Consider the following 115,343-nt stretch of genomic DNA (forward strand, 5'->3'; position numbering starts at 1 on the left):
AGTTTTCCGGCGGTAAGTTCGTCTAAAATTTTGAGTTTAAAAGATTCTGAATACCGTCTAATTACTTTGTCATTTTTGTACATAATTGTTTAAGATTATGTAGCCTTTATTCAGGACGGGTCACAATTGGCTACAACGGTCTCGGCTATGAGTAGTTGCGTGGGTTAGCACTTAACTTTGCAAGAACACACCAAACTGAAAATCCGCGAGGATTTTCAGAAGTAGGCGAGAACCAGCAATTACTTATAGCCATTGTTGTACGTAGTATTTTAATCAATAAATTTTGATGTGAAATTTGGTGTATATCTTCGTATTAAATTTTCCGTAAATTTTTCTTTCTCCTGTTTATTTTCAAAATATTCATCGTCATCTTCTTCGTCTTTCATTAATTCAAGGAATTCACTTTTGTACTCTTCTGTATTTTTATAAAGTTCAAATTGTTCATCCATAAATACCTCATACTTTTCATTATCATACGTTCGTCTTTCTTGCTCAGTTCCATTTTGAAATTCAATTAATAGTCGATTTCTATCTTTAAAAGAAACCTCTAAATTCAGATGAACAATCAAGATTCCATTATATAAATCCATTAAAACTTTATTTTGACCTGGAAAGACTTTATCAAAAACTGATGTCATTTCCGCTTTCCATTTTTTTTCAGAATCTTTTTTTTCGGCATTAATTTTAATATCTGTTAAATATAATTTTTTGTCTATTAATGTAAATGTTGCAATATATCCTCTGTGAAGTGCACTCGACATAATATTCGTCTTTGGTTTTCTGTCTGGATATTTTTCAAAAAAAGGCTCCAAAGGATTGTTTCTGATTGAATATTCCTTTCCGTCGATAATAATTTTATCTGGATATTGTCCAGTTGCATTTGCATTTGTAAACACAAATGACAATAATAAAAAGAGTATTGTTTTAAGTTCGTTTCTCATATTACGTACAATGTTGCCATGGATATGCGCCGTTTTTAATGGCCTATATCCGACGTTACCTGCCTGCCAGCAGGCAGGAACGAAGTTCGTGATTTTTTTTGACAATGTCAATATTTAGCTACAAAAAATTTTTCTCTGCATAGAAATTTCAATTGAACCCGTCATCCCCACAGAGGCGGGAATCCAATCCAAGAAATGAAAGTCTGGATCGGTGAAAAACCAAGTGTAGCTGGGAAATCGTGTCCGATTATTGGTCAAATACCAAGCGCAATGTGCCATCCAGTTCTATTTGTCGAGGGATACGGTTTTGTTTTACCGACTCTAGCTTTTTAAGGGTTAGGTCTTGCTTGCCCAAAGAGAGCGCTAAGTGCACAACGCTTACGTCGAACATCGTGCCATGATACTGTCGCATCTGTACCTCTTCATCATTTTGTATCGGCTTCTTTTGATTCCATTAATTCAACGCGCGTACCATCGAGATCATGCACATTGCACAGCCAACGCTTACTGCGACCAATCATCGGCTCGTAACGTTTAAGATCGGGCAAGCCATTAATTAGCATATCGCGGTGTGCCTTTCGAGTATCATCAGTCATAATGCACATATGATGCATTGTTCCCATTTGCTTTTTACTCAGTTTCATATCGTTTATGAGGATAAGTTCAACATAGTCACCCCTATCTCCTGGCATCTGCATATTCACCCAACCATACGGACCGCCATCCTTAGCCGGTTCCCGCCTAATCTCCTGAAAGGCTAAAGCATCTCGATATAAATCGTCGGCCGCCTCTTCGTCCGTAATTGTGATGCCCACATGGAGCAAACGATCGGAAACCCGTCTCGACCCCAAATGCTTGCCTCGTGATAGCGCCTGCTTGGAACCGGAGGTGTATTCAACAAAAATCAAGTGATGTCCGCTGGGGTCTACGAGACTGCTCGCTAAGGTACCATCCGGCTTTTTTTCCACGGGTGTCGGATCGAGCCCTCTTTCTCGGAGCATCCCGACAGTAGTTTCGATGTCCGAAACCTGAAAAGCAATTTCCACCAACCGATTGTCATCCGTCCCCCCAGGCTTTGAGACCAACTTCACGAACTGGTCGTCGTTGATTTTTAAATACCAAGTCTCCTGATCCTCATACGCCGCAAAGGCGAATTCGAATCCATAGATATCCGAATAGAAGGCACACGATTGTTCCAAGCTTGATACTTGAAACGCCACGTGGGCTATTCCCAAGATGGGCAGTGTTTTTTTAGTTTTCATTCCCATCGACAGCCAAGATACTATTAGGGTTAAAACGAGTAATTTCTTCATACGTTTTTGTGTTTAGATTGAGGTTGAAAAGCGCTAGGAGCGAGTTTAAGATACTAAAATATTACTAGGTATTTAGTAAAGATTGCCTTATTTCCGTTCGCTTCCCTCTTGTTATTTCAAGAATTTGGTGACTGCAAATTAGTTTGCAATGTGCTTACTTTCAAAATGTTGAGCAAATAGATCCTAATTATGTAAATGTAGATGAAGGTTTAAGGACTGTTGGGAATCATATTGAGGGTGTGAAGTAGAAAATAGACAAGAAAGCACAAAAGAGAGGATTAAAACTCATGTCAATATTATGGTACTGAATTTTTGTACAAATTATAGCTAACGGTCTCCTTTACTTTGAATTATTAAATTGCTAGAAGAAAAGAGGCGAACTAAAACGGTCTTCAAGCTAGTGGCTTACTAGAGGTGCCAGTCATCTTTTTCTCTTATGGTTGTAAAGAACCCACCAAAGGAAATAGCCACTGCGACAATTTTTAAACTTAACTAGGGCTTTGCAAAGATAGATTCATAATGTTCCGAGCGGTCAAAAATACCGCCACTTTTCCCATAGAAATCCTCGTTTAACTCGTAAACACCTTTTTTCGCGTTTACCCAACTGGCATTTGGATGCGGATGGTAAGTCAACATGGTGTTCCAGTTTTTATAGTTTTGATGGCCGTTACTTTCAACAAGACCGAGATGTCCCATCCCCGGGAAAGGCTTTAGTCGTGCCGCCACATTTTTGTTCCATTCGACCAATATCGGGTTGACCGTAAGGTCGGCACAAAAACAGGGAATATCACGTTCATAGGCCGCTTGGGCGATTTTCATTGTCATGCTTAAGGTTTTCGCTATCGCCTTTAAAGCTATGGCCTTATAGCCCATTTCCATACGTTTAATGGCGTCTTCATCGGTGTGGGCGCTTTCATCGGCCGCTAGCCGAACGGGAATATCGGAAACATCGAATTCAAGTTCCTCGGCAAAAGGTTCTTCGATGATGGCTATTTGTTCAAAAGCACCTATTTTTTTGGCATGATCCAAAAGCTGTAGCAAAGTCTCTTTCTTCTCATATCTTCCATTGGCATCAAAGTAATAGGGCAATTTTCCATTTTTCGAATAGGGCGTACGTACATCGCCAATGGCTTTGTGAATGGCCGATAATCTGGCTTTGTCCTTTTCAAGCATTTCTTGTTGTGAGCCCGGCTGCCCGATTTTTATCTTCATAAAAAAATACCCGTCATCCACCGCTGTTTTAATCTCATCAATGGGAATCGTGTACGCCATCAATGGAATAGCCGCCACTTTTTCATGATTATGTGAAAGCGATGGTTTGTACGCCTTCGGAATCATGTCATCGAAAGTGGTGAATCCGTTTTCTTGTGCGTACAAAAGCCATAGGGCATTATCCACACCGACCAATGCATTCAAGGCAAAGGTCTTTCTCAAATCTGGATTAGAAGTTACTTTCTTGGCATATTCGTACACTTCGGGAAGCATTTGGTCAAGCAAATCAACGGGACTCGTAAAACTTTGCCCTTTGATCATTTGTTGTGCCCGTTCCGTTATGGCATACATAAGCGCATTGCCGGCACTTTCTGAATTATTGGCAAAAACCTTCGCATCGGACCAGAGCACATTTTGTGTACAAAGACCGATTTGATGCTGTCCGGAAGTACTTTCCAGAAAACTGATGGTTTGCCAGATTTCGGACATATACCCGCCTTTAAATCCAAAGGGACGGATGAGCGGTTCTCTCTCGAAATTAGAGTTTACGGTTTTTATTGTAATGTTTTTCATTGCTTGTTCTTTTGAATTGGCAAAAAGATTTACAGGATGGGTAACGGCCATTGCCCCAGAGGCTAACAATCCGTTTTTTATAAATGTTCTTCGTGAATTGTTTTCCATGTGGCTAGTTTAGCTGATGTTTTACAAGTTTCTCGCGGATGAAATCCACATCTTTTTTAAGTTTTGAAACCAAAATTTTCTGTTGTTGCAATGGCGATAATCTTTCTTCTTCAGTACTTAGCAATTCATATTCCGCGTGAAGCGTTATGGGCGCAACAATGCCCAAAGTTTTTAGGGTTTTAAAATATAAATCGAAATCGACGATGCCCTCTCCAAGCGGAAGTTTTTTCACTTTCGATTGGCCTCTACCAACATCCCATGTGAAATCCTTTATAGCAAGGGAGCCTATTTTTTCTGCCAATAGGTGCATAGATGTTATCCAAGATTTGTTGCCTTCGCAAACCGCATGTCGAATATCGAACTGATTGCTCATCCACTCTTTGGGAATATCGTGCAGCACTTCCGCCAAATCCCACATAGAAGCTCCAAACCAAGTCCCTGCATGATTTTGATAGCCTCCTTGGATTCCTATACGTCTATTCATTTCGGCTAGTGCTTCCATTTCGCTTTTTATCTTTTCAATGGAAGAGCGTACCCCAAGCTTCAGATCATATTTATAGTACCCTAAACGATAATGTGTAATCCCATGTTTGGCAGCGGTAGATAAAACCTTTTCAGCCATTGGGTCGTCAGCCTTTGAGATGTTACTTACTATCATTTCAACGGTCAATCCTTTTTGTTTTGCCATTTCGATGATTTTGGGTAAATCAACTTCCACCGCTTCCGGCAATACACAACCTTTTGGCCTAACGGTCGGATCTAGTCCATCAAAACCTGCCATTTTTACGGTATCCATCAAAAAATCAGGGCCATATTTATCGAGCGGCTTGGTAAACAAACTGATAGGATACGGTTTTGATTTCTGCCCACTTTTGGTTGCAGCCATAACATTTGAAAAGGGAATGGCAGCTGCCGCAAGGACTGTTTGCTTTATAAACTTTCTTCGATGATTCTTCATGGTCTTACTAATTTAGAGTCTCCAAGGGGCGCGATATTCGTAGTGCAGGTATTCGTTTGCCTTTTCACTATTGGTTATACGTTCGTTCACCGCATCCCATTCAATGCGTTGCCCTAGTTCCAATGAAATATTGGCCAAATGGGCAAAACTTGTGGAGCGGTGGCCCTCTTCCAACGAGCAAAGTGGCTCGCCGCCATCTTTTATACAATCCAAGAAATTACGGATAAGGTTGCCCGTGGAATTCTCTTTGCTTCCCATATCTCCGAATTCGGCACCACCCTCCAATTTCTTTTCAACTGGCTCAACTAAGGTGTTCCAGGTCTGAAACTGTCCGGGTTGCGCGGATGATATCGAATAGCCATTTTGGTCGGCGATTAAATTACCCTTTGCCCCGTGCAATTCAACTTCCCCTCCGGAAATTGCACCACCTCCACTGGCTTCATGGATACTGAATTTTATTATCGATTTTGAAGGCATTTCAAAGAGAACTTCCATGGTATCGGGAATATTACGATCATCTTGAACCGCAAATTTTCCGCCGGTAGCGGTTATGGCAACTGGAGCCTGCTCATTCAACATCCAACGGATGACATCCATAAAATGCACCCCCCAGTTGCCCATTTGGGATGAGTATTCTTTCCACCAACGGAAAAAATATGGGGCGATATTATATTGATACGGCCGGAAAGCCCGAGGCCCCAACCACATATCCCAATCAAAATCCTTTGGCGGTTCCTCCGGTTGAAGCATACCAATGCCATTAGGGTACATATTGCTGGTGCGTTGTGCGCGGGCAGTAGTGACCTTACCGATAATGCCACTCTGGACTTCTTTGGCCAAATGTTGGTAAATCGATGAGCCCCTGCGGTTCAATCCGACGGCACAGACCTTACCGGATTTCTTGTGTGCATTCACCATGGCCCGACCCTCTTGAATGGTAATAGTCAATGGTTTTTCAACATAAACGTGTTTTCCTGCCTCCAAAGCGGCAATCGTCTGTATCGCATGCCAGTGATCCGGGGTTGCGATACATACCGCATCTATATCTTTTTGCTCAAGTAGTTTTCGAAAATCGGTATAACGTTTTACCTTCGATCCGAATGCTTCTCCCATTTTTGGGACTTTGCCGATTTCAAGATAACGCTCGGCCACCTTTGAGCGATCGCGCAGGGTGTAGGGTTCGTAAACATCACATAAGGCGGCCACTTCAACATCAGGGTTTTCCATAAACCAGTTCAACAACAAAGTTCCGCGGTTACCAAGGCCGATAAAGCCCATCCGGATTTTTTCGTTCGCCCCCATGACCGATGTCATAGACATGGCCGATGACAGTAAACCAGATGTCAATCCGATTGTCGCCATGGACGAGTTTTTAATAAATTTTCTTCGATTTTGCATTGTAGTGTTAGTTGGTTGCTTTCCTAATCAAGGTGTATTCAATATTTGTTTTACATATGCTTACATCAAAAGGTTTTATCAATGGATGTTACATAACCTTGAATAAATCTTCAGTGTTTTGCATTTATAGCCGTGGGCTTCAGGTTCTTTTAGTCTTTTAAAATCGGTTATAGATTCTGGGGCCTTATTGATGTGTTAATAGTACATACAATGCAACCGAATATTCCATGACGAGCAAGCTCAAAACGAGCGTTTTGGATGCTTTAGCTGAAAGCTTGATTCCCTAAAACTAGGGAACTGCGAAACAATCGCTTCGTACTCCTCATCCTGATACCCTATGCTCGCCATACGAAATGCAGGAGCGAGAATCTCTGGCAGAAAGGGAACCACCTGCTTGTAGTGCCAGACCCTGGGAGGCCAACCTTCTGGCACTTCTTCGACATAAGGCCTAAGGAATTCTAGCGCTCGCCGGATACTACGGCCATCTGCCGTCTCGTAGGTCCACAAATCTACCCCGACCCACTCGCCAAGAGTTGCAAGCTCAGTAAGCCCCGTCAAATTCATTTCGGAGTAGTTAAACGACTTAGTGCGACGCAGCTCCATGGGCTGTGCTCCATCCGGTTCTATTTGACGAGCAATACGGTTTTCTTTTACCGACTCTAGCCTTTCACGAGCTAGGTCGTACTTGCCCAAAGCCAGAGCCATGCGTACGACTCTTACGTCGAACATAGTCCCATGATTCTGTCGCATCTGAATCTCTTCGCGGCCATAATCGCTATTCATAAACCAATCCAGAAATTCCGATATCCAAATCTCCAGTGCCGCCCGATCGTCTTCGCTCCAATGCCTCGATCCATCCAATAGCCCTGCAGCGTCCACCGCCTTCACTACACCGCCCGCTTCAATCATTCCAATATACCGCCCTTGGTTTCGACCGGGTACCGCTTGTGCATACTTCAGGTGGGGATTCATTCGCGTAGCGGGGTTGATAAACCAAACTCGCAGGCACCGGGCTGCATGTGCGGCGTAAGACTCCTCGCCACTAAGGTAATAAGCAAGGGCGAGCGATTCCACCAAGTGGCCGATTTCATGGCCGCGTGAATAATCGGCGAAATCAGGGTTTCTGGATTCCGGATTTATTATGCCGTCTTTTGGGAGGTAGGGCAGACCGTCTGATTTCGAAGGGTCAGGCCAAAGGTAGGGAGCCTGAGTATAGTAGTCATTTAGATTCCCCGTGACGGGATGTCGTTTTTTGTTTGTTACCGTTGGGGGTTTTATCTCTAAAGCTTCGTCCGCCACCCTCAGCAGGGCTTGGTAGGCTGGCACTAGCGAGGTTTCACCTCGGGCAATTCCTTGTTTAACGTCTGGCAAGGCGCCGCGTCTTGCACCGAAGAAACGAGGACTTTCTTTTTCAGCCACAGTCGTAGCTAGTTCGTCCTGTGCAAAACTTGTTTGTGGAAGAATAAATGGACTCAATATTAAAAATAGGATTGCCAACAGGGAGAAACGTGAAGGTATTATTATATTCATCATTTTGTCACCGCCGGTTTTGATTCCATTAATTCACAACGCGTACCATCGAGATCGTGCACATTACAAACCCAGCGGTTGTTACGGGCAATCAATGGCTCATAGCGTTCAAGATCGGGCAAGGCATTAAATAACAGATCGCGATGCGCCTTTTGAATATCATCAGTCAAAAGGCACATATGGTGCATTGTTCCCATTTGCCTTCGATTTAGTTTCATATCGTTAATGAGAATATACTCAATGTAGTCGCCTCTATCTCCCGGTAACTGCATATTCACCCAAGCATCTGGACCACCATCCTTACGCGATCCACGCCAAATCTCCTGAAAGCCCAAAGCGTCTCGATACAATTTGTTGGCCGCCTCTTCGTCTGCAATGGTGATGCCCACATGAAGCAAACGGTCAGAAACCCGCCTGGACCCTAGATGCTTGCCTCGTGCTAGTGTTTGTTTAGAATCGGAAGTGTATTCCACAAAAATCAGGTTATGTCCGTTCGGATCCACAAGAACACTCGACAAGGTGCCATCGGATTTTTTTTCCACGGGTGCTGGATCGAGTCCTCTTTCTCGGAGCAATGCGACAGTAGTTTTTATGTCTGATACCTGAAATGCCACTTCCACTAACCGATTGTTATCCGTCCCCTCAGGCTTTGAGACTAACTTCACAAACTGGTTGTCGTTGATTTTTAAGTACCAGGCCTCTCGATCTTCATACGCCGCAAAGGCGAATTCAAATCCATAGAAAGCCGTATAGAAGGCACGCGATTGCTCTAAGCTTGAGACCTGAAACCCCACATGGGCTATTCCAAGAATGGGAAGTACTTTTTCAGTTTTCTTTCCCATGGATAGGCAAGATAACAGTAGAGTTAAAAGGAGTACTTTCTTCATATGCTTTTTCGTTTACATTGAAATTGAAAATTTACATGATTACGTTAAGATACTAAATATTATTAGATATGCAGTAAAGATTCAATGATTTGCATCCGCTTCCCTCTTTTTAGGGAATCTTCATAAAAGAGAAGATGAAAGCGGCTATTGTAGATCGTGCTTATGACAGGGCAATTGTTGCCAACACCTGTGTAATCGTAGCTTTGTGCCATACAGCTTCTGTCGTATCCTTTAACCCTGCAATGCAGAATTTTTCAACAAAATGCAAAATGGGACTCGTAACGACTTTAGGTTAACTTCAAAATAAGCTTACTAAAACTCCGCATTTTGAGGCGTCCTCGGATAAGGAATCACGTCCCTAATATTGCCCATTCCGGTAACAAACATTACTAAACGCTCAAAACCAAGCCCAAAACCGGAGTGTACTGCCGTACCGTATTTGCGCAAATCCAAATACCACCACAGCTCTTCTTCGGGGATATCCAATGCGGCCATTTTTTCTTTTAGCACTTCCAAGCGTTCTTCCCGTTGGGAGCCGCCGACGATTTCGCCAATTCCAGGGAATAGTATATCCATTGCGCGAACGGTTTTGCCATCATCATTTAAGCGCATATAAAAGGCTTTGATATTGGCAGGATAATCAAAAAGGATAACAGGGCATTTGAAGTGTTTTTCTACCAAAAAACGCTCGTGTTCACTTTGCAGATCGATACCCCATTCCTCAATCGGGAACTTGAATTTTTTCTTTTTATTAGGTTTGCAGTTGCGCAAAATATCAATGGCTTCGGTATAGCTAACTCGCTTAAAATTATTGTCAATGACAAACCTTAATTTTTCAATTAGTGCCATATCGCTACGTTCCGCCTGGGGTTTTGTTTTTTCCTCATTTAAAAGGCGTTGCTCCAGAAAATCCAAATCGTCACGATTGTGTTCCAAAACATAGTTCAGCACATATTTCATAAAATCCTCGGCCAAATCCATGTTGCCCGGTAAATCCATAAAAGCCACTTCGGGCTCAATCATCCAAAATTCAGATAAATGGCGGGAGGTATTGGAGTTTTCAGCTCGAAATGTGGGGCCAAAGGTATACACTTTTCCCAAAGACATGGCATAAGTTTCGGCCTCCAATTGTCCCGAAACGGTCAAATTGGTTTCCTTTCCGAAGAAATCCTTGGAGTAGTCCACCTTGCCATTGCCGTTTATCGGTGGGTTTTTAGCATCTAGTTTCGTCACTTTAAACATTTCGCCTGCTCCTTCGGCATCACTGCCTGTGATAATCGGGGTGTGCATGTAGTAAAACCCATGGTCGTTAAAATATTTATGAATGGCGTAGGACAGCGCAGAACGCAATCGCATCACGGCACTGAACGTATTGGTGCGCGTCCTTAAATGGGCATGTTCGCGCAAAAATTCGAAGGAATGTTTTTTGGGTTGAATAGGATAGGCTTCTGGGTCGGAATCGCCCAAAACTTCCAACTCGCTCACTATAATTTCTACGGCCTGTCCTTTGCCTTGGCTTTCTACCAATTCACCCTTAATGTGCAGTGCGGCCCCAGTGGTAATGCGTTTTAAAACAGCCTCTTCCATGTTTTCAAAATCAACTACGCATTGGATATTATTCAAAGTAGAGCCATCGTTTAAAGCTATAAATCGATTCGCCCTAAAGGTTCTAACCCAGCCTTTTACTTCTACTTCTGGTAGCTTATTTTCTTGTTTTAATAACTGAGAGACAGAATATAACTGCATACTTAAGGGTTTTGAACAGTAAATATAATGGTTTCAAACTTGAAAAATCAAATTCTAAAATCTAAAAATCAGATAAAATTTGGGTTAATTATTTAAAATCAGGTTTTAAAGTGTAATTAGGCTTCATTTACAGCAGCTTCCTCCTCCTTGTCATCTTCCTCAGGAATAATATTGATAGGCGGTTTTCTTAACACTTCCTTGTTGGCTATGCTTCGTTCTAAGGATAATAATAGCGAAGGCAATAGCAATAAATTGGACAGCATGGCGAACAATAGTGTTGCTGAAACCAAAGCTCCCAAAGCTACGGTACCCCCAAAACTGGAAATGGTAAATACCGAAAACCCAAAAAACAGGACGATAGAAGTATAAAACATACTGACCCCGGTTTCACGGAGTGCACCGTAAACGGACGGTTTAATTTTCCATTTGTTGGCTTGGAGTTCCTGACGGTATTTGGCCAAAAAGTGAATGGTATCGTCCACCGAAATACCGAAGGCAATACTAAACACCAAAATGGTAGACGGTTTTATAGGGACGCCAATGTAGCCCATTAAGCCTGCGGTAACCAAAAGAGGCAACAGGTTAGGGATTAACGATACAATAATCATTCTCCCCGAGCGGAACATATAGGCCATGAACAATGAAATCAACAAAATGGCCAAAGACAAGGATATGGCTAGATTTTTAATCAAATATTTTGTCCCTTTTTGGAATACGAGGGCCTTTCCGGTTAGGGATACATCATATTGTTCCGTTGGAAAAACCTTGTCGATTTTTTCTTGGAGGTTTTCTTGGATACGCTCCATTTTATCGGTACCGATATCCTTCATAAAGGTGGTAATGCGGGCATATTGTCCCGTGCTATCCACAAAATTTTTCAGTAAGTCTACATCCGAAGATGAGTTTTTGGCATAAGATAGAATAAAACTGTTTTCCTGTGAGGTGGGAAGCTGGTAATATTTAGGGTTGCCATTGTAATAGGCCTGTTTTGAATATTTTACCAGCCCAACTACCGAAATGGGTTTTGAAAGTTCGGGGGTTTCCTCAATATAAGTTTCAATCTGATCCATTCGCTTTAAGGTGGACAGTTTCATCACACCTTTTTTACGCTTGGTGTCTACCATAATTTCAACCGGCAAAATACCGTCAAATTCCTCTTCAAAAAACCGGATATCATTTACAAATTGCGATTCTTGAGGCATATCTTCAATCAAACTCCCCGAAATCTTAATTTGATACATGCCAATCATACTCACAATCACCAGCAAAAAAGATATGGCATAAATGGCAATGCGGCGTTGCCTTACCATCCGTTCCATCCAGTCTACAAATCCGCCTATCCAACGCTTGTTTAAATGTTCCAAATGGCGGTCCTTCGGGAATGGAAGAAAGGTATAAATGATTGGAATAATTAGAAGGCAAAGAATAAATATGGCCAGAATACTCAAGGAGGCAACAATACCGAATTCTTTTAAAAGGGTACTTTCCGTCAGAATAAAAGTTGCAAAACCCGATGCAGTAGTAACATTGGTCATCAAGGTGGCATTACCGATTTTGGTAATAACCCGTTGCAAGGATTTAACTTTATTCCCATGCAATTTCACCTCATGTTGATATTTGTTAATAAGGAAAATACAGTTTGGTATGCCAATAACGATGATCAAAGGTGGAATAAGTGCCGTTAATACGGTGATTTCATATTTGAGCAAACCGATAATGCCCAAGGTCCACATAACCCCAATGCATACCACGATAAGTGAGATAAAAGTGGCCCGAAACGACCTGAAAAAGAAAAAGAAGATCAATGAGGTGACTAACATGGCGGCCAAGACAAATTTGCCGATTTCGCCAATAATGTTTTCTGCATTTTTGGTGCGGATATATGGCATACCTGAAACGCGAACGTCCAGTCCGTAATCCTTTTCAAAAGCCTCTATTTTTGGTTCTAAAATATTGAGCACGAACTCCTTTCTAGTGGAAGTGTTTACTAGTGATTTCTCAAAATATAGAGCGGTACGAATCGTTTTGGTTTCGCTATTAAACAGAAAATTATCGTAAAAAGGGTACTTGTTGAATAGCTCGTTTTGCAAGGTCTCAATTTGCGCAACACTTGTTATCGAGTCCTTGATAAATGGCTCTAAAACGAAGCGTTCTTCTTCAGAATTTTTTACTAGCTTTTGAAGATCTTTTATTGAAATAACGGCTTCAATGGCATCATAGCTTTTAAATTCCCCACAAAACCTGTTCCAGGCATTGAGGAGTTTTACATCAAATACGGCCGTATCTTTCACGCCGATGACGATCAAATTGCCTTCTTCTCCGAAGGTGTCCAAAAAGTTGCTGTAGCTGATGTTGGCTTCGTGGTGGTCGGGAAGCAGGTTCGCCTCGGTATTGCTAAAACGCATATTGTCCCATTGGGTGCTGAACAGATAGGTTGCAATGATAATCCCAACAAGAATCACTATTTTATTCCGAAGAATAATCCTAGCGGTCAGGTCCCAAAAGTCTTTTGTCAATAATTTAAACATGCGTTTTTATAACGATGGGCAAAGGTAGAAAAAACAATGTAGTAAGTGTGGTTAAAACCCCTATAATGTTAAGTTAAAAGTGAATTTAAAGGCCACATTATCAGCAATAGACGGGAGGTGATAAGCCCCGTAACGATAAGTAAAGCTCAAACCAAAACCAAAGAGCAATTTGTTCAGTTCAAACCCTGATTCCGTATAGCCTTTTTTTAGTGAACCGAAGGTGACATTTTGATGACGTTCCGGATTTTTCATGTCTCCAATAGCGTAGCGAGTGATCAATACCAGTTGGGGCTTGTAACGTTGCGAAATATTGAAGGGTTTTAAATAATGTTTAAGCTGCGCGGTGGTGAATTTGTCCGAAAAAAACTCGTTAAAGTACATGGTTTCAAAACTGGTCAGTCCTGCTACCGAAAAACGTTGCATCACTGTTTCCTTGTTGATATTGTTAGGATAAGCGTGATATAGATGAGTAAGAGGTGTATTTCCCCTTGCAATGCCCGACACGAAAGTGAATTCCGAAATATTTTCATTTTTATGTTCAATGCGATGAATGGTTTTGAGGTCTAATTTGACAAAATTGAAATCGCCATCAAATACGCCCTTATAACTTTTTGTCAACTGCATTGTGAATTTTGGAAAGCCTTCTTTCATTTCGGGCAGCATATCTTCAGTGTCCTTAAATTTATTGAAAGGACTCCAGGCCAATGATACGGTGGCGGTACTAAGATTAAATTTACTCCATGTATCCCCATCTAAGGCGTACTGATAGCTGTAAGTCGGTTCTACATTACTAATAGCAAACTGTAGCCCAGAAGATAATTTGGGGTGCAATTGGTGTTCCAAAGAAATCGCATGTGTGATATGTTTATGGAACAAATCGATATTCAACAAACGGGGTTCAAAAAACTGGAAAAACCTTGTGTCAGTTAAAAACTTTGAACTACCCGTTTCCTGAAGATCGTCGGTATAGGAATAGTTCAGCCATGTGTTGGTTTGGGGTGCAAGTCGTACCCCGCCACCTACACTATATTTAAAACGTTGGTCGGCAAACCCATAAACCAGATAGGAATTGATTCGGAATTTATTTGAGAAATTTTCATTGGTAATGCCTCCTAATCCAGTTCGCAAACCCTCATACTGATTGTATTTTACGAGGTATCGAAGGTCAAAATCAAAATATTTTGTGTGGAGATACCCGTTGCCCAATTGTTTTAACAAGAAATCCTTGTTAGTAGAATCTTTTTGGGTTTCAAATGGATGTTCAGTCGAATTTTGTGCTTGTACCAGATAACTAAGGCAAAGACATAGAAGGAAAGCACAAAATTTTAGCATTAGTTAGTAAACGAAAACTGGGTTTTAAGAAAAAAAGCGACTTTTCCGTCGCTTCCTTTATACCGTCATTATTTCTTTTTCTTTATTTTCAAAGATATCATCTATTTTCTTAACGTAGGTATCGGTCATTTCTTGTATGTCAATTTCGGCATTCTTTTGAAGATCTTCCGAAACATCATCCAGCTTTTTGATATCGTTATTGGCATCTTTTCTAGCATTTCTAACGCCAATCTTAGCATCCTCTGCTTCGGCCTTGGCTTGTTTTGCAAGGGTTTTTCTGCGTTCCTCGGTTAACGGTGGCACATTGATGATTATGCTTTCACCATTGTTCATTGGGTTAAAACCTAGATTAGCAATCATGATGCCACGCTCAATTTCTTGTAGCATACTTTTTTCCCAAGGTTGCACGGTGATTGTCCTTCCGTCCGGGGTATTCACATTGGCTACTTGATTCAAAGGCGTTTGAGAGCCATAATAGTCCACCATTACACTTCCCAGCATGGCTGGGCTTGCTTTGCCCGCCCTGATGTTGACCAACTGCTTTTCCAGGTGCTTCATAGCGGAATCCATGGCCTCCTTGGCGGAATCTATTATAAATTGTATGTCTTCGTTCATCTTTTAAAAATTTAATTATCAATACTTCGACTGCGCTCAGTAACAAAAGATTCAAAAATTAAGCCAAAATAAAACATTTTTATTTTAGATTCCTGTCCCGATAGCTATCGGGATCACGTGAATGACAGATTTAAAGGAATTCGCCACTAAGCGACAAGACACTTTTCAATTAGATATTGACCACAGTCCCGATGCTTTCCCCGGAAACCACTTTAAGTAGGTTTCCTTTTTTGTTCATGTCAAACACGATTATAGGTAATTCATTCTCTTGGCTCAGTGTAAATGCTGTGGTATCCATAACTTTTAACCCTCGCTTTAATACATCTTCAAATGATATCGTATTGAACTTTGTGGCTGAACTGTCCTTTTCAGGGTCGGTATTATAAATACCATCTACCCGCGTACCTTTTAAAATCACATCTGCCTCTATCTCAATGGCCCGTAATACAGCAGCGGAATCTGTTGTAAAATAAGGATTTCCCGTGCCACCACCAAAAATTACCACACGTCCTTTTTCCAGATGGCGCATTGCTTTTCTACGTATAAAAGGCTCAGCCACCTCATTAATTTTAATTGCTGTTTGTAACCGCGTAGGGACCCCAGCATTCTCAAGCGCACTTTGCAACGCTAAACCATTAATGACGGTAGCTAGCATGCCCATATGGTCGCCTTGAACTCGGTCCATGCCATTGCTAGCTCCGGCCACACCACGGAAAATATTACCACCTCCAATAACAATGGCGACTTCAACACCTTTGTCAGTTATCGTTTTGATGTCATTGGCGTATTCCGCCAAGCGGTCAGGATCGATGCCGTATTGGCGTTTTCCCATTAAGGCTTCGCCTGATAGTTTAAGGAGTATTCTTTTGTATTTCATTAGTTGTTTCTACTGAAGTTTAGCAAAACTACATTATTTTTTTATTTCTTACACTGAATTTACTTTGGATTTAAGACATAAAAAAACCACCATTTAAAAAAAACAGTGGTTTAATTTATAATGAAACCCGTTAAGAATTACCCTAGGGTTACACGTTTAAAACTAGTGATTTCGACCTCACCATAAGAAGAAACATAAGCTTCAACAGTTTTCTTCTCGTCTTTAATGAAGTTTTGGTTTAATAAACACTGCTCTTGATCCAAGGTAGTGTTATCAGAGATGAAACGTTGCATTTTACCTGGTAAAATTCTGTCCCAGATTTGCTCAGGCTTACCTTCAGCTTTCAATTCAGCTTTTGCATCTTCTTCAGCTTGAGCAATAACTTCAGGAGTTAATTGTAACTGAGAAATGTATTTTGGTAAATTTTTCAATGTTTTACCTAAACGTGCCAATTCTTCGTTGTCTTTTTCGATAGCAGCAATTCTAGCTTCAGTTTCAGATGCTACATAAGCTGGGTCAAAATCTTTGTAAGATAATGTAGTTGCTCCCATAGAAGCGATTTGCATTGCTACATCTTTAGCTAGAGTTTCAACGTTATCTACAACGCTAGAAAACCCAACGATAGCTGCAATTTTATTGATATGTACGTAAGAGCCAACATAAGCGGCTTCAACTTTTTCAAAAGCCTTAATGTCCAGTTTTTCCCCAATAACACCAGTTTGCTCAACTAATTTGTCAGCAACGGTCATACCGTCAAAATCGGCAGCTAAAAACTCTTCTTTAGAAGAAGTGCCTAATGCAATCTCACCAAGTTGGCTAGCCAATGCTAAGAAGTTTTCGTTTTTACCAACAAAGTCAGTTTCACAACCTAAAACAATGGCAACACCAACAGTATTGTCAGCGTTAACTTTTGCAACGGCTGCACCTTCAGTAGATTCTCTGTCTGCTCTCTTAGCGGCTACTTTTTGTCCTTTTTTACGAAGGATTTCAATCGCTTTATCAAAATCACCTTCAGCTTCAACTAAGGCTTTTTTGCAGTCCATCATACCTGCGCCTGTAGCTTGTCTTAATTTATTAACCTCTTGGGCTGTAATTTTTACTGTAGTACTCATGATATTTTTAATTTAAAAAAGCCGTTTAATTTATTTCGAAGAGAAAATAACTAAACGACTTCAATGTTGTATTTGTGTTATTTATTCTTCTTCCTCGGCTACAACTGCTTCAGCTTTTTTGGCTTCAGCTTTAGGTGCGTCTTTTTCAGCTGCTCCAGCTTCTTTTTCAGCTTTACGTTCTGCCAAACCACCAGCTACAGCATCAGTAACGTGGGTTAAAATCTTATTGATTGATTTAGAAGCATCATCGTTTGCGGGGATTACATAATCCACTTGACGTGGGTCTGAATTGGTATCCACCATTGCAAAGATTGGAATGTTTAATTTCTGTGCTTCCTTAATTGCAATGTGCTCACGCTTGATATCCACAACAAATAAAGCACCTGGTAAACGCGTCATGTCGCTAATAGAACCTAAGTTCTTTTCAAGCTTAGCTCTTAAACGGTCAACTTGTAAACGTTCTTTTTTAGATAACGTGTTAAATGTGCCGTCTTTCTTCATCCTATCGATAGAGGCCATTTTCTTGACCGCTTTTCTGATAGTTACAAAGTTGGTCAACATACCACCTGGCCATCTTTCAGTGATGTAAGGCATGTTGATGGCGCTAGCTTTTTCAGCAACGATGTCCTTCGCTTGCTTTTTAGTAGCTACGAACAAGATTTTGCGTCCTGAAGCTGCAATTTTTGCCAATGCCGCTCCAGCTTCATCAATTTTAGCTGCTGTTTTGTAAAGGTTGATAATATGGATGCCGTTACGCTCCATATAAACGTAAGGTGCCATGTTTGGGTCCCACTTACGTGTAAGGTGTCCAAAGTGTACACCTGCTTCTAGTAGTTCTTTTACTTCTACTGCCATTTTTTGTAATAGTTTACGTTCTGTTGAATTAGCAATGATTAAGTGGTCATCTTTCAAATCGCCTTAACCATTTAGATGCTAAACTAAATCTTTCCGCTTTCGCGAAATAGACAACAATAACTGGTTTCAATGTCCTGAACTCGTTTCAGGATCTTTTCAATAAAAAAAAGTAATTCAGAATCTGACCTTTCAGATTCTGAATTAAGAGTTTTGGAATATTAACGTTTAGAGAACTGGAATTTCTTACGCGCTTTCTTCTGACCGAATTTCTTACGCTCTACCATTCTTGGGTCTCTTGTTAACAAACCTTCTGGCTTTAGGATACCTCTGTTTTCAGCATCTATTTCGCACATTGCGCGAGAGATAGCTAAACGTACAGCTTCTGCTTGACCAGTGATACCACCGCCATATACATTTACTGTAATATCAAAGTTGCCATCATTGTTAGTCAAAGCCAATGGTTGCTTTACCTTGTACTGCAACGTGGCAGTGGTAAAGTAACTCGCTAAGTCTTTTTTGTTCACCGTGATGTTACCTTTTCCTTCGGCAACATACACACGAGCAACAGCCGTCTTTCTACGGCCGATTTTGTGAATTACATCCATTAATTAAATTCGTTTAAATTGATTGCTTTTGGTTTTTGAGCCTCGTGTTTGTGCTCAGTACCAACTACAACCGTTAGGTTACGGAATAAAGCTGACCCTAATTTGTTTTTAGGTAGCATTCCTTTTACTGATTTTTCTACTAAACGTGCAGGGTTTTTTCCGAACATTTCAGTAGCAGTTAAACTTCTTTGCCCTCCTGGGTAACCTGTGTGACGGATATACGTTTTATCGTTCCACTTGTTTCCAGATAAGTTGATTTTTTCAGCATTGATAACAATTACGTTATCTCCGCAATCAACGTGTGGCGTGAAGTTTGGCTTGTGCTTACCTCTTAAAAGTTTTGCAACTTTAGAAGCTAAACGACCAAGCGCTTGATTTTCAGCATCAACAACTACCCACTGCTTATCAACAGTAGCTTTGTTGGCCGAAATCGTTTTGTAGCTTAATGTGTCCACACTTACTTATTTTTCTGATTAAACATTCCTCTTTCTGAAAAAGAGTTTGCAAATCTACGATTAAATATTTGATTACCAAACAGTGGGTTGGCTTTTTTGACAAGTATTTTTTAGTCGAATTGAGGTGCGAAACAGGTTGCAATCTGCTTTAGAAATAATCGATGGAATTGAGAGAATTTGGACAAATAAATCCGGCTTAGTCAATCCCAAAATTTTCCATCATCAATAAAAGTCCCTTTTTAAGATGATCCAGCGCTTGGCTATTATCAAGCATAGATACGTCCTTTGCCACGATGATGGGTTCAATACCCATAAATAATGTAAACAAATGGCTCATTTCGTTTTTTTTGGCAGTTGTAAAACCGGTGTTTTTCAAAGCAAGTTGTAGGGCTTTTTCGCGTCTGGCCCCTCGGGTAGATTTGGAAGATGCCGAAGCTAAATTAAAGCTTAGGTATTTTCGGAAGGCATTTTCATTTTCTATGGCAAGCTGGTTAAAGTAATCTTGAATGCCGAGAATAGTGTCTTTCAGGCTTTTGCCTTGCAATGTTTCTAATAGTTCCGCCGGGCTTAGGGTGTTGATGTCTAAACTTGCTTCGGAAGCCAGAACGTCAACATTAGAATAGTATCTATATATGGTAGCCCGAGAAACACCTGCTTTTGTAGCAACGTCTTCGAGGCTAAAATCCAACCCGCCTTTTAAAAAATTGTGGGTGCTTTTAAGAATCTTGTCTCTGGTACTCTGTTTCTGATTGCTTCTTCCCGTATTAATGTAATCTTCTCTCATGAGACAAATATCTTATAAGTTTTTGATATTTCAAAAATTATTAATATGTTTGTGAGACAAATGTCTTATAAAATGAAATCAACCAATTCAAAATGGGTCTTAGGCCATAAAGTAACCGTATTTGATACTACCGGAGATTATGATTTAATGCTGGCAGAAACGCCAGCACAAGTATCTGGACCGCCACCGCACATGCACAAGTCCTTCAAGGAATCCTTTTTAATCGTTGAAGGAGAAATGGAATTTTTTATCGACGGAGAAGTGAAGGTAGTCAAAGCCGGAGAGTCAGTTGACGTGCCACCAAATACGTTGCATACCTTTGGGAATAAAAGTGATGCGCCCTGCAAATGGGTGAATATTCATAGCCCAAAGGGTTTTAGAAGTTTTTTTGAACAAATGGGGGTGCCGGCAGATTCCGATAGGGCACAGGAAAAATCGGTTGCTCCTGAAATCATTCAGAATGTGATGGCCACTGCGGCCGATTTTGATATGATTATCAGGGCGTAGACTTTTGCTCTTTTTCATTTTGGTTTGAGCTATTTTTCTACACCAGTGTATTTTTTATAGATAGCTCTATACCCTAATAACCTAGCCAAAGGCCCAACAGTGTTCATTAAAACATTTTGAATGCCCAAAGGGATAGTTGCCAGTCTGGAAGGGCTTTCTAGGTATTTTCCCGTTACCATAGCCTGCAAAAAGGACAGTTTGCCTTCTTTTACCTTTCCGTCATTAATCATCCCGAACAAATTTTCAATAAATAGATCCACATCTATCCCGGGGGTAATGGTTTGAATGTACTCTACTGGAGCATCATCGGTATTATAATGGTTGTGCGCCTTGTTTTTTGGCAAAGTAACTTCCTCACCGGCATTGAGATAGTGTTGTTGCCCATCAAGAAAATAAGTCATTCTACCTGATAGGATTTTAAAGGATTCTTCTTGTAGAATATGGATGTGGTCATCAACGGTTTGACCTTTGCTTATTAAGGAAACCTTCATTGTAACGCGTTCGCCATTGGTGTCGGCCGAGGTTTCTAAAAATTCGATGGTATCCCCGCTAAACTGATCGACTACTTTTTGTCCTTTGGTTGGCATATTGGTTGGATTTATGGATTAATATTGAAATATAACAAAAACTAAGGAATTGCATTAGGCACATCTTCAAGAGTTATACTGGCGCTGGCCATTTGTTTTTTTTATAAAACTTTTAAATTGGAATAGTTTGGTACGACCTTTGGTTTACGTATTGCTTTTTTTATCTTTGATTAACACCAAACAACCATGTTAAAGCAGCAATTACAGTTTAAGCTATCACAGAAACTTTCGCCTCAGCAGATTCAGTTAATGAAGCTCATCCAGTTGCCTACCCAGGCCTTTGAGCAACGTTTGAAACAGGAACTAGAGGAAAATCCTGCCTTGGAAAAGGGCAAGGAAAGTGCAGATAACGATCTGGATGCTGATTTAAATAACGATGCAGACGACTATGGAGACAGCGACTCCATAAATGCCGAGGATATTAACGTTGACGAATATTTGAGCGACGACGAAATTCCGGATTACCGCACCCAGGCCAATAATTACAGCGGGGATGATGACGAGAAAACCATTCCCTACGCAGCCGGCACCTCATTTACGCAACATTTAATCAATCAGTTGAACACATATCGATTAACGGATGATGAGCGAGATATTGCGGAGTTTTTAGTGGGTAGCGTGGACGAGAGCGGTTATATTCGGCGTTCGCTTTCCGATATTATGGATGATTTGGCGTTTACGCAGAATGTTTACACTACCGAAGATAGTATTGAAAAAGTACTGAAAATTGTGCATCAATTGGATCCTGCCGGGGTGGGAGCTCGAAATTTGCAGGAATGCTTGAGTATTCAACTGCATAGAAAAGAGAAAAATGCGGATACGGATTTGGCTATTCAAATTATCGATGGAGCTTTTGATGCCTTTACCAAAAAGCATTATAAAAAACTGTTGAGCAAATTTGATATAACGGAGGCACAGCTCAAAGATGCTATTTCTGAAATTGAACATTTAAACCCAAAACCGGGTGGCTCCTATTCAGGAAACAATCGTATTGTGGAGCATGTGGTACCGGATTTCGCCATAAAAATTGTAGATGGCGAATTGGAGTTAACTCTTAACGGCAGAAATGCACCGGAATTGCACGTGTCCCGTGAGTACAACAATATGCTAAAGGGCTACAAGGATGCGAAGGACAAGAGTAAATCTCAAAAGGACGCCGTACTGTTTATCAAACAAAAATTGGATGCCGCCAAATGGTTTATTGAAGCGATAAAGCAACGACAACAGACTTTATTTGTAACGATGAGCGCTATTATGCACTATCAAAAGGATTATTTCTTAACTGGCGATGAACGTCAATTGAAACCGATGATTCTAAAGGATATCGCGGATGAAATTGACATGGATGTTTCTACGGTATCAAGAGTAGCGAACAGTAAATATGTGGACACGCCTTATGGCACGAAGTTAATTAAGGAATTCTTCTCGGAATCCATGAAGAACGACCAGGGCGAGGATGTTTCCACCCGAGAAATCAAAAAAATCCTTGAAACCGTTATAGAGGAAGAAAACAAAAGGAAACCGCTTACCGATGAAGCCCTGGCGAAAATACTAAAAGAAAAAGGCTACCCCATTGCGCGACGTACCGTTGCAAAATATAGGGAACAACTGGATATTCCAGTGGCCCGTTTAAGGAAAAAGATATGACGGGCAATCATATTCTTAGGAGTATATCGGCAATCTTTCATCCGTTAATCATGCCGATTGCTGGTATTATTTTTTATTTCGCCAAATCGCCCAGATTTATTCCAGAAGAAATCATCAAAGCTCATTTGGTATCCCTTACTATTCTGACGATTTTTCTCCCCATTCTATTGTATTTTCTATTAAAAACAATCGGCAAGGTAAAATCTATTCATCTTGCCACCACGCAGGAACGTATCATTCCGCTTATTTTGAATGCTATTGTTATTGTTTTGGTGATTAAACGCATTATAAAACCCAGCCAAACTGTGGAGCTGTACTACTTTTTCGTTGGGATTTTAATATCCAATATTTCTTGTTTGGCCTTGGCATTTTTTAAGGTAAAGGCCAGTTTGCATATGGTAGCCGTATCGGGCCTCTTTATGTTTTTTATTGCCTTAGGCATCCATTTTAGCATTAATATTAATGGCACTTTAGCTTTAATGAGTATTATAACAGGGGCATTAGCTACATCGCGGTTGCATATGAATGCCCATACCTATGGCGAATTGACTATGGGCGTTTTTATTGGGGTGTTCCCCCAATTGATTTTGGTGAATTATTGGCTTTAAAATTTGGCTGATTTGAAGGGTTTCGACTGCGCTCAACCTGACGATAAACACGTTAATTAAAAATATGAAAGAGCCTTTGAAAAACTTCGGCCGAACTTAATTTCAAAATTTAGGCTTTAAAGGATGTAGAACATCAAGCCAAGTTTGACGGCATTCATATCCAAGGTTTCGCCATTAATTGTGGCGCTATCTGCAAAAATAGGATTGAGGCCGTAATAGGCATAAAGGTTCCAGGTATTGTAGCCTACGCTTAGTGTAAGCCCGTATTGAAAATTATTGAAATCGCCGTTGTTGCTGTATTTCAATTTCCCCAAACTGCCTTCAAACTTGCTTCGGTTTGTAAATGCATACCCAAATTTTACGCCAGCATAAATGCGCCAAAATTTGTAATCGGAAATCGTGGAGGTACGCCAGCGGTATTCAATAGGTAATTCCAAGACATGTTCGGAAAACTTATTTTTCGTGAAACTTATTGTGCTTCCATCAATAATGCTGTAATTAAAATTTCCTGAATTATCCTTTTGGATGAGGATATTTTGAATGTAAGAGTTTGTTGAATATCCTAAACCGATGCCAATAGCTTTATTGCGTCTTTTATTTATGGGCATATCCTTGATGTAGCCCAAATGGAACCCGAGGGAAAAGCTTCGCTGTTTTAGTCCACTGGGTTGATTGCCCAAAACATTATAGGTGATGCCAAGATAAAATTGGTCTTCTTTGTATAATGAATCCTTAACCTTGCTGGTGATGTCTTGGGAAAAAAGGTTTACCGAAAAAAGAGTTAAAACTAAAAGTATTAAAAGGTGCTTCATTTGAAATTTCTCTCCAAAACAAATATAGCTAACATTTTATACGGATTGTAGTTTGAAGGAAGCAATATCACAAATATAAAAGTGAAGCTAAATGCTGGAGGCTATTTAGCAACTAAAGAAGCTTCCCTTTTTCAATAATTTTATTCCCATTGCGCTTGTAAAACACCTTCTTTCCATTAGCGCAGAAAGAGTAATTACCGTATGATTTTTTTTCCTTAGCTGTTAATAGTAAAACGTCATTTTCATCGCACTCATAATCTTTAGCTACTTTCTTTTTAATATGCTCAATCGTGGCGCGTCCTTTTTTAAGCTGTCTCTGAATTTTTGAATTTAACTGAGGTTCTTCAAAATCTTCCGCTACACCACAGGTATTTGGTTTTAGGGGCTTGATGTCTTTCATTTCAGTGCTATCTACAAGCGTCATCGGTTGCATATCGATATATTCCCACGTGTAGTCGGCTTTTAGCAAAACACGCCGGCCATCTTCGGTTTTTACGATATAATTATTTTGGGAAATAGCCGTAAAAGACAACAAAAACAAAAGAATATAAAGGCAATGTTTCATAGCGGGAAAATCTTTTAAGATGAATTCAAAAATACGATTTTATTCCTCAATATCTCCATCAGGTTCAGCATTCACATATTCCAAAATATCGGCGGGTTGGCAATCCAAGGCTTTACAGATGGCTTCCAGAGTTGAAAACCTCACGGCTTTCGCCTTTCCAGATTTTAAAATGGAAAGATTTGCCTCGGTGATACCAATAATTTCAGCCAGCTCCTTGCTTTTCATGTTACGTTTGGAAAGTACTATGTCAAGATTTACGATTATTGGCATGAGCTATATGGTTAAATCGTTTTCTTCCTTCAGATATATGGCACATTTTTGAGTTTCTTCAATAACCAAAATCCCCAAACCAATTATTAAAGTCATAAAATGGTAAAAAAATGGCAACAACATACTTTCCATTATATTTTCTGAAAAAGAATAGTGATAAAAAATCGACATAAAAAATCCCATTATGGCTACGAGGACGAAACACTTTCCTGCTAAATTTAAGCGCTTAACAGAATAAGCTGTAAAATAATTCTTTTTCTCAAACAAATTGCCGATTCTCAGTAATAGAATTAAAGCCAAAACAAGAATAACATCTTTAATGACATCGAGGATAAGGTAGATGTAGAAATTCAAAAGTTTGGATGACGAAAAAAAAGAATTCCTGAGTAAATGCTTGGGTGCAGTATGCCCACCCGTTAGTGTTATCAAAAGATATAAAATCATTGCTATAACATACAATGCAATGAAAGTAGTTAGTGCTATTTTGAAAATTTTAAGCATGGATTTTGTCAATTAAATAGTTAAATCGTTTTCTTCCTGAATGTGTTTTCCTTTTTTCAGAACATCCAAATACAGATAGACCAAAAAGGCTACTACCAAGTGGGCAAATATGATAAAAAACTCCTCATAAACACGAACAGGTTTGCCAAGGATAAAAAAGCAGAAGCATAAAACTATGATATAAAAAAAAGGAAGTATATTTAATTTTAAGAAAAACCTTAATCGCTTTAATGACCTTGCCTTAAACGTCCTTTTTTCTACAAACACTCTAAGAAATTCTTTAAATGCGTAAAAATAGATTAGGTAATACGTCATAGCAATCCACATGAAAATAATGGCATAATTGAATGGAATATTGATGCCCAAACCGAAAATGGGGACATTTACTTTACCTCGGTTCCCCAAAATTTCAACAAACGGAACATCGATTTCGAATTTATATTCGAAAAAAGCGAGTATGGAAAATAGAAATATAAAAAGTAGTATGGAGGCGATAATATAAAATAGTACTGAGGATGTTATGTATGCTAGTTTTTTCATGTTTTTATATAGTTAAATCGTTTTCTTCTTTTAGTTTTCCTCCACTTTTAATAAAATCCGCAAGCACATAAAGCCCTAACCCCACAAGAATAACGAAGAAGGATTGCACGAAATTCGTTATTAGCACAGTTGCTTGAAACTCACCTTTTAAAATGATATTAAATGCAATTGAAGTAACCCCAACAAGGATTAAAAAGAAGCCTCCTCTTTTAAATTTGGATTCGCTAATGGTGTTATAAAAACCATGTTTTATAATAGATATTAAACCTTGCTGTATTTTAAATAACCCGAATAATAATAGAGTTCCTCGTAAGAAAACAACAAAATGTTTAAAGATTCCAAATGTTTCATTGGGATAGGTTTTTTGATATAAAAAGTCAGGAATTACCAAAAGGATCAAAATAACCACAAGCACTGATGCTAATAGAATATTTACAATGACCAAAAATCCATATAGCAGATTAATTCTTTTCATAAATCTTTTTTTTAGTAACTAAAATTTTAATTGAGTAAACAAAAGCAATACAGAATAGAACATTAAACACCATTGGTGGCGTTACTGGAAATGTCCAAAGTTGCTTTCCAACCATGTAAGCACTAGACCAACCGTTTACTGTTATATGACAAAAAATAGTAGGCCATATTGAATTTGTTCTATAAGAGATAATACCCAACCATAATCCCATAAAAAATGTAAAGACAATTTCCTGAGGTGTAATATGAGCCAATCCAAATAGTACTGAAGAAATAAAAATAGCTAAGAAAGGACTATGTTTCTTAATTAAACCGCGCTGTAAAAAGCCTCTGTATGCAATTTCTTCTACAAAGCCAGGTGCAATTGCAATTGTTAAAATCATTAAAATTCCCCACCCGGTTGTTAAATTCTCAAATACAGGAAGTTCTTTAGTCTCTGCCAAATGTCCAAAAAAAGAAAATAGCTTTAATGCAAGTTGTCTTGCCATCCAACCGAAAAACAAAGAGCCCAATGCTAATGCTGAAATGTCTAAAACAGATAATTTAGGTTTTCTAAGTCCAAGTCTTTTTATAATTGACTCTTTCGTTTTGAACAGTTCTCTGTGTGCAAAGAGTAAAATAACCAATCCAGCAACCAAATGTCCAGAAACTTTCATCAAAACGACTTTTGATGGCTTGAAATTACGGTCGATACTTTGAAATAATTCACTTAAGCCTAACTGAACAGCAGTCATTAACATAAACATTAGAACAATACCCGTTATGAGATATACAATTGAAGGTTTGTTCTTAACAACAGTTATTTGGCTTTGCATGTAAAATTATTGTTTTTCGATAATAAACTTAAATAAAATTATTGAAAAACAATAATTATTTTGAAAAATTTAAATTTCTCCATAAAACCAAAAGCATTATCTATATTTGTTTTTAGATGAAAAGCTTCCCTAAAAAACTGGAACAAAAATTAGCCGACCGCACAGCCAATAACGCCCTGCGACAACTGAGGGAGCAAAGCGAATTGGTAGATTTTTCGTCCAACGATTATCTCGGTTTTTCTAAAAATGAAATCATTTTTAATGAAGCACATCAATTCTTAATCGAGCAGAACGTCAAACAAAATGGGGCAACAGGCTCGCGCTTACTTTCTGGAAATCATAAACTCTTCAAAATTGTTGAAGAACAGCTATGCGCATTTCATAACTGCGAAGCCTCTTTAATTTTTAATTCGGGCTACGATGCCAATATTGGGTTCTTTTCATGTGTGCCTCAACGTGGCGATGTGATTTTATTTGATGAATTTATACATGCCTCGATACGGGACGGTATCGCGATGAGCCATGCTAAATCGTATAAGTTTAAGCATAATGATTTGATTGATTTAGAAAAACGTTGTCAGGCTGAGCGCAGTCGAAGCCCACAAGACGCAATTATTTACATCGCTACAGAATCCGTATTCTCAATGGACGGCGATTCCCCCGATTTATTTGCAATGGTTGACCTCTGCAAATCTCACAATGCCTTTTTGGTAGTTGACGAAGCCCATGCCGGTGGCGTCTTTGGTACTTCGGGTGTCGGAATGGTTCAACACTTAAATCTGGAAACTGCCATTTTTGCTCGCATCGTAACTTTCGGAAAGGCTATGGGATGCCATGGCGCCGCAATTTTAGGAAGTGAAACATTAAGGCAATACCTTTTGAATTTTTCCAGAAGTTTTATTTACACCACGGCATTGCCCCCACATAGTTTGGCAACAATTCACTCGGCATATAATAATTTGTTCGAAACCAAAAACATTCAAGCGCTTCATAAAAATATTGCTTATTTTAAATCGGAGCTAGTTCAAAACAACCTTCAGGATATCTTTATTGAATCCAATTCAGCAATTCATTGTTGCGTCATTTCTGGAAACGACAAGGTAAAATCTATTGCAAAACGATTGCAGGAACAAGGTTTTGATGTTAAAGCAATTTTATCTCCAACCGTCCCAAAAGGCCAAGAACGCCTGCGTTTTTGTTTACATTCCTATAATTCCCCCGAAGAAATTTCCAAAGTGTTGCATCTACTTGCTACTTTTGCAATATGACAACATATTTCATTACGGGCATATCCACCGATGTAGGCAAAACCGTTACCTCAGCTATCGTTACAGAAGCTTTGGAGGCCGATTATTGGAAACCTGTACAAGCAGGAGAACTTGATAACTGCGACACCAAAAAAGTAAAACGCTTGGTTTCAAATTCAAAATCTAAATTTCATCCCAATGCCTATGCCCTTAAGACACCGATGAGTCCGCATGGGGCGGCAGATATTGACGGCGTCACCATCGAATTGGATAAAATTCGAGTTCCAGAAACTAAAAACAATTTGGTCATCGAAGGCGCTGGCGGTTTATTGGTGCCGTTGAATGATATTGATACGGTTTTTGATTTAATAAGGCCTAACTATAAAGTCATCGTGGTGTCCAGGCACTATTTGGGAAGTATTAACCATACACTTTTGACGGTGAACACATTAAAAGATAAAGGTCTGCCTGTGTCCATTATTTTTAGTGGTGATGAACATGCTTCAACAGAAGATATCATCAAAAAAATGACGCAAGTTCCAGTTATCGGAAGAATTAATGAAGAACCGTATTTTGATAAAAATGTGGTTAAGGAATATGCTGAACTGTTTAGAGATAAGCTATGACCTTAAAAGAGCGCGATAAAAAACACCTGTGGCATCCACTTAAACAGCACCAGTTACAACCTGAAAGTATGGCTATTGTAAAAGCAAAAGGGTGCACATTGACCGACGAAGATGGTAATGAATATATTGATGCTATTGCCTCCTGGTACACCTGTATGTACGGCCATTGCAATGACTACATTACCGAAAAAGTAGCTCGCCAAATGCAACAGTTGGACCATGTGATGTTCAGCGATTTTACACATGAACCAGCGGTTAAACTTTCTGAGGAACTGACTAAAATATTACCTGAGAATCAAAATAAAATTTACTTTAACGATAATGGCTCTACTGCCGTTGAAGCGGCCATGAAAATGGCACTACAGTACTATTTTAACAAAGGTGAAAAGCGTTCGACTTTTATTGCTTTTGAAAATGGATTTCATGGTGATACCTTTGGAGCCATGAGCGTTTCAGGCCTTTCAGTATATAATGGACCTTTTGAAGATTTTTTAATCGAAGTGAAACGGATTCCAACCCCCAATGGTACAAATCATGGGCAAATTCTAGATCAATTAAAGAATTTCAATCTAAGCTATAAAATCGCTGGATTCATTTATGAGCCATTGGTTCAAGGTGCGGCCGGTATGAAAATCCATGACGCTGGTGGTTTGAGTTCCATTTTAGATTATTGCAAATCCCAAAATATCTTAACTATTGCCGATGAGGTGATGACGGGGTTTGGCAAAACAGGACGGTATTTCGCCTCAGATTACATGGATACCAAACCAGATATTATATGCCTAAGCAAAGCATTAACTGCAGGGCTGTTGTCTATGGCCATTACCTCTTGCACACAAGATATTTACGACGGTTTTCTGAGTGATGATATGGCTAAAGGCTTTTTCCATTGCCATACCTATTCCGCTAATCCGATAGCTTGTGCGGCCGCCATTGCGGGAATAGAATTGCTGACTTCCGAAAGGATACAATCCAATATTAGGCGTATAACCAGAGCCCATCAAAATTTTGAACTACGTATTAAAAACCATCCAAAAGTTAAGGACTCACGAAGTCTGGGCGTTATTTTTGCCCTTGACCTCAATGTCAAAATGCAACGCTACGGCAGTTTACGAGATATATTGTTAAAATTTTTTATGGACCGAGGCGTGTTTCTTCGTCCGTTAGGAAATACCATCTATATTCAAGTACCATATATCATCACGACGAAAGAATTGGAAAAAGTGTACCAGGTTATTGAAGATGCTTTAGAAATAGTATAAATTTGTCTATTAAACTTTAACTAACAAAAAACTTCTTTAAAGATGCTGAATTAATCCCGTCCCGATAACTATTGGGAGTTTTCGGGACAGCATCACAAAACATGCACAAACCCATATCAATAACGGCTATTTCATCCATCTCTCCTCTTGGAAAATCCTCCATAGAGGCTTGGGAAAATTACAAAATCAATTCACATTGTATCACCGAAAGGGACTTTCAAGGTAAAAATGTGTTCGTTTCAAAAATCCCGGTTGAAGCGAAAAAGGAGATTGAAGCATTAAGACAGTCGGATTCGAAATACCATACATTGGACGACACTGTATTGTTTGCCATTTATGCGTCAAGGCAAGCCGCGAAAAATGCAGGTTGGAAACATTCCGATAATTTTGGGATTAATATTGGTTCTTCCCGGGGAGCCACAGCTCTTTTTGAAAAATATCACGAGTCATTTTTAAGGACCAATACGTCAGATACCCTAAGTTCACCAACAACGACTTTGGGCAATATTTCCTCTTGGGTGGCCCATGATTTACAAACTGGGGGTCCCGAAATCAGCCACTCCATTACCTGCTCAACGGCTTTACACAGCATGCTAAACGGTATTGCTTGGATAAACTCGGGTATGTGCGACAAATTTTTGGTAGGAGGCAGTGAAGCACCATTAACACCATTCACCATTGCCCAAATGCAAGCCTTAAAAATTTACTCCAAAGAAAAAGGTGACTTTCCATGCAAGGCCTTAGCCCTTGAAAAATCGAAAAACACTATGGTTTTAGGAGAAGGCGCTTCCATGATTTGTTTAGAGGCCGGAGAAAAACAAAATGCACTAGCCACGGTTAAAGGTTATGGGTATGCCACCGAGATTCTGAAACATTATGTTTCAATCTCAAGTGATGCTAAATGCTTTCAAAAGTCAATGGCAATGGCCTTAGGAGATATGTCAGCGAGCGACATTGATGTCGTGGTAATGCATGCCCCAGGAACAGTAAAAGGCGACATTTCAGAATATAAAGCCATTAAAGCCATTTTTAAAGATAACGTACCAGCGGTAACTTCAAACAAATGGAAAATCGGGCATACGTTTGGGGCATCGGGGGCACTAAATATTGAATTGGCTGTTTTGATGTTACAGCACCAGAAATTTATTGGTATTCCATATTTAGAAAATCAAAAAACACCTCAAAAGATTGAAAACATTTTGGTTAATGCTGTTGGTTTTGGAGGGAATGCTGTGTCCATTTTGCTTTCAAAATAATATATTGAGCGATTAAAAACTTAAACTAGGTTTTTACATTAAATCTTTCAATACTTTTTTAACGTGCTTATTTTTAAGTAAACCGCCGTGTGCAACATCGGCAATATCCATAGCGGGAGTTGCATTGGCCTCAATGATTACAGGTCCTGACGGCGTAATTGCGATGTCAAAACCAATCAATTTATTAGGTATTAAACGAACTGTTTCTTTAACTAAAGAAAGCACCTCATCATAAAACGGCACCTTGAAACCATCAAATTCGTAATGGCTGTCCGGGTGTTCGGTTATTTTTTCTCCTCCAAACTTGGCTAGGTAATAGCCGTACTTATTCAATATTCCCTTTGCAATATCCATCCCAACAAAAAAACCACCAGAAGATGCGTTATCAACAATATTGTCTCCAATGCCAAAACGCATAGCGGCCACAATAATCTCAATGCTCCCATCATCAACAATCAAGGTAACAATTCTCAAAGTATTTATGGAATTACTATGGATTTCATTTATCGCCTCGTGCTGGTGCACAACCTCGTTGTGTACAAAATTACCTTTTACCAACTTCTCATAGTTTTCTCCTAGGACCTGCCTACTGTTGGCTTTTGTAACCCTAAAACATCCTTTTCCTCCCCAATCAGATATCGGTCTAAAAAAAACTCCAGCTATATTTTCTTTTGCCAAAATATTCTGAAAAAAATCATCCGCACTATCTAAATCATTGATTTTTAAAACTTTATTTTCAAAAAAAAAGGAACTCCTGAAATTGTAGCTCAGCAACTTAGGTGTTCTCATATTCGCCCTTTCGGAAAACAATGCAAAATACAGTTTATCATCAATCAAATTTTCATAATCAATGTTATGCATGGATTTGTGAAATCTAAAAGTCATACGTTCCTTGAGTCCCATGTAATCCAAATAGTTAGGCACATCCCTTCGGTAGAGATATTTAAAATAGTAATAGGGTATTTCGCGCTTCACTACCATCAATATTAATACTTCCTTGATGATTTTGAGCGGATGTTTTTTGAGCGGACTCTTTAAAAAAACCTTTAATCTATTTTGGGCCACTTTTCTAATTTTTCCACTTTAAAGATATAGGTTTAAACTTTATCCCTTAATTTTAAATTAGTATTTTTGGCTTAACTAACTGACGATTTATGAGTGAGACAAAGCATAATTGGACCAAAGAGGAAATTCTAGATATATACAATAAACCCCTAATGGAGCTGCTTTACGAGGCAGCCACTACACACCGTAAAAATCACGATCCGAATACAGTACAAGTATCCACTTTGCTTTCCATAAAAACAGGAGGGTGCCCTGAAGATTGTGGGTATTGCCCGCAGGCTGCACGCTATCATACAGATATTGAAGGTAATGATTTAATGAGCGTACAACACGTAAAAGCCCAAGCCTTACGTGCTAAGGCGGGGGGCAGTTCTCGCGTTTGTATGGGAGCGGCCTGGCGAAATGTCAAGGATGGCGATGAATTTGATCAGGTTTTGGAAATGGTGCGTACCATAAATAAGTTGGATATGGAAGTGTGTTGTACTTTGGGGATGCTTACAGAAAATCAGGCACAACGTTTGGCGGAAGCAGGGCTGTATGCCTACAATCATAATTTAGATTCTTCGGAAGAATATTATAAAGAAGTGATTTCTACCCGCGGTTTTGAAGATCGATTGGAAACTATTGATAATGTTAGGAAAACAAACGTAACTGTTTGTAGCGGTGGTATCATCGGTATGGGGGAAAGTATTGAAGACAGGGCAGGGATGCTCGTGGCCTTATCCACTTTAAATCCACAACCGGAATCCACACCTATCAACGCACTGGTCGCTGTGGAAGGCACACCTTTGGAAGACCAAAAACCCGTTTCCATTTGGGATATGGTGCGCATGGTGGCAACCACACGTATTGTACTCCCTGAAACCCAAGTGCGATTAAGTGCGGGACGTACCCAGATGACAAGGGAAGGCCAGGCCATGTGCTTTTTTGCTGGAGCCAATTCCATTTTTGCTGGGGATAAATTATTAACGACACCAAACCCGGATGTGAATGAGGATATGGAAATGTTTAAGCAATTAGGGCTAAATCCACAAAAACCATTCACCAAAAAAGTACAACCCCAAACCGTGGAAGCCGAAGATTCGCAATTTGAAACTTTAGGCGAAAAACCAAAATGGTCTCGTCCGGATCATACTATTGAACGTAACGAAGCGGCCAAGGAAAAAGCCAAAGCTTTAAAATAATTTTCTAAGTATTCTTTTAGAGACCTGCGCTTCGCGTTAGGGATTGAACGGCCTGTTTGAGCTCCTCAAAGAGAGCGAGTAGTGAAAGCCCGACCCTCCCGATAGCTATCGGGAGTGGGTAACGCCCAAGTTGTTGTTTCCCATCTCCTAACGTTTTCTTAACTTTGGAGCCAAATCAAACTAAACCTTATTCGTTGAACTTACAGGAGGTACCGCGCGTAAAAACGATTACAAAGGCGGATTTTTTAAAGCAGTATTTTAAGCCACAGCAACCTGTTGTGATTGAACGTTTTATTGACGATTGGCCGGCTTACGAGAAATGGAGCTTGGACTATATGAAGGCCATTGGCGGGGATTTAACCGTGCCACTGTATGACGATAGACCCGTGGATTACAAAGAGGGGTTTAATGAGGCGCACGCTACAATGAAGTTAGCCGATTATGTGGACTTGTTGAAAAGCGAGCCTACCAAATACCGTATTTTTCTGTGGAATGCCCTTAAGGAAATTCCCGAGTTGCAGCACGATTTTACTTTTCCGGACTTTGGGTTGCGCTTGATGAAAGGTTTGCCCATGCTGTTTTTCGGTGGACAGGACTCCCACACCTTTATGCATTACGATATTGATCTGGCCAACATTTTTCATTTTCATTTTGATGGTAAAAAGGAATGCATTCTATTTCATCCGGACCAAACCGATTACCTCTATAAAATCCCGCATTCCTTAATCACTCGTGAGGATATCGATTTCCACAGTCCCGATTATGGAAAATGGCCCATGCTGAAAAAGGTAAAGGGCTACAAAACCGAATTGAACCACGGCGAAGTCCTTTACATGCCAGAAGGGTATTGGCATTACATGCGCTATATAGCTCCAGGGTTTTCTATGAGTTTGCGGGCTATTGCCAGAAACCCAAAAAACTTTAGCAGGGCTCTGTACAACATTGTTTTTATGCGCCATTATGATAATTTAATGCGAAGACTAAAAGGTCAAGAATGGATCGATTGGAAAAACCAGCAGGCCATTGTCCGCACCCATAAACATTTGTAAACAAAACCTTTGAAGTTATAAAACTTGTAATATCTTTGCGCACTAAATTAAACACTCAAATCATGAAAAATTTAGTTTTAGGCTTGACTTTACTTAGCGTTATTATGGTAAACGGACAAGCATATACAGGAAAGAACGACAACAAATTTCAAGTGGGAGCCAATGTTCAGGACAATGGCTCGGGTATTAACCTAAGTTATGATTTTGGTATTGGGGAAAACATCTCCATTGGTCTAACTTCAACCTATCTTTTAGGAGTGAATAGTGCTTTAAAGGATAATGCTAATGACGATTTTAATGCTGATTTCGACAATCGTTTCGATGTAAGAGCACGTTTCAATGCCAATTTGGGCAGTGTTATTAATGTTGACGACAGCTTTGATGTATACCCCGGTTTGAGTTTAGGACTTAAGAATTTTGGTGGACATTTAGGTGCACGATACTTTTTTACGGATGGGTTTGGGGTTTATACCGAATTGAATGTCCCATTGGCAAAATACAAATCCGGAGCATTAACTGCTCCTGAAATGTTGCACAATCAATTTACAGTAAACTTCGGCGCAAGTTTTAATCTATAAAGAACAGTAAACATTTATAAAAAGCGGACGAGGCATGTTATTCGTCCGCTTTTTTATGGCTTTACCCGAAAACAGCTTTGGCTTTTTCGTACACCAAGTGCGTTTCCCAGCCCCTGTATAGCAGATAATCGATTAATTTGCGCCTTTTTTTATGTTTGCTGATTCCTGTAATGGAATTCGCCTTTTTTTCGGCTAAACCATTGAAAACCTCGATATACTCCGTTTCATCTATTTCAGCAAGTGCCTGATTTATATTAACTTTGCTGATGTCTTTTTGTCTTAATTCATAAGTCAAGCGACGCCGGCCCCAAGCCTTTATTCTAAACTTACCCCGAACAAATGTTTTGGCAAAACGTTCTTCGTTAAGAAAGTTATGCTCTAAAAGATGGACGATGATCACATCGATGGCCTCAGGTATCATGTGCATGGATTTCAGCTTTTGCCGCACCTCTTGATGACAACGTTCCTGATACGCACAATAATGCTCTAGTTTTCTAGTGGCTTCTTGTACGGTATATGTTGTTTTGGTCTGCATGTGCATTTCAAAAATAACGATTGAAAATATAAAAAGGATTTTATAGATACCAAATCTAAATTAAAAACTTAACGATTATGAAAAAGATTACTTATTTATTGATGTTGCTTTTGGCTAATGGTTTTTGTTACGGACAGACCAAATTAGCAGAATTAACATTTGAAACTCCCGAAGGGTATTCTACAAATGTACCTGAATTTACGGATCAAGGAGTAAGTACAGGACGAGATTATTTCATAAGGACTGATGGCAGTACTATAAATGGTGAAGTTTTTCTTAACCGGCAGGGATCGTATTACTTTGCCGCTCAGGATATAGATGGTGAAGGAGCTACTCTTCCCGTACGATTATTGGTAAACAATATAAATGTAAGTGGTTATGCTAGTCTTGAATTTCGTGTTCATTTAGCGGAAGATGACGATGGAGCTAATGAAGACTGGGATAATACCGGTGGAAATCCAGACTATGTGCGTATCAATTATGATATAGACAACACGGGAACATTTAGTAATCTGTTGTGGATTGGCCCAAATGGCGCAGGGACCAACAATGAGCCAGCAATCGACTCAGATTTTGATGGTACAGGTGATGGTGCTGCCATTACTGATTCTTTTACCCAGTTTACTCAAAGCATTGCGGGAACCGGCACATTACTTGACATTGAAATATTGTTCAATCTCAATGCTGGGGATGAAGATATAGCTATAGACAATATAGAAATTTGGGGTACCTTAGTTCCATGTAACCCAGCAGTTACATGGGATGGTTCCGCTTGGAGCAATGGTACTGGCCCTGATATCAACACTTCTGCAATTCTTACTGGTGATTATAACACAAGCACTGATGGAGGTAGTTTTAGTGCTTGCAATTTGACTGTTAGCAACTCTGCAACACTATTAATTGCGGATAACTATTATGTTGAAACACAAAATGACGTCACTGTTGATGCTCTATGTGCTATCGATGTTCAACCTTTAGGTGCTTTTATTCAAAACAGTGATCTTGGCGCAGTTGTAAATAATGGCACAATGAGTGTAGATAAGGTCACTGCTCCCATGGATCATTCAGATGAATACACTTATTGGAGTTCACCAGTTTCTGGCGAAACCTTTATTGGAGCAGTTGCGGATTTGAATCTTAATAAATGTTATACTTTCAATGGTCAAAATTTCTTAGATGCCTCTGCTGAAACAGGGAACAATAATGCTACCGTTCCTGGTCAAGATGATATTGATGATGATTTTAATGATTGGGTACAAATAGGAAGCTCTGCGATGATGCAACCAGGTATTGGCTACGCAACTACGATATCCGATTTTGCCTATTCCATAGCACCTGGAGTGTCCAACAAAACGTTCAGAGCAACTTTTGAAGGAGACTTCAATAATGGCGTTTACAGTATCCCTATCTACAGGAACGATTCAGAATTAAATGACTATAATTGGAATTTTGTAGGCAACCCCTACCCCTCAGCCATAGATGCGGATTTGTTTTTAGCGGTAAACAGCAATGTTTCAACAGATGTTAGCGGAACTTCCAGCGGAGGTTCAGGATATATTGATGGCGCTATCTTTTTATGGTCTCAAAATACTCCTGCGGCCGGAAATGCCAACGGAAATGAAATCTTAAACTTTTCAAATACAGACTATGCCATCATTAATGCTGTTGGAGAAAATGCCGGTGGAGACGGTGTTACGCCATCAAGAAACATCCCCTCTGGCCAGGGCTTTTTTGTTAGTATGGCCAATGCGCCTACACCTGCATCTTTAGTTTCGGGAGACGTTTATACCACAAATATAATTTTTAGCAATTCTATGAGAGTTGCTAATACTACCGCCAATAGTCAATTTTTTAAAAGTTCTAGCACAAAGAATTCAATAACAAATGATGCCAATAAGTTTTGGGTGAATTTGGTATCTGACAATGGTGTTTTTAATCAAATCCTTGTAGGCTATGTAAATGGCGCTACGGATGGTGATGATGGCATGGCTTATGATGCCGCTAAATTCCCTAAAGAAGGTGCCTCAATTTATACAACTATTTTGGACAGCAATAAGAAATACGCCATTCAAGGCAAAGATCCAAATAGCATTGACAATGATGAAGTTATTCAACTTGGTTTCAGCACATCTATTAATAATGCTACACTTTATACACTATCAATAGCACAATTTCAGGGAGATTTCTTAACTGAAAATTCTATTTACCTAAAAGATGATTTGTTAAACAAACTCCATAACCTATCCGATTCAGATTATACGTTCACGTCTGAAGTTGGGGAATTTAATGAGCGCTTTGAGATTGTTTTTGATGCGAGTGCTCTTTCGATTGAGGACAATTCTTCAGAGTCTACTGAACTAAGCATAGTTGAATTGGAAGGTGACAAGGTTCAGTTTTCAACGAGCGTATCCACCATTAAATCTGTTACAATTTTTGATCTTTTGGGGAGACAATTATATGATTTAAAAGGCACTAGCGCTTCCGAAACCTATACATTATCCAACTTGAGAAGTTCCATTTTTATTGCTAAAATAGAATTGTCAAATGGTACAGTGATAACCAAAAAGGCTATTAAGCAATAATTTAGAAGCTATATTTTAAGGCGATAATGAGGTTCCTGCCAGGGGCAGCAATCCCTGAAGAATATGGTCTATAGCGCTGGTCGGTGATATTCTCCAGAGAGACTGTCAAAGTCGTGCTTTTATTTACCTTATATTGTGTTCTTAGGTTTATTGTATACCAAGATGGTGCATATGGATTGCCGTTTGCATCCTTTGTGTACAAATAGTCCTTTTGTTTTTCAGATGGTGCCAATTGATTGAACGACAATTCCCCATTATATTCCGTAAAAGCATCAATGGTCAGTTTTTTTCCTGCCCAAATCACATGGATATTTCCAAAACTAGGAGCCACGTGCCTAATAGGGACTTCTATATTATCATTTTCTTCCGTACCGCCAATAACGCTATATTGCGAAGTCAATCGAAGATATTTAGAGACCAAAAGTTTTAACCCTGCTTCAAACCCATAAATCCATGCTTTTGAGGCATTCTGTATGGCCTGTACATTGCTCATTTCCCCGTCGTACATTATTTGGGATTGACCATTCAAAGTATAATCCCTCCTTACAAGAGCATTGTCCAAATAGGTATAATAGGTGTTTAAATCCAGGACTAGCTTTTGATCAAAATTCAATTTCAAACCCAATTCTCCACCATAAGCATATTCTGGCCTTAAATTTTCATTTGGCACGACTACCGAGCCAGGTTCCGAATCGAATACCTTTCCAATATCATCAATATTTGGCGCCCGAAAAGCCGAAGCCGCATTTAACTTCCATTGCATTGTTGTATTGGGCGACCAAGTTAAGCCTGCCGTTCCGGAAAACGCTCCGGCACTATTTTTTGCACTTTGAAAGGGCAAGTTTAAAAAGGCATTATTCTCTGTAAAATCTGCCTTTGAACCCACGTGGTTAAAGCGAACACCAGTTTGAAATACAAATCTTGTATTTGGCTTGTACTTTAAACTTGAGTATATGGCGGCAGACTTCCAAGTAGCTCCATTAGGGTATCTAGAAATGGTGTTGGACAGTATTCCAGAACTAATATCCTCAAGCCTTCCTTCAGACATCACTTTGTTATGCACATATTCTCCACCATAAAAAAATCGCGTTTTATCACTCAAACGTTTTTCAAAATCCAAATTAAAGGAATAGGCATTCAAGGATTCCTCACGAATATTTCTATCATTCGACAGAAAATCTCTGTCTATCCTACTTTCTTTAAAATTCTGAAAAGCCAATGTAGCCTTAACTTTATCGTATAAATTGGAGTTACTGGTTAGTTTGGTCACTTGCAAGTTGGACATAAACCATTTCTGAGGACCATAATGCCACTCTGCGGAGCGCAGTGCATCGCCTTCATAACGTATCAACCTATCATATCTTGGAATATCCGAAGATCTTGAATAATATAAACCCAAGTCAAAACTTAAATCTTTGTAGGGTTTGTACCTGACCTTTTGCATGGCATTGAACTGATGATAGCCCGAAAACTTCTGCACCTTGGGATTGCTGTTTTCCAAAATCACATCGTTCCCGTTGCTGGAACTTACAAACTCCGAACGCAAATAGTCCTCAGGGCCATGGCTACCCATTCTTAAATCGTTAAAATCCGTAAAGGTAGCATTCGTAACAAAAGCCCATTTCTTATACCCCAAATTAATATCAAAATGAGCGGTCTTTTCGTTGCTGGCCGTGGCATATCTCGTTAAAATATTGGATGATACTTTTATGGAATCGGATTCCGATAGCCTAGGGGTCTGTGTGTAGAACCCCATTACCCCGCCAATAGCATCACTCCCATAAATTACCGAACCTGGACCCAGTATAATCTCAGTGTTTTCTATAGATAGGGGGTCTATTGAAATCACATTGTGTAAATTGCCACCTCTAAAAATGGCGTTGTTCATCCTTACCCCATCCACTGTAATCAATAACCTATTCGTCGAAAACCCCCGAATCATGGGGCTACCTCCTCCCAACTGACTTTTTTGCACGAAAACCATGCCGGAGTTTTGAAGCAAATCAGCACTAGTTTGTGGATTCATCAACTCAATTTTTTCGGAATTGAAACTGATAATCTTTTGTGGGATGTCCTTTTTATTCTGCTCAAACTTGGACGCTGATATGACGATTTCGTTCAAGCCTTGTGTGTTCGCATCAAGGTAAACAATGTTGGATTTGGGAATATGAGACTTAATTAAAATCTTGGTTTCGTGCGATAAATGCTGAAAATAAAGGGTATCATTTGGGCTAAACTGATCTAATTGAGCAACGCCTTTAAAGTTGGTAATAGCACTTTTGGCCTGCCTTTTATCAAATATGGCCACGCCTGAGATTGGCTCCTGGGTAATTGCATTGGCCACTTTTACCTCTTGGGCCTTTAAGCTGCAGGTACACAGCAAAAGCAATAAAAGCAAAGAGGTAAACTTCATGTCCTAATTAAATACTTGATTAAAAACCTGTAGTGATTTGGGAGTTTTAAAACCGCCCAAATGTAGTTCAAAATAAAGCAACATCATACTTAAAAATGATTGCCTTCGCGATGCGCTTATTTTTATACTATCCAAGGCATCAAATGTTGTGCCTAACAAACGTTTTAAAAGTATTAAATTTTCTCCTGAAACGGTGTATTTATCGTGGCTTTCACTTGTAAATGTGCCGTCCATCAAATTAAAAAAACCAAGGTCCATTTCTCTTTCCTCCGGATAAAAACCGAGATATTTGCTGAACTTGAGCAAAAAGAGCAAATGAAAGTTTGAATATTCGGTGTGTATATCAAACCATTGCAAGGCCGTTTCCAAATAAGAATACAATTCTTCATTGTTTTCTTCTTCTCTTAAGCTAGTTGTCAATACTTCAGATAAAAATAGGACTACGGCACTTTTGAGAACATGGGAATGCAGAGTACCGTAGAGATAATGAGGCCTCACTTCTTTTATGGAGTGCAATGAGCGCGAGGGATTATAATTAAAAGTGATTTGGAGTTGGGATAGCAACTGAAAATATGCTGTTTTTGTTCCGGACTTTTTGGATTTCAGTGCGCCTCTTATTAAAAAGCCAACTACCCCGAGTTGTTTTGTATAACACTTTACAATTAAATCGTTATCCCTATATTTTAATTTGGATAGAACAATGGCTCGGGTAGTGCACAGCATTATCTCACTACCATTAATTTTATCACCTTAGTTTCAAAGCTGTCCATGTCGGCAAGCATGATAAGATAAACTCCGGATGCCACAACATTATTGGCTAAGTTTTTCCCATTCCAATAGGCCGTACCGCCGTCAATTTCCAAATTATAGCCGTTATATCTTAAATTGGTTCGGGATTGTGCTTCGGCGACCAAATTCCCTTCAATATCAGTAATCTTTATATTGACATTTTCTGGAATGTCCTTTATTTTTACTTTGTCGTCGACAATATTGAAATTGGGTCGAACAGGATTGGGATAGGCGTGCGACGATGAAAAATCCTCTGTTGTACCAGAGCCACCGGACGCGAAAGATACTAATCCTTTATCTGTGGCAATATATAAGGTGCCATTGGTATCGTCCAAGGAAATATCGGTAATTGTGTTTGAAGGTAATGGGGAATTTTCCTTTGTAAAATGAAAAATAGTGTTTTGACCATCTGATGAAAGGTAAAACAATCCAGATCCAACAGTACCAATCCATTTATTATTTGATCCATCAACAACTATTCTTGAGACTAGTTGTTGAAACAATAACTCCCTTGCAATTCCGTCTTGCTCAATAATAATTTCACTAGCCCTTGCGTCATCATCCTCAAAAAACCCAGAAGCGTTAAAAACTACTCTTAGTCCTCTAAAAGTCCCGACCCAAACTTGCCCTCGTCTATCAACGGCCACGGCTGTTGCAAAATCCGAAGGCATATTATCCTCTTCTTTGTATAACGCCTTAACTTTTGGATTTCCTCCGTTTTCATTAAAACCAATAATTCCCCTATTGTATGACACCACCCATTTTGTGCCGTCCGGTCCTATAGCCATATCTCTATATCCAAGATTGCCCGCAATATCGTCGTCCGGCAGAACGCCAGTGAATGCATATGAATTCCAGTTACCACTACTGGGGTCATAAGATTTCAGAGGTTTTGTAATTCGACTTGTTATGGTCCAAAGCAATCCATCTGTATCAAACTTGGACATACCTACCCTTATATCAACATAGTCAGGGTTTGAAGCTGATATTAAGGATTCTAGTCCGCTATTAGTCTGGTCAAACAAAAAGCTCGGGAATCCATCATTTACCTCCAAAAGGCCGTTAAAAAAAGAGCTTATAAAAACTTGATTATTATTAAAAGGATTAATGGATATGCTATTTAAACACCTTGCTCCCAAAACGTCGGAATAAGGCGTATTGGTCCAAGCGTCTCCATTAAACAAACTAAACCCGCGACTATTCAATGGATATGGATTTAAAAAAATCGAGTATTCGCCAAAAGTCACCCAAACATTGTTGGACTGCGCTTTTACCGAAAAAGGACTGTTTAATAATGGGCCATCCGGATGTATTTCTTCAAAAGTAATAGGATTTGATATAGGGGTCTTTAAAACCCCATACTCCTGTGTTCCGATAAACAAATCCTCTGAAACCAATGTTGCGGAAAGGTATCTGGTATCAAACTCCGGGCTTATATCGACCTGGCTTAATAAATCAAGACTTTCGTCATAAACAAAAACATTCGTATTTGTAGTTACAACATAGTTGTTTCCCGCTGATGTAAGCTCGACGGGGGTATTACCATACAAAACTCTCTCAACTAAGGCATCATTAACTAATTCATAGATTCTTCTATTGCTTCGGATAGTATAAATGTTATTCTCCGTTGCTTCAATTGCTAAAAAATCTCCATTTATAATGGTCGTCCAATTTTGGAAATCAATTAAGTTTGGATTGGAAATCGATCCTTTTCTTATGCCTTGCCCTTCTGAGCAAGCCGCGTATATGTACTCTCCAAAAACTGTGGTTTGATTTACACCAATTTGACTACCGCCGTCACCTATAAAATAAGTATCTCCAAATTCCAGTCGTTCCATATCGTAAACAGAAATACCAAAATCTGTTGCTATATAGGCCAAATTTCCCAACGCATTAATATGATTTATTTTTTTTCGTGAAGGTGGAATGGTGGTTTTGTCAAGTATATCAACCACAGATAATACATCATTGTCATTATCAAGTACCACTTCTATCAGTCCATTTTCATACCCTATCAACAGCAACTCATAAGTATCGCTATAAAAAATAGTGGATATTTCATCTCCCGACAGCCCATTTACCGTGGTTATCTCCTCTATTTCCCTGGTTTGCGTGTCGTAACGAAACACTGCATTTTCTGATGCCCCATAGACTTGATTTTCACCACCATTTATTACTTTGGTAATTTTAAAATAGGAAAAATGCCCTTTCCAGAGTGCGGAAAAATCTTGTGCGTCCAAAAACAATGGCACAAGGCATACCAATAATAGAAGTACTCTTTTAATCATAGACTCTTTTCTGCGCTCAAATATATTTATTAGTAACGAGTTTTGGCTTAAAATAATATACTTAAAGCAAAAAAGCTTCCCAAAAGGAAGCTTTCAAAATATAATGAACCAAATATTAAACAACACCCTGTGCCAACATAGCGTCAGCTACTTTTACAAACCCAGCTATATTCGCACCTTTTACATAATCAATATATCCATCGTCTTCCTGCCCGTATTCCGTGCAGGAATTGTGGATATCTTGCATGATTTCCCGAAGTTTTTTGTCCACTTCTTCCCGAGTCCATTTATAACGAAGCGAATTCTGGGTCATTTCTAGACCTGAGGTAGCTACACCTCCAGCATTTGATGCCTTTCCAGGGGCAAATAAAATTCTTGCCTTGTGGAATTCTTTTATAGCTTCGTTTGTGGAAGGCATATTGGCACCTTCGCTTACACACATACAGCCATTGGCCAGCAAGGCCTTTGCATCCTCTATATCCAGTTCGTTTTGTGTGGCACACGGTAGAGCAATATCGCATTTCTCACTCCAGGGCGTTTTGCCTTTTACAAATTTGGCTTCCGGATATTCTTTTACGTATTCCTTGATTCTGCCTCTTTTTACATTCTTTAGATGCATCACAAATTTCAATTTATCTGCATCGATTCCATCTTTATCATAAATATACCCCGAAGAATCGGAAAGGGTAACCACTTTTGCACCTATGACAATACACTTTTCGGCCGCATACTGCGCGACGTTTCCAGAGCCTGAAATTACAACCGTTTTGCCTTCAAAATTGTCATTTTTCGTCCTCAACATATTTTCGGCAAAGTAAACCGTTCCATATCCGGTAGCTTCTGGCCGAATTAAAGAGCCTCCCCAGGTTAACCCTTTTCCCGTTAATACTCCGGTGAACTCATTTCGCAACTTTCTGTACTTCCCGAAAAGGAAACCTATCTCACGTTGGCCCACACCAATATCACCTGCGGGTATGTCCGTATTTGGGCCGATATGCCTGAATAATTCGCTCATAAATGCGTGACAAAAGCGCATTATTTCGTTATCGCTTTTCCCTTTTGGGTCAAAATCACTGCCGCCTTTTCCTCCTCCCATGGGCAAAGTAGTCAAGCTATTTTTGAAAACCTGTTCAAACGCCAAAAATTTCAAAATACTTGCATTTACAGTGGGATGAAATCGCAATCCGCCTTTGTAAGGTCCTATAGCCGAGTTCATCTGAATTCTGTATCCACGATTGACCTGAATTTCTCCGTCATCGTCCACCCAGCATACCCTAAATGAGACCAGTCGCTCAGGTTCTACCATTCTGAGTAGTACGTTTTTCCCATAATAAATGTCGTGCTGGACGATATAGGGTATTACGGTTTCAGCGACTTCTTCCACCGCTTGTAAAAATTCTGGTTCATGGCCGTTACGCTCTTTTACCATATCTAAAAACTCGGCAATAATTTCTTTCATGGATTAACAAATGTTTAAATTTTAATAAAAAAACAATTTTAAGGTGCAAATATACGTTATCTGTAAAAATATAGCAGTTTTTTTTAATTTTTCGCAATAGAAGGAGAAAGCAAAGTGCGCTTTATCAGAAATATTTGGTAGTTCATCGGCATTTTATATATTTGTTGCGTTAACGCCCTCGAAAACAAAAATCTAATTATGCTTAACTTTAAACGTTTAGCTTTAGTCTTTGGCTTATTTGCCATTTGCCAAACTGGGTACTCTCAATTGGGCTTCTCTCACGAAATAGGCGTTATCACAGGACCTGTTCAATTCAGGTCAGATTATGGTGTTCGAGAAAACGAAGAAACGAATTTTGGAAATTCGGGCATTGGTATTGGCATTGTGCACTACATCAACTTCTCTTACAGAGCTGATTGTAATTGCTATTCTACAGATACTTATTTTAATGACCACTTTAAATTGCGAAATGAGATTTCGTGGAATAGAACCAAGTTGGAGCACTTCGGAAAATGGGTTGATCCTAGTAGAACAACCGAAGAGGCTAACCAGTTAAGAGCGCACAAGGGTGTGGCTAAAAACTTGGATATAGGTACGCAGCTTGAGTTCTTTCCCCTGAGTATTCGTTCGTTTCAGGCTTATGGCTATCGATTGGCTCCTTTTGTAAGTTTGGGTGTTCACTACACGCGATATACTCCCGAAGTTTCTACAACTTATGATAATCCCAACCCACTTTTGATTGGAGATGTTACAAATTCTAGCAACTTCTATTCGGGATGGGCACCAGGCTCTGTAGACGCTTCCCCAGGCGGAACGTGGTCTACTGTTACAAGTGTTGGCTTTCGCTATAAAGTAGCGCCCTTAGCTGATATTATGCTGGATTTAAGATGGCAATATTATTTCAGTGACTGGATAGACGGGCTTAACCATAACCTATCATACAATAGGCACAACGATTGGTTGGTATGGTTAAACTTTGGTTATATCTACTATCTGGATTAACTATTCTGTAAATTAATTTTGCTGTGAGGAAGAAGATATTTTTAGGTGTTTCATTTGTCTTTTTCTTTATCTCCTGCAAAGATGAACCCAAAACCATTGCTTTTTCTGAAGTTGAAAAAACAACGAAAAACAATGCCATCGTCCAAATCCATATTCCAGAAGCTTCTCAAGAAAATATCATAGGAAAAAATATTAACGCTGAGATCGAGCGATTCGTAGCAGGCGTGCTTTCAATTGGCGAACCTGAAATCGATAGCAAAAACTTGTCTCTGGAAGAAGAAATTGAAGCTTTTAATACAGCTTATAAGGATTTTATAAAAGATTTTCCTGAAAGCAACCAAATATGGGAAGCACAGATAGATGGGGAGGTAACCTTTTCGTCACCTGGAATTATTACAATTGCAATTACTTCCTATCTAAATACTGGAGGGGCACACGGCAACACCAATATTTCATTTTTGAATTTTGATGCCACAACAGGAAAGCCCATTCAGAACGAAAATCTTTTTAAAAACATTGATGGTTTTAAAGCCCTTGCAAAATCCTATTTTAACAAAGCAGTTGAGGATAGATCTGTCCTTTTTGAACCTGACTCATTCAGCCTACCAGCCAATATGGGTTATACCGAAGAAGGCATCATTCTACTTTACAATCCTTACGAAATTGCACCGTATGCAAAAGGCATTATCGACTTTACCATTCCTTTTGAAAACGCTGAGGGTTATCTAGCCTTTCAAGGCCTTTAAAAGTGCCAAAACATAGCCGTAATGCAGGCCCTCGTGGATAGCAATAAACTGTAGGGCCTCATCAATATTATTCAAAGTATTGCCCGTTGTTGAAACTGTATAAGCGTTATAATCCTGAAAAACATCGTTGTAGTAATCCTCCTGTGTTTTTTCAAGGTTTGAGTGCAAAAGTCCTTTTATCTCATCTACTTCAACTTGGCTTACATCACCATTAGGCTTACTATCCTTTCGGTATTTGTTTATCATTTCATCTGATAATGACGATTCCAACCCCGACAATTTATAGGCTAGCAGTTGCTCAGAAACTACCGCATGGGCGATGTTCCAAATGATATTGTTGTTGAAGCCTTTAGGGACTTTATTTAAATCTTCTAACGAATTATTTTCTATGATTTTTTTGAATATGCCTCGTGTGTTATTCAAAACCTGAAATGTAAATTCCATCTAATTTAAATTTTTGATAAATATAGCTAAATCAACATAAAATGACGTAGAAGATTTTAAAGAAAAAAAATAAAGTTCGAGGCAAAAATTTGAGGCATAGTCTCGGTTACGACGATAATTTTTAACGAGGAAATTTGGTTTTTTAATCAAAATATTCATGTTATTTTATGTTGATTTAGCTATATGGTTTTAATTTGTGTTCTGAAACCGTCAAAACCATGAAAAAAGTTTACTACCTAAAAACCTGCAGTACCTGCATTAGAATTTTAAGGGAATTGGATTTATCCGATGAATTTGTATTACAGGATATAAAAACAGAACCCATAACCGTTAAGCAAATTGAAGCAATGGCAGTACTTTCCGGAAGCTACGAATCTCTTTTCAGCAAGCGTGCTCAGCTATACAAGAAGATGGATTTAAAAAATCAGAATCTTACAGAAAAAGATTTTAAACACTATATTCTGGAGCATTACACCTTTTTAAGCCGACCTGTTATTATTATTGATGACCAGATATTTATTGGGAATTCGAAAAAGACGGTGGAGGCCGTAAAAGAAGTTTTGAATTAAAAAAGTGACTCCACCAGGACTCGAACCTGGATCTAAAGTTTAGGAAACTTTTGTTCTATCCCTTGAACTATGGAGCCAAAAATCAAAAAGCCCTAACTTGAGATGTTAAGGCTTTTTTGCTCCTCAGGCTGGGCTCGAACCAGCGACCCTCTGATTAACAGTCAGATGCTCTAACCAACTGAGCTACTGAGGAAGGTTAGTTTCGCGTTTTGCGAGCGCAAATATATACTAATTTTTAATTAAAGCAAAACTACTTTTAAGAATTTTTAATGTAGTTTTTGTCCTGATTCAAAATTAAATAAAGCGCTTTACAATATTCCAAATATCGTTACCGAACACTAAAAGCATTATTCCCATAATAATAACGAAACCAATGATTTGTCCCTTTTCTAAAACCTTTTGGCTTGGTGGTCTTCCTGATATGATTTCATAGGTTAAAAACATGGCGTGTCCGCCGTCCAAAGCTGGAATTGGCAATATATTTACGAATGCCAACCATATCGAGAACATGGCCGTAAATCTCCAAAAGAACGTCCAATCCCAAGTGGGGGGCATCATTTCTACGATACCAATTGGGCCCTTCACTTGCTTATAGGCTTCGGTTTTGGGCTTAAAAATCACTTTAAGTTGCTTTACCTGTTTTACCAAAACATCGTAAGTTTTTGCTAGTCCAGCCGGGATGGCCGCGAAAAACCCATAGTCGTCAGTTTTGATAAACTTGTCGGGGTCAACGGATAGTACTACACCTAATCTTTTATCCGTTAGGGCTACTTTTTTGTCAACAATGCTTCCGCCCCGATTTACGGCAACAGTAACGGTATCGTTATCCACATTATCCAAATATGCTTTCAATTCGTCCGTAAACTGCAAAGATTTCCCATCAATAGCTACAATCTTATCGCCTTTTTGCAATCCTCCTTTGTGAGCGCCGCTGTTAGATGGAACGGAATCGATTAATGCTTCAAACCTTGGAAAGAAAAATACGTTCTTTAATCCCGAGAATACAGATTTCAAGGCTTCATCTGTTATCGGAATGGTTTTATTCGCTCCGTTTCTTTCCACAACTACTTCTTCACCTAAAATCACATTCAGCATTAAATCATCAAATCTTGTGGCCGTATCACCATCGATTGAAACTATCTTATCGCCAGTTTTAAATCCGAGTGCCTCGCCATTTTCATTCACATAAATCCCGTGTTCCAAATTTTCCATTGGAATATACGTGTCACCATCTTTAATTAACAATGCCGAGTAGATAAACCATGCCAAAAGCACATTGACTATAATACCTCCTAGCATAATGATCAATCTTTGCCAAGCTGGTTTCGAACGGAATTCCCATGGCTGTGGCTCTTTTTCCATTTGCTCGGTATCCATACTTTCATCAATCATTCCGGCTATTTTTACGTAGCCCCCCATGGGCAACCAACCGATTCCGTATTCGGTTTCACCGATTTTCTTTTTGAATAGCGAAAACCATGGGTTAAAGAATAGGTAAAATTTTTCAACTTTGGTCTTAAACCATTTGGCAGTCAAGTAATGCCCGAGTTCGTGGAGCACCACCAAAATAGATATGATGAGTATAAATTGTACAATTTGGGTCAATATCGTCATGAATTCCTTTTTTTAACCGCACAAAAGTAAGCTTTTAAACCAAGTTTAAAAAGCCGTTTGCCGGATAGCCTTTGTTTTAACAGTATTTTAAGTTGAGGCCCTCCTCGTACTCGGAAAAATTCATCGTATTTTTGCACAAATTTGTTCATTTAGCCCGTTTATGCTCTCATTTTTTAAGGATTATAAGGTATTTGCAATTGTTTTTGGAATCATATCTATCATTATAGTTTCCATTATTTACAGCACCCTGAATGTGTATCAGCCATTGCCTATTTATCAGCCAGTGATGGTAAGCAGGGAATTGGTAGACAGCACCATCCAACATCAAAAAAAGTACCATAAAATTGCTGATTTTAGTTTGATAAATCAAAACGGAAAAACCGTTACCCAAGACGATTACAAGGACAAAATTTATGTAGCGGATTTCTTTTTTACAACCTGCCAGACTATCTGTCCGATTATGACAGATCACATGGTGCAAATCCAAAAGGAAATTATGGATGATAATGACGTGTTATTGCTGTCGCATTCCGTTACTCCTGAAATTGATTTGGTGGCGCAGTTAAAACGCTATGCCATTAAAAAGGGGGTTAATGATTCAAAATGGAACTTGGTGACGGGCGACAAAAAGGAAATTTATGCCCTTGCACGAAAGAGTTATTTGGCTGTTAAGGACAATGGTGACGGTGGCCCCTTTGATATGATTCACACTGAAAATTTTATGCTGATTGATAAAAAACGACAAATACGTGGGTTTTATGATGGCACCAATCCGGTAGAAATTAAAAGACTACTTAGCGATATTTCAGTTTTAAAAGAAGAGTAGGGGCAGTAACTTGAGGGTAAAAAAAAAAGCTCCTATGAATATTAATAGGAGCTTTTATCTTCTAAGGTTTTACTTATTTATAACGCCTTCTTGAGTTCCAAACTATTGAACTTGCATTACTAAAGGTTTTGGTTAACGTACCAACTTTAGTTTCTACTACTAATTTTCTCTTACTTCTTTCCATAATTTTTTCAATTAAATTATAGGGACAAAACTAAGTTGCTCATAATAAGTGAAAAACAAGCATCTTGATAAGTATGTGTGCTATATTATCCCGAAAACGATTGCGTAAGAATAAAATCACCCAATATAGCATCTTTAATTTGTTAAAAATTCCAAAATATCACTATTTACAGGTTCTTTTAACTCTTTGCAAATAAACCTTTATAGTTCTAAACTTTTGGCTTATTTTTGCTTCTTTAAAATCAATCTAAATAAGCTTGAAGCAAACTTTGGCACATTTAAAACGCGGTGAACATGCAGTAATTACTGATGTTTCGTCAATTCACATTCCTTTAAAATTGTTGGAAATGGGCTGTTTGCCGGGCAATTCGGTGGAGTTGGTACAACTGGCACCATTTCAGGACCCGATGTATTTGAATGTAAACGGCACGCACTTGGCCATCAGAAAAGAGACAGCTTCCCATATTTTAATTGAAAAAGTGACGCATGAGTAAACAGATAAACGTTGCTTTAATCGGGAACCCAAATACGGGGAAAACCTCTGTTTTTAATGCGCTTACGGGCTTGAACCAAAAGGTGGGCAACTACCCCGGGATTACTGTTGAAAAAAAGGAAGGGGTTTGCAAATTGCCCCGTGGGGTGAAGGCGCACATTATCGATTTACCTGGAACGTATAGCCTCAACGCTTCTTCGTTGGATGAGAATGTGGTTATCGAACTGTTGTTGAACCGAAATGACAAGGATTTCCCTGATATTGCCGTGGTGGTTACCGATGTAGAAAATCTGAAGCGTAACTTGTTGCTTTTCACTCAAATAAAGGATTTGGAAATCCCTACATTGTTGGTCATCAACATGGCCGATCGTATGAAATATAAAGGGATTTCGCTGGATATTGGCTACTTGGAAGAAAAACTCCATACCAAAATCGCCTTAATCAGCACGCGAAAAAATGAGGGGATTGATGCTCTTAAGGATTTGATTACTAATCACAAAGAGATTTCGGTAAAACCCTGTTTGGACACTACTACAATTGATCCGTCTTATTTCGGAAATCTAAAAAAGGCATTTCCAAACCAGTTGCTATATAAGCTGTGGTTGGTGATTACACAGGATGTAAACTTCGGCAAAACCAACCGAAAAGAGTTTGATGCCGTTGCTGATTTTAAGACGAAAAGCAAAGCAGGTTTAAAACGTCTACAGCAAAAAGAAACGATCAAACGCTATCAATTTATTAATGAAGCTTTGGCCAAAGGGCAGACCATCGATTTGAGCCAAGCCAAGGATTTACGAATTAAATTAGATAGGATTTTAACCCACAAGGTTTGGGGCTATGTGATTTTTGGGGTGATTTTATTGGCCATTTTTCAGGCCATTTATGATTGGGCAGAAGTACCTATGGATTTTATTGACAGTGCATTTGCCAGTATGAGCGAGTGGATAAAAGACACATTGCCTAAAGGTGCATTTACTAATTTGATTGCCGAGGGCATTATTCCCGGATTGGGCGGGATTGTTATTTTTATTCCTCAGATTGCCTTTTTGTTCTTGTTTATTGCTGTACTGGAGGAAAGCGGCTATATGAGTCGAGTGGTATTTTTGATGGACCGGATTATGCGCCGTTTTGGACTGAGTGGCAAAAGTGTGGTGCCTTTAATTTCTGGCACGGCCTGTGCCATTCCGGCCATTATGGCCACACGGAATATCGAAAGTTGGAAGGAGCGTTTGATTACCATTTTGGTTACACCGTTTACTACTTGTTCTGCACGATTACCGGTATATTTGATTATTATCGCCTTGGTTATTCCTGAAGGTCGCTTTTTTGGACTGAGCTATCAAGCATTAACCTTAATGCTGTTGTACCTTATAGGGTTTGGTACGGCTATTTTGTCCGCACAAATCTTAAACAAGGTTTTAAAAATCCGTAGCAAGTCCTTTTTTGTGATTGAAATGCCCAATTACAAGTTGCCCATGTTTAAGAATGTGGCTTTAACGGTCATCGAAAAAACCAAATCATTTGTACTCGGGGCAGGGAAAATTATTTTGGCCATTTCCATTATTCTTTGGTTTCTGGCATCTTATGGTCCGGGGGAACAATTTAATAATGCAGAATCTATTGTAAAGACTGAATACGCATCTCAAAATTTGAATGAAGCCGAATTACAGCAAAAAGTTGCCTCGTATAAACTGGAGCATTCCTTTATCGGAATTACCGGGAGAGCGATTGAGCCAGTCATCAGGCCATTGGGCTACGATTGGAAAATAGGGATTGCCATTGTAAGTTCGTTTGCCGCGCGAGAGGTGTTTGTGGGTACTTTGGCTACCATATACAGTGTGGGTAGCGACGACGAAGCCACTATAAAAACCCGAATGGCTGCCGAGGTTAACCCGATTTTGGGAGGGCCATTATTTAATTTTGCCTCAGGGATTTCATTATTGTTGTTCTACGCATTTGCCATGCAATGTATGAGTACCCTCGCAATAGTAAAAAAGGAAACGAACAGTTGGAAATGGCCCGTTTTGCAACTGGTGATTATGAGCAGTTTTGCGTATCTTGTAGCTTTGATAGCGTTCCAATTTTTGAAATAATATCCCCTTGAGGGGATTTAGGTGGGTATTTCTGAATACTAAACTAGATATCCAAAACACCCCCCTAACCCTCCTCAAGGAGGGAATAAAAACAATATCATGAATGATCTAATTCAAAATATTTTAGTATTTACAGCTGTATTATTAGCAGTGTCGTTTTTGGTTAAAAAGTTCTTTTTTAAAAAACCTAAAGCCGAAAAGGCCTGTGGGAATGATGATTGTGTGTGTAAATAAAACTATTTATCTTTAATAAATAATTAACCACTTTCCCTCCAATGAAAAAAACTGCACTCTTTGTTCTCTGCTTAATAAGCACAGCCTTTACGTTTTCACAGGAAAACCAAAAAAGTATAAACTTACTAGATGCCAACCTAACTAATTTCAATAAATTTATCGGTGTACCACATAGTACCGTAGTAGGTTTACCCGAAGATACTTATCAATCAGATGATGTTACAAAGGGTGAGCCTTTAGGATTGAATAATGATATAAAAAATGTATTTACCACCACCAATATTAATGGCGAAACGATATTGAATATCAGTGGTGAAATCTACGGAAGTATTACAACAAAAGACAGCTATGGCAATTACCATTTTAGCACCCAATTTAAATGGGGCAATAAAAAATGGGAGCCTAGACTTCTTAGAAAAAAGGACAGTGGTATTTTGTTCCATAGTTACGGTGATTATGGTAGGTTTTGGAATACTTGGAAAACCTGTTTGGAGTTTCAAGTACAAGAAACAGACCTTGGAGACTTCATCTCTTTATCCGGTAATAGGGCCAACCCAAAGGTTGACGCCCCAAAAGTTGAAATTAGAGGAGACGGCAACGCCAAAACTAAACAGTACAACCCCAATTTAGATACTTATTTTGAAGGCAAGGGGTATATACACGCTTTTTTAGAACCTCAGAACCCTCATGGCAGTTGGAACCACTTAGAGCTTTACGTTGTTGGTAACGATGCCGTGTATGTGGTAAACGGCGATATTGTTATGGTTGTTGAAAATGCCGTAAACCCTGAAACGAACAAACCTTTAACTGAGGGGCAAATTCAAATTCAATCTGAAGCAGCAGAATGCTATTACAAACAAATGACCATCACCCCAATTGCTGAGTTTCCGGAATTTATTAGAAAGCAAGTCCGCTTTAAGTAAGATGGGCCTTATTGTAATTCTAGTGGGGTATTACCTTGATTATAAATGCAATCCCAATTCTTTTATCTCAGATTTAAAACAAGGACTCACTATATTTTCAATATTAGTTTGTTCTGGTTTGGTTCTTAAATTGATATTTGAAATCAATTTTCTTTATGTCATTTTTTCTATAGGAATAGAAATCATACTCCTCTTTTCAATAAAAGGGTTTTTAAGAAAGTAATTTTAATGTTTCATTAGCTTTAGTGTTTTTGTATTGCCTTCCATTTCAATTTTTGCAAAATAATGTCCTGACCTATAGTTGCTTACATCAATTTTTAAAGAATTACTATGGTTTTCCGAAATAACTTTTAGCTTCTGCCCTAAAAGGTTGAAAATTGAAACTTTGGTGATGATTTTGTTGGCTTGAATTGTCCATTTTGAATCAGTGGGGTTTGGAAATGCTTTCACCTCATTCTTAGTAAAATTATCAGTACTCAAAGCTCCGTTATAAATAAAAACATCAAATAATCTGTTTGTTGGAAAAGAAAAGCCCGATATAAAATTTTCCAATTCAACGTGTACCTGCCATTTTCCAGCTGCGGTGTTATAATAAACGGAAAGTAACCTGAATACAAAATCCGTAGCGGGTTCACGCCTGTGCTGCACAAAAATTATAGCATTTGGATTGTTGTTGAGCGAAGGGTGATCTAAACAGGTCCAATATGAAAAATCATCAATAGCAACTACCTCAGAACCTATATTGCCAAAAGTGCTTTCATGCTGATACACTGTAAAACCATCGGGTGTTGCTAAATTAAAAATAGCACCTATAGGCATGGTTTGAGTAGAGGGAACAGCTATATACCAATTACCAGGGCTTAACCAATTATAATAAAGCTCAATGGGCTGGTCAAGCACAACAGGGCTGGTCATTCCGCCGTCGTCCTCCGGTCGTGTTCTGCCATAAAGCAATCTTCTATCTGGGTCGTCTTGCCCTATGAGAACCCTGGTCAAATGTTCAGCTAAGGCATTATCCTTGTCAACGATATGTTTTAAATTATCTTCGTTCTCATCGAATACGGCAATATTATAACAGCTGTTTTCGGGCATATTGTATGCGGGATTTTCATTGTAAACATAATACCTTCCTGTTATGGAATTATATCTTACACCAACAAAATGCGGATTGTTTACTGTATTGTCGACAACGTCAGTTCTCCCGTTTTCTACCAAAACTACCAAATCTGGGTTTCCGTTGATCCTTACATCATTTATCACGGATATTTCACCGTCAATATTAGCTGAAGTGGCGTAGTGTCTAAATGCGGCTACCTGCGAATGGCTAAAGGCAGTACATATCAAAAAAGATAATAAAATTGCAATTTTTGCTTTCATAGCTATTTATTTAAAAGTTAATAATTATTGCTATTAATCACTTCTTTTAAATAAACATCGGTAAGAAAGATTTGGTCAGTAAAGGGTGGATTAAAATTACGAAAATAATCTTTAAAAAGCCAAGTAACTATCTTAACATTAGAGCCATAACCAAATATCTGTTGTTTAAGGACTTTACTCTGTTCAATTCACAAAGCTATTTCAAACGGCTAAGATACCTTTACAAACAAATTATTAGCAATCACATTGGAAATTATCAATTCTTTGTTGTCAATACTGATAGTGACAGAATTATCAAAAGGCTCCCGATCCATTACTTCAAGTGAAGTCCCTAATGCTATTTTATTTTTATCGAGGTATTTTAAAAAATCCGGTGAAGAATCCACAACACCAACACAAATACATTTGTCGCCAACTTTCGTTTCTGATAGCAGAATTTTATCAATCTTTTTGAACTTACCGGTTTTGTCCGGAATAGGATCCCCATGAGGGTCGTGCGTGGGGTACTCTAAAAAAGCGTCTAATTGGGCAATTAGTTTTTTAGATTTTATGTGCTCCAATTGTTCGGCAATCTCATGTACCTCGTCCCAGGAAAAATTCAGTTTATCCACTAAAAACACCTCCCAAAGCCTATGTTTTCTGACGATGTTTAGGGCAATATCTTTGCCTGTTTCGGTCAAATCTACCCCTTTATATTTGGTATAGTTGGCGTATCCTTTTTCCGAAAGTTTTTTCACCATATCGGTAACCGAGGAAGCCTTGGTCTCCATTTCTTGAGCAATGGCGTTGGTGCTTACAGTGCGAGCTCCTTGTTCTCCCAAATGGTAAATAGCCTTAATATAGTTCTCTTCAGTAAGGGTGATCATAGCTTCATTTCTGAATATACAAATATATAATAATTATAGCTTTAAATTTATTTTTAGACTAATCTAAAATATGTTTTATATTTGCAAAAAATATATTAATGAGGAACATTCTGGCTTTCTGTTGTATTGTTTTAGGTTATTCCGTTAATGCCCAGAGCATCTCAGGGGTAGTTACTTCAGATGGAGAATCGTTACCCTACGTTAATATTTATTTAAAAGGTACTGATATGGGGGCTGTTTCGGGGGATTACGGCACCTTCAAAATCACGAATGTTAAGAGGGGCACTTATACCATTATAGCGTCTTTTACAGGATATCAAACACAACGCAAAAGAATAACCATTGCCTCTGAAGATATAACGATAAACTTCGATTTACCACAATCTGAGTTGTTGGACGAAGTCATCGTTACGGGAACCTTAAAAGCTGTATCGCGATTGGAAAGTCCTGTACCCGTTGAAGTGTACACCCCAACATTCTTCAAAAAAAATCCAACTCCTAATATTTTTGAAGCCTTGCAGAATGTTAACGGCGTGCGCCCACAACTTAATTGCAATGTCTGTAATACTGGTGATATTCACATAAACGGATTGGAAGGCCCTTATACTTTGGTGATGATTGACGGGATGCCAATTGTGAGTGGGCTTTCTACGGTTTATGGTTTATCCGGCATTCCCAATTCATTGATTGAACAAGTGGAAGTGGTCAAAGGCCCCGCATCATCTCTTTACGGCAGTGAAGCCGTAGGCGGGCTGATTAATATCATTACCAAACTTCCTGAACATGCCCCTCTATTTTTCATGGACAACTTTGTGAGCAGTTGGGGTGAGGCCAATTTCGATTTAGGCTTTAAGTCAAGAGTTGGGTCAAAAGCCGATGTATTGGTGGGGGCCAATTATTACAAGTATTCCAACGCCATAGACGACAATAATGACAATTTCACGGACGTAACCCTGCAGGATCGAATTTCTGTGTTTCAAAAATGGAGTTTCAAACGAAATAACAACCGTCTATTTTCATTGGCAGGACGATACTTTTATGAAGACCGTTGGGGGGGCGAAATGCAATGGGACAAACAATTTAGGGGAGGTACAGACGTGTATGGCGAAAGTATTTACACCTCCCGTTTTGAAATCATCGGGAACTATCAATTGCCTCTTTCCGAAAAGGTGAATTTTCAGTTTTCATACTCTGACCATGATCAGGATTCATTTTATGGCGATACTGAATACAAAGCACAACAACGCATAGGTTTTGGACAATTCATTTGGGACAAATCTCTGGAAAACCACGATCTACTTTTTGGATTGGCCACCCGGTACAGCTTTTACAATGATAGTACCCCTGCTACCTTAAATGCAGACGAAGTCACCATCCCCTCCGTATTTGCACAGGATGAAATACAGCTATCCGAAAAACACCATCTTTTGCTTGGAGCAAGATATGATTATGATAGTCGTCATGGCTCCATATTCACCCCCAGAATAGCCTACAGGTTCAAACCCACGGAACATGACATCATCCGACTAAATGCCGGGACGGGTTTTAGGGTAGTTAATTTATTTACCGAGGAACATGCCGCTTTAACAGGTGCAAGAGACGTTATTATTAAGGGCTCTTTGGACCCCGAACAGTCCTATAATGTCAATCTTAACTATCTCAAAAAGTTTTATACTACAAACGGCTTTTTGATTACGCTGGATGCTTCTGCCTGGTACACCTATTTTACCAATGCCATTATCCCGGATTATGATACCGATCCCAACCTCATCATATATGATAATTTGGACGGCAACTCTACCTCCAAAGGAGTAAGCTTAAATATTGATACCGTTTTGGGTAGTGGCATTAACGCCTCCATTGGCGCAACATTTCAGGATGTATCTCAAAAAGAAAATGGCGTAAGGACGCGTCAAATTTTAACAGAACGTTTTACTGGGGTTTGGTCCTTATCCTACAAACATTACCCTACCAATTTGACCATCGATTACACCGGAAATATTTACGGCCCCATGCGATTACCGCTTTTGGGCGAATTGGACCCAAGAAGCGAATATTCGCCTACTTGGAGCATTCAAAACATTCAGTTAACCTATGAAAGCAATGCGAAAATGCAGTTCTATGCAGGTGTGAAAAATATTTTGGATTGGACCCCAAATGACGGCAACCCATTTATAATAGCTCGTTCCGATGATCCGTTTGATGAAAATGTGCAATTTAACAATGAAGGCAACGTTGTTCCAACACCTGACAACCCGTATGCCTTAACCTTCGATCCGTCATACGTATATGCGCCAAATCAAGGCAGGCGATTGTTTTTTGGATTACGCTATACTTTAAATTAAATTTAGCCTCTCAGAGGTCTTTTATAATGAAGAAAATAGTAATAAGCTTAATTCTCGTTCTTATCTGTTTCAGTTGCAAAAGCGAAAAGAAGAACAATGGCAAAATCAACGTGGTGACCACCACTACGATGATAACCGATTTGGTGAAAAATATTGGCGATACCCTAGTTAATGTACAAGGATTGATGGGTAGTGGGGTAGATCCACATCTATATAAAGCTAGTGAAGGTGATGTTACTAAATTAGCTAACGCTGATATTATCTTTTACAACGGCTTGCATTTAGAAGGTAAGTTGGTGGAAGTTTTCGAAAAAATGAAAAACAAGAAAACCATTGCAATATCAAGTACTTTGGATAAAAGCACGTTGATTGGTTCGGATTATTTCGCTTCAAATTATGACCCACATATTTGGTTCGATATAGATTATTGGAAAGAAGCAGCTGATTTCGTAGAATATTACCTATCAGAAGCTGTTCCTGAAAAAAAAGATGTTTTCGCATCAAACAGAAAAGTTTATGTCGAGAAATTAAATAAGCTAAAAAAAGAACTTTACGATACAATCGATGCATTACCCAAAGAACAGCGTATCTTAGTAACGGCACACGATGCTTTTAACTATTTTGGGAAGGCATTCGATTTTGAAGTAGTAGGTTTACAAGGTTTGTCTACCGCTACGGAAGCTGGAGTTCAGGACGTTCAAAAGCTGTCCGCCTATATTATTGAAAATAAGGTAAAAGCTATTTTTGTGGAGAGTTCTGTACCCAAACGCACGATTGAAGCCCTTCAAGCCTCGGTAAAATCCAAAGGACATGAAGTAGTGATTGGTGGCACTTTATACTCCGATGCTCTTGGTGATGCAGGGACCATTGAGGGAACTTATATTGGTATGTTTAGGTATAATGTAAATACCATAGTCAATGCCCTAAAATAATAAATAGAACAGGTTCCTTCCCTTTTCAAGGGAAGGTGTCCGCTGGACGGAAGGGTTAAAATATTGGCCTTTTAAAAAAAGTTAAACCAAAAACTATGAGCGAATTAAAATTACATGCATTGGGTTCAAACGATCATTTGGAAACTCTAAAGGAGAGATACGATTCCCTGAAAGAAAAAATTAAGGAAAGCTCAAAATTGACGGAATCTGAAAAAAAGGCAGAAATGGATGCATTAAACACATCTTTCAAAAAAGAGAAAAAAAATATTAAAAGTAATAATTATTGATCCTTTTAATTCAGTGCTTTAACCGTGTACAAAATAAATTAGAAGCCACAAAAACATGACCACAAAACAACGCGACGGTATAAATGAGACACCTGCCTCCGTAGGTGTGGTGGCCGTAAAAGTGGATGACCTTACCGTAGCATACAACTACAAACCGGTGCTTTGGGATATCGATCTGGAAATCCCCGAAGGCGTCCTTATGGCTATTGTTGGCCCAAATGGCGCAGGAAAGTCAACACTTATCAAAGCGATTTTGGGTATTTTAAAACCCATCGCAGGAAGTGTTAGTATTTATGATAAACCCTACGAAGAACAGAGGCAATTAGTCGCATATGTTCCCCAAAAAGGAAGTGTGGACTGGGACTTTCCCACAACAGCTTTGGACGTAGTAATGATGGGCACATACGGCAGTTTGGGTTGGATAAAACGCCCAGGGCAACAACAAAAAAAGGCGGCTCTGGAGGCACTTGAAAAAGTTGGGATGCTCCCTTTTAAAAACCGGCAGATCAGTCAGCTTTCCGGGGGACAGCAACAACGTATTTTTTTGGCAAGGGCACTAGTACAAAATGCCTCGATTTATTTTATGGACGAGCCGTTTCAAGGCGTGGATGCCTCTACGGAAATCGCCATCATTAATATTTTAAAAGCATTGCGCAAAGCGGGAAAAACAGTAATTGTTGTGCATCACGATTTACAAACTGTCCCTGAATATTTCGATTGGGTTACTTTTCTAAATGTAAAAAAGATTGCCACTGGCCCCGTGAAGGATATCTTTAATGATGATAACCTCACCAAAACCTATGGTATTAATTATAAGGTGAGTGTACAGGAGTAAAAGCGAAGCCCCCTAACCCCAAAAGGGGAACTCAAAACCATCCTGCAAGGTTTTTAAAAACCTTGTATCTAAAAACAAAAAAGAAGATCCTGAAACAAGTTCAGGATGACAGAAATTTGACAAGGCGAAAAAGGAAGATATTCTTGCTTTCGCAGGAATTATGGACATAACAGAATACATAAAACTCGTCTTCACCGACTATACCCTAAGGACTATTACCTTAGGCACCGCAATATTGGGAGCGGTTACAGGCATGTTGGGCAGTTTTGCGGTATTGCGAAAACAAAGTCTGTTAGGCGATGCCATTTCTCATGCCGCTTTACCAGGTATTGCCATTGCTTTTATATGGACGGGCACTAAGGACAGTAATGTTCTGTTATTAGGTGCACTTATCAGCGGACTAATTGGTACATTTTGGATTCGCGGAATCATCAAAAAAACACATCTTAAATCGGACACCGCTTTGGGTTTGATATTATCCTTGTTTTTTGGATTTGGTATGTTGTTATTGACATTTATTCAAAAACAGCCCAATGCCAATCAAGCAGGATTGGATAAATATCTTTTTGGCCAAGCGGCAACCCTTGTTGAATATGACGTATGGGTAATGGCTATCATTACAGGCATTTGCCTCTTTGTGCTTTTGCTATTTTGGAAGGAATTTAAAATCCTGCTGTTCGATGCGGATTACACTAAAACGCTTGGTTTCAATACCAAAGTGATTGATGTTCTTATCACATCTTTTATCGTTTTGGCTATTGTTCTGGGCTTGCAAACCGTTGGTGTTGTGCTCATGAGCGCCATGCTTTTGGCGCCGGCTGCGGCCGCTCGGCAGTGGACTAACAGTTTAAGCGTAATGGTATTTTTGGCCGCTTTGTTTGGAGCCTTTTCCGGGGTGTTTGGCACCGCTATTAGTGCCAGTCAAAACAATTTATCCACCGGACCAGTCATCGTTATTGTTGCCAGTGTATTTGTTTTGGTGTCTTTTATTTTTTCCCCAAGCCGTGGCTTACTATTTAAGCAAATACGGTTTTTAAAAAACCGACGTGATTTGCAATTGCACAAAACCTTGGCATTTATGTATCATATTGCAGAAACGCATGAGAACATTTCCCATCCGCACGCCATTAAAATCTTGAACAACTTTCAAGGCTACACAAAAAGCACCCTTCAGAAATTAGTGCGGAAAAATTATGTGAAATTAGACGCCGATATGTGGAGTTTGACCGAGGAAGGCTTTAAGGCCGCATCCAATTTGTACAATCAGCAAAACGATAACAATGAGTAGTGCCCAACTGGAAATACAATTGATTGCGAGTTTGGTGGCCATTGCCTGTGCTATTCCAGGGACATTTTTAGTGTTACGGAAAATGGCGATGATCAGTGATGCCATTAGTCACTCCATTTTGCCGGGAATAGTAATTGGCTTTTTCATCACCCATGATTTGAATTCACCATTGCTGATATTGCTCGCGGCTCTGACCGGAATATTGACCGTGGTTTTGGTGGAATACATACAAAAAACAGGTTTGGTAAAGGAAGATACCGCAATCGGTCTTGTGTTCCCTGCATTGTTTAGTATAGGCGTGATTATGATTGCCAAAAATGCCAATGACGTCCATTTGGATGTGGATGCCGTTTTGTTAGGCGAATTGGCCTTTGCCCCTTTTGACAGACTTATCATTGCGGGTACAGATGTTGGGCCAAAATCCCTCTGGATTATTGGTTGCATTTTAATCCTCACTATTGGATTGCTTTTTGCCTTTTTTAAAGAATTAAAAGTAAGCACATTTGATGCAGGTTTGGCTGCATCATTGGGGTTTTCACCCGTGGCCATTCACTATGGCTTAATGACGGTATCGTCCGTAACCACTGTTGGGGCTTTTGATGCCGTTGGTGCCATTTTGGTCGTGGCTTTAATGATTGCGCCGGCCGCCACCGCATATTTGTTGACCAATGAATTGAAACGTATGCTGATTTACGCCATATGTTTCGGTGTGCTAAGTGCTATTTCTGGCTATTGGGTGGCGCACTGGCTGGACGCTTCCATTGCGGGTTCGATTACAACTATGTTAGGCTTACTCTTTTTAGTTGTGTATTTGTTTGCGCCAAATAGGGGGGTTATTGCCGTTATGTATCGCGAGAAGCAACAACGTACGGAAGTATCCTTGCTCACATTTTTGTTGCATTTGAAGAATCATACCGAAGAACGCGAACGCCACGTGAACCACCTCAACGAACATATCAATTGGCAAAAGGTACGCTCTAAAACCGTTTTGGATTTGGCCCTAAAAAACAACATGATCAAGCTAGATAAAAACATTGTTTCTCTAACTGAAAAAGGGGAAGAATTCACCGCTCTGGCCATTGATTATATCATCTCCAATCAGGATAATAAGATTGAACATATGAAAGATGATTTCTTTTTGTTTAGGGGGTAATTTCGTTACAAAATACACGCGATTCGCCCTGTTATAATTTCCCTTTTTAGGTTGCTAAATGTAGTTCAACAAAAAAATAATACGTTTGGTATAAATCTGGATGCTATCCATTAATAATTTCGTAATTTTCTGACGTTAAACACTCCAAATGAAATACCTTTTAGCCCTAGCAACATTGCTTCTTTTTTCTGTTAAAGCAATCGCACAAGACAAGATCCCTTTTATTGATTTAGACGACATTTACGAACAACTTTCCAGCGGTGATCAAGACGAGGATTACAAGAAAAATGTAGAACTACTCAACACAATTAGCAAGAACGATTCTTCGTATTGTGATGTTTTGGTGTCTAAATCCTATTATCTTCTAAATTCAAATCAATACGATAAGGCCATTGCAACTATTGATGAAGGCCTGGGCTTGGATTGCGACGGCGTCAACCTGTCCTTTTACATCAATAAAGGGTTAACCTTGACCTTAATGGAAGAGTATACCAAGGCGGTTGAAGTTTATAACACGGCCCTAAAAAGGTACCCTAAAAATGCAGAATTATGGTTCAACAAAGGCCTCGCGTACGAAAAAGCCGGACAGTTGGAAAGGGCCATTGAAGATTACAAAGCGTCTATCCGATTAAAGCCCACTTATGGCCGTCCGCATTTGCAACTGGGGAATATTTGCTACAAACAGGAGCGCATGACCCAAGCTTTGATGTGCTTTAATGTGTATTTACTTCTGATTATTGATGAGGACAATGCCTTTAGTATTTTACAATCGCTCAACAATGTGGTGGGGGATAGAAATGAGAATGAGGTCAATCCCGATTTTGAGATTTCTCCAGATGACGAGGCTTTCGACGAACTGGATTTAATTTTGAACAACAGAATAGCGCTCAACCAAAAATATAAAACGGGTCACAAAATTGAGATTGCGCTGACCAAACAAAATCATGCTCTTTTGCAACAAATTAATGAGGTTGTGGGCAATGGTGGTTTTTGGGACCAAAAATATATCCCACTATATAAATGGATTGCAGATAATGGCCTTTTTGAAAATTTCATTTATACCCTTTGTTATCCTATAGAAAATGAGAAGTACGCCAAAGCGGTCAAAAGCAATGAAAAAGGCATTGTGGATTTTATTGGCAAATTCTATGATAAATGGCGGGACATCATGAAGACCGACACTCAGGAATTTGAAGGTGAAACCCAAGAGGTCATCAATTACTATTATAATAATTACACCCAGGCCGTTGGGAAAATGAATGGCGAAACCTCAGTGGGCAAATGGTATATCTATAATGAAGATGGACAGTTGTCTTCCGAAGGAAATTATGACGAAAATGGCGAACGCGATGGAAAATGGACTTGGTACCACCCCAACGGAGGCACGATGGAAACTGCTGTGTACCAAAATGGTAAATTGAATGGTGAGAACCTTCATTTTTTTGAAAATGGCAAACCTTATATCGTAACAGCTTTCAAAGATGACGAACTGGAAGGCGAGTATCTTCTTTATAATGAAAAGGGTGCCCTAATTGAAAAGAAATTTTTTAAGGCTGGTGAATTGGATGGCCTTTACAAATCCTATTTTAAGGTTGGAGAATCTCTTTTAGAATGGCATATCCCTTATAAAAAAGGCGATGTGGAATCAATGGCCACCGAGTATTATGCCAACGGCGATGTGTATGCCGAAATCCCTTTTGAAAATGGTAAAAGGCATGGCGTGGAAAAGAAATTCCATTACAATAAAAAACCATCTTCAGAAATCAGCTATGCCAATGGCGAATTAAATGGCCCCTATAAATTATACCATTCCAACGGTAATTTATGGAAGGAAGGCGTAAGCGCGGATAATTTTTACAATGGCCCTTTCAAAATCTATTATAGGGACGGTACTTTGGAACGCGATCAGACTTATAATAACGGCAACTTAGAAGGTGAGTCTAAATATTATGACAGGGATGGAAAATTGCACTATGAATATCTGTATCGCAAAAGTGAAGTCATCGCATATAAATACTTCGATAAGGAAGGCCATGTCATCAAAGAAGCACGCAAAAAAGGAGGTGAATTTGAGTTTAAAGGTTTTACGCCACAGGGCACTAAACTTTCAGAGGGACTCTATGATATCAAAGGTGGGAAAAAAGGCCTCTGGAAGTTTTATTCAAACAATGGAGTATTAACTAATAAAGGGGAATACGACGACAATAAAGCCATTGGCAAGCACATCAATTATCACAATAATGGTGAAATTAAATCCATAGAACAATATGTCAATGACTCTCTTTCAGGATATTATGTTGGCTATCATCCCAATGGCCAAATGGAACAACAAGGTTGGTATAAAAAGAACGAGGCTCAAGGAGAATGGCGGATCTATTATATGGATGGGACTTTGAAGGAAATCAACTTTTACCATAATGGGGAATTGCATGGTAAACAAGAGATTTTTGCAGTGGATGGCAAGCTTGAACGCACCTATGTTTACAAAACGGGAAAGTTGTTTTCCGAAGTATATTTTGACGACCAGGGTAATGCTTTGGGTGAAATTAATTATCGCCAAAAGGAAAATGATTTTACACTAACCTATGTCTTCGCAAACGGAAAAACCGACATCACCGTAAATTACATCAACGGTATAAAACATGGCAAGTATGCTAGCTATGATTACTACGGCAACATTTTATTGCAGGGCCAGTATAACAATGGTGAAATGGACGGTGAATGGACTTGGTACTACGCAAATGGCAATAAAAGTTTGGTAAAGCAATTTAGAGATGGTACACTGCATGGAGAGTATCTAGACTACCACGATAATGGAAAACTGGATGAAAAACATATGTATGTTTGGGGTAAAAGAGAAGGCAAGTCGGTAGCTTATTTTGAAACGGGCGTACAATCCCATGAAACCAATTACGAATATGGCGAGCTCCATGGTAAAAAATACTTTTACGATAGCTCGGGCAAATTACAACTCATCCGTATTTATGAATATGGTAGACTAATTGGATACAGCTATTTGGGCACTAATGGCAAAGAAGTGCCAATGATTCCTCTTGAAATCGAAACCGGGAAAATAAAAGCGTATTTTGACAATGGCAAGGTGTCACGCGAAATGGAATATAAGAATGGAGACTTGGTTGGTGCTTATAAAGAATACTACTATTCTGGGCAACTTGAAAGCGAAATGACCTATCAAGCTGACGAATTTGATGGTGTTTTAACCACCTATTATGAAAATGGCACCAAAAAGGGCACCTATAACTATCAATATGGCGTGCTTCAAGGGCTGGTCACAAAATATCATGAAAATGGAAATCTTCAAGAAGAAGTCAATTATGTAAACGATTCCAGAAATGGAGCCAGAAAATATTATGACAACAATGGAAAGTTAACCAAAGAGGAATATTACTTTAATGGAGATGTGTATAAATCCAAAACCTTTTAAGATGCGCTTTTTAGTATGGATATCGTTATTTATCAGTTTTGGTGCCCTGGCCCAGGAGTCCGATGAATTCAAGCGTTATAAAAATTTATATCCTAACGCCACTGCGGTCACCCTAAATAAGGAAACCAAAGTAACGATTACCTTGGAGGCTGAGGACATCAATATTACCCAAGAATTTATTGAGGAAGATTTGTATTTGGATGAAGGCGCCAGCCGTAACTCCAAACGCTCTTTGCACTTTTCATCCTTTTTTGAATTGGAGGATGTTGAGGCATCGTCTTTTGTGTTTTCCGATGGGAAATATAGGGAAATGGAAGTAAAGGAGTTTAAGGAAAAAGATGAAATGGACCAATCGTTTTACGACGATTCAAAATCGTTGAATTTTATTTTTCCAAATCTTCAAAAAGGTTCAAAATCACGATTAAAATATTCAGAAAATGTCAAAAACCCTCGTTTTTTAAGTCCGTTTTACTTTGGGGACTTTTCACCTATTGTCAATAATAAAATTACTATTGTTGCCGATAAAAATATCAGTTTAAAATTCAAGGAATTTCAAACCCAAGATTTGGATATTAAATTCAATAAACAGGAAAAAAGAAACGCCATTATTTACACTTGGGAACTAAAAAATATGGACAAGTTTAAATACGAATCCAACTCGCCCACCTATAAAAAAATATTTCCGCACATTGTTCCGATTATCACCTCCTATAAAACTAAAAACAAAAATGTGGATTTGGCCAATAAGGTATCCGACCTTTATAACTGGTACTATTCCATGGTAAAAGGCATCAATAAAGATGAACCCGATGCCGATTTGGTAAAGGTTGTGGAAGAACTAACAGCTAATAAATCCAGTGATTTTGAAAAGGTAAAAGCCATCTATTATTGGGCGCAAAAAAACATCAAATATATTGCCTTTGAATATGCCTTGGGAGGGTTCATACCCAGACAGGCCAATGATGTGTTTCAAAAGAAATATGGCGACTGTAAGGATAACTCCAGCATATTGTTCAAGATGTTGGAAATTGCTGGTATTGAAGGCAACCTCACATGGATTGGTACCCGAAAATTACCTTATAAATATGATGAAGTTCCTACCCCAATCGTGGATAACCATATGATTTTATCCTATACAGAAGGTGATGACACTTACTTTTTGGATGCCACGGGCAGGTTTATCCCCATTGATTATCCAACACCTTTTATCCAAGGTAAAGAGGCCCTTATTTCACAAGGTAAAGATGGATTCGTAATTAAAAAAGTACCCATAGTCCCGGCTGAAAAAAATGCTGTGATTGATGAAACTACAGCTCATTTGGAAGGCGAAAACCTTGTAGGTTCTTCAAAGGTTGAGATTTCAGGTTACAGAAAATTGGATTGCTTCGATGCGCTGGAATACATGAATACTGATGAAAAATTAACGACTTTTTACATAAAACAACTTCAAAAAGGAAATAACAAGTTTATTATTGATACTTTTTCGGAAACCAACAAATACGATTACGATAAAAACTTAATTGTAGACTATGCCTTCAATATTAATGGCTATGCTAAAAAATTGGGAGATGAAATCTACATCAACCTCAACCTTAATAAGGAATTGAGTCCTTACAGAATGGATGAAGACCGAACCAATGACATCGAATACGAATACAAAAATTTCTTCAGCTACACTACAACTTTCAATATTCCTGAGGGCTATACGGTAGATTACATTCCGGAAAATATTTCGGTTGAAACCGACCTACTTACCAGTCATATCACCTATAAAAATGAAGGCGATAGTATTTTTTATAAGCACGACGTCACCTTTAATTTTATCACCTTAACATTGGAGCAACAACAGGACATAAATCGCCATGTAAAAACCATTGAAAAGGCCTATAAAGAGGTTGTCGTTCTGAAAAAAATATAAACTACAGCACCATGAAAATAGCAAACCTACTATTCACTTTTATCCTTGCAAGTCAAATTACTTTGGCGCAAAACGAACTCTTTTTCAAAGATTATTCGTGGGAAGCCGAACCAAATTACGCCGTTGAAGCAAACATTGAAGATGGTATCATCGCCCTAAAGGATAAAATTGCCACAGAGTTTTATTTTGAGGATGACGGGCTAGTGGAATATTTTTTAGAACACCGAGTGCTTTGGTTAAATTCCGATGAAAAAATTGAAGCCTATAACAAAGTGTATTTGCCGTACAACGCCACCTCAGAATTGGTAGTCAATAAAGCACGCGTAATTACCAAAGAAGGCAAAATTATTGAGTTGGACGACAGTAAAATATTGACGTCCAAAGACGAAGAAACGGGTAGAAATTATAAATTTTTTGCCTTTGAGGGCATCACCAAAGGAAGTATTATTGAATATTATTACGTGACTAAACGTTACCCTCGCTACAGTGGTAACCGATTAACATTCCAAACCAGCTATAAAAAGAAAAACGTAGAGTTTGACCTCTTTGCCCCGAAAAACCTAATTTTTGAGTTTAAATCCTATAACGGTATCCCTGAGGTAAAATTGGACACAGTTCTGAAGGAAAAAAAGCATTGGAGCTTAAAAATCCCGCAACTCAAAGGCCTTAAAAATGAAGAAGTTTCGGCATATGATGCCAGCAAGGGCATGGTGGTGTATAAGTTGGATCGCAATATTTACAGCAATGTAAAGGATATCTCATCCTACAGTAAAGTGGCCCAAAACATCTATAATTTTTACTACGAAGAGATTAGCGACAAAACCAAAAAACAGCTTAAAAAGTTTATTACAGAAGCCACGGATAAACAAGCGCTAGAGGGTGAAGCATTGATTCGAAAGCTCGAGTTTTTCATAAAAAGTAACATTTTTGTTACCGAAGGCGGTGCCGAAAATTTGAAGGATTTAGAGCAGGTTATCAAAAATAAGATTGCCAATGAGGCGGGGGTTTTAAAACTCTATACAGCTTTGTTTAACCACCTGGGCATCAAACATGAAATTGTGATTACCAGCGACCGACAGGACATTAAATTTGATAAAAGTTTTGAAGCCAATAATTTTTTGACCGACTTTTTGATTTATTTCAGCAAGTATAAAACCTATTTGTCGCCTTCATCTATGGAGTCGCGCTACGGATTTCCACCGGCAAATTTAACCGATAATTACGGCCTTTTCATTAAAGAAGTAAAGGTGGGCGATTTTACATCCGGATTAGGGAAAATAAAATACATAAAACCTATCCCCGCAGAAAAAACAGTGGATAAAATGATACTGGATATTTCTTTTGAAGAAGACAATATCGAAAACTGCAAGGTGAAATTAAATCGGGCTATGGAGGGCTATTACGGTATGTATTTCCATCCAGTGATGCATTTGATTAAAGACGAAAACAAAGAAGAGCTTATTGAAGGTTTTGCTAAGCAAATCCATGAGGACGTCAACATTACCAGTAAAGAAGTACGGAACGCAGACCCCGAACTTTTTGGTATCAAACCTATTGAGTTTGTGCTCGATTTTGAATCGGAAGCCTTTACCGAAAAAGCCGGAAGAAAATATTTGTTCAAGATAGGCGAACTTATTGGAAGGCAAATGGAAATGTACCAAGAAAAAGAGCGTGTACTGCCCGTTGAAAATGAGTTTACGCGAAGCTATTTCCGAACCCTTAATGTAACCATTCCCGAGGGTTATAAAATTGCGAATTTGGACGACATCAATATCAAAAATTCCTTTTCTGAAGACGGCAAAGAAATTCTGGTGTTTGATTCCTATTACGAATTAGATGGCAACCAACTCCAAATAACTGCAGATGAGCACTATCGCAAAAACATTATTGCAGTGGCCAATTATGAGGACTACCGAACAGTCATCAACAGTGCAGCCGACTTTAATAAAATCGTTTTGATTTTTGAACCGATTTAATTGCAATGGCACAACACACCCAACTTGGTAAAAAAGGCGAACAACTGGCCGTAGACTTTTTAGTAAAAAACGGCTACGACATTGTTGAGCGGAACTATCGCTTCGAAAAAGCCGAAGTAGATATTATTGCTCAAAAGGGAGATATTTTGGCCATCGTTGAAGTAAAAACACGATCCACAACAGACTTTGGTGATCCCCAAGATTTTGTGAAGCCAAAGCAAATCAAAAACCTGGTCAAGGCCGTTGATGAATACGTTACCGTTAACGATTTAGATGTGGAAGTACGCTTTGATATTATTGCTATCGTAAAGGGTGATAAAAGCTTCAACATCGAGCATTTGGAAGATGCTTTTTATTATTTTTGATTCCGCTCTTTAAAGATTTGGCAAATTATGGTAGTTCTTAGAAAGACACTATTTTTCCCTTTTTGATCACATTTCTAAATAGTTAACTTTTTTTGATGACATTTTATAAAATTTCAGATGTTTTAGTACATTGACTAAAAATCCTTCACTTATGAAACAATTGCTACTATTAATTTTCGTTTTGCCCTTCTTGAATCTTGCCCAAACAGGAATTGCCGTTCCTGAAATGACACATTGTGATACACAAATTCAAAATTTCCTAAGCACTTTTAATATTCCTTCGGCAACTTTTGCCATGTCAAAAAATGGAAAGTTGGTATTTTCCAGAGCCTACGGAAACGCAAGTATTTCTGGAAATGAGCCCACGCAGCCTTATCATATGTTTCGTGTTGCGAGCGTTTCTAAGCCAATAACGGCCATCGGAATTATGAAAATGGTTGATAATAGTCAAATTTCGTTATCGGATAAGGTATTTGGCACTGGAGGAATTTTAGAAAATCATTGGGTGTTTTCAAATGCCAATATCATTGATAATCGCGTATATGACATTACAGTTCAGATGTTGCTTGAGCACACGGCGGGTTGGGATAGAAACGTTAATTGCTTTCCCAGTCCTACATCGCCTTACCCATGGAACTTTAGTGGATGTGATCCCATTATTGCTCCATTGCATGTTGCCCAAACCTATGGGCAGCCCAATCCTGTTAAAGAAGAGCACCTAATACAATATGTTTTAGAAAAAAACCTTAACCATACACCGGGAACCGTCTATGCCTATTCCAACATGGGGTTTTTAGTGCTGAGCGAAATAATTGAAGAAATTTCAGGGATGGACTATGAGACATGGATGAGACAGGAGGTATTAAATCCAATTGGAATATATGACATGTACATTGCAGAAAACCTATTAGCCGACAAGAGAGAACGAGAGGGTGAGTATCAAGGTAATGGATATACTACTTTGGATCTTTACGGTTCGGGTCAGTATGTGCCATGGGAGTATGGGGGATTGGCTGTAGATGCAATGGACGGTCATGGAGGCTGGATTGCAACTGCCAGAGATTTAACTCGACTCCTGGTTGCAGTAGATGGATTTACCAGTAAACCTGATATTTTGAGCTCATCGGCAATTACAACCATGTCGACACCTTCTTCTGTGGGCAGTTATTATTCAAAGGGATGGCAAGTCAATCAATTTGACAATTGGTGGCATACTGGTGCCATTGACGGCACCGCCACTATTTTCGTCAGAACTAGTAGCGAATACACCTGGGCAATTCTATTAAATAAACGTGTAATTGATGGGAATTCTAGTGCCTTTTGGGCTGGTTTAGATAATCTAGGATGGAACTGCCTGTCAGGAACAACAAGCTTTCCCACTCATGATTTATTTGAATCGCCCACTATTAACGCGAGCAACCTTCAGGCCAATAACATTACTGACAACTCAATGGACTTGTCATGGTCAAATGGTAACGGCACTTCTAGAGTTGTTGTAGCAAAGGAGTTAGTGAGCATGACAACCAATAGTAATTTTGAGGCATATCCTCTGGATGGAACTGACTACAGTGCCGATGCTCAATATGGTTCTGGTGATAATCTAGGGGATGGTAGTTTTGTAATTTATAATGGAACAGGAAATACAATCACTTTAGAAGGGCTTACCGAAGACTCAAATTATGCCATAAGAGTTTACGAATATACCAAAAATACCACTAATGGAGATAATTCCCTATACCTTTTGGGCAACACTGAAGAAATTGTAGTTACCGCAAAAAGTTTAAGCACAAATAAATTTGAGTTGGATGCACTAATTCAGATTTTCCCTAATCCTACAAACGATATTTTCGTTATAAGGAATGAGAGCGGACAACAGTTAACTTCTGCAAGCATTACCAATGTTAATGGCAGGTTAATTCATGAAATTGATCTTTCTGGGGTTAAAAAGGAAAAACAAATAAATATTAAAAAATTTCAAGATGGTCTGTATTTTATAAAGATTTTATCTCAAAATGGTTCTGCTATAAAGAAGGTTATAAAACATTAGAATTGCGTTTTCATCCTTAGCAAGAGCTACCACGAAACCCTTGGTAGCTTTTTATTACAGAAAACTCATTTTGACTAAGAACAGAACTCTCTAATCGCTTGGTTGCGACATGTAACTTTATCCCTTTCAATCTTTATCTACAAAAAGCGCTTTAAGCCCTTCAAAATCCTCAGGCTTCCCAACAATCTTTTTATCAGAACTTAAAATAAAATAAGTAGGTGTAGCCGTCACGCCGTAACTATCGCCAATTTCGTTATCCCATTTGCCATCACCGTAAACGTGTAGAAAGTTGGGATACTCATAGGTTAGATTTTTCCAAGCATAAGGTTCATCTTCTAAACCGATGGCAATGACCTTCAATTTTTCAGTCGCAAGGGATTTTGAAAATTCATGCAACTGCGGGATTTCTTCTAAACAGTGCGAACATGTACTGCTCCAAAAGACCAAAACGTAATGGTCCGACCCATTTAGCTCACTCAATGTTTGGGAAGCTGTTTTTTCTTTTTTATTTACCTCAAATGAAAAATCAGGCGCGTTGCTTCCAATCGACGTATCCTTGTACAATATTAAAGCCCGCAACAATTCCTGATCGTTTAAATTTACGGCCAAATCCATCAAATAATTTTCCGCAATAAAATTAGCCACCGATTCCAGTTTTAAATCTACTATTTGCTCCCATAAATCGGTAAACAGGGATTTTTTGATTGCCAGAGGGGCGTCTTTCATCGCTTTGTCAAAGGCTATAATATTTTCTATGTAGGCGTCAGATTCCTCCTTACTTTGGTCAGCCATTCCAAATACGTAATTCAACATACGTTCGGTTAAAAATTTTGAACGTTGCAATACCTCATTATTAAAATCCACATGGTCAAAATAATGGGTTTTTAAAAGCTGGACGTAGGTTTTCGCGTCCACAACTTTTTCAGGAATATAAAGGGCGTTGGCTTTAATGAAGTGGGAAGACATGGTGCCTTTGGAGGCTTCCTCAAAGCTTTTCTGGTTTTCACGTTGGGTTTTAAAAATCGAAAGTAACGCCAAGGAATCTTTTTCGATGTTCTCGTCACGATAGTAGCTACCTATACTGTTGGTGATCATAAACATACTATTGGTGTAGGATTCCAATAGTTTATTCTCACGGGATGCACTGAACTCTACACCAGTTTCAGAATTGAAAGCCAACTGAATATCCTCTTTGCCGTTATAAATAATATCAAAATTGTACTCTTCCTGTGGCAAAGCATACACCAAGCGATACATTCCTTTGGTAATCGTTGAATCCAATTTAAACTCAAAATGACCATCAGCTTCAATCTTGGTATTGGTCACGTAACTAGACACTGTTGGCTCTACCTTATAGAGTAGTGCAATTTCAAATTCCCCTGCAGGGGAAAAGGTGCCTTTGATACTGTGTTGCGCCAACAGTATTATTGGAGCGAAAGAAAGTATTAATAGAAAGTACTTTATTTTCATTTTTTTAGATTCTCAAACAAGACTTCGACTGCGCTCAGTCTGACAGTTTAGCATAATATTTCGAGTTTTAATTTCATTGAGCATAAATCAACAATTACGCCACAATAGGTTGCAAAGCTTCCAAAGCATGTTTTACTGTGGAAATCTGGTCAAACGTCAATAACAACCTCAACCCAGCACGGGTTTGTTTTTCTTTCATTTTACAAACATTAGGGTGCGTTTGAACATATTGCAACACTTTGGTAAAATTAGGGCTTTGATAAAAACTACTTTGCTGGTCGCTGATAAAATAACCAATCAATTTTTCTTTTTTCATTACCACCTTTTCAAACCCAATTTTAACGGCCAACCACTTAATTTGGACACTGTTTAATAAATCCGTCACTTGTGCTGGCAGTTCCCCAAAACGGTCAATCAATTCTGCTTTAAATTTGTCCAGTTCTTCATCAGTTTTTATGTTATTCAACTGGGTGTACAAATTTAACCGTTCTGTGATATTATTCACATAATTATCTGGAAATAGGAGCTCAAAATCGGTGTCGATTGTGACGTCTTTTACATAAACCTTATCCTCACCATCGTCTTTATACAAATCCTTAAACTCGTTTTCCTTCAATTCTCCGATAGCTTCATTTAGAATTTTTTGATAGGTATCAAATCCTATTTCGTTAATAAAGCCACTTTGCTCACCGCCCAGTAAATCGCCTGCACCACGGATTTCCAAATCCTTCATGGCGATATTGAAGCCACTTCCCAGCTCTGTAAATTGCTCCAATGCGGTGATACGTTTTCGGGCATCTTCTGTCATCGCAGAATATTCTGGTGTTATAAAATAACAGAAAGCCTTTTTATTGCTTCTTCCTACTCTACCACGCATTTGGTGTAAATCACTCAAACCAAAATTATTGGCGTTATTGATAAAAATGGTATTTGCATTGGGGACGTCCAAACCACTTTCCACAATGGTAGTGCTGACCAAAACATCAAAGCCTCCGTCCATAAATTGCAACATCAGTTGCTCCAATTTACGTCCTTCCATCTGCCCGTGGCCAATGCCAATTTTTGCGTCCGGTACTAAACGTTGTAGCAATCCGGTAACTTCTTTGATGTTTTCAATACGATTATGAATAAAGAAAACCTGCCCCCCACGCTGGATTTCATAGCTGATGGCATCACGAATGGTTTCTTCATTAAATCGAATGACGTGGCTTTCAATAGGGTATCGGTTCGGGGGCGGTGTAGTAATCACAGATAAATCTCGCGCGGCCATTAAGCTAAACTGTAAGGTTCTAGGAATGGGGGTGGCTGTTAGGGTCAATACATCCACATTTTCCTTAAGGGTTTTTAACTTTTCCTTCACGGCAACACCAAACTTTTGTTCTTCGTCTACAATTAATAAACCTAGGTCCTTGAACTTTACATTTTTGCTTACCAATTGGTGCGTCCCAATAATGATATCCACTTTCCCTTGCTCCAGTGCTTCCAAAGTTTCCCGTTTTTGCTTTGCGGTTCTAAAACGGTTTAGATAATCCACAACAACAGGAAAATCCTTGAGGCGTTGTTTGAATGTCCTGGAATGTTGATAGGCCAAAATGGTGGTCGGTACCAAAACGGCCACCTGCTTACCGTTATCTACAGCCTTGAACGCAGCACGAATGGCCACTTCGGTTTTCCCAAAGCCAACATCACCACACACCAGCCTGTCCATTGGGCGCTCACTTTCCATATCAGCTTTAATATCCGCCGTTGCGGTACTCTGGTCTGGTGTGTCCTCATAAATAAATGAAGCTTCCAACTCGTGTTGCATATAGCTATCGGGGTTGTATTGAAACCCTTTTTGGGTCTTTCGTTTTGCATATAACTTTATGAGGTTGAACGCAATATGCTTAACGCGTGCCTTAGTTTTCTGCTTGAGTTTTTTCCATGCACTGCTCCCCAGTTTATAAATTTTGGGTGGTTTGCCATCCTTGCCGTTAAACTTGGTAATTTTATGAAGCGAATGGATGCTTAAATAAAGAACGTCCCGTTCACCATAAATCAGTTTGATAGCCTCCTGCTTTTTACCCTCAACATCTATTTTTTGTAGCCCTCCAAAGCGCCCGATACCATGATCTATATGGGTAACATAATCGCCAATGTCCAGATTGGTAAGTTCCCTTAAAGTTATGGCCTGTTTTTTGGCGTAGCCGTTCTTTAGATGAAACTTCTGGTAACGTTCAAAAATCTGATGGTCGGTATAGCAGACCATTTTATTATCATGATCTACAAACCCTTGGTACAGTGATAGAATTATAGTTTGATAGTCCTTTACATCTAATTGGGCATCATCAAAAATATCATGAAAACGTTTGGCTTGTTGTTCGCTTACACAAGTGATATAGTTAGTATAGCCTTTATCGTGATTTGCATTTAAGTCTTCAATTAGCAGGTTGAATTGTTTGTTGAATGCGGGTTGGGGGGTGGTGTTGAAGGCAACACTATTGCCAGATGAATTATTAAAGAATGAGGCAGTACCAAACTCTATAATCGAAAAATCAATCAGTTGATTTTTCAATAATTCAGAATTACAAAACAATTCATGAGGTTCAGCATGTTTAATGTCTTCTGATAAGGCTTTGAATGCTTCTTCGGCTTTGGAATAAAAATCATCAATTCGCGAAAAGAGTAAATCTGTATTTTTTAATCCGATTACTGTTTTTTGCGCGATGTACTTCAAAAAGCTTTGTCGCTTTTCTTCTATCAATTTATTGGCCACATTGGGTATAATATTGATTTTTTTAACCTGCTCTACCGACAATTGGCTTTCAACATCGAAAGTCCTTATAGAATCCACTTCATCACCAAAAAATTCAATACGATACGGCTCGTCATGCGAAAAGGAAAAGACATCCACAATCCCCCCACGTACTGAAAACTCCCCGGGTTCGGTAACAAAATCCACCCTTTTGAACTTATAATCAAATAGGACTTCATTAACAAAATCGATTGACAGTTTATCGTTTATGCCTATCTTAAGTGTGTTGCGCTCCAGTTCCTTTCGCGTGACTACCTGCTCAAACAGGGCGTCAGGATAAGTAACGATAATTGCTGGTTTCTTTTGCGAGTTGATGCGGTTAAGCACTTCGGCGCGCAACAGGACATTGGCATTATCTGTCTCTTCGATATCGTATGGCCTTCGATAGCTCCCCGGATAGAACAGTACATCCTTATCACTTAAAAGTTGCTCTAAATCATTAAGGTAATGTGCCGCTTCTTCTTTATCGTTAAATACTAAAAGAAATGGCTTTTGTACTTCTTTAAAAATACTTGAAATAACAAATGAAAAAGAAGAGCCGACTAACCCTTTGAGATGTGTTTTGGCTTGGACTTGGGCAATATTATTCCGCAGATTCTGCGTTTGCAAAGCCTGTGCATAGGTTTGAGAGATATGGGATTTACTCACCTATTGTGTTTTGTGGTGCAAAAGTACATGAATTTTTTCATTTGAAAACTGATAGATAACAAATGAAAAAATAATATGTACGAATGAAGCGGATGTCTGGCGATGAAGACATGGTTCTGATGTGAATCTAAATCTACAAATGTTTAAGAGGAGGAGAAATATACTATCTTTTCAGTGTAATATGGCCAGTTATTTTTCTTCCTTCAACCACAATTACGTACCAGTAATCTCCCGTAGGAAGCTGTTGGTTTTTAAATGTGCCATCCCATTCAAAAGGGGTGTTTGCAACATTCTTTAACAACTTTCCGTACCGATCAAAAACAGAAACTTGAAAACTGCCGAACTCTTCTATGCCCTGCAGGTTGAAAGTATCGTGATATCCATCATTGTTTGGAGTGAAGAATTTTGGTACGAAAAAATGCAACCATTCAGTGGTAACGGTTCCATCGCAAAATTCATTTTTGACATGAATGGTATAAAGCCCTCCTTCAACGTTATAAAATACATTATCGGTTTGAAAATTTCTACCATCAAGTGAATACAAATGGTTACTATTTTCTCCAGCTGAGACTACAATGTCATTGCCATCAGAATATACCTTTTCAATTTCTGGCTCTTCCAAAAATGTGACATCAAAGAATGTGGTTTCAAAAACACAATCTTTACTGTTAGACACCTCGACGAAAAAACTGCCTGATTTGTCAATTGGTATCGCGTCAGTTTGGGCTCCAGTACTCCACAAGTAAGTAGGATTTGGAATTGCTGTATTGGCAAATAGAACTGGGGTGTCAGTGGCGCATAAAATAATATCTTCTTCAAAAAAAACTTCGGTCTTGGTTCCTGAAACGGCCCAACTACACGTTGCATCATCAAAAATAGTTGTTTGCCAACATTCCAAAGTAGGAGGTAAGGGTTTTGTTCCAGCTATCTCCCATGCACACGAAAAATTATTAAAGGTTATAACTTCCCAGCACTCCTGTGCCACTGGCTTATCGGGTTGATGTCCGGATACTTGCCAAGCGCATAAATCAGAATCAAAAGTCGCCGTTTCCCAACATTCTAAAGCCGGTGCGTCGGGTTTTGTTCCTAAAACATCCCATTCGCAAGTATTATTATTAAATTCAGTGGTTTCCCAACATTCCAAAATGGGTGGTTCTGGTTTATCACCAGAAACATCCCATGAGCAGTTGGTATGATTGAAGGTCGCCGTTTCCCAACATTCCATGTCAGGTAAATCAGGCTGTTCACCTTGGACATCCCAAACACAGGTTGTTTCATTAAAAGTAGTGGCCTGCCAGCAATTGAGAATGGGCTGATGTGGCTTAGTGCCGGAAACATCCCACGAACAAGTAGTATCATTAAAAACCGCAGATTCCCAGCATTCCAGTGACGGCTGCACAGGTTGTGTTCCCGATACTTCCCAAATACAAGTAGTATCATTAAACGCAATGGTTTCCCAACAGTTAATGACAGGTTGGTCAGGGCGAGTTCCCACGACATCCCATGAGCACGTGGAATTATTAAAAATAGCTGACTCCCAACATTCCATTGCTGGTTGTACGGGCTGTTCTCCAGTCACCTCCCATATACAAGTTGCGTTATTAAAAGAGGCTATTTCCCAACAATCAATAACAGGCTGGTCAGGTTGGCTTCCCGTGACCTCCCAAGAACAGGAAGTAGTATTAAAATTTGCGGATTCCCAGCACTCCAAATCTGGCTGAGGGGGTTGGCTTCCCGTGACTTCCCAAACACAAGTAGTAGTATTGAAAGTTGCGCTTTCCCAACAATCTATTACTGGTTGGGTCGGACGAGTACCCGTTACGTCCCAAGAGCAAGTTGAGGAGTTAAAACTAGCGGACTCATAACATTGCAGTGATGGCTTTGGTGGTTGGGATCCGGTTACCTCCCATAAACATGTGGCACTATTAAAAGTGGCAGTCTGCCAACAATCTATAGCGGGTTTCTCAGGCTTACTTCCCGTTATCTCCCACGAACAGGTTGTGTCATTAAAACTAGCTGACTCCCAACATTCCAAAACGGGTTTTGGCGGGGCATCAATGATCTCAACCTCAAAAACATCCGAAATTGTGTAACATTTGTCGTTGGACAAATTGCTTTCTACCTCGGCAACTTTGGTTCTGTAAAATGTGCTTGAGTTAATACCAGAAACAGTAACTGCTTGATTGTTAGCTCCAGGAATATCGATCCAGTTTAAACCATCATTACTTTTCTGCCATTGATAAAAATGAGAGCTATAAACTGAACCATCAGAATTTGCACTTATAGTAGTGGCATAGGGTGTTTGAGTACTGCAAACGGAAATTCTGTTATTTACCCCGTCTGAAATACTGGTAATATCCCCACAGGCTTTGAACTCAATATCATCAAGAGCCAAATCATTACCAAAACCTTTTTCTCCATTATTAATGATCTTTAAAACGATTGAAGTTTGCCCTGGAAACGTTTGAAAAATAAGGCCATACTCTCTCCAAACAGGAGAAATGGTTGAATGTATATCACCTGTATTTCCTGAAGCTAAAAGATTCGTCTCCGTATCATCCCAGACCTGAAACGTAACGTTAACAGGTATAGGAACCAAATTGGTATTTGCATTTAAAGGCACCAGGTTAAGCATCCATGACGAAAACTCGTAAGTGGTTTTTTCGCATAACCCGGATACTGGGACTCTAATAAACTCCCCCAATTCATTATCAGCATTTACTAGCATAGAGCGGCCATTAACATCATTTGGTGTATGGTCCTCGACGTCAAACCATGTAAAATACCTAGTAAAACTTGATAACGTATAAAATCCATCCAAAGGCCTACCGTTAGCATAAGCATATGTAGTAGTGCCTGATGACAAAATCGCATTATCAAATCCAGTACCAAAATCCTCCTTATAGATTGGGTCGCCAGAACTTCCTGAGCAAAACCCCAATTGAGCATTTAAATGGGTTGGTAATTGAAATATTAGAATGAGGGATAATATATTGGTATATCGCCTAAGCACGTAATTTTTCCTATATTCAGTTTTAGTTTTAAATTTAATGGGATAGCTATATTAACAAAAAGTTAAGGTTTTGAAAGATGAAATCGGAGGAACTGCTAAAACATTCGATACACCGACAATTTGCCCCTTTAAATTCATAATTGAAAATACTATCAGGACTGAACAAGGTACTTTTGCAATATTGGAGAGTAGAGTCAATATAGCGATGTGTCAATTGAATATGGACAATCTTAAAATTGTCCTAAATTACATCTAAGCAACCCTATCAGGAGTATATATTTTAAATGAAGCCAGTAATTGCCCGCTTAAAAAAACATAAAATCAAATCTGCCATTTTGGCTCTGCTCTTAATTGCATATTATTTCTGTTTGCCGAATCAATTATTTGAAGATCCAACCGCTACAGTAATTTCATGTTCCAAAAATGAATTGTTGGGGGCACAAATTGCAAGGGACGGCCAATGGCGCTTTCCTCACAATGATTCGCTTCCCGAAAAATTTAAGACCTGTATCATTCAATTTGAAGATGAATATTTCTATGAGCACCCAGGTTTTAATCCAGTGTCTATTTTTAAAGCATTAAGGGAAAACCTAAAATCAGATGGTATAAAACGAGGGGGAAGCACTTTAACTCAACAGGTAATACGATTGTCGAGAAAAGGCCAAAAGCGTACCTATTTAGAAAAGTTGAAGGAACTTATTTTAGCTACCCGATTAGAGCTAAGAGAAAGAAAATCCAGTATTCTGACACTTTATGCCAGCAATGCACCCTTTGGAGGCAATGTTGTGGGCTTGGATGCTGCGTCTTGGCGCTATTTCAATCGAGACCCTAATGCGCTATCATGGGCAGAGAGCGCCACATTGGCTGTTTTGCCCAACGCACCAGGTTTGATATATCCCGGTAAAAATCGCGAACGATTACAAAAAAAGCGAGACCGCCTTTTGAAAAAGTTATTGAACAATAAAATTATAGATTCGCTCACCTACCAATTATCCATTGCCGAGGAATTACCTGAAAAACCATATCCTTTACCTCAAATTGCGCCCCACTTGCTTCAAAACATAGCAAAATCGCACCACGGAAAAAACATCCGAACTTCTGTAGATATACAACTTCAAAATCAAATCAACCATATTGTTAAAACGCATTACAGGCATTTAAGTCAAAATGAAATTTATAATGCCTCCGTACTTGTTCTTGATGTTCAAACCAGAAAAGTTCTGGCTTATGTGGGCAATACACCAACGGATAGGGCGCACCAAAACCATGTGGATATTATAGACAAACCAAGAAGTACAGGTAGTATATTGAAACCCTTTTTGTATGCGGCTATGCTTGATACAGGCGACTTACTTCCCCATACACTAATACCAGATGTTCCTACTCAATTCGGAAACTATAATCCAGAAAACTTTGACAAAAGCTATAATGGAGCTGTTTCTGCCGGTAAAGCATTGTCTAGGTCTCTAAATGTGCCGGCAGTCCGTATGTTACAAAATTTTGGCCTAGATAGGTTTCATCATTATTTAGAAGATTTAAAACTGAAAGATTTGAAATTCAACGCTAATCATTACGGCCTCTCTTTGATTTTGGGGGGAGCGGAAAGCAACCTTTGGGATTTGTGTAAAAGTTATGCCGCACTTTCCTCCACCTTGAATCATTTTACCGAAACCTCCAGCGAGTATTATTCAAATGAGTTTTGTGAGCCTACATATTTAAATTCTGAAACTATAGATTTTGGTAAAAAGAAAGGCGAGAAAACCCTTTTTGATGCAGGTTCTATTTATTTGACATTCGAAAGTATGAAGGAGGTCAACCGTCCTGAAAGTAATGAAAGCTGGGAGTTTTTTGATGGCTCAAAACAGATTGCATGGAAAACTGGCACTAGTTTTGGGTTTCGGGATGCCTGGGCCATCGGCACCACCAAAGATTACGTGGTAGGCGTTTGGGTGGGCAATGCTGACGGTGAAGGGCGGCCCGGTTTGGTGGGCGTACAAACTGCAGCTCCAATCCTTTTTGATGTATTTGACGTACTGCCCAACAGCGATTGGTTTGCTATGCCTTATGATGAAATGCAAATAGTTTCAATTTGTCAGCAAAGTGGACATAGGGCTTCTCCGAATTGTGATGAGGTGTCGGACAATTATATTCAAATTAGTGGATTGAAAACGCCTCCTTGCCCATACCATGTTCTGGTACATTTGGATAAAAATGAAACACATCAGGTAAACACCTCTTGTGAAGATATTTCTGAAATTAAGCATAAATCTTGGTTTGTATTACCTCCTCTAATGGCCCATTATTATAAAACCAAAAACCCATTCTACAAACCTTTACCTAAATTCAGAGACGATTGCTCTGCAGCACAGGTAGCTTCTATTGATTTTATCTATCCAAATGCTAATAACAGCATTTTTCTGCCTAAGGATTTTGATGGCGAAACCAACGACCTTATTCTAAAAGTAGCGCATTCAAAACCCGAAAGCACATTGTTTTGGTATATAGATGAAACGTTCATCGGCACCACAAAAGACATTCATGAATTGGGCATTAAACCAGATTCTGGTAAACATACCATTACCGTAGTAGATGAATTTGGGAATGAAGCCAAACGAAACTTTGAAATAACACTCTAACGTTTCAAGGTAAAGTGCCCAGTAAATATTTGATTCTCTATCGTAATAACATACCAATAATCACTACTTGGCAAATCCTCTCCATTTAAAGTGCCATTCCAACTAAAGGGACTATTTCTTGAAAATTTGAGTAACTTCCCATACCTATCATAAATTGAAACCTCAGAGGTGCTGAAATATTGAAGTCCGGATAAATCGAAAGTATCGTTGAAACCATCATTGTTTGGCGTAAAAAATTTAGGAATGTAAAAATGCCGATGTTGCAGAACGCTTTCGTCATCACAGTTGCTATGTTTCACTACCACTGTATACAATCCTCCGTCAACATTAAAAAAGGTATTATTTGACTGAAAAGAAATGCCATCTAATGAATACATAAAATCTCCCGTATGAGAAGTGTTGACAATAATTTCGTTGCCATCTGACATAATACTTTCGATTACCGGTTTTTCTAAAACTTCAACATTAAAAATCTGGGTCTCAAAAGTACACGACCCACCTGTAATTTGAACTTCATATCTACCTGAGGCTTCCACGTCAATATTACTGATTGTTTCTCCCGTACTCCATAGGTATGTAGGGTTTGAAATACTGGTTTGAGGCTGTAGAGTCAATTCATCTCCTTCACACAGCTCAAAATCCTCTTCAACGGTGGTTCCGGGTTGTGTTCCTGAAATTTCCCAGGCACAAGAAGACGCATTAAAGGAAGCGGTCTCCCAACATTCTAGAGTTGGCATAGTAGGCTGATTTCCAGAAACATTCCATGAACAAGAGGTGTCATTGAAAGTGGCGGTCTCCCAACATTCTATAACTGGTTGGGATGGTTGCGTTCCAAAAACGTCCCAAGAGCATGTTGCAACATTAAACATTGCAGTTTCCCAACATTCCAGCACGGGCTGTTCTGGCTCGGTACCCGATACTTCCCAAGTACAGATAGTGTTATTAAACATTGCAGTTTCCCAGCATTCCAAAGTGGGTTGTAATGGCTGGCTACCAGTAACATCCCAAGCACAATTTGTGGTATTAAATGTGGCGGTTTCCCAACATTCAAGTGTAGGTTGTACTGGTTGCGTACCCGATACTACCCATGCACAACTTGCAGCATCAAAAGTAGAAGTTTCCCAACACTCCAACATAGGTTGTATTGGCCTGGTTCCCGATACTTCCCAGCTACAGGTGGTGGTATTAAAAGTAGCTGTTTCCCAACATTCCAACGATGGCATTACCGGCTGGGTTCCAGTAACGTCCCACGAACAGGTAGTTTCATTAATAGTGGCCATTTCCCAACAATTCAAAAGGGGTATTGAAGGTAATTGGTTTACTGTAACCCGATATTCGTTTGAAAAGGAAACGCATAATGCATTGGATAAATTGACTGCAACTTCCGCTATTTTTGCCCTGTAGTATGCCGTGCTAGAAACAGAAATACTAAGAGTTTGATTGTTTTCTCCTGGCAGATCATTCCATGTAGCGCCATCATCCGTACTCGATTGCCACTGATAAAAATGTGAGCTGTAGACCGCAAAATCGGGCAAAGCATTTAAAGTTGTTGCAAAGGGAGCTTGTGTACTGCACAGATTCTGAGCACTCCTATTTGAAGTATCCGTTACCGTCACAGTGTCTCCACAGGATTTAAACTCAATATCGTCAATGGCCAAATCGTTGCCACACCCTCCTTGCCCATTGTTTATCATCTTGAGAATTACTGTGTTTTGTGCGGACAATGTTTGAAAGACTAGTCCATATTCACGCCAAATTGGTGTGGCCGTTTCCACAATATTTCCGGTATTACCGCTTGCCAATAAATTGGTATCAGTGCCATCCCAAATCTCAAATCTTACATTTATCGGAATTGTCCCGCCTGGCTGGGTTGAGCAAAAGGTATTGGCTATTACCAAATTTAGTACCCAAGCCGAAAATTCATAGGTTGTTGTCTCGCACAACCCTGTTACTGTTGTTCTGTAGAACTCTCCCGCAGTAGCTGCTGCGTTAACCACAAGAAATTTCCCATCCACATCATTTGGCGTATGATCTGTAATACCATGCCAATTGAATGAGTTTCCAAATGTATTGTTGGTTACGGTATAAAACCCGTCTACAGGGTATCCCGATGCAAATGGATAGGTAGTCGTCCCGGTCGGAAGAGAATTGTTAATCGTACCCGTGCCAAAGTCTTCAGTAAAAATCGGATCTCCAGAATTACCAGTACAAAAGCCCAGTTGGGCTATTGCATTTTGAGAAAATGCTAGAACTGCAATTATCCCAAATAATAGTGCAGGACAAGTATTGCCTTTTGCGTTAGTATTGTAGAACATCAAAAAATATTGCGCAAAGCTATATTACGCAAAAGTTATTCAATTGATAGGTAATCCTTATGCTATAAAACTATACAAAAACCATACAAAGGCTGAAAAACAGAATGTTTCTGTCAAAGTTGGTTTCTAAGAAAAATGATTACCGCAAGGAAAATCCTTTGGCGGCCCACCACGGATGCACTTCAATTTTCAATCGGCCAGCCTTTACCATCGGGTCGGATTTGGCCAAACTATCCGCCATTTTAAGTGTTGGTACGTTGTAAATGGTAATGCCTCGTATGTCACCATCATCCCCAAATGGCCCAGAAATATCGGCATAGCCCATTTCATACATTTTAGTTAAATGTGCCAAATGCTGGTTCTGTAATTCGGCCGTTTCTTCTTCATTTTGTCCACGAATAGGTCCGGTTTTCAAAAAGGCGATAAAATACTGTTGCATCAAAATAGTGTCCTGGGTGGCCTCATCCACATAATCAAAAATTTTAAAACCTTTCGCCGTTAATTCGGCTTTCAAAGCCTTGGCGCTTTTGGTAGGTACATCCACAACCTCTTTACTATGATTCTCAGCGTGATCATGAACTTTAACAGGCTTTTCTGTCACGGGCTTCTGTAGCTCCGAATCTGGTGTAGTTTTGTCCTGTTTGCAACCTAATATTGCTAATACAAGTCCTAAATAAAGTACAATAGATGGTTTCATGTTTTCCAGGTATTAAAAGGTTCTTTGCTTAATTGCGAATTGTAATATTTTATTTGCCCAGTAACTTCGGTACCAAGCCATTCGGGCTTTTCAAAAGTTTCGTTCTCAGAATCTAATTCTATCTCGGCCACTATCAGACCTTCATTGTCACCTAAAAATTCATCTATCTCATATGTGTGCGTTCCAAGTTCAACTTCATAACGTATTTTTTCAATAATGGTTGGCTCACACAATTTAAGCAAATTCTCGGCATCGGATTTTGAAATTTCGGTTTCCCATTCAAAACGGCTTAAACCATCATCCGTGGATTTCCCCTTTACGGTTAAAAACCCATTTTCACCCTTTATTCTAATTCTTACTGTTCGTGCGGCATGGGTATTCAAAAACCCTTGTACCAATCGCGTTTTTAATATGGCTTCAGCTTTAAAAGCTGTTGAATTCACTAAGAATTTCCGTTCTATTTCTATCATCTATGTGAAAAGTGAGTTTAAATAAAAGGCATTTAATGCCTAAATTTACGGGATGTCATCGGATTTACCAATACGAAAAATTATTCATGTGGATATGGATGCGTTTTACGCTTCGGTAGAGCAAATGGATAATCCCGAATTAAAGGGGAAACCTATTGCCGTGGGCGGAGGTGGCAAACGTGGGGTGGTAAGTGCTGCAAGTTACGAGGCCCGGAAGTTTGGTGTAAAAAGTGCTATGGCAGGTACGCTTGCCTCAAAACTTTGCCCAGAACTCATTTTTGTAAGGGCCAATTTTGATCGCTATACCGAAATTTCAAAACAGATCCGGCACATTTTTTTCGATTATACAGATTTAGTGGAACCCCTGTCTTTGGACGAAGCCTACTTGGATGTTACCGAAAATAAAAAGGGCAATCCCAGTGCTACCCTGATTGCCACAGAAATCAGAGAGAGGATTTTTAACGAGGTGGGATTAACAGCTTCCGCCGGAATTTCCATCAATAAATTTATTGCGAAAATAGCCAGCGATTACAATAAACCTAACGGACAAAAAACTGTAAACCCAGAAGAAGTATTGGAATTTTTGGAGCAATTGGACATTCGAAAGTTTTATGGCGTTGGCAAAGTAACTGCAGAAAAAATGTATCAAAAAGGCATTTTTACAGGATTAGATTTAAAACAAAAATCCTTGGATTATTTAGAAGAGCATTTCGGGAAATCTGGGAAATATTATTACTTCATCGTTCGGGGCATTCATACCAGTGAAGTAAAACCTCATCGCACCCGTAAAAGCTTGGCCGCTGAACGCACCTTTAGCGAAAACCTATCTTCCGAAATTTTTATGCTGGAAAAGCTGGAGCATATTGCCGAAGAAGTCGCCCGGAGATTAACTAAAAGTAAGGTAGCAGGAAAAACCATCACCCTAAAAATAAAATACAGTGATTTTACGCTGCAGACCCGAAGCAAAACCCTGCCCTACTATATCAGTGACAAAAGTGTGATTTTAGAAACTACAAAGGATTTGTTGTACCAAGAGAAATTGAATAATTCAGTACGTTTACTTGGTATCTCGCTTTCTAATTTGAATACTGAAAAAAAGGAAGCCGAGCCCAAAAATGGCCTAAATAAATCTGAGGAAAAGCAAAGTATCAGTGCGCAGTTGCGATTTGAGTTTTAGAGTAATCCTTATAAAGTTGAAACACTGGGTTTTCAAAGATTATTACCTCAAGTATTAACCAACTTGGCCTGTTATTTTTTTTGAAAAGTATAACATGAAATGGATTCAAAATCTAATTTTTTTAAATTAGATACGACTACCAAGTTTAGGGGAAAAGAATTGAAGGGAATAAACTTAATAACAGAATATATGGGTATTGATAGTGAATACCAACTTTTAGGGTTCTGCCCAGACCGTAATCGTTCAAAATAGAACGTTCTGTATATAATTGGGGAAAGCGCAGGCTCTTTCCTTTTATCGAACAAATGAGAGATCAACTATCCAATACTTTTAATTAATTTGAGGATTATTTCTTAGTTGATAGTAGATGCTATTCATTCGGAATAAATCTCTGGATTAGGATAAAAGGCCGCAATAGCAAACCAATAGCTCATTACGGAGGTTACAGGGGTTAGGGTTTCCCCGGTCCTTGGGCCAGAAATGGCGGTTCCGAAAATAGACCAGGTGTTGCCTTCGTTATCCTTAAAGAATCCCTCCGAACCATTAAAGTTGTATTCAAAATTTAGGTCAAAATAGTCGCCGATCAGCTCAAATCCGTATATCAGGTTTTGGTTACCAACAATCAAATAGTCCCCTACATTAAAGCTGTCTTTTATTGCTTTGCCACCTTCGAAATCTGAAAGTTGATAGACTTTTGAAGTCACTCCATCAATAATAGCATATACCCGCTCCTTGTTGGGCAGGGCCGGGTTGGTAATCTCTGGCCTAAAAATAAAGCGGTTGTTGTTGGTAGCGTAATCGCCGTACGGTGACACCCCATAATTTCTTGAAAACCCAGTAGATGTACTCAGCACTTGGGTGTTGGGATAGAGGGTTTTCCATGTGAGCCAGTCGGTTTCTACCACACTATATAGTTTCGGTACATCATTGATCAATTCACCGTTGACACATTCCAAACGGAGTTGGGACCAATAGCTGTCTGTATTTCTATCGTACATAATCAAGTTGGCATTGTATAACAGACCAGACACTCCAAAAGTGGTTCGGGTATTGGCCGTTTTACTTTCCCAAGCGAATGCCGTTCCTGTTAGCGGGCAATAATTTAAAGTGAAGAAAGCCCCATTGATCTCATCATTCACTACCTCATGCCAATCTAAGATTATATGCGGATAAGCCTTTACTTCATTATCTTTAACAATACCGACTACCAAATCATCATTGTTTAAAAAACTAGCCTGCGAAGCAGGAATAAATTGAGGGTTATCAATGGAAGGAATGCCATCCTTGCCTGGACCACCATCCCTTACCAAATTTACGGGAATGGTCCAATCTGATGAAGCAGGAGGGGGCGTAATAGTCGCCTGTCCGTTTGGTGTGCTATCACTGGGAGTACTGCAGGATGCAAATACCAATAAAAGCGATACCAATATTACATTTCTTTTCATAGTTCAATATTTTATAGGTTTAACAATTTCGGTTTCGGTTTTAGTTTAATTAAAAATCCTGTGGTAAGCCTGTATGTAGGGGTTAACTGCGTGCCATCAACATTGCTGTAAAGTGGCAGTTCTGCACGGGTAGAAAATATGAGGTTTGGAGTAATGTTAATGGAAATATCTGGTATGATAAATAGCCAATTTCCGCCCGTATTATCCAAATCAAATCCGTCAATTTCATCTAAGGCGGCATCCCTATATTTAAATGAAATACTAGGGTTTGCCAAAGTGTTTAAAACGTTGAATTGGTCTGAAAACACCAAAAACGCTTGAATTTCATTACCGAATTTATACGAAGAATTTCCTAAATAGCTTTCATTCGTTCCCGTACTTCGGTAAATTATCCTTCCGGAAATTGATAGCGAAGGCCTAAAATTGGTCTGCTTTAAAGCCGAAAGAAAATAAACGATATCCCAAGCATTGCTTCCCGGTTGTAAATCGGCATTCAAAACGATACCCTGTGCATTGGTTTCTGTGGACGAGCCCAACGGGATTTTGGCACCAAGGCCAAATTCAGTATTACTGTTTTTACCCAAGGTATTTTTAAAATTGTACTTCACCAAAAGCAGCCCATCCCCAATCCCAGAAGTTTGGTCCAAAGTTTCATTTCCAAATTGGGAAATGTTGCGACGTTGGTTTACCCAAGTGAACAGGCCTTCTACCGATAAGTGATTGGTAATGGCGTAGCTCATGTTCAGTAAAATAGAATGCGTGATACGCAACCGCGAGTTGTCATCAAGACTTTCAGTACCGTTATTCAATGTATTCAGGTGGTTGTAATCGTAATTAAGACTCATTTGAAAAGTGCCCTTTTCTTCTACAGACATGCCAATGTTGTTCGATAGGGGAATCCCACCCGAGCAACAGGTTTGAGCATGTAATTTAAGCCCGCAAACCAGCAGTACGATAATGATTGAATGTTTTAAAACCATATCTCTTCAACAACTACACTAAAACGGTCGTTGAACCGTCTGCTTTCTTACCAATTTTAACAGTTTCAAGAGAAAAAGGGAAAAATTGACAAGTGTCGGTTCAAGAATATACTAAGAATCATGTGCCGCCCGCTTCAAGCGATCGTTTATCGATTTTCCCAAACCATAATCCGGAAAAATTTCAGCTATAATAATATCGAGATTTAAGCTGTCCAACTGATGCAAAGCATCGTAAAGTTTAGAAGTGGCCTCGGCCATATTTCCGGTTTTCGAAAGTAGGATTTGATGCAGAATGCGGGAGTTTTCAATTGAATTTTGAAAAGTTATGACGCCGATTCGCTTACCATAGTACTTTTTTAGATCTTCTGAAATGTTGTTGGAGAGTATTGTCATTGTTGCGGGTGCATAATGCTTATCCAACATGCCCGGGGCTTCAGGATGGCTCTTGGTTTTATTTCCTTCAGGTGTTTCTGATTTGTTTTTAATAGGTATGTTGCCAACCACAGCTTCGATGTCCTCCAAAGCAATAGAGCCTAATCGATAGATAATCGGTGCGTCGTTCTCAAAACCAATAATAGTGGATTCAATACCATTTTTACATGGCCCGCCGTCTAACACCATTTTGATTTTATGCTGAAAATAACTTTCCACGTGTTGCGCCGTAGTTGGGCTAATGCTACTAAACGGGTTGGCACTAGGTGCGGCCAATGGGAAAGGGAGTTGACTTAAAAGTTGTAGGGTTGTAGGATGATTGGGCACGCGTACCGCAACGGTATCCTTTCCTGCGGTAATCAAATCGGGGATGTGCTCTTGTTTTGGAAGTACCAACGTCAATGGTCCTGGCCAAAACGCATTGGCCAATTGCCTTGCTTTTTCAGGAACATGGCTGACAATGCTTTCTAAATTTTCAGTCGAGGGAATATGTACAATAAGAGGGTTGTAAAAAGGGCGTTTTTTGGTCTCAAAAATGGCCTTTACTGCCTTTTCGCTATAAATGTTGCCAGCCAAACCATATACCGTTTCTGTAGGAATGGCTACCACAAGGTCTTCGTTAAGAAGCGCAACAGCTTTTGAGATGTCCTTTGAAATAATGCCCATTCAATCCAATTAAGCGGTGCAAAAGTACGGTGTTTTGAGGAATTTTAAACTGTTGCAGCCTCTAAAGTTAACGACTAGAACAGGCAACTGTAGTTTTGGTAAACACTATGGCTTAAAATATTTAATAGCATAATTCACTAACCCTGTATTGCTTTTAATGCCCAACTTTTTATGGATGTTCTTGCGGTGGGTATCTACAGTGAATTTGCTTAATTTCAGTTGTTTTGCCATTTGTATAGAGGTTCTTCCTTTTACGATGAGTTGCAAAATTTCGGTTTCCCGTTTGGTGAGTTCTGATTGTAGTGCTGTTTTTTCCTCGTTAAACCAATCTTGGATACTTTCGGGAAGGTTTTTGCTAAAGTAGTATTCACCTTTTACGAGGGTGTTGATGGCCAATTCTAGTTCATCTTTATCCACATTTTTCGTAACGTAACCTTTGGAACCAACATCCAGCATTTCGGTAACGTCCACAGTTTGGTCAAACATGCTCAATGCCAAAACTTTGATGTTTGGGTACTCTGAAGTAAGTCGTCTCGTTAGCCCAACACCGTCCAAAATGGGCATACGGATATCCGTGATGATGATATCGGGTTTTAATCCGTTTTCAAGCAATTTTAAAACTTCCAACCCATTATTGGCCTCCCCGATAACTTCAACGTTCATCACTTTTTGCAGAATGGATTTTATTCCATCTATAAAAAGTTGGTGGTCGTCGGCTATAATCACATTTATGGTCATAATGGAATGTTTAAAATTACAGTTGTACCATTGCCTTTGGCTGTGTCAATCACAACATCGCCCTGCATTTTTTCAACGCGTTTTTCAATATTGATTAAACCTATCCCTGATTTTTGGCGGTTAAGGTCAAAACCTTTCCCGTTATCTTCTACAATAATGTTGAGCATATCATCATCTTCTGAAAACTGGATGGTGGCTTCGGTGGCTTCTGAATGTTTTATAATGTTGGTAATCAATTCTTGTATAATCCTAAAGATTTGAATTTCAATGTTGTTTTCAATGCGTTTTTTAACATCAATATTGATGACATCTATTTTTATTTTTTTGGTTTCTGAAATTTGGTCTGCAATAGCCTTAGTTGAAGGGATTAAGCCACTGCTGATTTGCGCCCCGAAGTTTTTGTTTTTTGAAATATTTCTAATCTCGTTATAGGTATCCCCAATCAAGGTTTTTAATTTTTTGTAATGATTTGAAAAGTCTTCTTTTTCATCATAGCTCTCCAAAAATAACTTTAGGGTAGCTACTTTGCTACCTAAATTATCATGCAGTTCCGCGGCCATTTTAGAGCGTTCTTTTTCCTGGGCTTCCAAAATGTTGTCAATACCCTCCAGTTCTTTTTCTTGTAGCAACTGGTCAAAATCCTGCTCTTTTATCTTCAGGTTTTGTTGCATAATGATGCGTTTTCGCTTTGCGTTTTTCTGCAAGAAGTAAAGGGAAACAATAGCTAAGGACAATGCTAATAACGCCCCAATGAATAGATAAAAATTCTGTTTGCGTTTATAATCTACTTCAAGATTTTCTGTTTCAAGTTTTAAAATTTCATTTTCTTTTTTTTCGGTTTCGTACTTGGTTTGTATTTCCAGGAAGCTCTTTTGGTTTTCAACATTAAGAATGCTATCGTTTAGCGTATTGGATTTTTTCGCATACTCAAAGGCATTTTCCATTCGCCCTATTTTAGAATAGGCTTCACTTAAATTATTATACACCGAAACGAGTTGTTTTCCTTTAAGGGTCTTTTCGGCTTTTTTAAAATAATTGATGGCGGTAGCATAATCTTTGTTTTTTAGATAGGTGTACCCTAAATTGTTTTGTGCTACTTCTATTCCAGATTTCAAATTTAACTCGTCCTTTAATTGCACAGTTTTTTCTAAGTATGTCCTGGCTTTTTCAGGATTACTGTCAAGAAACAGTTCCCCCAAATTGTTGTAAATGATGGATAGCGAACGTTTGTCACCAAGTTCGGTAGCCAATTTTTCAGCATCGGTGTTGTAGGCTATGGCTTTTACGGTGTCGCCGTTTTTGTAATGTTGGGTGGCCAAATTTGGCAACGTTATCAGCCTAAAACGGGTCTGGTTTAAGCTTTCAAAAATACCAAGTGCTTTTTCGCTGTACTCAATGGCTTTTGGATAGAGCTCCAGTTCGGCAAAAGCACTGGCGATGTTGCTGTAGCACTTTGCGGCGTTTAATTTGTCGTTTGTTTTTTCAAAAAAACTGGCACTTTCTGTTAGTGTGGCAATCGTTTTGTTGTAGTCGCCTTGTTTCAGTTGAATAGCACCAATACTAATATTGATAATGGCAGCACGTTTGTCATCCTTTAATTTATGAAGAATGTTTTTTGAAGTATTGAAATAAAAGTAGGCAGAATCTAAACTGCCAGTGAAAAAATGAAATCGCCCAAGCTGATTTGTAGTTTCGGCCAATAGTGAATCATTGGCTTTATAATGAAATGCTTTATGGGCGAAAACCATGCCCTTGTTTAAATCTACACGTTCGTGTGAATGCGCCAATTTTAAGTTGATTTTGGCCTTTTCAAAATCATTAGCAGTATGTTTTAATGTTTCTTTAAGGTCGCTTATTGATGCTTCTTGGGCCGTCAAGAAAAATGTTGAAAGAAGGATAAAGCAATTAATAAACGATTTCATAGTAAAGCAATTCCCTTCTAAGATAACCATTTTTCGAAATTAAAGGTTTTAATTGCTAGCACAACAATTACAGCCCGTTGCTTCGGTATCCAATTTTTGGGAATATGACCTAATTTCCGCCAAAAACACTTTGGTGTCAGGTGCTCTGTACATGCGTCGTTTCAGGTCTTTAAGGTAGCTGTCGCTTAAACAGTTGGATGCTTTTATATGGTTAAGAGCATAATCGATTGTTTTATCCATCCAGTCCCAGCCATAGCCTTCGTATGCGCCAATTTCTAATCCGTAAACTAATTTGCCCAGACCGAGCAAGGTATGGCAATTCACTTTTCCAGAGGCTCTCGGGCCTTCTTGGAAAACGTAAGTAACTTGATGTCCTGCGAAATCAAACCTAAATGCTGTTAGTGCGGCGTTTTTTTTCTTTGCGTACTTAAACGTATAGGTATGTGTGGTATGCCCCGGATACCAATCGTGCACACCAGAGGAACCGGCAGTAGTACTTACTTGCGATATATTGCCGTTATAGGTGTAATTAGGGTATTGCGCTATGCTTGTAACGTTATTTGATGTAAATACATTGGCAATTTTCCATTTGTAACCACAAGGAGTTTTACAATTTTTACAGGATAAGGTAATATTGAAGCTTTCGCCATTTTGAAGCGTTGAAATATCCTTATCAAATCGCCAGGTTACGTTATATGTTCCTACACAGTTCGTCCTATAGCTACGGTTAAATGAAATACTGCCCCCGTATTGGTCGGCTTTTACGGAAGCCCTAAACCCTTCCTTTGAGGTTTTTTCAATGATATCAACTAGACTGATAACTTGTGCATTTATAGCAAATCCGAATAGGATTATAAATACTGAGGTTAAAATTGATGACTTCATAATATTAAGTTTTGAGATAAAACTAGTACGGTAAAACCAGCTTTCATATACCTACAATTAGGTATATGAACAATGGAAAATCAAAAATAGATTTGTATATCATCTTAAATTGAATTGCTATGAAATCTCATTACATCTTATTAATCATTTGCGCGTTTACTTTTTTTGCTTGTGACGAACTGGACGAGCTACTTTTTGAAGAAGTTGAAGTTACAAGGTCGTTTACGAGATCAGTTTTTATAGATGAAGGTGCCGAAGAAGACCCTGAAGCAGATGTTGGCTTTGCAGAGAGTGGAGGAGAAAATTTCTTTACAAATCTTGAAGTGGAAGGCATTGCAATCAGTAAGGATCAAATTAAAAAGATTGAAATGCAAAGCGTAAAATATGAGTATAGAAACTTTAGTGGTAATGTAGATGCTAATTTAGACAGTACTTTTATGTTCGCTGTGGATTTAATAGGTAATACTGAAAACTTTAATACGCCCAACCTAAATGTTGCCGAATCGGACCTTTTTAATACGCAGTATCAACTCTCGGGGGATTTTTCAAAGGTTAATGAAGTTATGAGTTCAGCAGGAATTATAACGTACTTCTATTCAGGAACATTATCGCACAATCCCGCTATGTTTGAAGTAAGAGTAACGCTTACGGTGAGGATTACTGTATCGATTCCAGTAGATGAAATTGAAGCTTAAATTATAGTATTATGAAACATTTGAAGTATATATTGATATCCATTCCGATGCTGTTTTTAGTTTCGGGATGTGATGAATTAGAAGAATTAATAGAAGAAGAGTTTGACATACAGACTACTTTTATTACCGAATTAGAAATTAATGTACCTAATGCGTCTTCTCCTGACGAGGCCGTAGATTTTACATCAAACTTTGGGTTTTGGGATTTCAGGAACGACCCCAATGTAAAAGAGGTGATTAGTGACCCTGATGAAATTACAAAAATCGAAATTAAATCAGTGCGCTATTTTTATAAGGATGTGGTAGGTAATGAAAACGCAAATGTTGTGGGTGATATGGTGTTTGTAGTTGGTCAAGGTGAAGAACGGTACGGTACGGTTCAAACGAATTTAAAGAATGCCGATTTTAATAATACGGCTTATACACTCAATGGTAATTTTGGGCCAGTTAATCAGGCATTGACTCAGTTTAAAACTATTGGATTCACGTATCAAGGCTCGGTTTCCGATAACCCCGTTAGGTTTATCACTGATGTTTCTATAACGGTAACAGTAACGATTAAGCCCGATATTGATAATTTTTAATTTTAATCACCTATGAACATTTTCAGACCTCTTTTTTTAGTATTAGTTTTAATTTTTTCGTTCATATCTTGCGATGAAGATGAGGTGGAAAATTTAAGAGAAGCAACATTCACCGTGATTTTTTTAAATTCCGGCACCCAATTTTGTAACGAGGCGCAACTTACCATTAAAGTTCTAATAACCTATCCGAACGGAAATCAGGAAACCCATACCGTAAACCCGTTTAATGAATTTGAAAAAACTTTACCCTTGGTAAGGGATAGTGAGTCCATCAATTTAAAAGTATTCTTCCCGTCTTCAGAAGATCCTATTGCGGAAGCAAATATCCCGTTTATTTTTAACGGTGTTTCTGACGAAGCACTTGAACCGCCGGGTAATGAACTATTGATAGAATATTGCCATAATTTGGACAATGGCATACGTTGGGATACATTTTATGAATAGAGGCATTAAATTTTGAGTTGGAATAAAACTTGAAACAGCTCTTCCCAAAAAGATAGAAAACTAGTAGAAAGCAATAAAGCATCAAATTTTAGCTACTTTTGCACTGCAATGGAAGAGCTAAAATTATCAAGTTGGTTGCCTACCACAAATAAAGAGGTAAAAATTCGCGGATGGGATGCGTTGGACGTTATCCTGTTCAGTGGTGATGCCTATGTGGATCATCCCTCGTTTGGCCCAGCGGTAATCGGACGCATTTTGGAAAGCTACGGCCTTCGGGTGGCTATTGTACCCCAACCTAACGTTAACGATAATCTTCAGGATTTTGTAAAACTTGGCGCGCCAAAACTCTTTTTTGGCGTAACGGGCGGTTGTATGGACCCCATGGTGAGCAATTATACCGCAAGTAAACGCAAACGAAAAAAAGATGCCTACACGCCCAATGGCGATATTGGTTTTCGACCAGATTACGCAACAACGGTATATTCCAATATTCTAAAAGAAAAATGGCCAGATGTTCCTGTATTGATTGGTGGTATTGAAGCCTCATTGCGACGTGTGACCCATTACGATTATTGGAGCGATAAACTAATGCCGTCCATTTTGGAGAGTTCTAAGGCTGATATGTTGGTGTATGGCATGGGCGAGCAACCTTTAAGGGAAATTGTTAGACTGTTGCAAAGGGGAGTGCCTTTCAGTAGCATTACTACGGTAAAGCAAACCGCAGTTTTATTGGGTTCTGAAGCGAAAATCCCAAAAAACAAAAACTGGGAAGACGTAGAAATTGCTTCACATGAAACTTGTTTAAGCGATAAAAAGACCTTTGCGTCCAATTTCAAAGTAATTGAGCAGGAAAGTAATAAACTGTATGCGCGTCGTATTTTTCAAAAAACAGGGAATAAAACCTTAATGATTAATCCGCCCTATCCAACGATGACCGAGGATGAAATTGACGCCTCTTTTGAACTGCCTTACACCAGATTGCCTCACCCTAAATACAATAAACGTGGGCCTATCCCGGCCTATGAAATGATTAAGTTTTCCATTAACATCCACCGTGGCTGTTTTGGGGGCTGTAGTTTTTGTACCATTTCTGCGCACCAAGGAAAATTTATTGCATCGCGTAGCCAAGAGTCTGTGTTGCGGGAGGTAGATACGGTTGCCAATATGCCAGATTTTAAAGGTTACCTTTCCGACATTGGAGGCCCAAGTGCAAATATGTACAAAATGAAAGGTAAGGTTCAGGAAATTTGTGATAAGTGTGTGGCGCCTTCTTGCATTTCACCTGTAATATGCAGTAATTTAGATACATCACATAAACCATTAACGCAACTGTATCAAGCTGTTGATAGTCATCCGAAGATAAAAAAATCGTTTATTGGCAGCGGTATCCGCCACGATATGCTGGTGCCAGAATTTAATAAAAATGCCGACGCAAAAGAATTGGACGATTATACGGAAGAAGTGATGACCAAGCACGTGTCGGGACGACTAAAAGTAGCACCAGAGCACACTAGCGATCCGGTTTTAAAATTAATGCGAAAACCTTCTTTCAGTTACTTCCATAAGTTTAAGGAGCGCTTTGATAAAATAAATACAAAGCAAAAATTGAAGTTGCAGTTAATTCCCTATTTCATTTCAAATCATCCGGCTTGTGAAGCTGAAGATATGGCAAATTTGGCGGCCGAAACCAAGGATATGGGCTTCCAATTGGAGCAGGTGCAGGGGTTTACACCAACCCCAATGACCGTTGCAACGGTGATTTATTACAGTGGCTATCACCCATATACACTTCAACTGGTAAACACCCCAAAAACTGCCAAGGAAAAAGAAGAACAACACCGTTTTTTCTTTTGGTATAAAGACGAAAACAAAGCTTGGATTAAAAATACTTTGAGCAAATTGGGCCGTCAAGATTTGTTAAAAAAACTACTTCCCGAAAAATCTGAGCAATGGCGTAAAAACAAGCCCGGTAAACCCAAGCATACTTTTGATGATGCGGTGCCTTTTAATCAAAGGAAGAATAAGGCTAAGTTTAGGAGTAAGAAGAAGTGACATTAATGCGCCTCCAACCAGTTATCGCCAATATCTAAATCAACATCTAGAGGTACTTCTAATTGATAGGCACTTTCCATTTCGGTTTTTACTAAGGATTTGATGTCTTCCAGCTCAGGTTTGTAAACATCAAATACCAACTCATCATGAACCTGCAAGAGCATTTTAGTTTTAAAGTTGCCTTCAGATAATTTCTTATGAATATTAATCATGGCAATTTTGATAATATCGGCAGCACTACCCTGAATCGGGGCGTTTACGGCATTACGTTCCGCAGCACCACGAACCACGGCGTTACGCGAATTAATATCTTTTAGATAACGGCGTCGCCCCAAAACCGTTTGAACATAGCCATTATCTCTTGCAAAATCAACTTGGTCGTGGATAAAGTTCCTCAATTTTGGATATGTAGCGTAATAGGTGTCAATCAACTCCTTGGCTTCGGTTCGCGATAAATCAGTCTGGTTGCTCAACCCGAAAGCCGAAACCCCATAAATAATCCCAAAGTTGACAGTCTTTGCATTACTACGTTGTTCGCGGGTTACCTCATCAATAGGGACATTAAACACTTTTGACGCCGTAGAAGCATGAATGTCTTCTCCGTTTTTAAAGGCTGAAATCATGGTTTCCTCCTTGCTAAGTGCCGCAATGATACGCAATTCAATTTGAGAGTAGTCAGCCGCCAAAAGGGTGTAATCCTCATTTCGGGGAATAAATGCTTTTCGGACTTGTCGCCCACGTTCTGTACGGATGGGAATATTTTGCAGGTTGGGATTGTTGCTACTCAAACGTCCCGTTGCGGCAACGGTTTGCATATAATCCGTGTGCACGCGTCCGGTTTGCTCTAAGACTTGTGTAGGCAACGCATCCACATAAGTGCTTTTCAATTTTGAAAGACCTCTAAAATCTAAAATATTTTGAATGATTTTATGGTCTTTGGCCAAATAACTCAATACATCTTCCGCTGTGGAATATTGACCTGTTTTTGTTTTCTTAGGTTTATCGACCAATTTCATTTTATCAAAAAGAATTTCACCCAATTGCTTTGGGGAGGCGATATTGAATGTCTCACCAGCCTCCTTATAAATTTTTGATTCCAATTCGGCGATGTCTTTTTCAAGTTCTTCCGAAAGTGAATTTAAAAAACCTTTATCCAAGTTGATACCTTCCAATTCCATATCGGCCAAAACACGAAGCAAAGGCACTTCAATATCGTCAAATAACTTTTGGGTATTGGCCTCGCCCAATTCATTTTGGAAATGGGCTTTCAATTGCAAAGTGATGTCGGCGTCTTCAACAGCGTACTCGGTTTGCTTGCCCAAAGGTACTTCCCGCATAGACAATTGATTTTTTCCTTTTTTGCCAATCAAAGCTTCAATGGAAATAGGCGTATAATTCAAATAGGTTTCGGCCAACACATCCATGTTGTGGCGCATGTCTGGATTGATGAGGTAGTGCGCCAACATGGTGTCAAAAAGCTTGCCCTTCACTTCCATATCATATTTTGACAAAACCTTAATATCGTACTTTAAATTCTGACCAATTTTTTCAATGGTTTCGCTTTCAAAAAATGGACGTAGCTGTTCGATTAATTCCTTAGCTTCATCTTTATTTTCAGGGAAGGGTAGGTAAAATCCTTTACCAACTTCCCATGAAAAGGCAATCCCCACCAGTTTCGCAGTGATTGGATCAATGCCCGTTGTTTCGGTGTCAAAACAAACCGAAGTTTGGTTCATTAAATTTTTTAGGAATAGTTTGGTGGCCAAACCAGTGCTTACACTTTGATAAAAATGTGGAGTGGTTTCGGCAGTTTTTCTAGTATATTCTGAAGTAGCTTCGGTATCGTTAGAAGGATCCGAGCCGAATAATGAAAATTGCCCCGCCCCTGCAGATTTTTTCTCCTTCGGAGTGGGTCGTTCTGTTTTTTGTTCTGTGCTTTCCTGTGTAGTTTTAGAGGTTGAAGTGCTAGTGTCGTTGGCGAAAGTCTTCAAAAAATTTTCAGTCAAACGTCGAAACTCCAGCTCTTGAAAAATTTCTTTTACCTTTTCAACATCGGGATGGTCTAATTCAAAATCCTTTGCGTCAAATTCCACGGGAACATCCAGCATTATAGTGGCCAGTTTTTTGGAAAGCAACCCCAATTCGCCATTGGCCTCCACTTTCTCTTTCATTTTGCCTTTTAGTTGGTCGGTATTAGCCAAAAGCCCTTCCATACTACCAAATTGCGCAATAAATTTCTTCGCGGTCTTTTCACCTACACCGGGAAGCCCTGGGATGTTGTCGCTACTATCCCCCATCATACCTAAAAAGTCAATGACTTGCAATGGGTCTTCCACTTCAAACTTTTTCTTCACTTCGGGTATGCCCCATGTTTCGTAACCCCCACCAAAAACAGGGCGATACATAAAAATATTCTCGGTAACCAATTGGGCAAAATCCTTATCAGGTGTTACCATATAGGTTTTGTAGCCTTCCTTTTCCGCTTGGCGGGACAGGGTGCCAATCACATCATCCGCTTCATAGCCCTCTTTCACCATAATTGGGATGTGCATCGCTTTCAAAATATTACAAATGTGCGGAATGGCGGTTGTGATCCCTTCGGGTGTGGCATCCCTATTGGCTTTGTACTCCTCGTACATTTCCACACGGTCCGCACTCCCACCTTTATCAAAACATACTGCCAAATGGTCTGGTCTTTCGCGTTTTATCACATCCAAAAGCGAGTTCATAAAACCCATAATGGCTGAGGTATCTTGTCCTTTGGAATTGATTCTTGGATTTTTTATAAACGCATAATAGCCCCGAAAAATTAAGGCATAGGCATCAACTAAAAAAAGGCGTTTTTGGTCTGGCATTTTGTGTGTTTTGATAGAGTACCAAAGCTACAAAAAGTTATTGCCTAATAGAAGCATTATAGTTGAATGTTTCTATGCTTACATGAAATTTCACTAAAGTTTAACCCAAGCTCCACCTTCATATCCCCAAAAACCAATTGTTGTAAATGTTGCATTAGTAGATGTTACATAAATAAAGTCTCCGTTAACAGCGGTTAATGCGCTTGCTTGCGCAGCTGTAAATCTACCAGATTTAAATACATTTTGGTCAGCCACCTTTAAATCGCCATTGATTTCAATGTTATTGGTTTGAAAATCGCCATAGATTAATGGAGCTGTAGTATTTGAGTTATCAATATATAATTTATTACTTCCAGATTCTTGCATTCCAGATTGATAACCAATAAAAACATTCCCCGATTTATTTTCAGCAGTTCCAGTATTGGTTTCGGGGTCATAATTACCGCCACCAGCTTCAAATCCTATGTATACATTATTTGATGAATTTATATCAGAATTTCCTGAACTAGCTCCAATAAACACATTTCTATCGTTATTTAAATCCGATGCATTGTCATCATCTAACGATCTTCCAGCATAATCTCCCACAGCCGTATTGTTATCTCCATAAATGTTAAATCTAAGCGATTGGTTTCCAATAGAAGAATTGTTTATTCCAAATATATTTTCTCCTAAAGAAAACGCACCTATAGCTACATTTGATGAACCGGAAGTATTGCTGTTAAGTGCATTTCCTCCAATGGCTGAATTATTTCTTCCAGAAGTATTTGCAGCTAATGTGGCAAAACCAATAGCGGTATTCCTTAAACCATCAACGTTATTAGTTAGAGCATTATGTCCTATAGCTGTATTATTTCTTCCGGAAGTGTTTGCGTCTAGAGTAGATGAACCAATAGCAACATTGTAACTACCAGAAGTATTTAATTGTAAAGACTGAAACCCTATAGCAATATTCTGTTCACCTTGATTAGCTGTATTACCAATAACATCATTTAAGGCATTAAGTCCTATACCAATATTTCTATTATGCGAAGCATCATCAGCATTACCAGCGCCAATACCTAAAAATAGCGATGAACCATTATTTGATCCATCAATATCAGATTTTCCATCAGATAGGTCGTTTATTTGTTTAACAAATGGAATCCATGATGTTGTAGCATTGTCCCAATAGTAAAATCCTTCTGCTGGTGTACCACTACCAGTTACAAAAACAAGCATACCATTTTGATTTACACCTGGATTAGTAGCTGGAAACTCATCAATTTTAGGAATTAAAATACCATCAGTATTAGCTGGAGTGGCTTGATTACTTGAAGATATATGTAAAGCTGAATTTGGAGTAGTAGTATTTATACCAACTTGTGCTATTATGAATTGAGAAAATGACACAAAAAAGAGTGTGAATAACAATTTGATTTTCATGATGCTAAGGGGTGTTTTTTATTAAAAATAGAGAGCGTTGTTTTTTAATTGATAACAATCCTTTTGACGACTTGCTTATTCAGTTGGGATTTAATTTTTAATATATAAATGCCTGATTCTAAAGAGCCAATTGATAGCTTATTCTGGCTTTTAATAGATATTATTTTTTTACCTTGTATATTGTATAATTCTAATGTGTCGAATGACTTACTGGAGTGTATATTTATAATGTTGTTCGTAGGATTGGGAAACACCCTAACATCAGCATTAGTAAAAGTTGTAGTACTTAAACTATTTACAATTGAAATATTGAAGCTCGTATTTGCAGTGTTGTCTGCCAAATCAATGGTTCTAAATACTCTAATCCAATAGGTGTTATTTGCTGATAAATTGGTAACAGTGCCAGATTCTTCAAAACACGCAAAGCTATTATTGGCCATACAGTTATCGAAAATGGCAAAATTATTCCAGGTAATATTCCCATCAATTTCAATATCGCCATTCACGGGCATTTCAAAACTGTACCAGATATCTACATAGTCTTCATTTGTTCCAGTTGTACACCCTTTTCCATCATTAACTGTTGCCCCACCAATTTCAAAATTAATAGTGGTAATACTGTCTTCAGTTACCGTAAAGTTTTCTGCTGTAGCACACGTATCATTATTAACTTCTTCAAAAGCTTGTATGCCGAAACTGGTAAATCCGTTGTCTGCCAGAGAGACAGTCCTAAACACTCTTAGTTTGTAATTAGTTCCGCTAGTTAACCCACTAATAAATTGATTGTTATTTCCGCATTGAATCCTATTACCATTGCAGGCATCGTATAGCGTAAAATTGTTCCAACTGGTAATACTGTTTATATAGAGGTTACCAGTTACCGGCATGGTAAATTCGTACCAGATATCTACATAATCGGCTGTACTATCGCATCCAACTTCGTTAAGCACCTCGGCTCCACCAATATTAAAATCGTAGGATAACGCTTCGGCTGTAACTGTAATTGGTTCTGCTGTAGCGCAGGTGTCATTATTAACTTCCTCGAATGCTTGTATACCGAAACTTGTAAAAGCGTTGTCAGCCAGAGAGACGGTTCTAAACACTCTTAATTTGTAATTGGTTCCGCTAGTTAACCCACTAATAAATTGATTGTTATTTCCGCATTGAATCCTATTGCCATTGCAGGTATCGTACAGCGTAAAATTGTTCCAACTGGTAACACTATCTATATAGAGGTTACCATTAACAGGCATGGTAAATTCGTACCAGATATCTACATAATCGGCTGTACTATCACATCCAACTTCGTTAAGCACCTCAGCGCCACCAATATTAAAATCGTATGATAACGCTTCGGTTGTAACCGTAATAGTTTCTGCTGTAGCGCAGGTGTCATTATTAACTTCCTCGAATGCTTGTATACCGAAACTTGTAAAAGCGTTGTCAGCCAGAGAGACGGTTCTAAACACTCTTAATTTGTAATTGGTTCCGCTAGTTAACCCACTAATAAATTGATTGTTATTTCCGCATTGAATCCTATTGCCATTGCAGGTATCGTACAGCGTAAAATTGTTCCAACTGGTAACACCATTTATATGGAGATTACCATTTACCGGCATGGTAAATTCGTACCAGATATCTACATAATCTGCTGTACTATCGCATCCAACTTCGTTAAGCACCTCGGCTCCACCAATATTAAAATCGTAGGATAACGCTTCGGCTGTAACTGTAATTGGTTCTGCTGTAGCGCAAGTATCATTATTAACTTCTTCGAATGCTTGTATACCGAAACTTGTAAATGCGTTGCCAGCCAGAGAGACGGTTCTAAACACTCTTAATTTGTAATTGGTTCCGCTAGTTAACCCACTAATAAATTGATTGTTAATTCCGCATTGAATCATATTGCCATTGCAGGCATCGTATAGTGCAAAATTGTTCCAACTGCTAACACCATTTATATAGAGGTTACCATTTACTGGCATAGTAAATTCGTACCATACGTCAACATAATCAGCAGTGGTAGTACATCCTAATTCGTTATTGACGGAAGCATCAACAATTTCAAAGGAAAAGGATGTGAGCGAAGTGTCTATAGTAATTAGTTCAGCATTGGCACAATCGTCGTTTGCTGGTTGGCCAAAAGTCATTTGTAAACTAGCTAAACATAAAATGAGGTAGATTTTTTTCATGATGTTTATTATTTGCATTTTAATTAATGATATAGTTCTTCATACATATATTCATAAAATGCGTATCGATGGATATTTGGTTTGGGTTTAAAGTGTTTTAGAATAATCTCTTAATATCTGTAGTTTTTGTATCGACACAAGTATTAATAGAGTGTAACACATAATACATTAGAGTTTAATACCACTAAAGAAATTAGTAATATTGAAGTTTTCATAACAAATAGAATTTTTAAACTGAGTTCGATTAATTTGATAATAGCAAACACCTCGATTATTTTTTGTTTAAATAAAATGATTACCCCCCCCTTTTTTTAGATTTTAAAAGACCAACCAAAGCTCTCAAAATCTTGCAGTTCATAATAATTAGTTAGCGTATTATCATAATATTTAATAATCGAACTCAGGTTTATATTAATAGCTATGCAAATCTACCTTTGAATCAAAAAATTGAAGTGGATTATTTTTTCAAAAGCGGGTAGTATTTTGTCAAATGAAAAAAATTGAAAGGTCATGATTTTTTGAAATATGACATTTTAAACACTTATAATCAATTAGTTACGAAAATTAGATGGACTATCGTTAAACTCCTCCTTAAAAGCTTTACTAAACCAGTTAGGATTATTAAATCCTGTAGAATATGCGATTTCTGAAACAGAAAGTTCAGTAGTTTTGAGAAGTTTTTTGGCTTTTTCCAAACGCACTTTCCTAATAAAAATTGCTGTACTAGTATTTGAGATTGCTTTTAATTTTCGGTAGAGTTGTGAGTCACTCATGACCATGTATTTTGCTAATTCTTTCGCTCCAAAATTGGGGTCGTCTATATGTTTATGAATAACATCTAAAGTAGTATTTAAAAAGATGAGGTTTTTATCTGTGGGTTGGTTTTGCTCACATGAAGATTCAACAATTTTAGTAACGGTATAGCGTTCTTGTAATTTCTTTCGTTTTGCAATGAGCATTTGCATACGCAAACGCAATTCTTCTTTTTGAAAAGGTTTAGTTAAATACGCATCTGCACCACTGGTAATTCCTTCTAATTTGTCCTCTTGCATGGCTTTTGAGGTTAACATTATTATAGGAATATGATTTGTATTGTTATTAGATTGCAGTTTTTGAGTAAGTTCAAAACCATCCATGATGGGCATCATAACATCAGTAATCACAATATCTGGAATTTGTTTAGTGGCAAGTTCTAATCCTTGTTTACCATCTTTTGCAACTGTAACTTTATAATCTGGTTTTAGACAAGAAGTTATATAACGTGCCATGTCGGTATTATCTTCTACAATAAGTACACTATTAGCATCTTCGTCTGCAATAACATCATCAATTTGAGGTACTAAAGAACCATTAGTTGTTTTTTTAGTGACTATACATGGGTCTTTTAGTTCTTCATTGTTTGTAATAGGTAATGTTATTGTAAATGTAGAACCTTGTCCCAATTTTGAGTGTACTTCAATCTTACCTTTAAAAAGTTCTACCAATTCTTTAGTTAGTGCTAAACCAATTCCTGTGCCTTGTGATACTTTTTGATTAGCATTTTCTACTTGGTAAAAACGATCAAAAATAAAAGGTAATTCTTCTTTTGAAATTCCATAACCTTGATCTATCACTTCCAATCGTAGAGTTTTATTATTTAGTTTTTCAAGATTGATTATTAATTCTGATTGCTGAGGTGAGAATTTTAATGCATTAGAAATGAGGTTAGTGAGGATTTGTCGCCATTTTTCGGCATCATAATCTATAATTATTTTATCTGGCTTTGAATTAAACTTTAACGTTATGAGCTTATCTGATGCGATGTTAAGAAAGCTATCTACAATATGATTAGTATAAGTTGCGATATCATTCTGAATAAGATTGGTGTTGAGTTGTTTCTTTTCGAGCTTAGCTAAATTTAGCATTTGGTTTACTAAATCCAGTAAATTATTACTGTTTTGCTCTATGGTTTCTAGTGATGTTTTAATATCCCTTTTACTTGACCCCTCCTCTTTTAAATTATCTAAATAACCATTTATTATGGTTAGAGGTGTTCTAAACTCATGAGTAATATTTGTAATAAAGCGAGATTTTAGAGTATCTAATTCTTGTAAACGTTTAGATTCTTGTCTTACAATTTGCCGTTGCAAGCTTAACCTGTAAAATATATAAGCCAAAAATAAAAATGTTAGAATGTAAAAAGCGTAAGCAATATTACTTTGATACCATGGTGGAATAACTTTAATTCTTAACTCTAAAGGTGGCTTGTTCCAAATTTTATTACGTGACTTTCCCTGTATTTTTAATTGATTTGGTCCTTTAGGTAAAGTCAATATTTGGAGTTCTTTGGAGTTTCTTAGGTCATTCCATTGGTTATCATTTAATGCATATATAAATTGATTGTTTTTATTGGGTCTAAGGTCTAAATCTGAAAAATTAATATAACATGGGAAATCATCATGATTTAATACAATCTCTTTAGTTTTTGTAATACTTCCCTTTGTTATTTCTGGATGGCTTAAAGAATTTATCTCTTCGTCCTTAATTCTAAGAGACGTGAATGTAAGGTTTCCTGGAACGTCTAGCTCTGAAACTCTTTTCGGATTAAAAATATTAAATCCTTTTACGCCTCCAACGTAAATTTTGTTGGTCTCTTTATCGTATAAATGTGCACCAAGGTTAAACTCTGTGCCTTGTATACCATCGTGTTGGTCGTAGTTTGTGAATTCTTCAGTTAATTTATCAAACCTAAAAAGACCACCATTGGTAGTGAGCCATAAATTACGATCTAAATCTTCTGTAATGCTATACACTACGGTATTGGTTAAGCCTTGTGCTTTTTCGTAGCGTTTAAAAGTTTGATTTGTTGTGTTAAACTTATTAAAACCTTCTTGGGTAGCTACCCATAAGGTTTTATCTGCATCATTCCAAGTGTGTAAAGTTGTATTATTACTAAGGCTTGCGTCATCATTATTTGCGCTAAAATAATTTATAAACTTTGGTTTTTTGTAATTGATGTCTTCAAATTGTAGTTTGTTAAGTCCATTTTCAGAAGTAATCCAGTAGTTTAAATCGCTATCTTGAGACATATTATAAGTGAAGTTCGAACTGATAGAGTTTGAATTAGCATCAACTTTATAATAATCAAAAGTGAAGCTTTTAGCTTCTATGTTTCCAGTAAATCTATTAACGCCACCACCATATGTCATAATCCAGACACTGCCTTTGTGGTCAACATATACGCCTCTTGTAGCATCATTACTCAAGGATGTATTATCTTCGATATTATTAAATAAACTTATTATTTTTGGTTGTTTAGGGTTAAAGTTATTAAGGTCTATTATAGAAAGTCCTTTTAATGTTGCAACCCATAAATAGTTTTCATGGTCTATGGCCATCCCTCTAATTACATTAAATGCTAATGCATTATTAGTGTTTTCTTTAGTAATGTAAATAGTATTTTGATTGGAATCGATACAATTAATTCCTTTACTGGTTCCTACAAAAGTGTAATCTTTACTCTTAGCAAAAGATAAAATGAATGCATTGTTAAGTGTAATATTTGATGTAGTATTAATAGTTTTAAAGACAGGGTCTGTTGATGTAGTTACATCTAGATTATGGGTGCCAACCCAAAGAATTTTTCCATCTGTAAAAGTATCGTGAACACGATCTGAAGTAATAGAATTCGTGTTTTTTTGTTTGGCTTTGTAAACTACAACATCTTTGAATTTGCCAGTTTCTTCATTAAACCCTTTAGCAATAAAAAGCCCATTAAAAGTGCCTATGTAAAACGTTTTGTTATACGTGTCTATTGATGAGATATTTAGATTTTCATTCAGCTGTATTTCTTTTTCTAATACTATTTTAGAAAGTTTGTTCCCAATGGTATTGAAAACAAACAAACCATTTGTAGTACCTATAAAAATAGTATGGTTTTTTACAAATAAAGTATTTATGCTTCCTAAAGCTTTGCCTAAATCTATCTCTTTAAAAGTTGGTTTATGGTTTAAAGTTATTTCAGCAGTAAATAGGCGACCATCTAACGTACCTATACACACATCATTACCATTGGCGAAGGAGGCACTATATTGTGATTTTTTATTTGGTCTAATAATTTTTTCTGATTTGTGTATTGTGCCGTTTTTATCGAAAATAACTATGCCCTCATTCAAGATAGTGGCTATAATCATACCACTAGCAGTTTTAGATAAACTGTTACATTTACCCTTATTTACAGCAGTGGTTTTAAAACTATTTATATTAGGATTGTAAATAGATATGCCATTATTGTTGGTCCCAATCCAAATATTACCATCATCATCTTCAATAAGGGCATTTATATAATTACCAGAAATACTTGAAGCATTATTTTTTTCGCTTTTGTAGATTTTGAAAGTAGTACCATCAAATCTATTTAAACCGTCTTGTGTGCCAATCCATAAAAACCCATTTGAATCTTTTATAATACACCTAATCGTTGTTTCTGATATACCATCATCTAACCCATAATGGTGAAAATTCATTTCTTGACCGAATAGGTTAGAATAAAAAATTATTACGAATAAAGGAATTAAAATGTGCTTTAACATAGACATTAGTTAATCTACAACCACGAAAAGTTAGTTTTAATCTTAACTTATCACTTTAATAAGTTACATTTTGCTTATCTAAAACCGTTTTTGTTCCAGAAGCAAAAAATAAAAAATAGGTAAAACACGCTACGGCAATCCAGTAGGAAAATTGTATGTTAAAAACATCAGCTAATTTTCCTTGAAAAGGAAGGGTTATGGTGCCGCTAAGAATCATCACTATTAAAAATGCTGATCCCTGTGAGTTGTATTTTCCTAAACTAGCTATACCCAATGTAAAAATGCAAGACCATATGATTGAGCAAAATAATCCGCCAATGTAGTAAGCCCCATAAAAAGCAAAGTCGACCAACTGAGATTGAAATTGGTCTATATTAAAGTAGGTTTTGCAAAACGGAATAAATACACCGTTTGAGGCCACGATAAATCCCAAAAAGAAGAATATAGCTACAAGTATTGCAAGCGCTGATTTGTTATTTTGATTGGTCATATTCAAAAATTGATCGATTTTTTTAAAATGTCTAAGATAGTAAAATGAGAAACAACGATAGTTAATTAAAACAAGTCAGTTCTTAGGTTTTCAGAACAAAAAGCTTTAACAATTTCATAAGACAAAAGGAGTATCTTATATCTATCTTTGGTAAAAAAATAAGCATGCGTTGGATAATATTTTTATTGATATTCATAGTTATTGATATTTACGCCTTTCAGGCATTTAGGGCTATTTCCAAAACCGTTTGGATGACTGTCTTGTATTGGGGCGTTTCCCTGTTGGTTTTGGGTAATTTTATCTATCGTTTTTACGGATTGAGCAGGGCAGATTATGGAAACCCACAGGCCTATGCTTTTGCAATGGTAATTGCTTTTTTAGTGCCTAAAATAATAGTGCTGGGTGTCATGTTTGCCGAGGATATTTTTAGGGTGCCACAAGCCATTTTCCGTTATTTTACCGAAGGGCCAAATGCCAATGTAAAGTATATGCCTTCCCGACGGGCTTTCATTTCGAAAATTGCATTAGGCATTGCAGCCATTCCTTTTGGGGCAATTCTCTACGGGATTTATAATGGAAAGTATAACTTCAAAGTTTTGAAGTATACTTTGAGTTTTGAGGATTTACCGGATGCATTTGATGGCTATAAACTTACCCAGATAAGCGATATCCATTCTGGAAGTTTTGATAATAAGGAAAAGGTAGCCTATGCTATTGATTTAATCAATGCACAGCAAAGTGATGTGATTTTGTTTACGGGCGACATGGTGAATAATGAAGCTAGAGAAATGAAACCTTACGCCGATATTTTTGGTAAGCTAAAGGCTAAGGATGGGCTTTATTCGGTTTTGGGGAATCATGATTATGGCGATTATATCCGTTGGGAATCGGATGAGGCGAAGCGACAAAATCTTGAAGATTTAAAACAGATTCAAAAGCAAATAGGATTCGATTTACTATTGAACGAAAGCCGATATATTGAACGAAACGGCGAAAAAATTGCTTTGGTGGGGGTGGAAAACTGGGGTGCAGGCGGATTTAAGCAGGTCGGCGATTTAAAGAAGGCCGTCAGCAATATTCAAAAAGAAGACTTTAAAATACTATTGAGCCACGATCCTTCCCATTGGGAAAAACAGGTGATAGGTGACGATTATCATTATCATTTAACCTTAAGTGGGCATACTCACGGGATGCAATTTGGCATTGAAGTCCCTGGTTGGTTTAAATGGAGCCCCGTAAAATGGCGCTATAAATATTGGGCGGGCATTTATGAGGAATTGGGACAATTCATCAATGTGAATCGTGGTTTTGGCTACATTGGGTTCCCCGGCCGTGTTGGGATTTGGCCGGAAATTACCGTTATCGAGCTCAAAAAAGGAACCAAGACCGTTTAATTAAAAAGAATTTCCCGTATGCTTACATTGGGGTTTCCGCTGAACTTGACATTCGCGCGATCCCGATAGCTATTTGGACGAGAATCTAAAATAACAGTCCCGAAAGCTTTCGGGATCGGTTTTGACTCTATGGCAAATTGAAACTAGGGATATAACCCTTTGTCATGCCCTTGGGATAGTTAGTTTTAAGAAATTCTTTTATTTGTATGGAAATGTTATTTTTATAATGAAATTGCTTATTTTTATGAATAAGTATAGTAATGCCCCTGCTATTAATGCTTTAAACGAATAGATTAAGATATGTCTAAATTTGGGGAATTAATTGACGTTGATGTTCCGGTTCTGTTGGACTTCTATACAGATTGGAACGAACAATCTACAGCCATGCATCCTGTACTTAGGGATGTCGCGGCCGCTTTGGGCGACAAGGCCAAAGTGATTAAAATTGATGTCGAAAAAAATCAAGAATTGGCCGACGCACTTCGTGTTAAAGGTCTGCCCACATTAATCATTTACAAAAATGGCGAAATGAAATGGCGCCAAAGTGGCGAGCAGGATGCCAATACCCTTATTGATATTATTCAGGAATATATTTAGTGGTTGCTGTCATTCCTGCGGAAGCAGGAATCTTTTTCAGAAGCTACAATACAACTTTTGATTTGAGGGCAACTATTCCAAAGCCTCAAATTTATACCCTTTTGCGCTAAAATGTGCCAGCACTTTCGGCAAGGCATATTGCATATTTTTTGAAGCCTTTACACTATCGTGAAATACAATAATGCTACCGTTAGTTGCTTTTGATAGTACATTGTCCATACATTCTTCTGGACTGACACTTTTTTTCCAATCAAAAGCTAAAACATCCCACATAATAATCTTGTAACCCATCTCAATTAGCTTTCTCCCTTGCTCACGTTTGATTTTGCCATAAGGCGGACGAAATAAATTTACGATTGGAGATTTACAATTTACGATTGCCTTATTGTGAATTTTGGGATTTAGTTTTTGGAATTTGGAGTTTAGTAAACCTTCAGCTATTTTAACATCCTCAAGGTAATCCTGAGTGTTAAACTTCCATCCCTTTAAATGGTGTTGCGTATGATTGCCAATTCGATGGCCGGCCTTTAAAACCTTTTGAAATATTTCGGGATACTTTTCAATATTAGCGCCAATGCAAAAGAATGTGGCTTTGGCATTATGCTTTTCCAATTCATCCAATACCCATCCGGTAATTTCAGGAGTGGGGCCATCGTCAAAAGTCAGGTAAAGTACCTTTTCAGAAGTCTCGATATCCCAAACATAGTTTGGAAATAATGATTTTACAACTTCTGGGGTCTTAACCGGAATTATGGTCATGGCAAGAAGCTATTCAGCAGGTTCAACGCTTCCACTATCGGCTGGTAAATCGGCATCCGTACGTGGCTCTACTTCCTCGTCTTCATCACCATAGAAATATTTAAACAACCTTAAATAGTTATTAAAAACTTCCCCTTCTTTTTGAGCGAACTCATCATCGTATTTTACGAGTACATCCAACAACCCCTTGTAGCGTTGAATGTCTGTATAGATTTCCTCAAACATGCGCTCTTGGTTTTCAACTTTGAGACTACTGTAATAAGTAAGGTTTTCTTGGTATTTTTTGCTGACATCCAGATACAGTGTCCTTGCTTTTTCCTTAGCACCTGCTTCATAATATGCCCCTACATAAGGTTCGAGCAAAGTGTAATATCCAAAATATTCAACAGGCATGTTTTTCATGGCTATATCCGCAATTTCTTCGGCCTTGTCAAGTTTGCCCTCGTTAATCAATTGTTCGGCCAGCCTAGCTAAATTACCTCTGTATGTAATGGAGTTCTTTCGGGTTTCGGTATCATGATAAATGTCCGGGCTACCGCTATTGCCCCAGTCCCAGCCTTTCACTTTTTCATACATTAAGTCAGAATCTACGCGTCCCATATCGAAAGGATTGGCGCGGTCTATCTCAGTCTTAATAGGCACTAACTTGTAACACATCCCGTCCAGTTGCAGATAATCCTTCATCCACAGATAGTCGTCGTCACCAAAACTGCCGCCTGTAAAATAAATAGGGCGCTTCCATTCATTGTTGGCCACTACGTCCAACATCAATAAACGGTTTTTGTACAAAGCGCCGCCAGATATTTCAATGTCAATATATGGCACTATTTTGTCTGCATCCTTGGGTTTTACAATTCCGCTATTAAGTGCATTTTCCTTGTTCACAGGAAGGCGCAAATGGCGTGTTGGCAAGTAGCTTGCATTCAAATCCTGACTTCGGATTCCTGAAATATCCACGCCTTGTTGTTGTAGAAGATACTTGTATTTAGTCCTTGGGTTATCACTGGATATAAAATTTAAAACCTCTTTCAGGTAAAGTGTGTCCGGGACAACTTCCTCCACAATGATATAGTCATTTGTACCATATTTATACAAATCATGAGTTAATTGTGATGGGATTGGATCACTTTCGTAAGCCCTGCGCTTCATTTGGTCTATGTACCAATCCGTTTGGAATAAACTAGTATTCACGATACGTACATCGGTGCGGTAACCCTCGATCTCTTGAGCGTACCACAGTGCAAAGGTGTCATTGTCACCGATGGTAAACAGAATGGCGTTTTCGGCACAGGAATCCAAATATTTTCGGGCCATCGCTTGAGCGGTATATTTTCCAGAACGGTCGTGGTCGTCCCAGTTGTTGGCTACCAAAATGCCAGGTACTAAAATCAAACAGGCTATAGAAACTATAGGTGCGGCCAATGTTTTAGACAAAGAATTTTTTAAGGCGTTATAAATCGCGTACACCCCAAACCCAATCCAAATGGCAAACACATAAAATGAACCCACCACAGAGTAATCCCGTTCGCGGGGTTCAAAAGGGCGCAC

At 38.6% G+C, this 115,343-nt stretch carries 92 protein-coding genes, 2 tRNA genes and 1 pseudogene (1 of these 95 running past the window's edge); 38 read left to right on the forward strand and 57 right to left on the reverse strand.

Features of this window, described 5'->3' with window-relative positions:
- Nucleotides 1-269 precede the first annotated feature (269 nt).
- The 8 genes from H7U19_RS00005 to H7U19_RS00040 form a co-directional block, all read right to left on the reverse strand.
- Entirely contained in the window at nt 270-1,046 is a 777-nt protein-coding gene (locus H7U19_RS00005) for a hypothetical protein (RefSeq protein ID WP_222597359.1), read from the reverse strand.
- A 142-nt stretch (nt 1,047-1,188) separates the two neighbouring features.
- The gene (locus H7U19_RS00010) at nt 1,189-1,353 is read right to left on the reverse strand and encodes a hypothetical protein (RefSeq protein WP_186557789.1); all 165 of its coding nucleotides are present in this window, start codon (nt 1,351-1,353) and stop codon (nt 1,189-1,191) included.
- Nucleotides 1,354-1,366: 13 nt separating this feature from the next.
- A complete protein-coding gene (locus H7U19_RS00015; RefSeq protein WP_186557790.1) occupies nt 1,367-2,254 on the reverse strand; it encodes a VOC family protein in 888 nt (295 codons plus the stop codon).
- Nucleotides 2,255-2,746: 492 nt separating this feature from the next.
- Complete coding sequence (locus tag H7U19_RS00020; RefSeq protein ID WP_186557791.1) at nt 2,747-4,147, reverse strand: enolase C-terminal domain-like protein; 1,401 nt, start codon at nt 4,145-4,147, stop codon at nt 2,747-2,749.
- 4 nt (nt 4,148-4,151) lie between these two features.
- A complete protein-coding gene (locus tag H7U19_RS00025) occupies nt 4,152-5,105 on the reverse strand; it encodes a sugar phosphate isomerase/epimerase family protein (RefSeq protein WP_186557792.1) in 954 nt (317 codons plus the stop codon).
- 12 nt (nt 5,106-5,117) lie between these two features.
- A complete protein-coding gene (locus H7U19_RS00030) occupies nt 5,118-6,467 on the reverse strand; it encodes a Gfo/Idh/MocA family protein (protein WP_186557793.1) in 1,350 nt (449 codons plus the stop codon).
- A 276-nt stretch (nt 6,468-6,743) separates the two neighbouring features.
- Nucleotides 6,744-8,036, reverse strand: coding sequence for an alginate lyase family protein (locus H7U19_RS00035; protein WP_186557794.1), 1,293 nt, complete (start codon nt 8,034-8,036; stop codon nt 6,744-6,746).
- Nucleotides 8,033-8,920, reverse strand: coding sequence for a VOC family protein (locus tag H7U19_RS00040; RefSeq protein ID WP_186557795.1), 888 nt, complete (start codon nt 8,918-8,920; stop codon nt 8,033-8,035). Before H7U19_RS00040 ends, H7U19_RS00035 begins: the two co-directional genes overlap by 4 nt.
- Before the next feature lie 134 nt (nt 8,921-9,054).
- On the opposite strand from H7U19_RS00040, the gene H7U19_RS00045 reads away from it, so the two are divergent.
- The gene (locus H7U19_RS00045; RefSeq protein ID WP_186557796.1) at nt 9,055-9,216 is read left to right on the forward strand and encodes a hypothetical protein; all 162 of its coding nucleotides are present in this window, start codon (nt 9,055-9,057) and stop codon (nt 9,214-9,216) included.
- Nucleotides 9,217-9,232: 16 nt separating this feature from the next.
- On the opposite strand, the gene asnS is transcribed toward H7U19_RS00045, so the two are convergent.
- The 10 genes from asnS to H7U19_RS00095 all read right to left on the reverse strand — a co-directional run bounded on the left by asnS (nt 9,233) and on the right by H7U19_RS00095 (nt 19,829).
- A complete protein-coding gene (gene asnS / locus H7U19_RS00050) occupies nt 9,233-10,666 on the reverse strand; it encodes an asparagine--tRNA ligase (RefSeq protein ID WP_186557797.1) in 1,434 nt (477 codons plus the stop codon).
- A 116-nt stretch (nt 10,667-10,782) separates the two neighbouring features.
- Complete coding sequence (locus H7U19_RS00055) at nt 10,783-13,194, reverse strand: efflux RND transporter permease subunit (RefSeq protein WP_186557798.1); 2,412 nt, start codon at nt 13,192-13,194, stop codon at nt 10,783-10,785.
- Nucleotides 13,195-13,254: 60 nt separating this feature from the next.
- Nucleotides 13,255-14,412, reverse strand: a complete 1,158-nt coding sequence (locus H7U19_RS00060) for a hypothetical protein (RefSeq protein ID WP_246454560.1) — start codon at nt 14,410-14,412, stop codon at nt 13,255-13,257.
- Between the two features lie 171 nt (nt 14,413-14,583).
- Complete coding sequence (frr, locus tag H7U19_RS00065; RefSeq protein WP_186557799.1) at nt 14,584-15,141, reverse strand: ribosome recycling factor; 558 nt, start codon at nt 15,139-15,141, stop codon at nt 14,584-14,586.
- Nucleotides 15,142-15,310: 169 nt separating this feature from the next.
- On the reverse strand, nt 15,311-16,018 hold the full coding sequence (pyrH, locus tag H7U19_RS00070) for a UMP kinase (protein WP_186557800.1): 708 nt from the start codon (nt 16,016-16,018) through the stop codon (nt 15,311-15,313).
- 137 nt (nt 16,019-16,155) lie between these two features.
- On the reverse strand, nt 16,156-17,130 hold the full coding sequence (gene tsf / locus H7U19_RS00075) for a translation elongation factor Ts (RefSeq protein ID WP_186557801.1): 975 nt from the start codon (nt 17,128-17,130) through the stop codon (nt 16,156-16,158).
- Nucleotides 17,131-17,211: 81 nt separating this feature from the next.
- On the reverse strand, nt 17,212-17,985 hold the full coding sequence (gene rpsB / locus H7U19_RS00080) for a 30S ribosomal protein S2 (protein ID WP_186557802.1): 774 nt from the start codon (nt 17,983-17,985) through the stop codon (nt 17,212-17,214).
- Between the two features lie 218 nt (nt 17,986-18,203).
- Nucleotides 18,204-18,590: a 30S ribosomal protein S9 gene (rpsI, locus tag H7U19_RS00085; RefSeq protein ID WP_186557803.1), complete on the reverse strand. Its 387-nt coding sequence runs from the start codon at nt 18,588-18,590 to the stop codon at nt 18,204-18,206.
- Nucleotides 18,590-19,045 (reverse strand): 50S ribosomal protein L13, encoded by a 456-nt coding sequence (rplM, locus tag H7U19_RS00090; protein WP_186557804.1) that lies wholly within the window; start codon nt 19,043-19,045, stop codon nt 18,590-18,592. Before rplM ends, rpsI begins: the two co-directional genes overlap by 1 nt.
- Before the next feature lie 196 nt (nt 19,046-19,241).
- Entirely contained in the window at nt 19,242-19,829 is a 588-nt protein-coding gene (locus tag H7U19_RS00095) for a TetR/AcrR family transcriptional regulator (protein WP_186557805.1), read from the reverse strand.
- 72 nt (nt 19,830-19,901) lie between these two features.
- On the opposite strand from H7U19_RS00095, the gene H7U19_RS00100 reads away from it, so the two are divergent.
- The gene (locus H7U19_RS00100) at nt 19,902-20,336 is read left to right on the forward strand and encodes a cupin domain-containing protein (protein ID WP_186557806.1); all 435 of its coding nucleotides are present in this window, start codon (nt 19,902-19,904) and stop codon (nt 20,334-20,336) included.
- A gap of 29 nt (nt 20,337-20,365) precedes the next feature.
- Here the strand turns inward: H7U19_RS00100 and H7U19_RS00105 are convergent, their stop codons facing one another.
- Nucleotides 20,366-20,923, reverse strand: coding sequence for a cupin domain-containing protein (locus tag H7U19_RS00105; RefSeq protein WP_186557807.1), 558 nt, complete (start codon nt 20,921-20,923; stop codon nt 20,366-20,368).
- A 186-nt stretch (nt 20,924-21,109) separates the two neighbouring features.
- Between H7U19_RS00105 and rpoN the strand changes: the two genes are divergently transcribed.
- Both rpoN and H7U19_RS00115 read left to right on the forward strand, forming a co-directional pair.
- Nucleotides 21,110-22,570: an RNA polymerase factor sigma-54 gene (rpoN, locus tag H7U19_RS00110; protein WP_186557808.1), complete on the forward strand. Its 1,461-nt coding sequence runs from the start codon at nt 21,110-21,112 to the stop codon at nt 22,568-22,570.
- On the forward strand, nt 22,567-23,178 hold the full coding sequence (locus H7U19_RS00115; RefSeq protein WP_186557809.1) for a hypothetical protein: 612 nt from the start codon (nt 22,567-22,569) through the stop codon (nt 23,176-23,178). The genes rpoN and H7U19_RS00115 overlap by 4 nt, the downstream gene beginning before the upstream one ends.
- 116 nt (nt 23,179-23,294) lie before the next feature.
- Here the strand turns inward: H7U19_RS00115 and H7U19_RS00120 are convergent, their stop codons facing one another.
- The 7 genes from H7U19_RS00120 to H7U19_RS00150 all read right to left on the reverse strand — a co-directional run bounded on the left by H7U19_RS00120 (nt 23,295) and on the right by H7U19_RS00150 (nt 27,074).
- Nucleotides 23,295-23,990 carry a porin family protein gene (locus H7U19_RS00120; protein WP_186557810.1) on the reverse strand — a complete coding sequence of 232 codons (696 nt, stop codon included), beginning with the start codon at nt 23,988-23,990 and terminating at the stop codon, nt 23,295-23,297.
- Between the two features lie 112 nt (nt 23,991-24,102).
- Nucleotides 24,103-24,555: a DUF3157 family protein gene (locus H7U19_RS00125; protein ID WP_186557811.1), complete on the reverse strand. Its 453-nt coding sequence runs from the start codon at nt 24,553-24,555 to the stop codon at nt 24,103-24,105.
- A 39-nt stretch (nt 24,556-24,594) separates the two neighbouring features.
- A complete protein-coding gene (locus tag H7U19_RS00130; RefSeq protein WP_186557812.1) occupies nt 24,595-24,825 on the reverse strand; it encodes a helix-turn-helix domain-containing protein in 231 nt (76 codons plus the stop codon).
- A 3-nt stretch (nt 24,826-24,828) separates the two neighbouring features.
- Nucleotides 24,829-25,326 (reverse strand): DUF2975 domain-containing protein, encoded by a 498-nt coding sequence (locus H7U19_RS00135; protein ID WP_186557813.1) that lies wholly within the window; start codon nt 25,324-25,326, stop codon nt 24,829-24,831.
- Between the two features lie 12 nt (nt 25,327-25,338).
- On the reverse strand, nt 25,339-25,866 hold the full coding sequence (locus H7U19_RS00140) for a DUF2975 domain-containing protein (RefSeq protein ID WP_186557814.1): 528 nt from the start codon (nt 25,864-25,866) through the stop codon (nt 25,339-25,341).
- Nucleotides 25,867-25,870: 4 nt separating this feature from the next.
- The gene (locus H7U19_RS00145) at nt 25,871-26,341 is read right to left on the reverse strand and encodes a DUF2975 domain-containing protein (RefSeq protein WP_186557815.1); all 471 of its coding nucleotides are present in this window, start codon (nt 26,339-26,341) and stop codon (nt 25,871-25,873) included.
- Nucleotides 26,328-27,074 (reverse strand): CPBP family intramembrane glutamic endopeptidase, encoded by a 747-nt coding sequence (locus H7U19_RS00150; RefSeq protein WP_186557816.1) that lies wholly within the window; start codon nt 27,072-27,074, stop codon nt 26,328-26,330. The genes H7U19_RS00145 and H7U19_RS00150 overlap by 14 nt, the downstream gene beginning before the upstream one ends.
- A gap of 197 nt (nt 27,075-27,271) precedes the next feature.
- Here H7U19_RS00150 and H7U19_RS00155 point away from each other — a divergent pair, with 197 nt between their 5' ends.
- From H7U19_RS00155 to H7U19_RS00170, 4 genes are all read left to right on the forward strand, one after another.
- A complete protein-coding gene (locus H7U19_RS00155) occupies nt 27,272-28,423 on the forward strand; it encodes an aminotransferase class I/II-fold pyridoxal phosphate-dependent enzyme (RefSeq protein WP_186557817.1) in 1,152 nt (383 codons plus the stop codon).
- Entirely contained in the window at nt 28,420-29,028 is a 609-nt protein-coding gene (gene bioD, locus H7U19_RS00160; RefSeq protein WP_186557818.1) for a dethiobiotin synthase, read from the forward strand. Before H7U19_RS00155 ends, bioD begins: the two co-directional genes overlap by 4 nt.
- Nucleotides 29,025-30,290 (forward strand): adenosylmethionine--8-amino-7-oxononanoate transaminase, encoded by a 1,266-nt coding sequence (gene bioA / locus H7U19_RS00165; RefSeq protein ID WP_186557819.1) that lies wholly within the window; start codon nt 29,025-29,027, stop codon nt 30,288-30,290. The genes bioD and bioA overlap by 4 nt, the downstream gene beginning before the upstream one ends.
- Nucleotides 30,291-30,391: 101 nt before the next feature.
- Nucleotides 30,392-31,546 carry a beta-ketoacyl synthase N-terminal-like domain-containing protein gene (locus H7U19_RS00170; RefSeq protein ID WP_186557820.1) on the forward strand — a complete coding sequence of 385 codons (1,155 nt, stop codon included), beginning with the start codon at nt 30,392-30,394 and terminating at the stop codon, nt 31,544-31,546.
- Between the two features lie 33 nt (nt 31,547-31,579).
- On the opposite strand, the gene H7U19_RS00175 is transcribed toward H7U19_RS00170, so the two are convergent.
- Nucleotides 31,580-32,611, reverse strand: a complete 1,032-nt coding sequence (locus tag H7U19_RS00175; protein WP_186557821.1) for a sugar-transfer associated ATP-grasp domain-containing protein — start codon at nt 32,609-32,611, stop codon at nt 31,580-31,582.
- 89 nt (nt 32,612-32,700) lie between these two features.
- Between H7U19_RS00175 and bioB the strand changes: the two genes are divergently transcribed.
- From bioB to H7U19_RS00190, 3 genes are all read left to right on the forward strand, one after another.
- Nucleotides 32,701-33,795 (forward strand): biotin synthase BioB, encoded by a 1,095-nt coding sequence (gene bioB / locus H7U19_RS00180; protein WP_186557822.1) that lies wholly within the window; start codon nt 32,701-32,703, stop codon nt 33,793-33,795.
- A 194-nt stretch (nt 33,796-33,989) separates the two neighbouring features.
- Nucleotides 33,990-34,844: a cupin-like domain-containing protein gene (locus H7U19_RS00185; protein WP_186557823.1), complete on the forward strand. Its 855-nt coding sequence runs from the start codon at nt 33,990-33,992 to the stop codon at nt 34,842-34,844.
- 62 nt (nt 34,845-34,906) lie between these two features.
- Entirely contained in the window at nt 34,907-35,422 is a 516-nt protein-coding gene (locus tag H7U19_RS00190; protein ID WP_186557824.1) for a DUF6646 family protein, read from the forward strand.
- A gap of 61 nt (nt 35,423-35,483) precedes the next feature.
- Here H7U19_RS00190 and H7U19_RS00195 read toward each other — a convergent pair whose 3' ends face one another.
- Nucleotides 35,484-35,963: a regulatory protein RecX gene (locus H7U19_RS00195; RefSeq protein WP_186557825.1), complete on the reverse strand. Its 480-nt coding sequence runs from the start codon at nt 35,961-35,963 to the stop codon at nt 35,484-35,486.
- Nucleotides 35,964-36,034: 71 nt separating this feature from the next.
- Here H7U19_RS00195 and H7U19_RS00200 point away from each other — a divergent pair, with 71 nt between their 5' ends.
- Nucleotides 36,035-38,539 (forward strand): T9SS type A sorting domain-containing protein, encoded by a 2,505-nt coding sequence (locus H7U19_RS00200; protein WP_186557826.1) that lies wholly within the window; start codon nt 36,035-36,037, stop codon nt 38,537-38,539.
- 1 nt (nt 38,540) lies between these two features.
- On the opposite strand, the gene H7U19_RS00205 is transcribed toward H7U19_RS00200, so the two are convergent.
- The 4 genes from H7U19_RS00205 to gdhA all read right to left on the reverse strand — a co-directional run bounded on the left by H7U19_RS00205 (nt 38,541) and on the right by gdhA (nt 45,488).
- On the reverse strand, nt 38,541-40,952 hold the full coding sequence (locus H7U19_RS00205) for a TonB-dependent receptor (RefSeq protein ID WP_186557827.1): 2,412 nt from the start codon (nt 40,950-40,952) through the stop codon (nt 38,541-38,543).
- A gap of 3 nt (nt 40,953-40,955) precedes the next feature.
- A complete protein-coding gene (recO, locus tag H7U19_RS00210; RefSeq protein WP_186557828.1) occupies nt 40,956-41,675 on the reverse strand; it encodes a DNA repair protein RecO in 720 nt (239 codons plus the stop codon).
- Complete coding sequence (porZ, locus tag H7U19_RS00215; RefSeq protein ID WP_186557829.1) at nt 41,675-44,029, reverse strand: type IX secretion system anionic LPS delivery protein PorZ; 2,355 nt, start codon at nt 44,027-44,029, stop codon at nt 41,675-41,677. Before porZ ends, recO begins: the two co-directional genes overlap by 1 nt.
- Nucleotides 44,030-44,144: 115 nt before the next feature.
- A complete protein-coding gene (gene gdhA, locus H7U19_RS00220) occupies nt 44,145-45,488 on the reverse strand; it encodes an NADP-specific glutamate dehydrogenase (RefSeq protein WP_186557830.1) in 1,344 nt (447 codons plus the stop codon).
- Between the two features lie 198 nt (nt 45,489-45,686).
- Between gdhA and H7U19_RS00225 the strand changes: the two genes are divergently transcribed.
- On the forward strand, nt 45,687-46,490 hold the full coding sequence (locus H7U19_RS00225; protein ID WP_186557831.1) for a THC0290_0291 family protein: 804 nt from the start codon (nt 45,687-45,689) through the stop codon (nt 46,488-46,490).
- Between the two features lie 23 nt (nt 46,491-46,513).
- Entirely contained in the window at nt 46,514-47,236 is a 723-nt protein-coding gene (locus H7U19_RS17015; protein ID WP_186557832.1) for a DUF3298 domain-containing protein, read from the forward strand.
- Here the strand turns inward: H7U19_RS17015 and H7U19_RS00235 are convergent.
- Nucleotides 47,216-47,680: a DinB family protein gene (locus tag H7U19_RS00235; RefSeq protein ID WP_186557833.1), complete on the reverse strand. Its 465-nt coding sequence runs from the start codon at nt 47,678-47,680 to the stop codon at nt 47,216-47,218. The genes H7U19_RS17015 and H7U19_RS00235 overlap by 21 nt on opposite strands.
- A gap of 218 nt (nt 47,681-47,898) precedes the next feature.
- Here H7U19_RS00235 and H7U19_RS00240 point away from each other — a divergent pair, with 218 nt between their 5' ends.
- Entirely contained in the window at nt 47,899-48,249 is a 351-nt protein-coding gene (locus tag H7U19_RS00240) for an arsenate reductase family protein (protein ID WP_186557834.1), read from the forward strand.
- Between the two features lie 5 nt (nt 48,250-48,254).
- Here H7U19_RS00240 and H7U19_RS00245 read toward each other — a convergent pair.
- From H7U19_RS00245 to rseP, 3 genes are all read right to left on the reverse strand, one after another.
- A tRNA-Arg gene (locus tag H7U19_RS00245) sits at nt 48,255-48,326 on the reverse strand.
- Nucleotides 48,327-48,368: 42 nt separating this feature from the next.
- Nucleotides 48,369-48,442, reverse strand: a tRNA-Asn gene (locus H7U19_RS00250).
- 101 nt (nt 48,443-48,543) lie between these two features.
- Nucleotides 48,544-49,863 (reverse strand): RIP metalloprotease RseP, encoded by a 1,320-nt coding sequence (gene rseP, locus H7U19_RS00255; protein ID WP_186557835.1) that lies wholly within the window; start codon nt 49,861-49,863, stop codon nt 48,544-48,546.
- Between the two features lie 160 nt (nt 49,864-50,023).
- On the opposite strand from rseP, the gene H7U19_RS00260 reads away from it, so the two are divergent.
- From H7U19_RS00260 to H7U19_RS00275, 4 genes are all read left to right on the forward strand, one after another.
- Nucleotides 50,024-50,689 (forward strand): SCO family protein, encoded by a 666-nt coding sequence (locus H7U19_RS00260; RefSeq protein ID WP_186557836.1) that lies wholly within the window; start codon nt 50,024-50,026, stop codon nt 50,687-50,689.
- Nucleotides 50,690-51,129: 440 nt separating this feature from the next.
- A complete protein-coding gene (locus tag H7U19_RS00265; protein ID WP_186557837.1) occupies nt 51,130-51,366 on the forward strand; it encodes a FeoA family protein in 237 nt (78 codons plus the stop codon).
- Nucleotides 51,359-53,458, forward strand: a complete 2,100-nt coding sequence (gene feoB / locus H7U19_RS00270) for a ferrous iron transport protein B (RefSeq protein ID WP_186557838.1) — start codon at nt 51,359-51,361, stop codon at nt 53,456-53,458. The genes H7U19_RS00265 and feoB overlap by 8 nt, the downstream gene beginning before the upstream one ends.
- A gap of 275 nt (nt 53,459-53,733) precedes the next feature.
- Entirely contained in the window at nt 53,734-54,615 is an 882-nt protein-coding gene (locus H7U19_RS00275; protein WP_186557839.1) for a 3-keto-disaccharide hydrolase, read from the forward strand.
- A 225-nt stretch (nt 54,616-54,840) separates the two neighbouring features.
- Here the strand turns inward: H7U19_RS00275 and H7U19_RS00280 are convergent, their stop codons facing one another.
- Nucleotides 54,841-55,992: a T9SS type A sorting domain-containing protein gene (locus H7U19_RS00280; protein ID WP_186557840.1), complete on the reverse strand. Its 1,152-nt coding sequence runs from the start codon at nt 55,990-55,992 to the stop codon at nt 54,841-54,843.
- 209 nt (nt 55,993-56,201) lie between these two features.
- Entirely contained in the window at nt 56,202-56,858 is a 657-nt protein-coding gene (locus H7U19_RS00285) for a metal-dependent transcriptional regulator (RefSeq protein WP_186557841.1), read from the reverse strand.
- Between the two features lie 98 nt (nt 56,859-56,956).
- Here H7U19_RS00285 and H7U19_RS00290 point away from each other — a divergent pair, with 98 nt between their 5' ends.
- The 11 genes from H7U19_RS00290 to H7U19_RS00340 all read left to right on the forward strand — a co-directional run bounded on the left by H7U19_RS00290 (nt 56,957) and on the right by H7U19_RS00340 (nt 73,449).
- Nucleotides 56,957-59,203, forward strand: coding sequence for a TonB-dependent receptor (locus H7U19_RS00290; RefSeq protein ID WP_186557842.1), 2,247 nt, complete (start codon nt 56,957-56,959; stop codon nt 59,201-59,203).
- A gap of 26 nt (nt 59,204-59,229) precedes the next feature.
- A complete protein-coding gene (locus H7U19_RS00295; RefSeq protein WP_186557843.1) occupies nt 59,230-60,135 on the forward strand; it encodes a metal ABC transporter solute-binding protein, Zn/Mn family in 906 nt (301 codons plus the stop codon).
- Nucleotides 60,136-60,230: 95 nt separating this feature from the next.
- Nucleotides 60,231-60,422 carry a hypothetical protein gene (locus H7U19_RS00300; RefSeq protein ID WP_186557844.1) on the forward strand — a complete coding sequence of 64 codons (192 nt, stop codon included), beginning with the start codon at nt 60,231-60,233 and terminating at the stop codon, nt 60,420-60,422.
- A gap of 55 nt (nt 60,423-60,477) precedes the next feature.
- On the forward strand, nt 60,478-61,257 hold the full coding sequence (locus tag H7U19_RS00305; protein ID WP_222597360.1) for a metal ABC transporter ATP-binding protein: 780 nt from the start codon (nt 60,478-60,480) through the stop codon (nt 61,255-61,257).
- A 160-nt stretch (nt 61,258-61,417) separates the two neighbouring features.
- The gene (locus tag H7U19_RS00310; protein WP_186557845.1) at nt 61,418-62,545 is read left to right on the forward strand and encodes a metal ABC transporter permease; all 1,128 of its coding nucleotides are present in this window, start codon (nt 61,418-61,420) and stop codon (nt 62,543-62,545) included.
- Entirely contained in the window at nt 62,538-63,698 is a 1,161-nt protein-coding gene (locus H7U19_RS00315; protein WP_186557846.1) for a metal ABC transporter permease, read from the forward strand. The genes H7U19_RS00310 and H7U19_RS00315 overlap by 8 nt, the downstream gene beginning before the upstream one ends.
- A gap of 148 nt (nt 63,699-63,846) precedes the next feature.
- Entirely contained in the window at nt 63,847-67,143 is a 3,297-nt protein-coding gene (locus H7U19_RS00320; protein ID WP_186557847.1) for a toxin-antitoxin system YwqK family antitoxin, read from the forward strand.
- Nucleotide 67,144: 1 nt separating this feature from the next.
- Entirely contained in the window at nt 67,145-69,061 is a 1,917-nt protein-coding gene (locus tag H7U19_RS00325; protein ID WP_246454562.1) for a DUF3857 domain-containing protein, read from the forward strand.
- 11 nt (nt 69,062-69,072) lie between these two features.
- A complete protein-coding gene (locus H7U19_RS00330; protein ID WP_186557849.1) occupies nt 69,073-71,037 on the forward strand; it encodes a DUF3857 domain-containing protein in 1,965 nt (654 codons plus the stop codon).
- A gap of 5 nt (nt 71,038-71,042) precedes the next feature.
- Nucleotides 71,043-71,402 (forward strand): YraN family protein, encoded by a 360-nt coding sequence (locus H7U19_RS00335; protein WP_186557850.1) that lies wholly within the window; start codon nt 71,043-71,045, stop codon nt 71,400-71,402.
- 151 nt (nt 71,403-71,553) lie between these two features.
- Entirely contained in the window at nt 71,554-73,449 is a 1,896-nt protein-coding gene (locus H7U19_RS00340) for a serine hydrolase domain-containing protein (protein WP_186557851.1), read from the forward strand.
- 126 nt (nt 73,450-73,575) lie between these two features.
- On the opposite strand, the gene H7U19_RS00345 is transcribed toward H7U19_RS00340, so the two are convergent.
- The 3 genes from H7U19_RS00345 to H7U19_RS17020 form a co-directional block, all read right to left on the reverse strand.
- Nucleotides 73,576-74,919, reverse strand: a complete 1,344-nt coding sequence (locus tag H7U19_RS00345) for a TlpA family protein disulfide reductase (RefSeq protein WP_186557852.1) — start codon at nt 74,917-74,919, stop codon at nt 73,576-73,578.
- A 94-nt stretch (nt 74,920-75,013) separates the two neighbouring features.
- The gene (mfd, locus tag H7U19_RS00350) at nt 75,014-78,361 is read right to left on the reverse strand and encodes a transcription-repair coupling factor (RefSeq protein ID WP_186557853.1); all 3,348 of its coding nucleotides are present in this window, start codon (nt 78,359-78,361) and stop codon (nt 75,014-75,016) included.
- Nucleotides 78,362-78,524: 163 nt separating this feature from the next.
- Nucleotides 78,525-81,374 carry a T9SS type B sorting domain-containing protein gene (locus H7U19_RS17020; RefSeq protein ID WP_186557854.1) on the reverse strand — a complete coding sequence of 950 codons (2,850 nt, stop codon included), beginning with the start codon at nt 81,372-81,374 and terminating at the stop codon, nt 78,525-78,527.
- A gap of 284 nt (nt 81,375-81,658) precedes the next feature.
- On the opposite strand from H7U19_RS17020, the gene pbpC reads away from it, so the two are divergent.
- A complete protein-coding gene (pbpC, locus tag H7U19_RS00360; protein WP_186557855.1) occupies nt 81,659-84,010 on the forward strand; it encodes a penicillin-binding protein 1C in 2,352 nt (783 codons plus the stop codon).
- On the opposite strand, the gene H7U19_RS00365 is transcribed toward pbpC, so the two are convergent.
- The 3 genes from H7U19_RS00365 to H7U19_RS00375 form a co-directional block, all read right to left on the reverse strand.
- Nucleotides 84,007-86,325, reverse strand: coding sequence for a T9SS type B sorting domain-containing protein (locus H7U19_RS00365; protein WP_186557856.1), 2,319 nt, complete (start codon nt 86,323-86,325; stop codon nt 84,007-84,009). The two genes, pbpC and H7U19_RS00365, sit on opposite strands and share 4 nt — an antisense overlap.
- A gap of 139 nt (nt 86,326-86,464) precedes the next feature.
- The gene (locus tag H7U19_RS00370; protein ID WP_186557857.1) at nt 86,465-87,022 is read right to left on the reverse strand and encodes a YciI family protein; all 558 of its coding nucleotides are present in this window, start codon (nt 87,020-87,022) and stop codon (nt 86,465-86,467) included.
- Nucleotides 87,019-87,492, reverse strand: a complete 474-nt coding sequence (locus tag H7U19_RS00375; protein ID WP_186557858.1) for a CYTH domain-containing protein — start codon at nt 87,490-87,492, stop codon at nt 87,019-87,021. The genes H7U19_RS00370 and H7U19_RS00375 overlap by 4 nt, the downstream gene beginning before the upstream one ends.
- 52 nt (nt 87,493-87,544) lie before the next feature.
- Here H7U19_RS00375 and dinB point away from each other — a divergent pair, with 52 nt between their 5' ends.
- Nucleotides 87,545-88,669: a DNA polymerase IV gene (gene dinB, locus H7U19_RS00380; RefSeq protein ID WP_186557859.1), complete on the forward strand. Its 1,125-nt coding sequence runs from the start codon at nt 87,545-87,547 to the stop codon at nt 88,667-88,669.
- A 374-nt stretch (nt 88,670-89,043) separates the two neighbouring features.
- Here dinB and H7U19_RS00385 read toward each other — a convergent pair whose 3' ends face one another.
- The 6 genes from H7U19_RS00385 to H7U19_RS00410 all read right to left on the reverse strand — a co-directional run bounded on the left by H7U19_RS00385 (nt 89,044) and on the right by H7U19_RS00410 (nt 95,737).
- Nucleotides 89,044-90,114: a DUF3179 domain-containing protein gene (locus H7U19_RS00385; protein ID WP_186557860.1), complete on the reverse strand. Its 1,071-nt coding sequence runs from the start codon at nt 90,112-90,114 to the stop codon at nt 89,044-89,046.
- An 11-nt stretch (nt 90,115-90,125) separates the two neighbouring features.
- Nucleotides 90,126-90,989 (reverse strand): transporter, encoded by an 864-nt coding sequence (locus tag H7U19_RS00390; RefSeq protein ID WP_186557861.1) that lies wholly within the window; start codon nt 90,987-90,989, stop codon nt 90,126-90,128.
- Between the two features lie 216 nt (nt 90,990-91,205).
- Nucleotides 91,206-92,192, reverse strand: coding sequence for an L-threonylcarbamoyladenylate synthase (locus H7U19_RS00395; protein WP_186557862.1), 987 nt, complete (start codon nt 92,190-92,192; stop codon nt 91,206-91,208).
- Nucleotides 92,193-92,297: 105 nt separating this feature from the next.
- Nucleotides 92,298-92,930 carry a response regulator gene (locus H7U19_RS00400; RefSeq protein ID WP_186557863.1) on the reverse strand — a complete coding sequence of 211 codons (633 nt, stop codon included), beginning with the start codon at nt 92,928-92,930 and terminating at the stop codon, nt 92,298-92,300.
- Nucleotides 92,927-94,852: a tetratricopeptide repeat-containing sensor histidine kinase gene (locus tag H7U19_RS00405; RefSeq protein WP_186557864.1), complete on the reverse strand. Its 1,926-nt coding sequence runs from the start codon at nt 94,850-94,852 to the stop codon at nt 92,927-92,929. Before H7U19_RS00405 ends, H7U19_RS00400 begins: the two co-directional genes overlap by 4 nt.
- 48 nt (nt 94,853-94,900) lie before the next feature.
- On the reverse strand, nt 94,901-95,737 hold the full coding sequence (locus H7U19_RS00410) for a hypothetical protein (protein WP_186557865.1): 837 nt from the start codon (nt 95,735-95,737) through the stop codon (nt 94,901-94,903).
- Nucleotides 95,738-95,856: 119 nt separating this feature from the next.
- Between H7U19_RS00410 and H7U19_RS00415 the strand changes: the two genes are divergently transcribed.
- The 4 genes from H7U19_RS00415 (at nt 95,857) to H7U19_RS00430 (ending at nt 99,512) form a co-directional block, all read left to right on the forward strand.
- Nucleotides 95,857-96,432, forward strand: a complete 576-nt coding sequence (locus H7U19_RS00415; protein ID WP_186557866.1) for a hypothetical protein — start codon at nt 95,857-95,859, stop codon at nt 96,430-96,432.
- Between the two features lie 11 nt (nt 96,433-96,443).
- Nucleotides 96,444-97,016, forward strand: coding sequence for a hypothetical protein (locus H7U19_RS00420; RefSeq protein WP_186557867.1), 573 nt, complete (start codon nt 96,444-96,446; stop codon nt 97,014-97,016).
- A gap of 12 nt (nt 97,017-97,028) precedes the next feature.
- Nucleotides 97,029-97,460 (forward strand): hypothetical protein, encoded by a 432-nt coding sequence (locus tag H7U19_RS00425; RefSeq protein WP_186557868.1) that lies wholly within the window; start codon nt 97,029-97,031, stop codon nt 97,458-97,460.
- 108 nt (nt 97,461-97,568) lie between these two features.
- Nucleotides 97,569-99,512, forward strand: a complete 1,944-nt coding sequence (locus H7U19_RS00430; protein WP_186557869.1) for a YgiQ family radical SAM protein — start codon at nt 97,569-97,571, stop codon at nt 99,510-99,512.
- Between the two features lie 2 nt (nt 99,513-99,514).
- On the opposite strand, the gene polA is transcribed toward H7U19_RS00430, so the two are convergent.
- The 5 genes and pseudogenes from polA to H7U19_RS17055 form a co-directional block, all read right to left on the reverse strand.
- Nucleotides 99,515-102,367 carry a DNA polymerase I gene (gene polA, locus H7U19_RS00435; protein WP_186557870.1) on the reverse strand — a complete coding sequence of 951 codons (2,853 nt, stop codon included), beginning with the start codon at nt 102,365-102,367 and terminating at the stop codon, nt 99,515-99,517.
- Nucleotides 102,368-102,460: 93 nt separating this feature from the next.
- The gene (locus H7U19_RS00440; protein ID WP_186557871.1) at nt 102,461-103,792 is read right to left on the reverse strand and encodes an autotransporter outer membrane beta-barrel domain-containing protein; all 1,332 of its coding nucleotides are present in this window, start codon (nt 103,790-103,792) and stop codon (nt 102,461-102,463) included.
- Nucleotides 103,793-103,836: 44 nt separating this feature from the next.
- Nucleotides 103,837-105,984 carry a T9SS type A sorting domain-containing protein gene (locus H7U19_RS00445; RefSeq protein ID WP_186557872.1) on the reverse strand — a complete coding sequence of 716 codons (2,148 nt, stop codon included), beginning with the start codon at nt 105,982-105,984 and terminating at the stop codon, nt 103,837-103,839.
- Between the two features lie 551 nt (nt 105,985-106,535).
- Nucleotides 106,536-110,555, reverse strand: coding sequence for a response regulator (locus H7U19_RS00450; RefSeq protein ID WP_186557873.1), 4,020 nt, complete (start codon nt 110,553-110,555; stop codon nt 106,536-106,538).
- 306 nt (nt 110,556-110,861) lie between these two features.
- A pseudogene (locus tag H7U19_RS17055) lies at nt 110,862-111,045 on the reverse strand (MFS transporter); the annotation flags it as partial.
- 164 nt (nt 111,046-111,209) lie between these two features.
- On the opposite strand from H7U19_RS17055, the gene H7U19_RS00460 reads away from it, so the two are divergent.
- Together H7U19_RS00460 and H7U19_RS00465 are read left to right on the forward strand one after the other, a co-directional pair.
- A complete protein-coding gene (locus H7U19_RS00460; RefSeq protein WP_186557874.1) occupies nt 111,210-112,439 on the forward strand; it encodes a metallophosphoesterase in 1,230 nt (409 codons plus the stop codon).
- 300 nt (nt 112,440-112,739) lie between these two features.
- Complete coding sequence (locus tag H7U19_RS00465) at nt 112,740-113,036, forward strand: thioredoxin family protein (protein ID WP_186557875.1); 297 nt, start codon at nt 112,740-112,742, stop codon at nt 113,034-113,036.
- A 72-nt stretch (nt 113,037-113,108) separates the two neighbouring features.
- Here the strand turns inward: H7U19_RS00465 and H7U19_RS00470 are convergent, their stop codons facing one another.
- Together H7U19_RS00470 and H7U19_RS00475 are read right to left on the reverse strand one after the other, a co-directional pair.
- Nucleotides 113,109-113,795, reverse strand: a complete 687-nt coding sequence (locus H7U19_RS00470) for a polysaccharide deacetylase family protein (protein WP_186557876.1) — start codon at nt 113,793-113,795, stop codon at nt 113,109-113,111.
- A 9-nt stretch (nt 113,796-113,804) separates the two neighbouring features.
- Nucleotides 113,805-115,343, reverse strand: partial view of a DUF2723 domain-containing protein gene (locus H7U19_RS00475; protein WP_186557877.1) — the final stretch only. The gene runs 1,767 nt beyond the window's last position; the window shows 1,539 of its 3,306 coding nt (coding positions 1,768-3,306); its start codon lies beyond the right edge, outside the window; the stop codon is at nt 113,805-113,807.

This window comes from Hyunsoonleella aquatilis, from assembly GCF_014270105.1.
GTDB classification, from domain to species: Bacteria; Bacteroidota; Bacteroidia; order Flavobacteriales; family Flavobacteriaceae; genus Jejuia; species Jejuia aquatilis.

Excerpts from the sequence above, each read along its gene's own strand:
- bioB (WP_186557822.1), top strand. The coding sequence starts at position 32,701 with ATGAGTGAGACAAAGCATAATTGGACCAAAGAGGAAATTCTAGATATA.
- H7U19_RS00345 (WP_186557852.1), bottom strand. The coding sequence starts at position 74,919 with ATGAAAATAAAGTACTTTCTATTAATACTTTCTTTCGCTCCAATAATA.
- H7U19_RS00235 (WP_186557833.1), bottom strand. The coding sequence starts at position 47,680 with ATGGAATTTACATTTCAGGTTTTGAATAACACACGAGGCATATTCAAA.
- H7U19_RS00365 (WP_186557856.1), bottom strand. The coding sequence starts at position 86,325 with ATGTTCTACAATACTAACGCAAAAGGCAATACTTGTCCTGCACTATTA.
- H7U19_RS00395 (WP_186557862.1), bottom strand. The coding sequence starts at position 92,192 with ATGGGCATTATTTCAAAGGACATCTCAAAAGCTGTTGCGCTTCTTAAC.
- H7U19_RS00030 (WP_186557793.1), bottom strand. The coding sequence starts at position 6,467 with ATGGCGACAATCGGATTGACATCTGGTTTACTGTCATCGGCCATGTCT.
- tsf (WP_186557801.1), bottom strand. The coding sequence starts at position 17,130 with ATGAGTACTACAGTAAAAATTACAGCCCAAGAGGTTAATAAATTAAGA.
- H7U19_RS00370 (WP_186557857.1), bottom strand. The coding sequence starts at position 87,022 with ATGAAACCATCTATTGTACTTTATTTAGGACTTGTATTAGCAATATTA.
- feoB (WP_186557838.1), top strand. The coding sequence starts at position 51,359 with ATGAGTAAACAGATAAACGTTGCTTTAATCGGGAACCCAAATACGGGG.
- H7U19_RS00430 (WP_186557869.1), top strand. The coding sequence starts at position 97,569 with ATGGAAGAGCTAAAATTATCAAGTTGGTTGCCTACCACAAATAAAGAG.
- H7U19_RS00225 (WP_186557831.1), top strand. The coding sequence starts at position 45,687 with ATGCTTAACTTTAAACGTTTAGCTTTAGTCTTTGGCTTATTTGCCATT.
- H7U19_RS00305 (WP_222597360.1), top strand. The coding sequence starts at position 60,478 with ATGACCACAAAACAACGCGACGGTATAAATGAGACACCTGCCTCCGTA.
- H7U19_RS00020 (WP_186557791.1), bottom strand. The coding sequence starts at position 4,147 with ATGGAAAACAATTCACGAAGAACATTTATAAAAAACGGATTGTTAGCC.
- H7U19_RS00280 (WP_186557840.1), bottom strand. The coding sequence starts at position 55,992 with ATGAAAGCAAAAATTGCAATTTTATTATCTTTTTTGATATGTACTGCC.
- polA (WP_186557870.1), bottom strand. The coding sequence starts at position 102,367 with ATGCCAGACCAAAAACGCCTTTTTTTAGTTGATGCCTATGCCTTAATT.
- H7U19_RS00120 (WP_186557810.1), bottom strand. The coding sequence starts at position 23,990 with ATGAAGCACCTTTTAATACTTTTAGTTTTAACTCTTTTTTCGGTAAAC.
- H7U19_RS00035 (WP_186557794.1), bottom strand. The coding sequence starts at position 8,036 with ATGATGAATATAATAATACCTTCACGTTTCTCCCTGTTGGCAATCCTA.
- H7U19_RS00410 (WP_186557865.1), bottom strand. The coding sequence starts at position 95,737 with ATGAAGTCATCAATTTTAACCTCAGTATTTATAATCCTATTCGGATTT.
- bioA (WP_186557819.1), top strand. The coding sequence starts at position 29,025 with ATGACCTTAAAAGAGCGCGATAAAAAACACCTGTGGCATCCACTTAAA.
- H7U19_RS00155 (WP_186557817.1), top strand. The coding sequence starts at position 27,272 with ATGAAAAGCTTCCCTAAAAAACTGGAACAAAAATTAGCCGACCGCACA.
- H7U19_RS00240 (WP_186557834.1), top strand. The coding sequence starts at position 47,899 with ATGAAAAAAGTTTACTACCTAAAAACCTGCAGTACCTGCATTAGAATT.
- H7U19_RS00325 (WP_246454562.1), top strand. The coding sequence starts at position 67,145 with ATGCGCTTTTTAGTATGGATATCGTTATTTATCAGTTTTGGTGCCCTG.
- H7U19_RS00470 (WP_186557876.1), bottom strand. The coding sequence starts at position 113,795 with ATGACCATAATTCCGGTTAAGACCCCAGAAGTTGTAAAATCATTATTT.
- H7U19_RS00445 (WP_186557872.1), bottom strand. The coding sequence starts at position 105,984 with ATGAAAAAAATCTACCTCATTTTATGTTTAGCTAGTTTACAAATGACT.
- pyrH (WP_186557800.1), bottom strand. The coding sequence starts at position 16,018 with ATGAAATACAAAAGAATACTCCTTAAACTATCAGGCGAAGCCTTAATG.
- H7U19_RS00260 (WP_186557836.1), top strand. The coding sequence starts at position 50,024 with ATGCTCTCATTTTTTAAGGATTATAAGGTATTTGCAATTGTTTTTGGA.
- H7U19_RS00010 (WP_186557789.1), bottom strand. The coding sequence starts at position 1,353 with ATGCGACAGTATCATGGCACGATGTTCGACGTAAGCGTTGTGCACTTA.
- bioD (WP_186557818.1), top strand. The coding sequence starts at position 28,420 with ATGACAACATATTTCATTACGGGCATATCCACCGATGTAGGCAAAACC.
- H7U19_RS00150 (WP_186557816.1), bottom strand. The coding sequence starts at position 27,074 with ATGACTGCTGTTCAGTTAGGCTTAAGTGAATTATTTCAAAGTATCGAC.
- H7U19_RS00025 (WP_186557792.1), bottom strand. The coding sequence starts at position 5,105 with ATGAAGAATCATCGAAGAAAGTTTATAAAGCAAACAGTCCTTGCGGCA.
- H7U19_RS00055 (WP_186557798.1), bottom strand. The coding sequence starts at position 13,194 with ATGTTTAAATTATTGACAAAAGACTTTTGGGACCTGACCGCTAGGATT.
- H7U19_RS00145 (WP_186557815.1), bottom strand. The coding sequence starts at position 26,341 with ATGAAAAGAATTAATCTGCTATATGGATTTTTGGTCATTGTAAATATT.
- H7U19_RS00330 (WP_186557849.1), top strand. The coding sequence starts at position 69,073 with ATGAAAATAGCAAACCTACTATTCACTTTTATCCTTGCAAGTCAAATT.
- pbpC (WP_186557855.1), top strand. The coding sequence starts at position 81,659 with ATGAAGCCAGTAATTGCCCGCTTAAAAAAACATAAAATCAAATCTGCC.
- H7U19_RS00295 (WP_186557843.1), top strand. The coding sequence starts at position 59,230 with ATGAAGAAAATAGTAATAAGCTTAATTCTCGTTCTTATCTGTTTCAGT.
- H7U19_RS00135 (WP_186557813.1), bottom strand. The coding sequence starts at position 25,326 with ATGCTTAAAATTTTCAAAATAGCACTAACTACTTTCATTGCATTGTAT.
- H7U19_RS00390 (WP_186557861.1), bottom strand. The coding sequence starts at position 90,989 with ATGTCTGTAGAAGAAAAGGGCACTTTTCAAATGAGTCTTAATTACGAT.
- H7U19_RS00170 (WP_186557820.1), top strand. The coding sequence starts at position 30,392 with ATGCACAAACCCATATCAATAACGGCTATTTCATCCATCTCTCCTCTT.
- H7U19_RS00285 (WP_186557841.1), bottom strand. The coding sequence starts at position 56,858 with ATGATCACCCTTACTGAAGAGAACTATATTAAGGCTATTTACCATTTG.
- H7U19_RS00140 (WP_186557814.1), bottom strand. The coding sequence starts at position 25,866 with ATGAAAAAACTAGCATACATAACATCCTCAGTACTATTTTATATTATC.
- H7U19_RS00190 (WP_186557824.1), top strand. The coding sequence starts at position 34,907 with ATGAAAAATTTAGTTTTAGGCTTGACTTTACTTAGCGTTATTATGGTA.
- H7U19_RS00205 (WP_186557827.1), bottom strand. The coding sequence starts at position 40,952 with ATGAAGTTTACCTCTTTGCTTTTATTGCTTTTGCTGTGTACCTGCAGC.
- H7U19_RS00385 (WP_186557860.1), bottom strand. The coding sequence starts at position 90,114 with ATGAAAAGAAATGTAATATTGGTATCGCTTTTATTGGTATTTGCATCC.
- H7U19_RS00195 (WP_186557825.1), bottom strand. The coding sequence starts at position 35,963 with ATGCACATGCAGACCAAAACAACATATACCGTACAAGAAGCCACTAGA.
- rpsI (WP_186557803.1), bottom strand. The coding sequence starts at position 18,590 with ATGGATGTAATTCACAAAATCGGCCGTAGAAAGACGGCTGTTGCTCGT.
- H7U19_RS00310 (WP_186557845.1), top strand. The coding sequence starts at position 61,418 with ATGGACATAACAGAATACATAAAACTCGTCTTCACCGACTATACCCTA.
- dinB (WP_186557859.1), top strand. The coding sequence starts at position 87,545 with ATGTCATCGGATTTACCAATACGAAAAATTATTCATGTGGATATGGAT.
- H7U19_RS00275 (WP_186557839.1), top strand. The coding sequence starts at position 53,734 with ATGAAAAAAACTGCACTCTTTGTTCTCTGCTTAATAAGCACAGCCTTT.
- H7U19_RS00460 (WP_186557874.1), top strand. The coding sequence starts at position 111,210 with ATGCGTTGGATAATATTTTTATTGATATTCATAGTTATTGATATTTAC.
- H7U19_RS00340 (WP_186557851.1), top strand. The coding sequence starts at position 71,554 with ATGAAACAATTGCTACTATTAATTTTCGTTTTGCCCTTCTTGAATCTT.
- H7U19_RS00465 (WP_186557875.1), top strand. The coding sequence starts at position 112,740 with ATGTCTAAATTTGGGGAATTAATTGACGTTGATGTTCCGGTTCTGTTG.
- H7U19_RS00440 (WP_186557871.1), bottom strand. The coding sequence starts at position 103,792 with ATGAAAATCAAATTGTTATTCACACTCTTTTTTGTGTCATTTTCTCAA.
- H7U19_RS00335 (WP_186557850.1), top strand. The coding sequence starts at position 71,043 with ATGGCACAACACACCCAACTTGGTAAAAAAGGCGAACAACTGGCCGTA.
- H7U19_RS00200 (WP_186557826.1), top strand. The coding sequence starts at position 36,035 with ATGAAAAAGATTACTTATTTATTGATGTTGCTTTTGGCTAATGGTTTT.
- H7U19_RS00400 (WP_186557863.1), bottom strand. The coding sequence starts at position 92,930 with ATGACCATAAATGTGATTATAGCCGACGACCACCAACTTTTTATAGAT.
- rpoN (WP_186557808.1), top strand. The coding sequence starts at position 21,110 with ATGTTAAAGCAGCAATTACAGTTTAAGCTATCACAGAAACTTTCGCCT.
- H7U19_RS00405 (WP_186557864.1), bottom strand. The coding sequence starts at position 94,852 with ATGAAATCGTTTATTAATTGCTTTATCCTTCTTTCAACATTTTTCTTG.
- asnS (WP_186557797.1), bottom strand. The coding sequence starts at position 10,666 with ATGCAGTTATATTCTGTCTCTCAGTTATTAAAACAAGAAAATAAGCTA.
- H7U19_RS00130 (WP_186557812.1), bottom strand. The coding sequence starts at position 24,825 with ATGCCAATAATCGTAAATCTTGACATAGTACTTTCCAAACGTAACATG.
- H7U19_RS00450 (WP_186557873.1), bottom strand. The coding sequence starts at position 110,555 with ATGTTAAAGCACATTTTAATTCCTTTATTCGTAATAATTTTTTATTCT.
- recO (WP_186557828.1), bottom strand. The coding sequence starts at position 41,675 with ATGCTGTGCACTACCCGAGCCATTGTTCTATCCAAATTAAAATATAGG.
- gdhA (WP_186557830.1), bottom strand. The coding sequence starts at position 45,488 with ATGAAAGAAATTATTGCCGAGTTTTTAGATATGGTAAAAGAGCGTAAC.
- H7U19_RS00040 (WP_186557795.1), bottom strand. The coding sequence starts at position 8,920 with ATGAAGAAAGTACTCCTTTTAACTCTACTGTTATCTTGCCTATCCATG.
- frr (WP_186557799.1), bottom strand. The coding sequence starts at position 15,141 with ATGAACGAAGACATACAATTTATAATAGATTCCGCCAAGGAGGCCATG.
- rseP (WP_186557835.1), bottom strand. The coding sequence starts at position 49,863 with ATGACGATATTGACCCAAATTGTACAATTTATACTCATCATATCTATT.
- H7U19_RS00095 (WP_186557805.1), bottom strand. The coding sequence starts at position 19,829 with ATGAGAGAAGATTACATTAATACGGGAAGAAGCAATCAGAAACAGAGT.
- rpsB (WP_186557802.1), bottom strand. The coding sequence starts at position 17,985 with ATGGCAGTAGAAGTAAAAGAACTACTAGAAGCAGGTGTACACTTTGGA.
- H7U19_RS00375 (WP_186557858.1), bottom strand. The coding sequence starts at position 87,492 with ATGATAGAAATAGAACGGAAATTCTTAGTGAATTCAACAGCTTTTAAA.
- H7U19_RS00315 (WP_186557846.1), top strand. The coding sequence starts at position 62,538 with ATGAGTAGTGCCCAACTGGAAATACAATTGATTGCGAGTTTGGTGGCC.
- H7U19_RS00105 (WP_186557807.1), bottom strand. The coding sequence starts at position 20,923 with ATGCCAACCAAAGGACAAAAAGTAGTCGATCAGTTTAGCGGGGATACC.
- H7U19_RS00115 (WP_186557809.1), top strand. The coding sequence starts at position 22,567 with ATGACGGGCAATCATATTCTTAGGAGTATATCGGCAATCTTTCATCCG.
- H7U19_RS00045 (WP_186557796.1), top strand. The coding sequence starts at position 9,055 with ATGAAAGCGGCTATTGTAGATCGTGCTTATGACAGGGCAATTGTTGCC.
- H7U19_RS00100 (WP_186557806.1), top strand. The coding sequence starts at position 19,902 with ATGAAATCAACCAATTCAAAATGGGTCTTAGGCCATAAAGTAACCGTA.
- H7U19_RS00290 (WP_186557842.1), top strand. The coding sequence starts at position 56,957 with ATGAGGAACATTCTGGCTTTCTGTTGTATTGTTTTAGGTTATTCCGTT.
- H7U19_RS00300 (WP_186557844.1), top strand. The coding sequence starts at position 60,231 with ATGAGCGAATTAAAATTACATGCATTGGGTTCAAACGATCATTTGGAA.
- H7U19_RS00015 (WP_186557790.1), bottom strand. The coding sequence starts at position 2,254 with ATGAAGAAATTACTCGTTTTAACCCTAATAGTATCTTGGCTGTCGATG.
- H7U19_RS00125 (WP_186557811.1), bottom strand. The coding sequence starts at position 24,555 with ATGAAACATTGCCTTTATATTCTTTTGTTTTTGTTGTCTTTTACGGCT.
- H7U19_RS00415 (WP_186557866.1), top strand. The coding sequence starts at position 95,857 with ATGAAATCTCATTACATCTTATTAATCATTTGCGCGTTTACTTTTTTT.
- H7U19_RS00425 (WP_186557868.1), top strand. The coding sequence starts at position 97,029 with ATGAACATTTTCAGACCTCTTTTTTTAGTATTAGTTTTAATTTTTTCG.
- H7U19_RS00420 (WP_186557867.1), top strand. The coding sequence starts at position 96,444 with ATGAAACATTTGAAGTATATATTGATATCCATTCCGATGCTGTTTTTA.
- H7U19_RS00320 (WP_186557847.1), top strand. The coding sequence starts at position 63,847 with ATGAAATACCTTTTAGCCCTAGCAACATTGCTTCTTTTTTCTGTTAAA.
- porZ (WP_186557829.1), bottom strand. The coding sequence starts at position 44,029 with ATGATTAAAAGAGTACTTCTATTATTGGTATGCCTTGTGCCATTGTTT.